The sequence below is a fragment of the Paenibacillus glacialis genome (assembly GCF_001637205.1).
Lineage (GTDB): Bacteria > Bacillota > Bacilli > Paenibacillales > Paenibacillaceae > Paenibacillus_AQ > Paenibacillus_AQ glacialis.
Genome location: NZ_LVJH01000058.1, coordinates 115,343 through 230,685 on the forward strand (window position 1 = coordinate 115,343; position 115,343 = coordinate 230,685).

99 protein-coding genes and 1 pseudogene (2 of these 100 running past the window's edge) are annotated in these 115,343 nt (G+C 40.4%); 27 read left to right on the top strand and 73 right to left on the bottom strand.

Translation table 11 applies throughout. The annotated features are described in order from the left end of the window. Positions 1–199 carry the 3' portion of an MFS transporter gene (locus PGLA_RS21430; RefSeq protein ID WP_068536859.1) on the top strand. 1,061 nt of this gene lie to the left of the window's left edge, so only the last 199 of its 1,260 coding nucleotides appear in the window; its start codon lies off the left edge, out of view; it ends in the stop codon at positions 197–199. On the opposite strand, the gene PGLA_RS21435 is transcribed toward PGLA_RS21430, so the two are convergent. Together PGLA_RS21435 and PGLA_RS21440 are read right to left on the bottom strand one after the other, a co-directional pair. Continuing rightward, positions 182–703 carry an SDR family NAD(P)-dependent oxidoreductase gene (locus PGLA_RS21435; protein WP_068536861.1) on the bottom strand — a complete coding sequence of 174 codons (522 nt, stop codon included), beginning with the start codon at positions 701–703 and terminating at the stop codon, positions 182–184. The genes PGLA_RS21430 and PGLA_RS21435 overlap by 18 nt on opposite strands. A 157-nt stretch (positions 704–860) precedes the next feature. Then, positions 861–1,133, bottom strand: a complete 273-nt coding sequence (locus PGLA_RS21440; protein ID WP_068536864.1) for a hypothetical protein — start codon at positions 1,131–1,133, stop codon at positions 861–863. A 109-nt stretch (positions 1,134–1,242) separates the two neighbouring features. Here PGLA_RS21440 and PGLA_RS21445 point away from each other — a divergent pair, with 109 nt between their 5' ends. Continuing rightward, positions 1,243–1,464 (top strand): helix-turn-helix domain-containing protein, encoded by a 222-nt coding sequence (locus PGLA_RS21445; protein ID WP_068536866.1) that lies wholly within the window; start codon positions 1,243–1,245, stop codon positions 1,462–1,464. Between the two features lie 57 nt (positions 1,465–1,521). On the opposite strand, the gene PGLA_RS21450 is transcribed toward PGLA_RS21445, so the two are convergent. The 5 genes from PGLA_RS21450 to PGLA_RS21470 all read right to left on the bottom strand — a co-directional run bounded on the left by PGLA_RS21450 (position 1,522) and on the right by PGLA_RS21470 (position 10,434). Then, complete coding sequence (locus PGLA_RS21450) at positions 1,522–4,296, bottom strand: AAA domain-containing protein (protein ID WP_068536868.1); 2,775 nt, start codon at positions 4,294–4,296, stop codon at positions 1,522–1,524. A gap of 228 nt (positions 4,297–4,524) precedes the next feature. Next, positions 4,525–5,022: a hypothetical protein gene (locus PGLA_RS21455; protein ID WP_068536871.1), complete on the bottom strand. Its 498-nt coding sequence runs from the start codon at positions 5,020–5,022 to the stop codon at positions 4,525–4,527. Positions 5,023–5,103: 81 nt separating this feature from the next. Next, positions 5,104–5,304 (bottom strand): hypothetical protein, encoded by a 201-nt coding sequence (locus tag PGLA_RS21460; protein WP_068536873.1) that lies wholly within the window; start codon positions 5,302–5,304, stop codon positions 5,104–5,106. A gap of 246 nt (positions 5,305–5,550) precedes the next feature. Further along, positions 5,551–9,411, bottom strand: coding sequence for an Ig-like domain-containing protein (locus PGLA_RS29220; protein WP_161487977.1), 3,861 nt, complete (start codon positions 9,409–9,411; stop codon positions 5,551–5,553). A 396-nt stretch (positions 9,412–9,807) separates the two neighbouring features. Beyond that, positions 9,808–10,434 carry a spore coat protein gene (locus PGLA_RS21470; protein WP_068536884.1) on the bottom strand — a complete coding sequence of 209 codons (627 nt, stop codon included), beginning with the start codon at positions 10,432–10,434 and terminating at the stop codon, positions 9,808–9,810. A 264-nt stretch (positions 10,435–10,698) separates the two neighbouring features. Here PGLA_RS21470 and PGLA_RS21475 point away from each other — a divergent pair, with 264 nt between their 5' ends. Beyond that, positions 10,699–11,664, top strand: coding sequence for a LysR family transcriptional regulator (locus tag PGLA_RS21475; protein ID WP_068536891.1), 966 nt, complete (start codon positions 10,699–10,701; stop codon positions 11,662–11,664). On the opposite strand, the gene PGLA_RS21480 is transcribed toward PGLA_RS21475, so the two are convergent. The 11 genes from PGLA_RS21480 to PGLA_RS21530 form a co-directional block, all read right to left on the bottom strand. Continuing rightward, positions 11,665–12,399: an ABC transporter ATP-binding protein gene (locus tag PGLA_RS21480; protein WP_068536894.1), complete on the bottom strand. Its 735-nt coding sequence runs from the start codon at positions 12,397–12,399 to the stop codon at positions 11,665–11,667. It abuts the gene before it with no gap. 13 nt (positions 12,400–12,412) lie between these two features. Continuing rightward, positions 12,413–14,023, bottom strand: a complete 1,611-nt coding sequence (locus PGLA_RS21485) for an ATP-binding cassette domain-containing protein (protein ID WP_068536900.1) — start codon at positions 14,021–14,023, stop codon at positions 12,413–12,415. Beyond that, positions 14,020–15,015, bottom strand: a complete 996-nt coding sequence (locus tag PGLA_RS21490; RefSeq protein WP_068536907.1) for an ABC transporter permease — start codon at positions 15,013–15,015, stop codon at positions 14,020–14,022. Before PGLA_RS21490 ends, PGLA_RS21485 begins: the two co-directional genes overlap by 4 nt. Further along, positions 15,002–16,645 carry an ABC transporter substrate-binding protein gene (locus tag PGLA_RS21495; RefSeq protein WP_068536910.1) on the bottom strand — a complete coding sequence of 548 codons (1,644 nt, stop codon included), beginning with the start codon at positions 16,643–16,645 and terminating at the stop codon, positions 15,002–15,004. The genes PGLA_RS21490 and PGLA_RS21495 overlap by 14 nt, the downstream gene beginning before the upstream one ends. A gap of 47 nt (positions 16,646–16,692) precedes the next feature. Beyond that, positions 16,693–17,298, bottom strand: coding sequence for a hypothetical protein (locus tag PGLA_RS21500; RefSeq protein WP_068536913.1), 606 nt, complete (start codon positions 17,296–17,298; stop codon positions 16,693–16,695). Further along, the gene (locus PGLA_RS21505) at positions 17,295–17,945 is read right to left on the bottom strand and encodes a phosphate starvation-inducible protein PhoH (RefSeq protein WP_245700218.1); all 651 of its coding nucleotides are present in this window, start codon (positions 17,943–17,945) and stop codon (positions 17,295–17,297) included. The genes PGLA_RS21500 and PGLA_RS21505 overlap by 4 nt, the downstream gene beginning before the upstream one ends. Further along, positions 17,942–18,466, bottom strand: coding sequence for a hypothetical protein (locus tag PGLA_RS21510; protein WP_068536918.1), 525 nt, complete (start codon positions 18,464–18,466; stop codon positions 17,942–17,944). The genes PGLA_RS21505 and PGLA_RS21510 overlap by 4 nt, the downstream gene beginning before the upstream one ends. 262 nt (positions 18,467–18,728) lie before the next feature. Continuing rightward, complete coding sequence (locus PGLA_RS21515; protein WP_068536921.1) at positions 18,729–19,673, bottom strand: DUF4261 domain-containing protein; 945 nt, start codon at positions 19,671–19,673, stop codon at positions 18,729–18,731. 49 nt (positions 19,674–19,722) lie between these two features. Beyond that, positions 19,723–20,628 (bottom strand): FUSC family protein, encoded by a 906-nt coding sequence (locus tag PGLA_RS21520; protein WP_084411387.1) that lies wholly within the window; start codon positions 20,626–20,628, stop codon positions 19,723–19,725. Positions 20,629–20,789: 161 nt separating this feature from the next. Beyond that, entirely contained in the window at positions 20,790–21,926 is a 1,137-nt protein-coding gene (locus PGLA_RS21525; protein WP_084411389.1) for a polysaccharide deacetylase family protein, read from the bottom strand. A 240-nt stretch (positions 21,927–22,166) separates the two neighbouring features. Continuing rightward, the gene (locus tag PGLA_RS21530) at positions 22,167–22,370 is read right to left on the bottom strand and encodes a DUF3934 family protein (RefSeq protein WP_068536924.1); all 204 of its coding nucleotides are present in this window, start codon (positions 22,368–22,370) and stop codon (positions 22,167–22,169) included. 285 nt (positions 22,371–22,655) lie between these two features. Here PGLA_RS21530 and PGLA_RS21535 point away from each other — a divergent pair, with 285 nt between their 5' ends. Further along, on the top strand, positions 22,656–24,653 hold the full coding sequence (locus PGLA_RS21535; RefSeq protein ID WP_068536925.1) for a S9 family peptidase: 1,998 nt from the start codon (positions 22,656–22,658) through the stop codon (positions 24,651–24,653). 237 nt (positions 24,654–24,890) lie between these two features. Further along, positions 24,891–26,387, top strand: coding sequence for a stalk domain-containing protein (locus PGLA_RS21540; RefSeq protein WP_068536928.1), 1,497 nt, complete (start codon positions 24,891–24,893; stop codon positions 26,385–26,387). Between the two features lie 105 nt (positions 26,388–26,492). On the opposite strand, the gene PGLA_RS21545 is transcribed toward PGLA_RS21540, so the two are convergent. Then, positions 26,493–27,185: a 4'-phosphopantetheinyl transferase family protein gene (locus tag PGLA_RS21545; RefSeq protein ID WP_084411391.1), complete on the bottom strand. Its 693-nt coding sequence runs from the start codon at positions 27,183–27,185 to the stop codon at positions 26,493–26,495. A gap of 269 nt (positions 27,186–27,454) precedes the next feature. Here PGLA_RS21545 and PGLA_RS21550 point away from each other — a divergent pair, with 269 nt between their 5' ends. Further along, entirely contained in the window at positions 27,455–27,991 is a 537-nt protein-coding gene (locus PGLA_RS21550) for a hypothetical protein (protein WP_068536931.1), read from the top strand. 69 nt (positions 27,992–28,060) lie between these two features. Here PGLA_RS21550 and PGLA_RS21555 read toward each other — a convergent pair whose 3' ends face one another. The 10 genes from PGLA_RS21555 to PGLA_RS21600 all read right to left on the bottom strand — a co-directional run bounded on the left by PGLA_RS21555 (position 28,061) and on the right by PGLA_RS21600 (position 37,733). Continuing rightward, positions 28,061–28,759 (bottom strand): pseudouridine synthase, encoded by a 699-nt coding sequence (locus PGLA_RS21555; RefSeq protein WP_068536934.1) that lies wholly within the window; start codon positions 28,757–28,759, stop codon positions 28,061–28,063. Then, complete coding sequence (locus PGLA_RS21560) at positions 28,756–29,223, bottom strand: ASCH domain-containing protein (RefSeq protein ID WP_068536940.1); 468 nt, start codon at positions 29,221–29,223, stop codon at positions 28,756–28,758. The genes PGLA_RS21555 and PGLA_RS21560 overlap by 4 nt, the downstream gene beginning before the upstream one ends. Positions 29,224–29,326: 103 nt before the next feature. After that, positions 29,327–30,337, bottom strand: coding sequence for a helix-turn-helix transcriptional regulator (locus tag PGLA_RS21565; RefSeq protein ID WP_068536943.1), 1,011 nt, complete (start codon positions 30,335–30,337; stop codon positions 29,327–29,329). A gap of 78 nt (positions 30,338–30,415) precedes the next feature. Next, positions 30,416–30,913, bottom strand: a complete 498-nt coding sequence (locus PGLA_RS21570) for a DinB family protein (RefSeq protein WP_068536945.1) — start codon at positions 30,911–30,913, stop codon at positions 30,416–30,418. Between the two features lie 197 nt (positions 30,914–31,110). After that, the gene (gene htpG, locus PGLA_RS21575; protein WP_068536948.1) at positions 31,111–32,991 is read right to left on the bottom strand and encodes a molecular chaperone HtpG; all 1,881 of its coding nucleotides are present in this window, start codon (positions 32,989–32,991) and stop codon (positions 31,111–31,113) included. Between the two features lie 278 nt (positions 32,992–33,269). Further along, on the bottom strand, positions 33,270–33,707 hold the full coding sequence (locus PGLA_RS21580; RefSeq protein ID WP_068537153.1) for a HEAT repeat domain-containing protein: 438 nt from the start codon (positions 33,705–33,707) through the stop codon (positions 33,270–33,272). Positions 33,708–33,848: 141 nt separating this feature from the next. Next, complete coding sequence (locus PGLA_RS21585) at positions 33,849–35,165, bottom strand: DEAD/DEAH box helicase (protein WP_068536951.1); 1,317 nt, start codon at positions 35,163–35,165, stop codon at positions 33,849–33,851. Positions 35,166–35,431: 266 nt separating this feature from the next. Next, complete coding sequence (locus PGLA_RS21590; protein WP_068536954.1) at positions 35,432–36,430, bottom strand: globin-coupled sensor protein; 999 nt, start codon at positions 36,428–36,430, stop codon at positions 35,432–35,434. A gap of 450 nt (positions 36,431–36,880) precedes the next feature. Then, on the bottom strand, positions 36,881–37,510 hold the full coding sequence (locus PGLA_RS21595) for a bifunctional 4-hydroxy-2-oxoglutarate aldolase/2-dehydro-3-deoxy-phosphogluconate aldolase (RefSeq protein WP_068536957.1): 630 nt from the start codon (positions 37,508–37,510) through the stop codon (positions 36,881–36,883). Between the two features lie 28 nt (positions 37,511–37,538). Next, on the bottom strand, positions 37,539–37,733 hold the full coding sequence (locus PGLA_RS21600; RefSeq protein ID WP_068536960.1) for a hypothetical protein: 195 nt from the start codon (positions 37,731–37,733) through the stop codon (positions 37,539–37,541). Positions 37,734–37,884: 151 nt separating this feature from the next. On the opposite strand from PGLA_RS21600, the gene PGLA_RS21605 reads away from it, so the two are divergent. Next, the gene (locus PGLA_RS21605; protein WP_068536963.1) at positions 37,885–38,202 is read left to right on the top strand and encodes a hypothetical protein; all 318 of its coding nucleotides are present in this window, start codon (positions 37,885–37,887) and stop codon (positions 38,200–38,202) included. A gap of 224 nt (positions 38,203–38,426) precedes the next feature. On the opposite strand, the gene PGLA_RS29225 is transcribed toward PGLA_RS21605, so the two are convergent. After that, positions 38,427–38,981 carry a hypothetical protein gene (locus tag PGLA_RS29225; RefSeq protein WP_068537155.1) on the bottom strand — a complete coding sequence of 185 codons (555 nt, stop codon included), beginning with the start codon at positions 38,979–38,981 and terminating at the stop codon, positions 38,427–38,429. Positions 38,982–39,531: 550 nt separating this feature from the next. Between PGLA_RS29225 and PGLA_RS21615 the strand changes: the two genes are divergently transcribed. The 3 genes from PGLA_RS21615 to PGLA_RS21625 all read left to right on the top strand — a co-directional run bounded on the left by PGLA_RS21615 (position 39,532) and on the right by PGLA_RS21625 (position 42,788). Further along, a complete protein-coding gene (locus tag PGLA_RS21615) occupies positions 39,532–40,863 on the top strand; it encodes an ABC transporter substrate-binding protein (protein ID WP_068536964.1) in 1,332 nt (443 codons plus the stop codon). A gap of 210 nt (positions 40,864–41,073) precedes the next feature. Then, complete coding sequence (locus PGLA_RS21620) at positions 41,074–41,889, top strand: carbohydrate ABC transporter permease (protein ID WP_245700221.1); 816 nt, start codon at positions 41,074–41,076, stop codon at positions 41,887–41,889. A 23-nt stretch (positions 41,890–41,912) separates the two neighbouring features. Beyond that, complete coding sequence (locus tag PGLA_RS21625) at positions 41,913–42,788, top strand: carbohydrate ABC transporter permease (protein WP_068536972.1); 876 nt, start codon at positions 41,913–41,915, stop codon at positions 42,786–42,788. A gap of 98 nt (positions 42,789–42,886) precedes the next feature. Here PGLA_RS21625 and PGLA_RS21630 read toward each other — a convergent pair whose 3' ends face one another. From PGLA_RS21630 to PGLA_RS21645, 4 genes are all read right to left on the bottom strand, one after another. After that, the gene (locus PGLA_RS21630) at positions 42,887–46,852 is read right to left on the bottom strand and encodes a glycosyl hydrolase family 18 protein (protein ID WP_068536975.1); all 3,966 of its coding nucleotides are present in this window, start codon (positions 46,850–46,852) and stop codon (positions 42,887–42,889) included. 816 nt (positions 46,853–47,668) lie between these two features. Continuing rightward, complete coding sequence (locus PGLA_RS21635; RefSeq protein ID WP_068536977.1) at positions 47,669–48,496, bottom strand: carbohydrate ABC transporter permease; 828 nt, start codon at positions 48,494–48,496, stop codon at positions 47,669–47,671. A gap of 18 nt (positions 48,497–48,514) precedes the next feature. Next, positions 48,515–49,402 (bottom strand): carbohydrate ABC transporter permease, encoded by an 888-nt coding sequence (locus PGLA_RS21640; protein ID WP_068536979.1) that lies wholly within the window; start codon positions 49,400–49,402, stop codon positions 48,515–48,517. A 90-nt stretch (positions 49,403–49,492) separates the two neighbouring features. Next, a complete protein-coding gene (locus PGLA_RS21645; RefSeq protein WP_068536981.1) occupies positions 49,493–50,752 on the bottom strand; it encodes a sugar ABC transporter substrate-binding protein in 1,260 nt (419 codons plus the stop codon). Between the two features lie 399 nt (positions 50,753–51,151). Here PGLA_RS21645 and PGLA_RS21650 point away from each other — a divergent pair, with 399 nt between their 5' ends. From PGLA_RS21650 to PGLA_RS21660, 3 genes are all read left to right on the top strand, one after another. Beyond that, positions 51,152–53,317 (top strand): glycoside hydrolase family 3 N-terminal domain-containing protein, encoded by a 2,166-nt coding sequence (locus tag PGLA_RS21650; protein WP_068536983.1) that lies wholly within the window; start codon positions 51,152–51,154, stop codon positions 53,315–53,317. A gap of 18 nt (positions 53,318–53,335) precedes the next feature. Next, a complete protein-coding gene (locus PGLA_RS21655; protein WP_068536989.1) occupies positions 53,336–56,680 on the top strand; it encodes a GH36-type glycosyl hydrolase domain-containing protein in 3,345 nt (1,114 codons plus the stop codon). Between the two features lie 95 nt (positions 56,681–56,775). Further along, positions 56,776–57,741: a LacI family DNA-binding transcriptional regulator gene (locus PGLA_RS21660; protein ID WP_068537157.1), complete on the top strand. Its 966-nt coding sequence runs from the start codon at positions 56,776–56,778 to the stop codon at positions 57,739–57,741. Positions 57,742–57,931: 190 nt separating this feature from the next. On the opposite strand, the gene PGLA_RS21665 is transcribed toward PGLA_RS21660, so the two are convergent. The 3 genes from PGLA_RS21665 to PGLA_RS21675 are packed head-to-tail and all read right to left on the bottom strand — an operon-like array spanning position 57,932 to position 61,532. Further along, entirely contained in the window at positions 57,932–60,391 is a 2,460-nt protein-coding gene (locus PGLA_RS21665; RefSeq protein ID WP_211269600.1) for an ABC transporter permease, read from the bottom strand. 2 nt (positions 60,392–60,393) lie between these two features. Then, entirely contained in the window at positions 60,394–61,098 is a 705-nt protein-coding gene (locus PGLA_RS21670; protein ID WP_068536994.1) for an ABC transporter ATP-binding protein, read from the bottom strand. After that, on the bottom strand, positions 61,095–61,532 hold the full coding sequence (locus tag PGLA_RS21675; RefSeq protein ID WP_068536996.1) for a MarR family winged helix-turn-helix transcriptional regulator: 438 nt from the start codon (positions 61,530–61,532) through the stop codon (positions 61,095–61,097). The genes PGLA_RS21670 and PGLA_RS21675 overlap by 4 nt, the downstream gene beginning before the upstream one ends. A gap of 258 nt (positions 61,533–61,790) precedes the next feature. Between PGLA_RS21675 and PGLA_RS21680 the strand changes: the two genes are divergently transcribed. Then, a complete protein-coding gene (locus PGLA_RS21680) occupies positions 61,791–63,707 on the top strand; it encodes a beta-N-acetylhexosaminidase (protein ID WP_068536999.1) in 1,917 nt (638 codons plus the stop codon). A 936-nt stretch (positions 63,708–64,643) separates the two neighbouring features. Here PGLA_RS21680 and PGLA_RS21685 read toward each other — a convergent pair. The 3 genes from PGLA_RS21685 to PGLA_RS21695 are packed head-to-tail and all read right to left on the bottom strand — an operon-like array spanning position 64,644 to position 66,865. After that, positions 64,644–65,270, bottom strand: coding sequence for a hypothetical protein (locus PGLA_RS21685; protein ID WP_068537002.1), 627 nt, complete (start codon positions 65,268–65,270; stop codon positions 64,644–64,646). Positions 65,271–65,307: 37 nt separating this feature from the next. After that, positions 65,308–65,595, bottom strand: coding sequence for a hypothetical protein (locus tag PGLA_RS21690; RefSeq protein ID WP_068537005.1), 288 nt, complete (start codon positions 65,593–65,595; stop codon positions 65,308–65,310). A gap of 52 nt (positions 65,596–65,647) precedes the next feature. Beyond that, positions 65,648–66,865, bottom strand: coding sequence for an RHS repeat domain-containing protein (locus tag PGLA_RS21695; RefSeq protein WP_084411393.1), 1,218 nt, complete (start codon positions 66,863–66,865; stop codon positions 65,648–65,650). A 286-nt stretch (positions 66,866–67,151) separates the two neighbouring features. Between PGLA_RS21695 and PGLA_RS21700 the strand changes: the two genes are divergently transcribed. After that, positions 67,152–69,830, top strand: coding sequence for an endo-beta-N-acetylglucosaminidase (locus PGLA_RS21700; protein ID WP_068537011.1), 2,679 nt, complete (start codon positions 67,152–67,154; stop codon positions 69,828–69,830). Positions 69,831–69,888: 58 nt separating this feature from the next. Here the strand turns inward: PGLA_RS21700 and PGLA_RS21705 are convergent, their stop codons facing one another. The 13 genes from PGLA_RS21705 to PGLA_RS21765 all read right to left on the bottom strand — a co-directional run bounded on the left by PGLA_RS21705 (position 69,889) and on the right by PGLA_RS21765 (position 85,351). Further along, positions 69,889–70,839, bottom strand: a complete 951-nt coding sequence (locus PGLA_RS21705; protein WP_068537014.1) for a DegV family protein — start codon at positions 70,837–70,839, stop codon at positions 69,889–69,891. A 250-nt stretch (positions 70,840–71,089) separates the two neighbouring features. Further along, positions 71,090–71,566, bottom strand: a complete 477-nt coding sequence (locus PGLA_RS21710; RefSeq protein ID WP_068537017.1) for a GNAT family N-acetyltransferase — start codon at positions 71,564–71,566, stop codon at positions 71,090–71,092. A gap of 17 nt (positions 71,567–71,583) precedes the next feature. Next, complete coding sequence (locus PGLA_RS21715; RefSeq protein WP_068537020.1) at positions 71,584–72,027, bottom strand: DUF1801 domain-containing protein; 444 nt, start codon at positions 72,025–72,027, stop codon at positions 71,584–71,586. Positions 72,028–72,208: 181 nt separating this feature from the next. After that, entirely contained in the window at positions 72,209–73,411 is a 1,203-nt protein-coding gene (locus PGLA_RS21720; protein WP_068537023.1) for a hypothetical protein, read from the bottom strand. Between the two features lie 271 nt (positions 73,412–73,682). Further along, positions 73,683–75,191, bottom strand: coding sequence for a sensor histidine kinase (locus PGLA_RS21725; RefSeq protein ID WP_068537026.1), 1,509 nt, complete (start codon positions 75,189–75,191; stop codon positions 73,683–73,685). Between the two features lie 2 nt (positions 75,192–75,193). Continuing rightward, positions 75,194–75,886, bottom strand: a complete 693-nt coding sequence (locus PGLA_RS21730; protein ID WP_068537029.1) for a response regulator transcription factor — start codon at positions 75,884–75,886, stop codon at positions 75,194–75,196. A gap of 233 nt (positions 75,887–76,119) precedes the next feature. Beyond that, positions 76,120–77,514 carry an MATE family efflux transporter gene (locus PGLA_RS21735; protein ID WP_068537159.1) on the bottom strand — a complete coding sequence of 465 codons (1,395 nt, stop codon included), beginning with the start codon at positions 77,512–77,514 and terminating at the stop codon, positions 76,120–76,122. Positions 77,515–77,728: 214 nt separating this feature from the next. Then, on the bottom strand, positions 77,729–78,382 hold the full coding sequence (locus tag PGLA_RS21740) for a M48 family metallopeptidase (RefSeq protein ID WP_068537161.1): 654 nt from the start codon (positions 78,380–78,382) through the stop codon (positions 77,729–77,731). 179 nt (positions 78,383–78,561) lie between these two features. Continuing rightward, the gene (locus PGLA_RS21745; RefSeq protein WP_068537032.1) at positions 78,562–79,623 is read right to left on the bottom strand and encodes a glycosyltransferase family 2 protein; all 1,062 of its coding nucleotides are present in this window, start codon (positions 79,621–79,623) and stop codon (positions 78,562–78,564) included. A 265-nt stretch (positions 79,624–79,888) separates the two neighbouring features. Next, complete coding sequence (locus PGLA_RS21750) at positions 79,889–80,869, bottom strand: glycosyltransferase (protein ID WP_068537034.1); 981 nt, start codon at positions 80,867–80,869, stop codon at positions 79,889–79,891. Between the two features lie 538 nt (positions 80,870–81,407). Further along, positions 81,408–83,339, bottom strand: a complete 1,932-nt coding sequence (locus PGLA_RS21755; protein WP_068537036.1) for an AraC family transcriptional regulator — start codon at positions 83,337–83,339, stop codon at positions 81,408–81,410. A 394-nt stretch (positions 83,340–83,733) separates the two neighbouring features. After that, positions 83,734–83,970: a hypothetical protein gene (locus PGLA_RS21760; protein WP_068537039.1), complete on the bottom strand. Its 237-nt coding sequence runs from the start codon at positions 83,968–83,970 to the stop codon at positions 83,734–83,736. 652 nt (positions 83,971–84,622) lie between these two features. Further along, the gene (locus tag PGLA_RS21765) at positions 84,623–85,351 is read right to left on the bottom strand and encodes a hypothetical protein (protein ID WP_068537041.1); all 729 of its coding nucleotides are present in this window, start codon (positions 85,349–85,351) and stop codon (positions 84,623–84,625) included. A 324-nt stretch (positions 85,352–85,675) separates the two neighbouring features. Here PGLA_RS21765 and PGLA_RS21770 point away from each other — a divergent pair, with 324 nt between their 5' ends. The 4 genes and pseudogenes from PGLA_RS21770 to PGLA_RS27160 all read left to right on the top strand — a co-directional run. After that, the gene (locus tag PGLA_RS21770; RefSeq protein WP_068537047.1) at positions 85,676–85,879 is read left to right on the top strand and encodes a helix-turn-helix transcriptional regulator; all 204 of its coding nucleotides are present in this window, start codon (positions 85,676–85,678) and stop codon (positions 85,877–85,879) included. Positions 85,880–85,881: 2 nt separating this feature from the next. Continuing rightward, a complete protein-coding gene (locus PGLA_RS21775) occupies positions 85,882–86,364 on the top strand; it encodes a hypothetical protein (protein ID WP_068537050.1) in 483 nt (160 codons plus the stop codon). Between the two features lie 497 nt (positions 86,365–86,861). Beyond that, positions 86,862–87,083 (top strand): hypothetical protein, encoded by a 222-nt coding sequence (locus PGLA_RS27155; RefSeq protein ID WP_211269601.1) that lies wholly within the window; start codon positions 86,862–86,864, stop codon positions 87,081–87,083. A 141-nt stretch (positions 87,084–87,224) separates the two neighbouring features. Then, a pseudogene (locus tag PGLA_RS27160) lies at positions 87,225–87,398 on the top strand (tyrosine-type recombinase/integrase); the annotation flags it as partial. Positions 87,399–87,586: 188 nt separating this feature from the next. Here the strand turns inward: PGLA_RS27160 and rlmD are convergent. From rlmD to PGLA_RS21795, 4 genes are all read right to left on the bottom strand, one after another. Then, positions 87,587–89,065, bottom strand: a complete 1,479-nt coding sequence (rlmD, locus tag PGLA_RS21780; protein WP_068537054.1) for a 23S rRNA (uracil(1939)-C(5))-methyltransferase RlmD — start codon at positions 89,063–89,065, stop codon at positions 87,587–87,589. A gap of 80 nt (positions 89,066–89,145) precedes the next feature. Further along, positions 89,146–90,027 carry a diacylglycerol kinase gene (locus tag PGLA_RS21785; protein ID WP_068537057.1) on the bottom strand — a complete coding sequence of 294 codons (882 nt, stop codon included), beginning with the start codon at positions 90,025–90,027 and terminating at the stop codon, positions 89,146–89,148. Between the two features lie 20 nt (positions 90,028–90,047). Beyond that, entirely contained in the window at positions 90,048–90,818 is a 771-nt protein-coding gene (locus PGLA_RS21790) for a sirohydrochlorin chelatase (protein ID WP_068537060.1), read from the bottom strand. Between the two features lies 1 nt (position 90,819). Further along, on the bottom strand, positions 90,820–91,110 hold the full coding sequence (locus PGLA_RS21795) for a YerC/YecD family TrpR-related protein (RefSeq protein WP_068537063.1): 291 nt from the start codon (positions 91,108–91,110) through the stop codon (positions 90,820–90,822). Between the two features lie 298 nt (positions 91,111–91,408). On the opposite strand from PGLA_RS21795, the gene PGLA_RS21800 reads away from it, so the two are divergent. Further along, positions 91,409–91,981, top strand: coding sequence for a hypothetical protein (locus PGLA_RS21800; RefSeq protein ID WP_068537066.1), 573 nt, complete (start codon positions 91,409–91,411; stop codon positions 91,979–91,981). 77 nt (positions 91,982–92,058) lie between these two features. Here the strand turns inward: PGLA_RS21800 and corA are convergent, their stop codons facing one another. The 4 genes from corA to PGLA_RS21820 form a co-directional block, all read right to left on the bottom strand. Further along, positions 92,059–93,018, bottom strand: a complete 960-nt coding sequence (gene corA, locus PGLA_RS21805) for a magnesium/cobalt transporter CorA (protein WP_068537069.1) — start codon at positions 93,016–93,018, stop codon at positions 92,059–92,061. Positions 93,019–93,133: 115 nt separating this feature from the next. Continuing rightward, the gene (locus PGLA_RS21810; protein ID WP_068537072.1) at positions 93,134–94,123 is read right to left on the bottom strand and encodes an inorganic phosphate transporter; all 990 of its coding nucleotides are present in this window, start codon (positions 94,121–94,123) and stop codon (positions 93,134–93,136) included. Positions 94,124–94,136: 13 nt separating this feature from the next. Further along, a complete protein-coding gene (locus tag PGLA_RS21815; RefSeq protein ID WP_068537074.1) occupies positions 94,137–94,754 on the bottom strand; it encodes a DUF47 domain-containing protein in 618 nt (205 codons plus the stop codon). 207 nt (positions 94,755–94,961) lie between these two features. After that, on the bottom strand, positions 94,962–96,038 hold the full coding sequence (locus PGLA_RS21820; RefSeq protein WP_169810205.1) for a DUF3048 domain-containing protein: 1,077 nt from the start codon (positions 96,036–96,038) through the stop codon (positions 94,962–94,964). A 267-nt stretch (positions 96,039–96,305) separates the two neighbouring features. On the opposite strand from PGLA_RS21820, the gene PGLA_RS21825 reads away from it, so the two are divergent. Next, positions 96,306–96,794: a DoxX family protein gene (locus PGLA_RS21825; RefSeq protein WP_068537165.1), complete on the top strand. Its 489-nt coding sequence runs from the start codon at positions 96,306–96,308 to the stop codon at positions 96,792–96,794. Positions 96,795–97,094: 300 nt separating this feature from the next. Further along, positions 97,095–97,601 carry a DoxX family protein gene (locus PGLA_RS21830; protein ID WP_068537076.1) on the top strand — a complete coding sequence of 169 codons (507 nt, stop codon included), beginning with the start codon at positions 97,095–97,097 and terminating at the stop codon, positions 97,599–97,601. 85 nt (positions 97,602–97,686) lie between these two features. On the opposite strand, the gene PGLA_RS21835 is transcribed toward PGLA_RS21830, so the two are convergent. The 3 genes from PGLA_RS21835 to PGLA_RS21845 all read right to left on the bottom strand — a co-directional run bounded on the left by PGLA_RS21835 (position 97,687) and on the right by PGLA_RS21845 (position 99,742). Then, the gene (locus tag PGLA_RS21835) at positions 97,687–98,466 is read right to left on the bottom strand and encodes a DODA-type extradiol aromatic ring-opening family dioxygenase (protein ID WP_068537078.1); all 780 of its coding nucleotides are present in this window, start codon (positions 98,464–98,466) and stop codon (positions 97,687–97,689) included. Positions 98,467–98,557: 91 nt separating this feature from the next. Next, positions 98,558–99,388, bottom strand: coding sequence for an alpha/beta hydrolase (locus tag PGLA_RS21840; protein WP_068537080.1), 831 nt, complete (start codon positions 99,386–99,388; stop codon positions 98,558–98,560). A gap of 132 nt (positions 99,389–99,520) precedes the next feature. Then, a complete protein-coding gene (locus tag PGLA_RS21845; RefSeq protein WP_068537082.1) occupies positions 99,521–99,742 on the bottom strand; it encodes a hypothetical protein in 222 nt (73 codons plus the stop codon). A 261-nt stretch (positions 99,743–100,003) separates the two neighbouring features. Between PGLA_RS21845 and PGLA_RS21850 the strand changes: the two genes are divergently transcribed. The 3 genes from PGLA_RS21850 (at position 100,004) to PGLA_RS28225 (ending at position 101,761) form a co-directional block, all read left to right on the top strand. Then, positions 100,004–100,684 (top strand): DUF1129 family protein, encoded by a 681-nt coding sequence (locus PGLA_RS21850; RefSeq protein ID WP_068537084.1) that lies wholly within the window; start codon positions 100,004–100,006, stop codon positions 100,682–100,684. Between the two features lie 137 nt (positions 100,685–100,821). Then, entirely contained in the window at positions 100,822–101,559 is a 738-nt protein-coding gene (locus tag PGLA_RS21855; protein WP_084411398.1) for a hypothetical protein, read from the top strand. Beyond that, positions 101,531–101,761 (top strand): hypothetical protein, encoded by a 231-nt coding sequence (locus PGLA_RS28225; RefSeq protein WP_161487979.1) that lies wholly within the window; start codon positions 101,531–101,533, stop codon positions 101,759–101,761. The genes PGLA_RS21855 and PGLA_RS28225 overlap by 29 nt, the downstream gene beginning before the upstream one ends. Before the next feature lie 119 nt (positions 101,762–101,880). On the opposite strand, the gene PGLA_RS21860 is transcribed toward PGLA_RS28225, so the two are convergent. After that, complete coding sequence (locus PGLA_RS21860; protein ID WP_068537086.1) at positions 101,881–102,786, bottom strand: DMT family transporter; 906 nt, start codon at positions 102,784–102,786, stop codon at positions 101,881–101,883. 284 nt (positions 102,787–103,070) lie between these two features. Here PGLA_RS21860 and PGLA_RS21865 point away from each other — a divergent pair, with 284 nt between their 5' ends. Continuing rightward, positions 103,071–104,567, top strand: a complete 1,497-nt coding sequence (locus tag PGLA_RS21865) for an aminotransferase class V-fold PLP-dependent enzyme (protein WP_068537088.1) — start codon at positions 103,071–103,073, stop codon at positions 104,565–104,567. Between the two features lie 90 nt (positions 104,568–104,657). Here PGLA_RS21865 and ilvA read toward each other — a convergent pair whose 3' ends face one another. Both ilvA and PGLA_RS21875 read right to left on the bottom strand, forming a co-directional pair. Continuing rightward, positions 104,658–105,893 (bottom strand): threonine ammonia-lyase IlvA, encoded by a 1,236-nt coding sequence (ilvA, locus tag PGLA_RS21870; protein ID WP_068537167.1) that lies wholly within the window; start codon positions 105,891–105,893, stop codon positions 104,658–104,660. Between the two features lie 321 nt (positions 105,894–106,214). After that, positions 106,215–106,823: an alpha/beta hydrolase gene (locus tag PGLA_RS21875; protein ID WP_068537090.1), complete on the bottom strand. Its 609-nt coding sequence runs from the start codon at positions 106,821–106,823 to the stop codon at positions 106,215–106,217. A gap of 255 nt (positions 106,824–107,078) precedes the next feature. Between PGLA_RS21875 and PGLA_RS21880 the strand changes: the two genes are divergently transcribed. Further along, positions 107,079–107,915 carry a YitT family protein gene (locus PGLA_RS21880; RefSeq protein WP_068537092.1) on the top strand — a complete coding sequence of 279 codons (837 nt, stop codon included), beginning with the start codon at positions 107,079–107,081 and terminating at the stop codon, positions 107,913–107,915. 460 nt (positions 107,916–108,375) lie between these two features. Here the strand turns inward: PGLA_RS21880 and purD are convergent, their stop codons facing one another. The 6 genes from purD to purL all read right to left on the bottom strand — a co-directional run. Next, positions 108,376–109,641, bottom strand: a complete 1,266-nt coding sequence (purD, locus tag PGLA_RS21885) for a phosphoribosylamine--glycine ligase (protein ID WP_068537094.1) — start codon at positions 109,639–109,641, stop codon at positions 108,376–108,378. A 164-nt stretch (positions 109,642–109,805) separates the two neighbouring features. Beyond that, positions 109,806–111,353, bottom strand: a complete 1,548-nt coding sequence (gene purH, locus PGLA_RS21890) for a bifunctional phosphoribosylaminoimidazolecarboxamide formyltransferase/IMP cyclohydrolase (protein ID WP_068537096.1) — start codon at positions 111,351–111,353, stop codon at positions 109,806–109,808. A gap of 158 nt (positions 111,354–111,511) precedes the next feature. Beyond that, the gene (gene purN / locus PGLA_RS21895; protein WP_068537098.1) at positions 111,512–112,132 is read right to left on the bottom strand and encodes a phosphoribosylglycinamide formyltransferase; all 621 of its coding nucleotides are present in this window, start codon (positions 112,130–112,132) and stop codon (positions 111,512–111,514) included. Further along, a complete protein-coding gene (purM, locus tag PGLA_RS21900) occupies positions 112,132–113,172 on the bottom strand; it encodes a phosphoribosylformylglycinamidine cyclo-ligase (protein ID WP_068537100.1) in 1,041 nt (346 codons plus the stop codon). The genes purN and purM overlap by 1 nt, the downstream gene beginning before the upstream one ends. 88 nt (positions 113,173–113,260) lie before the next feature. Next, positions 113,261–114,769 carry an amidophosphoribosyltransferase gene (gene purF / locus PGLA_RS21905; RefSeq protein ID WP_245700227.1) on the bottom strand — a complete coding sequence of 503 codons (1,509 nt, stop codon included), beginning with the start codon at positions 114,767–114,769 and terminating at the stop codon, positions 113,261–113,263. Beyond that, a protein-coding gene (gene purL, locus PGLA_RS21910) for a phosphoribosylformylglycinamidine synthase subunit PurL (protein ID WP_068537102.1) crosses the window boundary here: on the bottom strand, positions 114,754–115,343 show its 3' portion. Its footprint extends 1,654 nt past the window's final position; the window shows 590 of its 2,244 coding nt (coding positions 1,655–2,244); the start codon falls outside the window, past its right edge; its stop codon occupies positions 114,754–114,756. Before purL ends, purF begins: the two co-directional genes overlap by 16 nt.

Here is a 115,343-nt window from a genome sequence, read left to right on the forward strand (position 1 = left end):
TGGTGTGCTTAGTCCGATGTTTATGGGCATGATGGTCATCATGATGTCCTTCTCAGGGTTCATGATGAAACACTTCTCACTCGTTGAAATTTATTGTGCATCCGGAATTGTCATGTTATTGGGTTCTGTGATTCTCATTCCCCTCTTCAAACATAAACCTGACCCATCCTTAGCTACGGGATCACCGGAAGCAAGCTAGGTTTAGAATAAGCAAAAAAAAAGTCTTTCCGCACAACTGGGAAAGACTTTTTTTTGCTATGCTGTAAGAAGGAAACATTTGCCCTGTCACTGAGGTAGAGAAATTAATGATGCGTCCCTTCGACTCCATATGCTTCAACGCTTGCTGACACGCGAAATACGTTCCTTTTACGTTAACTGAAAATCGCTTATCGAAATCTTCTTCTGTTGCTTCTGCTAGAGGTTTATTAATCATGAGTCCAGCATTATTTATTAGAATATCTATTCGGCCAAAATGCTTCATTATTTCATCAAATAGATGTGTGATATCCGATACTTTGCTTATGTCTGCATGAATCGCAATGGCTTCCCTACCATTGGCTTTTAATCCCTCAACAACTTCGTTCGCTCTTTCTGGACTACTCGAATAGTTGATCACTACTTTAGCTCCCAGATCAGACAATTGTTCCGCTACCATCTCCATTAACACGCTTAGTAACGAATGACAAAACCTATTATTTGTCATTATAGATAAAAAATTACCTCTATATCATTATTTATTTGATTTAATCTCAGACAAATATTTTATTCGATCACTTGAATAGGGTAGGAAGAGATTAACGGTTTTGATAAAAAGTAGCTGATCAGAACGTGTTTACAAGTCCTGATCAGCTACTGAACACTTACTTCATCTGTCGCATCTTATTTGAAAGTAAACTTTTCTCCAGTCTAATGTGAAACAGTTCATTATATAATTCTTGCTCTATAGCATGAATACAACGTGTTACCTTCTTAACCGTATCTAGATGCAACATCCCGGCTTTCATGGAGATTATCGCTAACGTATCCGTCATCAACTCACCACAGGTCTGAAGTTTAACTATGTATTGATCTTCTTGTTCTACTATGTCTTCGTATTGATTAGATAAATCGTTTAGATTCTGTTGGAATTTCAATTAATCTCCTCCCTCCTCCGTTACGCATAAGAGTACCAGTGTTGCAAGAATTATATGATACGTTTATACGTAACGTCAAGTCAAATATGTAGATAATGAGGGTGATATTATGTCAAAAAAAGTGATTGTTAAAATAAAAGATCTTACCCATAAACACAGCATATCATTACGTGAATTATCTCGTTTAGCAGATGTACGCCACGCAGCACTTAGTGAACTTCAGTCAGGAAAACGAGAAAACATTAATTTTAATCACATAGAAAGAATTGCAGAGGCTTTGAACATTAAAGATCTACGGGAGATTATTGATTTGGTAGATGTAGAGGAATAGTTGAATTATATTCGTCCCCTACAAAGCCTTAAAATGTGTCTTATTAAGCTCTTTCCCTTACTTACTCTTCATCACTGCATCCAACTTATCCCTAATCTTCTGCTCTTCGCCACTTCCTTGTGTCACAAGCCTTAACAAAGGTAAGTCGTATTTTTCTAGAATATTATTTTTCTTATCATCTCTTACCTGTTGCACTGGATTATTCTCATGAAATTGAAATCCATCCACCTCAATTGCCAGTAGTGGTTCTTTAGCAAATTTATGATAGAATACAAAATCAACGGAAGCATTGTGTTTTACGTATTTCCGTTCTTCCTCATTAAGCTTATCCACATTGTTTAATAAGTTCTTTATTGATACTTGAGTAGTAAACTCCAAGCTACTATATTTGTCCTCACTTAGGATATCATCTATAAGCGTGTACGCTATATTTTCAGACCTATACTTCAACTTTTGGAATAATCTACTTTGAAAAGAAATCAACTTATCGGAAAAGTCTGTATACAGTAGATCAAATACAGATACTAGTTCACTCTGAATGACATTGTCATCCAGAGTACTGTACTCTATGTACCGAATAAGATCACCTATTTCATTGCCTATTTTTCTGAATACTTTTTCACCTGTAACTAGGATGAATTGTTTTTGAGCTCTTGATACAGCCACATTTATTTTACATGGGTCATTCACGAATCTCATGCCCATTTTTCCAGAAGCACTATTATCCAGAACTGTAGATAAGATCATTAGTGGCTTCTCGCGCCCTTGGTATTTATGTATAGTATCAATTTCAGTATCCTTAGAGAGTACCATTGTTGCTTTCTCAACCTGTTTCCTATAGGGTGTAGTAAAGCCAATATCTGAATCATTTGTGACAGAAACCATGGGATTCAGTATGACTTCTTGTATGATATCAATTTCTCTTTGATTGAATTTCCCCTTACTTACTCCCTTTGTAACTTCTCTAGTATGATTACCTTTAGCTGTACGATACATCATTAACGGTACATCATTTTCCTTTTCTTCCGTAAAGGAAATTAGTTCACCATTATAATATTTTTGATTACAGTATTCTATGATTTTCGGATGACATCTGTAGTGCTCTTTAAGAATGACTTTAGGCAAATCATCGCTATACAGAGCAAGCATGGATGACAATATATTATGTTCAATATAGTTATAAATGTTTTCTATATCATCCTTCTTAAATCTTTCTATTACATCTTGAGTTACAATATGGGGTAATTGCTTTGTGTCCCCTACAATAATCGCATTCTTGCAGCAAGACAGTGCTAACGCCCCTGTCAATAAATCGACTTGAGAAGATTCATCTATAATCACGTAGTCAAACATAAAATTGTTAGATATACAGTTACGCAATGAATGCGTGGTACTTAGTACGACAGGATAGTAATCGATGAATGTTTCAAAACTCTTCTTGTAAGTATTAATCGTAAGATCCATCGGATTTCTGCTATCATATTTAGCATGTAATTTATGCTTGAACAAACTCGTTGAATCCTGTTCATGTTGTTTAAGTAAATCATCGAATAGACCTTGCTCTAACTCCTTTTGTATATCCTCAATATTGTTCTCTAAAAATTTTATTTTCAATACATAATAGTCTTTCTGTAGCTTCAACATGACATCGATTCTATGTTCCTTTAAATTCTTAAAATCCGTATAGCCGAATTTAATCAACAATTTCACTTTATGTAAGATGCTATTCGATTTATCCTGTTTTATCGCTAAATGGTTCTCTGCTAGAAATGAAATAATTTTGTCAGGAGTTTCTCGATAGAACCTCCAGAATAATGATGATCGCTCCATCTCCTGTACGTTCTGGTTCTCATAATAATGATCATAATGTTGTTGTTCCAGCCGATAGGCAGATAGTTCTTGCTGTAAGATAGCCTTGTGATTATTCAACGCCATTAAATGATTGATCTGACCATTTAGTTTGTTTATTCTTTCTATGAGTACACTTTCCTCAACTTCACTCTTCCAACCTGCTATATCCGCTTGAGGTAAATGTTTGAAAAATTCTTTCTGATTGTCAATATTACCTAGAGAGGCTACAAAAAAGTTATATTTCCCTTTCTCCAGCTTATCCTTCACATTCTGTACTGCTGCGTTGTTACCTGACACTATGGCTATCGTCTTATTTTGCATAGCGGCTAAGTTGGCTACAATATTCAAAATAGTTTGAGTTTTACCTGTTCCAGGTGGCCCTTCAATAACAGATATATTATTACCCAGTGCATTTTCTACCGCTTGTTTTTGACTCAAATTATATTTGAAAGGGAAGATGATATCGTTCGTGGTTGGATTTAGTTTCTTCAATGGGTCTTTATTCAAATAACAACCCAACACGCTTTCAGGATGTATAGAGGTAAGCTTATCGAATTGTTTCTTCAAGAAAGAATCTGATTCCACCTCATCATTAGTATTTGTGTGTTGAGCTATTTCTTTCCAATACTTAAGTATGTTTCTAATGCTATTCTTCGAAACCCCTTTATCTTCAATAGACATGTATTCCACATCACATATTTGGGTGGTTTTATTATTAAACAGAACCTTGGCAATCTGATTGAAAACCAGTATTTGTTGCACATCAAAAACCGGTAGATTTTGAATGTATACCTCTTTATCGGTTACATCCATGACGGTAGGATTCTCATCGATTATGACATTCTTAAGATGATAAGAATACGGTTTAGTTACACCCCATTCAAATTTGACAAATATTTTGCTGTCTTGACGATCATAAGACTCTACCTGCTCTGTTTTATCAACGCCGTTCAATATAATCAAATACTTCATTCTATCCATGTTTTATAATCCCTCTATATCAAATTAGTAATGTAAAAGGACAAAGTCCTCATCATACCATTTCGACATTTTCCAACATTATCCTCTAGATAGTACATTTAATTAAAGTTATGTATGCGATTGACGGCCCGGCTCACCTTAATTATCCACTAAAATATTTCATCAAAACAGGCAGCGGACTCATGAGTCCGCTGCCTGTTTTAGTATCTTTTAAACAATAGTTATTTCTCAGTCCCTCGAAGGCCTAAAGCCTTCGTCCATCAAATATTCCCTGGCCTCTTTCATTGTTCCGAGCACCATTTCAATGTTGGGCCCCGTGTAGATATACCATAGATCATCGTCACGTGTAAGCGTAAGCGATTCCCCATCCTTATTCATCCACACTTCAGTATCATAAAAAATACTTTCCTGACTCACGCTGTCACTTACAGACTCTTTCTCCTCTTCATGAGAAGAGAGCGAACGAATTGAAGCATCGATAAGCGTCTTTAGTTGTTCTTCGGTGAATTCGCGGATATTCGCAAATCCCTTATCATCAAGGACATACCCTTGAAGGAGACCTGCATAGACGTATCCGTTACCATTCGGATGAAGGTGAAGGGCGACCGTCTTTTTATCAGACTGGCTCTCTTCATAGTGAAAGTTTACTCGTCCTAGAGAAACGTTCTTTCGTTGTAATTCAGTGTAAGATTCTAGAATCTCAAGTTTCTGTTCAAAGGATAACATAGGACCTCCGGCGTGCGTTTATATAGTGTATCTGATTATATCATATCCGCAGGCCCTAATCGAAAAAAGAACCCAGCCAAATTAAAACATTCTGTTCCCCATGTTGAATAATCGTCCAATAATGGACTGTCTTTCTTTCGTTGTACGCTTGGTTTTACGATTTAATTGTGACAACTCTTTTTCAGTAGCACGTACTTGATGTACGATTCTGCTACGTTCTGCATCTTGCTGCAAGTTAATGAGATGCATTTTAACGATATTATCATTATTCTGATATAACACTTTTTTAATACCCCATTTCTTCTTTGAAGCCGCAACCCCTTTACTACTATTCCAATATATCCCTTTTTCTGCTTCATAGTAAGGTAAACAATGGCTTTAATTCTTTTTTCCGAGAACAGCCACATTTCGTTGAATCACAAATAAACCTTCTCTAGAAACAAGCAAAAGCAGCCCACAAGGGCTGCTTTTTAAAAGTTATAACTGACTAGCACGCTTTAATGCTAACCAACAGTGAGAAACAGAACCCTACGGTGTGCTGACTTCTACCGGATCGGAGTTGATTCTGGTGCCAACGGCTTTCACCACAAAATCATATTTAGTAGCGGCATTGATGCTGTTGACCGTAAAGGTGTAATCCGTTTTACCGGCTTCAACAGGTACATAAACACTCCAGTACGTTTTCACCTTGTCGTTCTTCTCGTAGATTCTAAACCCTCTTACCGGTTCGCCCCCAGCTGCAGGCGCCTTCCAAGAAATGACGGCTTTATTGCTGCTGACCACAACATTGGCGGCCTGCACAATCGCAGGTTTCGTGTCCGTTCTCTTAATTCCATAGTGATCGTAAGCTTTCACGCCATTACTACCATTCTTCTCATCACTTTTAGCTGCGGTATAAGCCGTAAATTGAAGCACGTCACTTGATACCGATATATCTGTAAACATTTTTTTGTTTGGCTGAGTATTAATTGCTGCAAAATAATCATTATAACCTGGATACTTTTGATAGAATTTATCGCCAAATGAGTTGGACATGAGATATACCGTGCCTTTAGGATTAATAGCATTTCCTTGGGCGTCAAATGTCAGTTGGTTTGTTGGAATGGTTTTGTCACCAATCATCTGGAATGATCTCATATACATATGATCATGAGCTTCAAAGACCATATCGATTCCCATCTCATCAAACACAGGAATCAGAATTTTTCTGTAAAACTGAACCCGGTCATCTTCATATTCTCCAGCGTTGTCACCTGCAGAATAAGGTCCTTTGTGGAAGGTAACAAATTTCCACTTGGCACTACTCTTAGCTACAGCATTCTTCATCCATTCGACCTGAGCTGTAAATTGCGGGTCTACGGATTTCACACTGCCATTGCTCGCTAACTCACCAGCATATTGTGAGTTAAACACTAGAATAAGAGCATCTCCATATTCGAAGGAATACACCGATCCGTCATCTGTATTGGCTATGACTTTTTTGGGCACGTTAAAATGGTTGTAAAAGTTAGAGTTGGCTGTTGTTTCATCTCCATCATAATCGTGGACCTCATGACCGCCCAGTACTGGAACAATCGGTACATTCAGTAGTTGATTCTGTGGAAGTCCTAGCATCCACTGCCATTGCTCCTCCAAATCGCCATTATCTACGAGGTCCCCTGCATTAATCAGAAATTTAGGGTCCCCAATGGTTTCAACTGCTTTTCGGAACGTATCTTCCCATGGCTCAAAGCCTGATTTGCTTGAGGCCTGTGAATCAGATCCAGCTATAAAACGAAATGGTTGATTGCCAAGTGCATCGGTCTGGAACTTGCCGATCGCACTCCAACTATCCGCTGATCCACTACCCACACGGTATTTGTACACCGTTCCTGGTGTCAGATTATTAGCAATGGCTTTATGAGAAATAAATTTCTTCTTCTTATTGGACGTCCGATCAGCCTTTGTTACAAAAGTCTGGATTTCTTCTGCACTGCCTGTAAATACCAAGGCTTCACTCTCTGGGAAATTACTTCCTTGAACTTTGCTAGCTTCTACGACCTGTACTACAGAGTTCGTCATAACATCTGTATACCATGTGAATGCACGGGTTGTCTTAGAATCCCCATTTAATGTCATGTTAATGAGCTTCGGTACAGAAGGAGGACTCGTATTGCCCTGAATCGTAAAGCTCCATGTAATATCATTTGCAAGTACAACCTGGTCATCTCTTCCCTTTATGAGTGCCTTGGGAACTTTGACGGTGTACGTTTTCCCACCCACAAATGCAGGATGGTTGATCTTTAATGTATCGTTATTAATAATTTCAGAAGTAACCGATCCTACCGATACATTGCTATTGTCCACAATGGTGACGCTCGCTCCCGAACTGATCGAGACAGGTTTATTGAAGGTCACCGTTACTGGGGCTGCTACTGCCACATTGGTTGCACCTGCTGTTGGCGTCTTCGATAGCGCTTCCGTTGGAGTGACCACAGGTCCTCCCGTTATCGTAAAGCTCCATGAAATATCACTTGCAAGTAGAACTTGGTCATCTCTTCCCTTTATGAGTTCCTTCGGAACTTTGACGGTGTACGTTTTCCCACCCACAAACGCAGGATGTTGGATGTTCAAAGTATCATTATTAATAATTTCAGAAGTAACTGAACCTAACGCTACATTGCTATTGTCCACAATCGTAACGCTAGATCCTGAACTGATCGTGACAGGTTTATTGAAGGTCACCGATACCGGGGCTGCCACTGCAACATTGGTTGCACCTGCTGTTGGCGTCTTCGATAGCGCTTCCGTTGGAGTGACCACAGGTCCTCCCGTTATCGTAAAGCTCCAAGAAATATCACTTGCAAGCAGAACTTGATCATCTCTTCCCTTTATGAGCTCCTTCGGAACTTTGACGGTGTACGTTTTCCCTTCCACAAACGCAGGATGTTGGATGTTCAATGTATCATTATTAATAATTTCAGAAGTAACTGGACCTAACGCTACATTGCTATTGTCCACAATCGTAACGCTAGATCCTGAACTGATCGTGACAGGTTTATTGAAGGTCACCGATACCGGGGCTGCCACTGCAACATTGGTTGCACCTGCTGTTGGCGCCTTTGATAGCACCTCCGGACCACCCGTAATAGCGCTTCCAGAAACACGTACTTCTTTGATTCTGCTAGAGCCAGTGCTACCAATACCACTCGACCCGTTGGTGTTAGTATTTGAACGTACAATCCAGCGGATATACAGCAAATCCTGATCATTCGCGTTTGTTGGTAGAGGTACTTCTACTAACTTACACGTATTACTCGCACAGCTGAAGCTGGAGACTACCATTTTCAAAGTCGTGTTCGGTACATCCGTCCATGTGGTGTTGTTCGTGCTGATTTGAACTTTGAAATCACGTGGGCCCGTACCCGAAGAGTTCTGCTGTGAAGATAACGTGATATTGTCATAACCTTTAGTAGACACGGTCGCCTGCCAGTATTTCGTTCCATTACCACTGTTCCAGCCCTGATAACTTATCGCTTTCTGGCTACTGTCGTAATCCTCGTAATAACCACCTATGTTCCGAAATGTGGATGTGGTCTTGAATGTCCCATCCGTTGCCGGAAATGCTCCATTCGTTCCAGCATTTGCAAAAATCCATTCTGCTAGTTTCGTCTTTTCCAGTACGACTTCCCCCGGAACTTCAGACCCTTCAGGATCCGTTGGTGGGTTTGGAGGTGTCACTTCAGAAGGAGCCTCTGTTCCCGTTAATTCTCCTAGAACTGTAATGCTGATTAACTGGCTTGATCCATGTTCACCGATCGTCAACCCCGAGGTGCTCACATTCGAATTGACAACCCAACGAATATATAATAGGTCTTGATCATTTGCTGCATCTGGGAGCAATACGTTATTCAATTGCGTTGCTACATCTGCATTTAATACAAGATCCGGTAACTCCGTTCCTTCGCCTGTGATGTTAGTCCAGTTTTGTTTATCTACGCTGATTTGTACCCTGAAATCCCGGGGGCCAGTAGTCCCCTTACCTTGTTGCGCTGAAGATATTGTAATATTGTTATAGTTCTTCGTTGGAACGGCAGTAAGCCAATATTTGTCCTTCCCCGTTTCTTGCTGCCAGCCTTGATAACGTATTGCTTTAATATCATTATTCCAATCATACGATGATCCAGGAGGGACAGATTGAAGCGTAGATGTTTCTTTATACACGCCATCACTAGCAGGGAATATACCAAGATCCGTTGGATTAGACGTATATTCCCATTCTGCGATCGTGGCCGGAGTCACACTACCCTCAGCGGAAGTGAATCCGTTAAACTGTAATGAAATGAACACCGTAACCGCCATAAACAATGAAATGATTCGCTTCGTTTTTCTACCCCAAAGTATATTCATTTGCATCTCCTTCGCTTTTTCATAATGGGCTTTTCTATTCCTGTCTCCCTCCAGACCTCCCTTCAAATAAAACCCCTGACAGCAACTCACAAAGTTTAACCGCTTTAACTTTTAAGCAATTAAAACGTTGTAAATATGACAGTTGCTATCATGCGCTTTTAATATATTGTGTTTCTCAAATAATAAGAACATGAAATCGGATGTCCTTATTTCAATATTACCAAATTTTACTATAACAATATAGTTTTATTTAATGGTCACTCACATAAAAAAATACCACTACAAAAATGGTCAAGACCCCATCAGTAGACACTGAATGGGGTCTTGACCAAAGAAGCAACAGGTATTTATGCTCAAACAATAGTAACTCTTAATATCCCTGCCTAGGTGCCTTTTTTATTGGATAGGGATTTGTGGCTGAGCTGAGGCTGTACCATAAGCATGTAGCATTTGCTGAGCATCCGAATTGTCTAACTGTGCTACTTGATAGTATCTATGTTTGTTCTGGTACAAGAAAACTTCATAGGCCATTTCAGTATAATTCTCTACTTGTGCAGCTACAACCCGACGGACTACAGGATTATTCACTTCAGCCGCTATCATAGTCAGAAGCGATGCATTCGTTTTAAGCGCTCCCAGCATAAATCCGCTAATCTGTTCATCCTTAATTTCAGCTACAGATTGAATTGGTTTTTTGGGCTGACTAGGAGTAAGGCCGTAGGTAATTTGATTGACTGTTTCGGGCATCGTATACATCGTAGTATCATGACTTGGCTTGTTTCCAGTCGTGAAACTCTCCACTGTCAAATTGTAATGTGAAAGAATAAAATTGTACTGACGGTTCAAAATAGCCTGAAGTTCGTTATCCTTAGCCAATGATCTGTAGATCACAAATTGATCTAGAATACCAATTATTGAAGACAATGCCTCATGCATATCTAAAAGCTCATGTCCCCCACGATTCATATTCTGTATACCTGAAGATTGATTATTCATTTGACTTTGCTGACTCTGATTCTGCATTATGAATGCCTCCTCTATTTCATTTGAATTGGACACTAACCATCTTAGGTTGAGTTATCTAGTGCACAATCATACATAGAAATATTGGAAAACAGAAAATAGTCAACATTTCACTTTAAAATGATTACATTTTGAAATCTAGACCTCATTCCACCCGCACACAAACTATGATATGATAATGATAATTATTATCAGTTGTTACTGGCCCTAATAACCTTCATCCTTGTATTTACATCATTAGTGATTTGATTGGAGTGTACGAATTTGAAAACGATAGAGCGAATGAAAACCTTCCTTGTTCTAGCCGAATGTGGCTCTTATGTGGAGACGGCTAAGAGACTTTACTGCTCACAGCCAACCATCAGTAATCATATTCAGCAACTGGAAAAACAATTTCAAGCCTCTCTGTTCCATCGTTCAGATCGAAAGGTACAGTTAACGGAGCAAGGGTTCATTGTTCAGGAGCACATCAAGCAAGTCATCAGTCTTTTGCAAGATGCTTCAACTAAAGTACAACATTCGCTACTTCAACATGAACAGATACTGTCTATTTATATAAGCAGCTATATATCTGAGTGTTATTTACCGGATATTCTGGCAAGATATCATCAATCTTTCCCCAAACAATTACTAGAAATTCATACTTATTGTTATGAGGATTTACAACGTTCTTTGCTTGTGGATGGAAAAGCCTATTTTGCTTTCCTTCCAATCTATCCTGAGGACGATCAGCTTTACGCTCAATACGATGCTACCTTTCTTTTTGAAGAAGAATTGCCTCTTATTGTTCCTGCAGATCATCCTTGGGCTAGAAGAAAATTGCTATATACTAGGGATTTACACCGCGAGACGATCTTAATTCCACAGAGTAAATATATCTGTCAATATATCAAGCAACAGATGCAACTCAACCATATCAAGGTACGCTACTTACAGATGAGCACTTTTAATATGATCAAACAATCGATTAAGGTGGGCTTAGGTGTATCATTCTTACCTTATGAAGTAGTCAAGAAAGAATTGGATACAGGCGAGTTAGTAGCTCTCCCTATATCCTCCCTCCAGATTAAACGTTCAAACGGTTTGGTCATCCGGAAGAATACACAACTTCGTGCAGAGGAACAGACATTTTGCCATGAGGTCCAAGCGTATTTCTCTTCATTGGATAAGGTGGCTTATCCAGTACCTCTTCGGATCAATGAAGATGTGTGCACACGTAGCGGTAGCTAATTAAGAATAAGAGCACGCCGACAGCAATGCCCTTGTATATTCCGATTTTGGTTGATTTAATACAATATCTGTATATCCTTCTTCAATCACCGACCCATCCTTCATCACCACTACACGATCGGCGAACCCAAGAATGGTATCCAGCCGATGTGTTATGTACAAAATGGACATGCGTTGTTCTCGTTTTAATGCGAGAAGCAACTGCAATATTTCTTCCTCTGTCTTGGGATCAAGCGCTGACGTGATTTCATCCGCGATAAGTAAGCTTGGAGAGAGCGCAAGTGCGCGTGCAATCGCTACGCGCTGCTTCTGACCTCCAGAACATTCGGAAGGTCTACGCTCACGTAAATCTTTGGGCAACCGAACCTTATCCAATAGCTCATCAACGCGCTTATACGCTTCGGAACGCGAATGCCAATTTAGAACAAGGGGCTCAGCAATAAGGTCTTTAACTTTCCAATAAGGATTAAGGGATCGATCGGGATTCTGAAACACCATCTGGACTCGCTTAACCTGATCTTGTTGAACTTTCTGAGTGGCTTGCCATCTTACTTCTCCATGTGTAGGTCTGTCCAACCCAACAATAATTTCTGCCAAAGTCGACTTCCCTGACCCACTTTCTCCAATTAGAGCAAATATTTCATTCTCCTGCAGCGTTAAAGTAACGTCCTTTACAGCTGTAATCTTCTGGTTTCTCTTTCCAAATTGTTTGGTCACATTCTGCACGTTCAGCATTTTACATCCTCCATTATTTTTGTTCAGCTGAGCCCCTCATGTTATCCATATCAATCTTATTCTGAAGCAGGTCTTCATTCATGAAATGATCAATAAGCTGTCCTTTCTCAAGCACCATGATGTTATTGGCCACATGTCTCGCAGCTGGCATATCGTGAGTGATAAGTAATAAGGTCATGCCATACTCTCTGACTTTACTCACGAGTAGCTCTAAGATTTCCCGCTTCACAATCGGATCGAGTGCACCTGTTGGTTCATCTGCAATCAGGATACTGGGCTTGTTGATAAGTGCTAAGGCAATCAAAGCTCTACTTAACATCCCACCACTCAATTGATGTGGATAGTTATCCAGTACCCGCTCATCAAGCTGCACCTCATATAATGCATGAGCGGCTCGTATTCTTTTATCGTGAGGTGATTGTTTCCCAGGTATGACCTCTATAAACTGCTTTCCGATCGTTAGGAGTGGATTGAAGCTAGTTCTAGGATCTTGGAATATGTAAGCCGCATCGACCCAACGTTGCATGCGATCCTTTCCTTCACCGCCATACATACGTTTTCCATTCATATAGATTTCACCCTGTACCGCACCCTCCGACAATAAGCCGTATAGCGCTTTTGCTAGTGTGGTTTTACCCGATCCAGATTCCCCAATCAATGCAGTAACATTCCCTATAGGTACAGTGAATGACATTGGATGGACGATAAGTCGGTCCCCATACGTTACACTCAATTGATCTCCCACAATAGCGGCACTTGTAGTCCATTCCGACGACTTAGAATCTATCATCGTTACGTCTGTCTTTAGCTTGTTTCTTGACGCCTTGAGGACCTTCTTATGAGAATCATTCTTTTCTCCCAACAATGCCAGTCCCACAGTCACTAATACAATTCCTATCGCGGGTGGAAGTACCGTCCACTGCCATACATTTGTCATCCACGTCTCACCGCTTCCGAAGGCTTGCTGGAGCATCTTCCCCCAAGAAGGAACATTCGGATCGCCAATTCCGATAAATGAAAGACTCGCCTCCATGACAACAGCTTGTCTAAAGGACATGATGAATTTGGTTCGAAGTAAGGGCCATATGAAAGGAAGCAAATGTTTACGTAAAATATATAACGTACTTCCTTGGAACATTTGGGCCGATTTCACAAATTCTCGTTCTTTCAAAGAAAATACCGACGCACGAATTAAGCGCATATAGGCGGGCCAAGTAAGTAGACTTAGTGTAAAGATCAGTTGCCATATCCCTCCACCTGTAAAAGAAGCTACAATCAGAATGAGCAAAAGTGAAGGAAGGACTAACAACATATTGGCAAGCGAGTTGAGGATCAGATCAAGCTTCTTTAAGTAGCCCGATAATAAACCTAAGATTCCACTTAAAGCTGTACTAAGTAATGATACAAACAATCCTACAAATAAAGTTGTGCGCGCTCCATGAACAAGTCCACTGAACACATCCTGCCCGAGCATGTTAGTGCCAAGCCAATGTTCGTCAGATGGTACCATGAAACGCTCACCACTTAGAGCAAAAGGATCGAAAGATGCCATTGATGGACCTAATATGGCTACTATCATAAATAGAGCAAGCGTGCTTGCCCCTACGACTTTACTCCATTTCATGACTTGTCCCCCTTATGTGCTTCACGTATGCGTGGATCCAGATGAGGATAAATGAGGTCCGCTAACATATTTAGGCATAATATGCTCAAGGTCATCATTAAGAAAAGTCCATGGAGTAAGGGATAATCCCGTGCGAGAATAGCCTCTTGCAATAATTTGCCAATCCCAGGATAAGAGAATACTGTCTCCACAAGTACAGAACCCGCCAACAATCCTCCTATACGTATGAAAATAATGGTTACGAGCGGAAGTGCTGAATTACGTGCAACATGCCTAAGCAATACTACGCGATTTCCCAAACCCTTCGCTGTAGCAAATTCAATAAAAGGCTCTTGAATCACTCGTATCGCTTCATTACGCATTAATAAGTAAAGACCTGCTAGACTCCCTGCTGTTAGTGTAATAATAGGTAGAGCAGCATGCTTGGCGACATCAATTACACGATCAATAACATGCTCTGACGCGTTGAACGCTGTTTCTGCTCCACTAAGCGGGAGTACTCCCATATTGACCGAGAATACGATAAGTAGGATCATGCCAAGCAGGAACTCAGGTACAGCACTAAGTGCCAGCATGGTGACAAACGTCAATCGATCACTTCTTCCCTGATGCTTCCAGGCTGATAATAGTCCTAGAGCCAACCCAATGATTATGGACAATAATGTTGATACGCCCACAATAAGTAACGTCCAGGGTAATCGGAGTGTAATGACGTCATAGACTGGGGATTTGTAAGTAAACGACAATCCGAAATCAAACGTTAATAAACCCTTCAAATACTGTGTAAATTGCACCCATAACGTATTATTCAAATGATAGTACTCTAGCATAGCCTGTTTCTGAACTTCGGAGACAAATATAGCTCCTTGATCTCCGCCAGCTGTGAGGAAATCAACGGGTCCCCCCGGCAGAAGCCGAGGGAGCCAAAAGTTAAGCAGTACAACGAAGATTAATACACTAACATAGGTAGCTAACTGTCTAATTATCCTCATCGATCAGCGCTGCCTTGTTATCCCATAGAGGAATACCATCTGCTATACCTCCGGATGTATTAAACCATCCATTGAAATCACTAGATTTAAACACATAATAGAATGGACGATGATATAGAACGAGTGTTGGTAGTTCCTCTGCTAGGATGTTCTGCATTTCTCCAATCATTTCTTTACGCTTGTCTGTATCCAACTCTGACATTTGCTCTAACGCAAGATGCTGGAATGTTGCATGATCGAACTGCTTCCCTCTGGCAGCCCAAGAATTGCTAGCCTCTCCTAGGAACCATTGTCGTAAATAGTCAGGATCTCCACTTAATCCAATATGACCGGTAATAGCCAGATCATATTTGTTCTCCCCCATCGCTGTAGAGAATGTCGCAGCATCTACTTGCTGAATATTCAGTACAACACCTACCTTCTTAAGCATTTCCTGCATTATCTGTGCTTCCGGTGAATTGGAAGACACCATCACATTCAACTTCAATCCATTACGTACTCCACTAGCATTCTTGTTATAACCTAATTCATCGAGAATTTGCTCAGCTTCTGTAACATTATATTCATATTGCTTCACAGATGAGCTGTACCATGGGGAATCGGGTGGAATAATACCCGCGTTACCAACGATCGGATCACCTCCGGTAATCTTCTCTGCCATTTCCGCTCGATCAAGCGCATAAGCCAAAGCCTGACGCAGACGCTTATCCTTCAATTGAGGATGATCGAGATTGAACGTTACACGTACTGCACTACCTGTCGGTGCGCTCTTCAACACATCGAATCCTTCTTTTTCTAATTGTTGAACTTCGGAATACTTGTATGTCATAGCTGAATCAACCTCCCCTTTTTGCAGGGCGAGAAGCTGATTCTCAGGATTCATATAGGCAACTTCTTTCACAAGGACCTTTCCTTTGAAGTAGTGATCATTTGCAGTAAACAAATATTGGCCAGACTTCTCATCGTACTCCTTCAATATGTAGGGACCTGTACCAACAAGCGCAGAAGGATCTCGATAATCCAGCGGACTATCCACGTTCTGCCATACGTGCTTAGGAATGATCGGAACGATACCAACCAAATCACTCAAAAAAGGAGCATAGGGTTGATTCAACGTAAACTTAACTTTATGATCATCGATTGCCGTTACGGTTTGGATCTGGCTGATGTCCCCTGTCCACATGAAGGGATGCATTTGATAGTATCCAAAACTGAATACTACATCATCTGCAGTGAGTCGATTACCGTCATGCCACAGCACATTCTCCTCCAAGTCAAAGGTATACTGAAGGCCATCCTCTGATACACTCCATGATTTCGCTAGCCATGGAACGACACCATTCTCATCTTTCCAAGTTAAGGTATCAAATAGGAAGGAATTACGAAGGAATCCACCGGGGCCTGATGAGCTAAATGCAAAGGGTGAAGGATACCCACTATTACCCCAAGCCATTCGAATCCTGGCAACAGAATCGGTTGTTAAGGATGTAGCCTTTCCTGAATTCTTCGCTGTTGCTAATTCTGATGTTACTTGTGTAGACCCTGAAATCTTCTCATTTGTTGAACAACCAGTCATAATTACTGCTATGCAGAACAACATTAGTAGGCTGAATTTAATACGGTTTAACATCAAGTCCACTCCTTCATTGATTATCTTTCTAAGAACATCCATATGTCTTATAGTTCGCCTTCTGCAAGCCATGGTAGGAACTTATCTAGAAACCGCTCCGTTGCAGGCATGAAGTAAGATCCATAATGAAACTCTGGATCTAATGTAGTCATAATAAGAGTACCCGCCGTGGTCACTTTATCCACATACAGAATTGCCCCACCGCCTTCGAGACCGATGAGTATTTCCGCTCCTGAGGGAGGGTAGAACACACCGTGATAATGCCAAGTAGCGTCTTTAAGCGTTAGATAGCAAAAGAAATCGTGATCAAGTCGTTCTGTAACGAGTCCACTTCTCACATTAGAATCAAGCCACCACCAGAAGTTAGTCGGTCTAAATTCCCAGTTGTGTCCAGGAATCCAGTTATTCGGTTGAGCTCCAAAAGCGGCCACAACTCCCCCTCGATCAGTAAAGCTATCAATGATATGTTGTGATTCACTAACAAGCCGTTGATGAAGTTGAGAGGGAATAAGCAGAACATCAATGTCATCAAGAGAGGTAAATGGAAGTTCTGGTAAATATATTATTTGATGCAAGTAACGATGATACTTAGGCTCATAAAGCGTACGAAATTGATGTGAATTCCCTCCATATAGAACAGCAATCTTCCTCATAACGTTCTTGTCCTTTCCTGGATAGCTCTATATTCCTCGCGAGTCCAATTCTGTAATTGACTACCGATGCGTCCTACTGTGCTTCCCTGACCGCTATAGGCAAATAGATTATTACCGGAATGAACGAGAATCGTACCCTGAGTGCTATATCTGTCAATGTAGGTAATGGGTTCCCCCCCTGGTAAAGATAACAAGACTTCTGCTTGTGATGGAAGAGGATGATGCCCCCTTGCGAAGAATCCTGAAACACCTTTTGTATACGTCATTTCTTCTGGATCAACACCGTCAAATATGGGGTGCTGTTGAACAATGGATACTTCATAATCATGTTGGCTACGAATGAGCTTAGGGACGAACATCGATGCTCCAGGAAGCCATGGGAGAAACATATGACCACTGAAGATGAGTACTTTTCCCTGATTCAGAAATTGCCAAATCTGTTCACGCTCCTGATATAACAGCTCTTGGTCCACAAAATTATCAATGACCATACAAGCATATGGAGACAGATCACGTTCCGGCAGGTCATACATGTCGATCACGAAGCAATCATCTCGTTTCTTCGTCTCTTGTATGGTCTGAGTGCTGAAATAATTACCTGAATCTACGATTACAAAATGCGGTGTCCCTGACGAAGTCATTGTCATTGGATCCTCCTAATGGTGAAGAGTTCTTCCAATGGCGTTGCTAACGCCTCTTCTGCTAAGGATTGCTTAAGTACCTTAAATATGTTGATATCAGCCTCTGTCATGGTTTCTTCCCGTCCCTTTTTCAAATATTCATAAAATGCCATAGGTAGAAAATGATCATTCAGAGTGATCTCTACAGAAGCTCCTGCTTCCGAAGAAATAACAAATGCGTAGGATTGAGGTCGGAATGGATCATATTGTCCTACCGGATAAGCAGTGTCTACATGATAAGCGCCTCGTGTAACTGCTCGAGTCACATATTCGAATGCGTCACGGAATCCCGGTCCACCATGCCCAGAGAATATCGAAATGCTCTTACGCTCAGGAATCTCGTTACCGAACAACTCTTCGAAGGCTACCTGTAAGCTTCGAAAACCTACAGCAACAGCCATAAGTGCAACGCCTCCATGATATTTGCAAATATCTTCAAAACTTATTTCTAACATATCTTGTCGATCTCTTATGTGTATTACTGACATTGCTAAACACGCTCCTCTAGGTTATTACGACTAATTTCATTACTGTCAAGAACCTATGCTATCTTATATGATAATGATTATCAATATCATATAAATGTTCAAATTCCCTATAATGACATGCGTACCAACCCTTACGAAGGTTATATTTAAAATTTTTAATAGTTAATAAAAAATACTTATAAACGTCTTCTTTAACGCGAAAAGGCCGCCCTAACTGGGCAGCCACTCATTAGTATCTCTGTATTAAAACATTCTCCTTACGCTATTGTTGCAATAGCCCTTCCGGTCTCTCCTTACCATCAAGCGCGGACCAATGGAGTACTTCTCTGGGTGGCTGAGAAAGTCCATCATCACTAATAGACACCTGCCAGTTCACTCCTCCAATTCCATCAATCGTATCACCATCTTCGATGACTGGACCATTTTGCATCAAGTAATTTGCAATGTTACGGAGAAAGTCTGCTGCTTCGTTAGGATCGTATAAGTTCCGGTCAAATACGATCTCTTGGTCTTGCACATCCAACTGTTGCATACCCACTGTATCCATCAACAACCAATTTTCTTGCGGTAAATTAAACATACGGATATTCGACCACAATTCCATTGGTGCAAGATTCGTCTCTTCATATCTTTCTAACAATTCATCGATCAAGTCGTCAGATGCCAGGGTTTCACCACCTGGATTAAAGTAGCAGATCGCCTCGGGTAGACGAAGTAACTCTCTTGCTATAGCCGTTACCTGAAGTAATTCTGGGAAGGAATCATAGTCCTCTGGTAGAATTGGTGCTTCCTCATCTACACGACCCGCAGCATACGTTACTCGAATACGGATACATGCGACATGCGAATCGATAGTCGCCTTTGCATCAGGGAACTCCCAAGCCTGTAGAGATGCCCGTTCTAGATTTCCCGGATATGTATGCGGACCGAAATGCCCCATAGTCCAAGCCCCGAACAGCATAGGTTCTTCTTTCGGGTCCCCCATATGGTCTGGCCATGACCGATCAATGATATCTATCGTTATGAATCCGTGTACTTCTGGGCGATACGCAATCATACAACTCGGCCCACTGAACTCCCATTTCTCTGATGACTTATTTACGTTCATTACGTCGTATTTCTGTTCCAGAGCTTCCTTAATCTTATGAATAGAAACCGATTCTGACAACAATACCGTAACGCCTTGAGCAAATAAACCCTTTGCCATGATAAACCCTCCATTTAATAGCTGTATAGTTTGCAAAGTAATTGAATCCTTAGTCCTGTTCGAGCGTTTCTTTCTTAGCTCCATATGGAAGCGGAAGCCCCATACTTTCCAGTTCGTTAAGAACACGATCAATATGATAGTTATAAATCATAAATTGTGCACCTCTTTGAAGCTCATGTTCATCTCCAGTTACATCACAGTGCTGATTCCCTAATCTCAACATGTTGTCTACACTCAGGTTTTGTTCTCCATCTAATTTTTGAATCATTTTCAAATGTTCATAGATCAACTTATAAGATTCGAATTCATCGATGATGTTCTCTAATGAATCATCCCCATCTTTGATCAAATGAAATTCTTCCTTAGAGATATCTAGATACTTCTCTAGCTTCTTCAATTGAGCCCTTAGTTTCTTTAGATTGAACTCTTTCTTAGCCATCAGTTGATCCAAAATATACACCATTTCTTTGGCTAACAATCTACGCGCTTTACGAATGTTAATCTCATACTTGGGAGGGAACACCAAATAATTCACCATAACGGCTACACCGACACCAATCAGCGTATCAATGATCCGATTAATACTATAGTGAAACGGAGAGTCTCCTTGTAAATTCAACATAATGGCCAGAAATACAATGATAGCAATGGGAATGGACTTATTCCACTTTACCAGATTACATATATAAATCACCACAATGGTACCAAGAGCGCATAACCATACATTCTCAGGTTGAATAGAGGCGAAAGCTAATCCCGCACCCGCACCTACAAAGGTACCCATCACGCGATACTTTCCCGCTGCGAAAGAGTTAGTCACTGAATTTTCCATCGAGATCATAGTCGCAATGGCAGCGTAGAATGGATACTGTAATTGCAGAAAGTTAGCAATAATCAGACATACAAGAATAGCTATTGCTGTTTTGATATTTCGCATACCAATCGTTTGTTGCACATAGACACCTCATATTTTCATTTGAAAAGAGAACCATTATACTTCGTATCCTTAAGTTCTGCAAGCACATAGCATTTAACCAAGCTTTGTTCATCATGTTACTTCACGATAAAAAAACACAACTCAAGCATGTTCAGCTTAAGTTGTGTTCATATTCGGAATTATCGTCGATCTTCCCAAAAGTTAACAGGCGTCATCCCTTCAGTAATAATCTCGAATGAATATCCTTCCTTCTTAAGGGACGCAATAATCTTTGGAAGAGCCTTCAAAGTCGACTTCTGATCATGCATAAGAATGATAGGTGTCGTCTTATGCTTCTCTAATTTATGAACCTGATTCATGACAGTATTATATATCGAAGCAGTGGCCTCTTTATATTTCCAGTCTAACGAATCTACATTCCAGTCCCATAAATGATACCCCTGCCCAAGAACTTTATTCCTGAAAGATTGTGTGAAATACGGTTTACTTCCATACGGCGGACGAATGAGTGTAGACCTAACCCCTGTAATTTTCTCAATGTATTGATTGTCTTTGTCCATTTCAGCTAGTGCGGCGCTTGGAGATTTATAGAACTTTTCTTGTACATGTGTAACACCGTGCAAACCTAGCGCATGACCCTCGGATAGTGTTCGCTTGACTGCACTCGGATATTTCTGAACATTGTTGCCTAACATAAAGAAGGTTGCCTTGACCCCATTATTTTTCAAAATATCAAGTAACTGTCCTGTCATCGCAGTCGGTCCGTCATCAAAGGTTAAATATACGACTTTCCCCTGAGGTACTGTTGGTTTAACCGTCGGTTTCTCTATGATTTTTTTCGGCATCAAATCTTCTGTGAACTTCGTTATAAAGTGCGCATCACTGAGTGTAGCCGTTCTGTCCTGTATTCTAAGTAAATTTGCTTGTGATTCATACGAGATAGTATATCCGAAATAGCTAGATACTACTCGGAGAGGAACCATTAGTTGACCATTACGCTTGAACAACTGAATAGTCTCTGCTCTTCCATCTGACATTACAATCTTATGATCTTTTTGATAGATGGTTAATGAAGATTCTGATCCTGTAACCGTGAGAATATGTATCGTCCCCGACATCCTTAAATGTAGCCCATCTGATAATTCTCTCAAAGGAACATAAAATGTATCATTCATCGATACCGCTTCAATATCACTTACTCCATCGTTAATACTAAGCTTTAATATAGGTGCATCTGATGCCTCGACTGTGTTCACTATACACAAACCAATAAGTAACATACATAGCAATAATAGCGGTGATTTCCTTAAAGACACTAGTGATAACTCCTATCTATAGTAGATTCTGTATAGCAACCATATCATAGATAGAAGAGTTGGAATTTGATAGATTGTAACCGCAGAGTAAAGGAATTGTCATCTCTTGAAAGAGACAGTCTAATATGAGTGCTACAATATTACTAATCAGACACGATACACTCGCTTAAATACATTAAAAAAATCCCCTTGAAGAGTTATTTTCTTCAAGGGGATTTCCACATGATACGCGTTATGAATTTAGAAATCATCTGGCGTATTCTTCTTTTTAACAGTAGAATCACCTTTATTATTGTTATTATTCTTTCTTGCCTCTGCTTCTTTAGCCGCAGCTCGAATAGCTCCGTAATTTTTTTTCACTATTTGTTTTTTATCCGTCTTATTCCATCGCGTCCATCCTTTACTACCCGTTCCTCTACCTGTTCCACCCTTAGCTTTACTCATATCATCACTCCATTGTTTCTGTATGTTGAGTTACTTATTTCACTATCGAATTAGATATATTCATTACATGCTATATTCTTCTTTATGCAACAAGTGAATTCATACTCTCTTCTATTATAGCATCATCTGACCCATGACTTTGTATTCATACATGATAAAAGAAATATTTATATTGAATTCAAGTTCCACAATGGCAAGATACCCTTAAATCGAATAGATTTTTCATCATCTCTTTGCGATAATGAGACTTAATCATTCATTTCATCATCCCTAGGAGGTATAACCATGAGCACCACAAGAACGATTACTGCAGAAGATTTACACCAAATGCACTGGGTAAGCGATCCAGACGTCTCACCTTTGAATGGTACCATTGCCTACATCCTTAAATCTGTTGCTGCGAAACATGATGGGTATCAATCTCATATCCGCTTAATTCATCCGGATGGAACCGGCGACATCCCCTTCACTGCGGGTGAAGAAGATTCTAGTCCTGCTTGGTCACCGGATGGATCTAAACTTGCATTCCTTCGTAAAAAGGGAGACGCAAGACAAGTATGGACTATACCTGCCCATGGTGGTGAGGCTGCTTCTGTCACTGACTTCAAACATGGCGTTGGCACATTCAAATGGTCACCTGACGGACAATCTCTATTAATTAAAACCTCCGTATCTAACGAGAAAGAAACACAAGATGAACTGGATAAACTCGAGAAGTCCACACTCCCTGAAGAAACGATTATCAATCGCATGAAATATAAAGCTGATGGTGGTGGTTTGTGGAATGGACGAAGATCTCACCTATTTAACTATTCGTTCATCAAGAACGAATCTATCCAAATTACTTCTGGGGAGTTCGACGTTGCATCCTTCGCATGGTCTCCTGATGGACAACATGTGACTTTCACAGCAACTATTCAAGATGATAATCAACCTGATCCCGATTTAAGATTAACCGATGACTTGTATATCATTGATCACACTGGAGATCACAGACGTCAGTTATCTACTGGGAAATTATCAATTGGGAGCATAACTTATACACCAGACGGACAATCCATTCTAGCATTAGCAGATGATTTGTCTTGTGGATTTGCCACCCTTACTCGAATCTATTTATTCCCTGTTCATGGAGGGGATAACCGCATCATCCATAATCAGTTGGATGTTCAACTAGGACATTGCTGTGTCAGCGACATGCGTTCTGGTGCTGCAACCGCGCCTACTTTCAGCTCCGACGGGAAATCTGTATTCATCCAATTTAGCAAAGATGGCAATGTGAGTATCGCTCGCTTCGCACTAGATGGTTCTGAGCATCACACCATCGTTGGTGGTGACCGAGAAGTCTACCAGTTCGCTCTAACTCGAGAAGGTAATTTCGTGATTGCAGCTGCTGACATGCTTCATCCAGGAGATTTATTTACATACGATGTTACTACTAAAGCGGAAACACGATTAACGAACTGTAATGCAACTTTATGGAATGAGATTGAGCTAAGTAAACCTGAGGTTTTCCAATTTACAGCGTCCGATGGAATTAGCATTCAAGGCTGGATCATGAAACCTATAGGATTTCAAGAAGGTACTAAGGTTCCTGCCATTCTCGAAATCCATGGTGGTCCTCAAGCCATGTATGGTCATACTTTCATGCAAGAATTCCAACTTCTTGCGGCAGCTGGTTATGCCGTATTCTATACCAACCCTCGCGGTGGTCACGGGTATGGTCAGGAACATGTAAATACCGTTCGAGGCGATTACGGGGGACGTGATTACCAAGACTTGATGGAGGCTACCGATTATGTCCTATCCACCTATTCATATGTAGATGAATCACGTCTGGGTGTAACGGGTGGTAGCTATGGCGGATTCATGACCAACTGGATTGTTGGACACACACATCGATTCAAGGCGGCTGTCACTCAGCGTTCTATCGCAAACTGGATATCCTTTTATGGCGTCAGTGACATCGGCTACTATTTCACCGAAGATCAAATATGGGGTAACCCATGGAACGATCTTGAGAAGTTATGGAAGCATTCACCGATCGCGTATGTTGAACAAGTAGACACTCCCCTCTTGATACTACACAGCGAACAAGACCTTCGTTGTCCAATTGAGCAAGGCGAGCAACTGTTCATCACACTTAAACGTCTGGGTAAAGAAGCACAATTCATACGTTTCCCTGGATCAGACCATAACCTTTCCCGGACTGGACATCCACATCTACGGGTAAGACGTCTGACACATATCGTACGCTGGTTCGAAGAACATATTGAAATATAGAAAACATTCTACTTTACAGCTTATATATGTATAGTATCGCTGATTATCGATTTATTTACTGAAAAATGGCCAGACTATCGTCTTTAATCGGATGGTAGTCTGGCCTGACCTTTATATTTTTTTGTATAATTTGGTTAATACACAACTTTTCTCCATTTGTTTACGTCTAAACTTCTAGAGCCTATACATCTAGTGATGTATAGGCTCTAGAAACCAATAGAAAATGAGGAGTATAATATGAAAAAGTGGCATGTTTTCCTTAGCTTTATCGTAGGTCTTACTTTACTAGCGAGCATACCTATCTCTGCATCCGCAGCCGATAAACCCTCTAACATTCAATCCTTCGAACCTACCTCACTAGTTAAAAGCGATGGAACCTATTGGGTATGGGGTGGTAATCAATCCGTTCCCACGCAATTTCACGGAATGACAGATGTAAAGACTGTATTTAGCAATAATTTCGTTATGAAGAAAGATGGCTCTATCTGGTATTTGGAAAGAAATCAATCGTTATCAAGCACTCAAATTCATGAGGTCAAGGGCTTAAGTAACATTAGTGCATTTCATCCCTTGGGAAATGAGTTATTCGCCATTGATACCGATGGAAAAGTCTACACTGCAGTCCATACAGATGGCACACTGGACCTTACTCAATTTGTTCAGCTTTCTGGAATAGACAATGTGACGAATATAAGTGGTTATTACGAATTCATCCAGCGAGAAGGGGAATTACGTTCAGTATTTCTGAAGAATGATGGTACAGTCTGGAAAGATAAAAATGCATTACAATCTTTTGAACGCATCCCATCTCTCAATGATATTACTGCAATTGACAACAACTTCGCACTGAAGAAGGATGGAACCGTATGGAAATGGCCATGGACAAGACAATTTAGCGAGGATGCAATTCCTCTCGATACAACTCCGACCGTAATAAGTGAATTACGTAACATTAAGAAAATAAAATCCAATGGTAACTCTAATATTGCTATTGATGATCAATCCCGCCTGTGGTTCTGGGGAGTAACGATAACTGGATCCTCCGACGGGACAACGTATCATGAAGGGAAAGTTCCAGTATTATTGAACAATATCAAAGACGTGAGGGATGCTTATATCGTGGAGCGATCTTTGGTCGTCCTGACCGAATCAGGGAATGTCTATGAAACGTCCATTGAGGGTACATCATTACCTGGGAATGCGAACTTCACGTTACTTACGTCTGATGTAAATCTAATCAAGCAAGGCTACCGCTCTATCATCATGCAAAAAAATGACGGCTCACTTTGGGGTTGGGGTGTCAATAAGGACGCACAACTAGGTTACGGAGACTACGAGTTTATGCATAGCACTCCAGTTCCGGTACAAAAACCTATTTCAGTTCATTTAAATGGAGAATCTGTGGCTTTAAATAATGGTGTTATGATTCGGAATTCGCAAGCCTTCATTCCGCTTCGTTCCGTATTTGAAAAACTAGGGGCTGCGATTACCTTTGAGGAAATGAGTAAAGTCGTAACCATTAAACGCTCTAATGTAGGGATGCCTCCGCTTACGATAAGTATTAATTACAAATCAGGCGAAGTAACTGTCAATAATAAAGCAATTCAACTTCAAAATACTCCTTTCGGTGTAAACGGTACTTCCTACCTCCCGCTTCGTTTCATTAGTGAAACGCTCGGTGCAAAGGTCGATTGGGTACAACTAGAAGACAAAATCTCAATTACAATGAAATAGACATATTCAATCCATGCACTACCCGAAACAGCAAGCACTCCCAGCGTCATGTAGGGAGTGCTTGCCGTTTGTTATTCATATGGAAAACCTATGGGCCGCTTTCATTTAAGATACAAGAAATGAGTTTATGAGTTCTTCTTCATGAATTATAGTTGGTATAGAGCAATGATTCGTCATACTACACACTGAAAGCATATAATCTGAATTCACTTGACGTGTGTGAAAGAAATATGGAATATCATTCTCCTCTTTATCCATTGTAACTTCATTCCTATCATTAATATCCATTGAGAAAGAATCCAAAGGAATATATAACCCCTTACCTACCGCCTTAATATAACTTTCCTTTAGCGTCCACAGTTTATAGAAATAATTCCGTTGCTCTGAGACGTCGCTCTTTATTAAATCCTCATATTCTCTTGGTGTAAAAAACCGTTTTGCAATGTCCAAATTACTATTTACCATGTGTTCTATGTCTATCCCAACGCTATGATGATCTATCGCGCATGCAACCCATTCACCTGAATGGGTTAGATTAAACTCAAAATTAGTATGAGATTGTAAATAGGGTTTGTGGTATGTATTTTCACCAAATTTAATATCACGATTAGCAATATCTAGTTGATCGATGATGAGTGATCTTATTAATAATTCGGCAATGACCGACCTATGAACATCGTCAAACATTCTAAACTTAGCTACTTTGTTCTGTCTATCTATCGATAAATAGGGTAGCATTCTATTGATTAAGGAAGGATCTATTGCTGTATTAATATTCACGATATATATTCCTACCACTGTGCAATCCACCTCCACCAAAAATTCTAAACTTCCTCCATCACCGTATTTAATAGCATTGTCGATGATCTTCTATACAACTTCTACAAGCCTCTCTATATTCCCTTCTAGCAGCTTGCGTCGAAAATCCCCAATCTCACTGACCAATCATCCTTAATTCGAAAAGGAATCAATTTCTCCGTTTACATAAACGCCTAATTATTCACAACCATTATTCCGATAACAACAGAAGCAAGTATAAACTTATTGAATATATGGGAGTGTGAAAAATGCGTTTAGAAAGAAAGCTAGTCCAATTTATCGTAGGAAAGTCTTTACTGCCTGCTAAAAGAAACAAGACGGGTGAAATCGTTCTCCAGAAAAGCCGTGTTATCGTAGGGGTTGTATTTATAGGGTTCCTTCTCGTTTTAAGTGTCCTGCTTATCGAAATTGCAAGTGGATATTATAGTTCTGAAATTGGCAATTCTTTTATTTATCTCATGGTGTTCGGAATATTATTTTTGGGATATTTCACATTATCTTTCGCCTTTAACAAAACATTTGTAAGCGCAACTGAGATTCGCGTTCATTCTTTATTTGGGAAACAAAGCATGGATTTCTCTGAAGTAAAAGACGTAACCTTTTCCCGTTTCTATGGCGGAAGGTTTATTGTGAGCGGATCTAACCGTCGTATTACGGTTCCCGCTGAAAACGTAGGAACTGCTGAATTCATCGCCTTATTGACCGACAAAATAGGTGCAAATAATTGTGCACAGGCGTTAAATTATATAGAGAAACGGAAAGAAGATATCCGAAAATTAGGTTGAATCGTCATAAAAAGCAGCTAACATCACAAAAGATGTTAGCTACTTTAACTTATTAGATCATTGAACTCATTATTTTTCTGAATCCAACTGCTCGTGAAGCATTTTCAACTCTTCTTGCGTTAGATCTCTCCATTGCCCTTGCTCTATACCCTCAAGGGATATATTCATAATTCGAATACGTTCAAGTCTTAAGACTCTATATCCGAGAGCTTTGCACATTCTGCGTATTTGAAGATTGAGACCTTGGGTCAGAATAATTCGAAACTCACACTCATTCATCTGAAAAACTTTACAGGGTTTGGTTGTCACATTAAGAATATCCACCCCATTGGACATCTCTTCAATGAATTGGTCCGTAACTGGTTTATCTACGTTCACCACATATTCTTTCTCATGACCATGCTCTGAACGCATCATTTTATTAACAATATCACCATCGTTCGTAAGTAAGATTAACCCTTCCGAAGCTTTATCCAATCTCCCAATAGCGAATATCCGAGAAGGATGGTTAACGAACTCAATAATATTCCCTTTAACTTGTGGGGCTGCTGTGCAAGTAATTCCTATTGGCTTATTTAATGCAATATACACAGGTTCTTCTCTATTTGGTATGGGTTGACCATCGATTAGCACTGTATCCCCATCAACGACATCATCTCCTGGCTCACAAATGACATCATTGATTGTAATCCTCCCGGATGCTATTAATCTATCCGTTGCCCGCCTTGAACAATAACCCGTCTCGCTAATGTATTTATTGATTCTCACGGTTGATCAGACCGATACACAATTTGAAATCGTTGACAAACAACAGGCATTTTCGAATTAAAACTATGATTCATTTGTTGAAGTTCTTCCGTGAAAAATGCTTCATGAACATCACGCCAGTATGCCAATGAACGATCCCCCTCACCTTCGAGAAAAGCATGTTCCGCACTCACTTCATCATAAGGAACAACTTCTACAAATGTAGTAACTACAATGGACTTCGCGATGTCTTCACCATCAAGGATAATATTATATTGCCCTACAAATGGAAGAGGCTCATTCTCTATTTCATACAAAGAATAATTTGATGATGTCGCTGTTTTTGTGCCTGATAATACTAACTCCGATAGTTCATCAGCTAATTCTTTCGTGTATCCAAATCTCCATGCGTCATAATGGTTAGGCGCATTAGGGTTGAGTGTCAAATATCGTTCCCACAACTGTTGCGCAGAGTTGTTATTCATTCGATTACCTCAATCTATTATTTTATTTAATCTTGTCATCTATATATATTGAGCCCTTTCCCACCTACAGGACATAACTTGATCTGTTCTCCAAAGCCTGCAATCAATGGTCTTCCACATTGAATGATCGCTTTAGTCTCCTCTTACTGTCCATTTCCCGATAGTATTCCCCTAGCCCCGAAGTCACTTCAACCATCTTCTTCAGTAGCACATCAGGCTCAATAATGGTAATCGACTTACCATAAGGGAGTAGAAAATATGGCACGTACGTCAGGAGGGATTCTATGCCTAATTTGAATTCTGCAACTGTTGGGGAACGCTCTACGAGCGCATGTCCAAATAACCAATGTTGGCATAAATCGTTAAGTGCTCGCTCATATCCCTGAATCTTTACAGTTATAACTGATTCTGCTTTGAGCGAATTGGGAAGCAGGTTATTCATCAGAAAGTCGCGGGCCGAGAAATCCTCAGGTCTCTGAAAGTAATGCTCGGACAGTTCTAATGATTGGATACGATCAACGCGAAAGCTACGCGGTTCTTGCCGTTTATGACAGTACCCAACGACGTACCAATGACCTTTCCAAAATATGATTCCATAAGGATCGATACTCCGTATGTGGGATATCTTTTCTTTCCCACTCATGTATTGCATTTCCAATGTACGGCTATGGGCAACAGATACCTCTAATTGTTGAAGAATCGATTGTTGGAACACATCGATTGGAGGATGAATGACGGATAATCCATCTGAGTGTCGTTCCATGTGCTCCAATTGTTCATCATTTGTATAGAACTTTAATTTATCAATTGCACGGTTCAACGTTTCTACAAACGGATAACCCGCCTCTTTCGCAAAAGTAGAAGCGTGAATGAGCGCTTTTTGCTCGTCCATATCAAACATTAAAGGCGCTTCTGAAAAGTTCTCTAATATCCGGTATCCACCATAATGTCCCGAGTCAGCGATAATGGGTACCCCACTTGCACAAAGAGAATCAATGCATCGGTATACTGTTCGAATATGAACCTCTAATTCATCCGCAAGCTGTTGAGCAGTTCTTTGCTTACCTGACTTCAACAACCATAAAATAGATAGCATATTATCCGCTTTCGACATCGTATTTACTGACTCCTTCCTGCACATTAGTTCGAATTATACCCATTGTATGGATCTGACTCGATATATGCAATCTTTCTATTGAAGGGGGTCCATTCCTCTCTCAATCCAATCCTCTCGTGTTGGACCGTATACATCGGGTACACGTAACCCAGCCTGCCGCATAAGAACTGTCATCTGTCCTCGATGATGTGCTTGATGTGTAATCACGAAACGGAGTGACGCACCGTTCGTCCATTCCTCTCCACCCATATCCATCGTCTTTGTAAGTCTCGCATCCGTCCACTGTGTCTTTACGGCCTGGAGCATGCCCCCACTGATACGACTATACTCATCGACTATGGACTTCGCCGTAAGAGGTGTATTTTCACTTTTCGTGGGAGATTCAAAAGACAATCCCATGGCAGTCATATAGTTTACCGACTCCACAAGGTGCCAGGCAATCTCTCCTAATGTTCGGTAGTCAGAAGCAATCACCTGCAATAGCGATTCATCCGTTAATACCTTAAGCACACGTTCAGTGATTTCTGCCTCCCTAATCCACTCTGCAACAAAATCTTCTATTATTACAAACATACACTTCTCCTCCAGCACTTCAATATAGTGAACATATATCTACTATAATGGACCTTCACTGACATCTATGGTCAGTGAAGATATAAACTACAGCACTGGTTAACTATTCAAAATACCGAGCACTAAATAACCCGCTCTGGTATACACCAGAACGGGTTATTTTCGATCCTCAACGATTACTATTGAGAATCACTGAATTATTTCATTATTTTACAGATATCATTTGTGAATTGTACAGGGTCAATAACCTGCAATCCTTCGATCAACAACGCTTGGTTGTATAGAAGGTTCGTATACAAACTTAGTTTATCTTTATCATTAGCATAGGCATCTCTTAATGATTGAAACACTTCATGATTGACGTTGATTTCCAATACCTTATCAGCTTTGGCATCTTGACCGTTAGCCATTCCCATTAATATTTTTTCCATTTCAATGGTTAGCTCGCCTTCAGAAGACAGACATACCGGATGGGATTTAAGTCTCTTCGACGCTTTCACGTTAGTCACTTTATCCGTTAGGACGCCCTTCATCGCTTCAAAGAGTTCCTTATTATCGTTCTCTTCTGCTTCCGTAGGCTTGTCATTCTCATCAGCCTCAATACCCAAATCACCGCTTGATACAGATCTGAATTCTTTCTCTTTATAACTCATGATCATCTTGATCGCGAATTCATCGATATCATCTGTGAAGTACAGAATTTCATAGCCCTTATCTGTTACAATCTCTGTTTGTGGCAGTCTATCAATTCTTTCCATGGAATCACCAGATGCATAATAGATGTACTTCTGATCTTCAGGCATTCTAGCTACGTATTCATCCAAGGTAACCAATTTTTTCTCTTTGGAAGAGTGGAACATCAATAAGTCTTGTAGCAAATCCTTATTCATACCGTACTCATTGTATACTCCGAATTTCAACTGTCTACCGAAGGAATTAAAGAATTGTTCATATTTCTCGCGCTCATCCTTCAAGAGGCTTTGCAATTGGCTCTTAATCTTATTCTTAATATTCTTCGCAATTAACGTTAATTGACGATCATGTTGAAGCATTTCGCGTGAAATGTTCAGAGATAAATCTTCTGAATCCACCATTCCTTTAACAAAGCTGAAAAAGTCAGGTAGTAAGTCGGAACACTTGTCCATAATCAACACACCATTGGAATACAGTTCTAAGCCTTTTTCATACTCTTTGGTGTAATAGTCAAAAGGTGTATTCTCCGGAATGAATAGAATAGCATTATAAACTACAGCACCATCAGCACTAATATGAATATGTTTGATAGGCTTATCGAATCCGTAACGTTTCTCAGCGTAAAAGTTGTCATAATCTTCGACTGTAAGCTCATTCTTATTTTTACGCCAGATCGGAACCATGCTATTGATTGTTTCTTCTTCAATAACTTCCTCTAATTCATCCTCGCTGCCTTCTATAGGACGTTGTCCTTTAGCATCCATCTTAATCGGGAATTTAATGAAATCCGAGTATTTCTTAATGATTGATTTCAAGCGGTATTCTTCAAGATACTCGTCATATTGATCATCTTCGGTATTTTCTTTGATTGTCAAAATAATCTCAGTTCCTACAGTATCTTTCTCACATGGCACAATGGTGTAACCATCCGCGCCTTCAGACTCCCATTTGAAAGCCTCATCACTCCCTAATGCTTTACTGATTACAGTAACCACGTCAGCTACCATAAAGGCTGAATAGAATCCAACACCAAATTGACCAATGATATTGTGGCCGTCTTTCGCTTCATTATCTTTCTTGAATGCTAATGAACCACTCTTCGCGATCACACCCAGGTTGTTCTCAAGCTCTTCTTGCGTCATCCCCATACCGGTATCAGAGATCGTAAGCGTTCTATTGGCCTTATCCGCTGTCACCTTAATGAAGTAATCTTCCTTGTTAAATACGATTTCCTCATCAACTAATGCTTTATAGTACATTTTATCGATCGCATCACTGGCATTAGAAATAAGTTCTCTCAGAAAGATTTCTCTTTGCGTGTAGATGGAGTTAATCATCATTTCTAGTAATCTTTTCGATTCTGCTTTAAATTCTTGCTTAGCCATGAATAATAGTTCCCCTTTCAATATGAACAAATAGAGTTGTCTTCTAGTTAAAAATACATGCTGTAAGTTTTTACTTGAAATCGCTTATTCAAACAATTAGCACTTCGATGTGTAGAGTGCTAATTCTTATTTTTACACATAGTGATTATTGTTGCAAGATCTGAATATGGAACAATGTTCAAATATATATATTTTCTATAACAAATCCCCTTCAAGTTAGCAGTAAGTATAACGGCTAACTTGAAGGGGATTATTTTTCTAATCTATAGATCTATTCTTTATTTCTTTGGTGTAGATGCCCAGATGCCTTCAAGCCACTTATCAAAGTCAGCGCCCTTATCACCTTCGTACGTATTGTACACATCAACTCGCATTTTTTTCAACTTCTCTTTGAATTCTTCAAATGTATGACCTACAGGTAAACTCTTCTTAACTCTTAGAAGAATTTTATTTACACCTTTAAACAATTCGCCCGCTTTTCTTTGCGGTAACTCAACGTCTTCGCCACATTCTTTTAGCGCATGGAAAGCAGCCTCTTGCACTTTATAGACAGAATCGTTAGCCATGATGCGTGTTAAGATACCAATTGCTTGTTTATCGTTCAATTTCCCTAACTCTTCAACAGCACGTACACGTTCTTCCCAATTCGCTGCACCATTCGCTGCCTTTTTCAATTCATCAACCGTTGGAGCTAACTCTACAAATTCTTCATTCATTACTTCTTCAATAACTATTTCTTCATTATTCAAATGATCCAATCCCCTTCTATATTAAATCTATATCATAATTATACCTTATCCGTGTCTATACGTGTCTATTATTGCTCTACACTTTCAAAGCTAAACAGGAACATAAGGTTATCTACTTGGTTTACTACTCGGTCTACTACCCGAATTACTACTTGTGTTACTACTCGATTTACTCCCTTTTGTAAACCACTCGGACTTAGGCTTGAGTCTAGGGTTTGCCTTAGGCTTGGCCGGTTTCGAAGCAGCTGCTTTCGAAGACGCAGGTGCCTTGGCAGGCTCAGTCGTTATTAACATCGGAAATGGATTATCTTTTACTTCAGGAATAGTCTTTCCGATCAATTTCTCAATATCTTTAAGATACGGCATCTCTTCAATCTCACAGAAAGAAATCGCAACCCCACTTAATCCAGCTCTACCCGTACGACCGATTCGATGAACGTAAGTTTCTGGAATATTCGGAAGATTGAAGTTGATTACATGTGAAAGTTCATCAATATCAATACCTCGTGCCGCGATATCCGTAGCTACCAGCACACGCGTTACACCACTTCTGAAATTACTCAACGCAAGTTGGCGTGCATTCTGCGATTTATTACCATGAATGGCCTGTGCGGATACTTTCACTTTTTCTAGTTCACGTACTACACGATCAGCGCCATGTTTGGTACGAGTAAACACAAGTGCGGAAACAATAGATTTATCTTGCAACAGATGGTTCAATTGTTTCTGTTTATTTGCCTTGTCTACCAAGTACACAGATTGCGTTATTCTATCTACCGTGGAAGAAACTGGAGTGATTTCTACTTTCACTGGATTAACCAGTAACGTTTTGACCAATTTAGTTATTTCTGGCGGCATCGTTGCTGAGAAGAATAGCGTCTGTTTTTTACTCGGCATCTTGGTGATGATTCTCTTCACATCATGTATAAAGCCCATATCGAGCATACGGTCAGCTTCATCAAGTACCAATATTTGAACATATTGCAAATCAATACGTTTCTGATTCATTAGATCGATAAGTCTGCCTGGCGTTGCGATAATGATATCCGCACCATTATTTAGCGCTCGCTCTTGTACTTTTTGGGATACACCGCCAACGATAGCCGTACAACGCAAATCGGTGAATTTACTATACGCTTGAATATTGTCCGAAATCTGAAGCGCAAGTTCTCTTGTCGGTGTCAGAATCAATGAACGAATACGACGTATCGTACTAGGTTTAATCTTCTGTGCGCTTAATAGTTGGATAATGGGTAAAGAAAATGCAGCTGTCTTCCCTGTCCCCGTCTGAGCGCAACCAAGTAAATCTTTACCTTCTAATACAGCTGGAATCGATTGTTCCTGTATAGGTGTCGGTGCAGTATAGTTCTCATTGCTTAGAGCCTTTAATATCTCTGGTATAAGTTTCAAATCATTAAATGTCATGTTATCTCCTTAATTTTCAATACATATATTCTGGTTCACGTAACTTTCAACATCTCTTGTAGCATCCCCAGGAAACCGTTCATTTACGTCATAACATATAAGGATACCACAGAATAGCTCTCATATGGTAACAAATCCTGACGCGTTACAACATATTCTTTTCGAAAACATACAAAAAAAGCGGGACTTTACCCGCTTCACAGTCGTATTCGGATACAATATATACTAATAGTTATTTCCTAACCAACCGCTCACATACGTATCTCTTACTTAATATTTTCTAATTGCTCCGTAACGGATTCTATCATATTAACAAAAGCTGTTAATTCTTGAGAACTTGCCGCCTGCGCTCTTGCTAATAAGGTCGTTCTTTCCGAATCCTTCATAACTTCTTGAAGCACATTTGAAATCTCATTTAATGTTACCTTTATTTCCTTTAGAGAGTTTTTAGAATGAGATGCTAATTTACGTATTTCATCTGCTACAACACCGAATCCCCTACCGAACTCCTTGGCATGTGCTGCTTCTATCGCTGCATTCAAGCCAAGTAAATGAGTCTGATCCGATACTTCTTGCAATAAATCACCTACAACCGTAATTTCACTAATCTTTGAACGAAGTAGATTAACTTTGTCATAAGCTTGGTCTTGCAGATCTGCCGTATTCACAGCTGTATCCGTAATGGACTGACTACTTCCACTTAACTCTACCATCAGCGTTATAAGTTCCTGCACAGCCTTATTTACTTTGATAAGCGTATCTTGTCGTTCTTCAAATAGCTCTTGAACCTTCTTCTTTTCATCTTGTTCATAGGATTCTAATACCAACTGAGAATCAAAGTTAAACAATTTAGCAAGACTGAGCATAATGGTCATCCATTGTTCCGGAGCAACCTTTTTAAGGCATTGAATAGAAATGTCCAGATAGGTCATATACGTTCCTAAGTACCAATTCGTCGTGAGTCCAATACGAGAATGTACCTTACCAATGGCTAGTCTTTTTTCAATAAAATCCATATCGATATGTCCATCAACCATCGTCATAAAGTACCATCTTTGTGTCTTCTTCAGGCGATCTATTGTGCTGTTCTTCGTTATAATGGCTACAAGCTCGGGTTGTTCATATATATGATCATATAGATGATCAACGACGATATCCGTAATGGCTTCAAAATATTCTTTCTGTTCGCTTAAATATGTTAAATCTGCTTCAGTAATTCCCGTGTAATCTAATTGTTTTTTTCTTGATTCTGTAACTTGAATCATGATATTTCCCCCTATGTAATTCAGTTCATATTGATAAAAATAGTTTTATATATTTCGACAAAATTCTCACTTTTCCTTTTTCTTAACATCCGTTGTTAGCTATTTGTTACGAAAACACAAGAATTAATAAATACACTTTTCAAATAAGGCAAACAGTAAAAACAAGAAATCGCTTTCATTATAGACTCATTGAGCTATATTTACAATTAATCCCTCAAGAGAGATCAAAATAAAACCAATCCATATTCTTCTATTCAAAAAACAAACGTAAATCCATCCCAGCAACTGACTTTTGCTTATTCATGAACCGTTTTTTACCTCAGACTTATAATTTGATACTTATATCCAGATCTCTTCTCAATAAAAAAGCCCACCATATTATGCACTCCTAGAAGGCATGGTGGGATCAGTCTACTGTGTCTATTAGGTATTAGGATTTCTATACAATATCTATAGAGATTTGGCAGCGGCCACGTAACTTGCTGCACGTTCTTTCAATCGCCCATACTCTCCGGCTTCAATCCACGATAGATTGACTAGACTACCGCCTAATCCGAAGGCATATGCCCCCGAAGCCGCGTAAGTAGCCATATTGTCCAATGTCACGCCACCCGTCGCCACCATAGGAATGTGCGAAAGGGGACCTTGGAGCTCTTTAATGTAAGAAGCGCCTAATGTCCCTAATGGGAACACTTTAACCGCTTGTGCCCCGAACTTCCAAGCTTGCACGATTTCGGTTGGTGTCATGGCACCTGGGACAATCGGAATACCCGCGTCAACCGCATGCTTAATTGTACCCTCATCCGTATTGGGTGTGATCAAGAATTCTGCTCCCGCTTTGATCGCCGCAGCGGCAAGGTCTGCATCAAGCACTGTACCTGCTCCAATATTAACCCTTCCTTCGAACCGGTCTCGCCAACGTCGAATAATATTCAAGGCACCTGGCGTATTCATCGTGACCTCGAGGAAGCGGACACCTCCTTCCCATAAAGCTTCAGCGGCAGCATCTGCCTTATCTTCCGGTGTCCCTCTAACGATAGCGATGATCTTCGTGTCTTTCAACGATTCCATAAAATTCATAGGACATCTCCTTTCTTACTTTCGACCTTTATCTCGTCGTTTGCTTCTTCCCCTGCAACATCAATTCCAGTTCTGTAAGCTTAGGCAAACCTGCCCAATCACCTTGGAATTGCGTCGCTAGTGCTCCGTATACATTAGCATGTTCCAATCTATGGGCAGAGCTTTTATGCAGCTCATCTGATTCTTTAATAATATCAACCTCAACTGTTAAAAACCATTTCAATTTGAAAACATTTCTTATACTTTTAGAGGTATATATTATTACTGATATCATCCATGCTTTAAATGGATCTTGAAGTCATCTAGGTATTGGTGAATCCCAGTTGTTTATAGTAGAATGGTGTGAATCTATACTACGATTAGGAGCTGTCCAAATGCCTATTAGTTTCACGCAATCTGTTGTAAGTAACTTAAATAAAGAAATAGCTGAGATTCACAGCAAAAGTAATAATGAAAAGAAAAAAGCAGAAAAGGCATTAGCAAAAATAAATCAATTACAAAATGATATGAAATTAAGTACCTCAGCTTACGACTTAAGCAATAAAATGAGTCGAATCAGTAAATTGAAAGAAGATATCAAACAAAGCAAATCTTCACAAGCTGAGTTATCCAAACAGTTGGCTATTAAAACCTCTACGCTCAATAAACAGCTTCCGAAAGATCAACAACCGGGAGTTAAAAAAGAAGAATAAACAACTAAGAAAAGATCAAGTCTCTCAATCTGATCAGCCTAATGAAAATCCCAATTCGGATAATTATCCAAATTGGGATTTTCATTAGGTACATAGGATATTACCGATTACAGTAACCTGAGTTACCTTCTCTTCGCTGCAACACTTACCACGCCATATCTAAACAGTACCACTATACAATTTAGTCAACCTCGTCAGATGGCTAGATAAAAGCTCTCAGTGTTTTACTTCTTCTTCGCTGGAGTCCACTTAAACCCGCAATTCATACAGCCATTTACGATTTCACTTCTCCCACTAAACCCAACTAAGATGCTTACTGGTAAAGATAAAAATACTGAAATTCCACAAAGGATCCCAATAATAGTTATAATAATTTCAAAAACGCCACTACCACTACTAACTCCTATACTACTTCCACTACTAACTCCTATGCTACTAACAACAATATCCGTTGCTTTCATCAACAAGAAAAAACTCCCTACAAACCCAATTACTATTAACAAGAAAGGAAATAACCCCATCCAACCTAACGTTTTAAACATATTAGCAAAGCTATATCCTCTTTTGTTAGCTACAATTTGCGATGACTTACACTTTCGACAAACAATCATGTTGCCCGTGGTTGTAGCATTCATTGGGCTACCTGTTATTCTCGCTTGATTTCCTACCACTCTATTCGCTTCCGTATTAGCCACTCTTGTTTGACCATTACCCGTCCGGTTTACTTGAGATGACGTAGACCTATTAGGTTGCTTGGTTGTTGTATTTGTTCGTTGCACTTCCTCTTGACCCCTCCCGATGTTTGTATCAGATATGTATAACTCTACCACATAACTTTCGTCATTTTCTTCCAAAATCCTTCTTTTTTCCCTACTATTGTAGTTCGTACCTATTTCAAATGGTGGAGTCCCATTGATGTAAAGAAGCGCAATTGAAATTCATATCGTAGAGCATACTTAGAAAAATAAAAGTATTTACCAATCATCCAGCCAAACCGACAAAAAAATTAATACGCAGATGTTATATTTGTAGAAATGGACATGACCCTGGGTCACAATCAAATCAGTATTGTAGTACGATATGTTTTTGCAAATTGTCATACGAATAAGTCTATGGGGAATCTCTCAATCTCATCTGGAAATAAGTGAAAATAAAAAAAAATAGCGAAAATTAGCAGTTTCTATCGATTATATAAATCACATAAATTTTTAGAGAAATGTATCCCTATGATTATATTGACAATAATTAGATATTCAATTTAGAATCATGTTGACAACGAGATCAAGTACACACATCTCCAAAAAAATATTTTCAAGGGGGATTTAGAAAGTGAAAAGACCATCGTTAGTTCTTATGAGTATGTTGTTAATATTCTCAATGTTCTTGGCAGCATGTGGAGGTACAAACGAAGTTAAGAACGATCCAAAGGAAACTCCTAAAGCAGAGGAGCCTAAAAAAGAGGAACCTAAAAAAGACGTAGCGCTCCGTGTGTTCTCAACATTCGGCGGTACAGACACAGCTCGTGAAGCTTTCCAAGCTGCAATCGATGAATTCACAACAAAGAATCCTAATGTAAAAGTTGATAATGATACTATGTCTGCAAATGATGACGGTTTCAGAACAAAAGTTAACACCGATATGAGCTCTGGCAATGAGCCTGACTTATTGTTCTACTTCGCTGGTGTTGATGCTCAAGGCTTTGTAGATGCAGGTAAAGTAGTTCCTATGAACGACATTCTTGATGCTGATGCTGAATGGAAAGCCGGCTTCACACCAAGTGCTCTTGAGAATACAAGACAAAAGGATGGTAACATCTATGCAATTCCACTAACTGGTTTCTACGAAGGTCTATTTGTAAACAAGAAATTGTTTGCTGATAACAATCTTGAGCTTCCAACAGATTGGGAAAAAATGAAAAAAGCAGTTTCAACTTTCGCTGCTAAAGGCATCATTCCTTTGGCTGCTCCGTTCGATCAATCTCACTATGTTGTAGAACACTTTATCCTTTCAGCTGCTGGTCCTGAAAGTCAAGCAAAAGGCTTAGCTGATGGCGTCGATCCGAACTGGGAAAAAGGATATGCTGCTATGAAGGAACTTTATGACCTTGGCGCATTCCCTAAAGATGCTGCAACAATCGATCTTGGTATGGCTTCTAATTACTATGGCACAGGTAAAGCTGCAATGATCCTTGAAGGTTCATGGGCATTTGGCGGTTTCGCAGACGCTGCAGTTAAAGACAACACAACTGTCATTCCTTTCCCAGTCGTTCCTGGTGGGGTTGGTAGTGGTAATGACATCATCGGTGGCTTTGGTTCTGGGTTCTATCTAACTAAAGCAACTTTTGACAATGCAGATAAGAAAGATGCTGCAATCGCTTTGATGAAACATCTGACTTCACCTGCTACGATTCAAAAGATTGCTGTTGCTAATGGTGGTACTCCTGCTGCTAAAGTTGAAATCACTGGTCTTGCACAAGCTGCAATGGACGGTTTCGCAATGGCTGCAAACTCCAAATCTATTAACAATCCAGTGGACAGCAGAATCGCTCCAGAAACATTCTCTGCTCTACGCGCTGGTGTTCAACAAGTCGTAACGGGTAAAAAGTCCCCAGCTGACGCTCTTAAAGAAGCGAAGACCATTGAGGATGAGAATAAAAAGTAATCGTCGTATTTTAATAATGGTCTAATCTTATATGATATACGCCGCCTTTCTTTTTCAGGCGGCGTAATCTTTTGAACAGCAGTCTAGCAGAAATATAAGGAATAGAGTATTAAGTGAAACTTATGCTTTCTTATATTTCGAAGAAAATAAACATCAAAGGTGATAATTATGAAGGGCGATAGAAAGTATATCTTGATATTTTTGTTCCCTATGGCAGCGTTTATGTCGATCTTTTTATATTATCCATTCTTTAAAAGTCTGTATCTTAGCTTCTTTCGTACAAAAGGATTCTTCGACAAAAAATTTGTTGGTTTTGATAACTATAAACGATTAATGTCGGATGACCTCTTGGGTGCAGCAACCTTGCATACTTTAGAAATCATGCTATATACAGTCGTTTTCCAGGTGGGTATCGCCTTAATCCTTGCTGTAATGGTAGATAATATTAGTAAGTTTCAAAGATTTTACCGCACCGTATTTTTCTTTCCAGTCGTTATTTCTGGTACAGCCATTTCGTTACTATTCGTTCTTTTCTACAACTACAATTTCGGTTTATTAAACAATATCTTGGCTACCCTTGGATTAGAGAAAGTTCTCTGGCTAAGTGAAAGTAATGCCTTGAAAGCGATCGCTGTTCCTACAGTGTGGCACTATGTAGGCTTCTATTTTGTATTATTCTTGACAGCAATGGCGAAAATACCTAACGATTACTATGAAGCAGCCAAGCTTGAGGGGATCAGAGGATTCAAGAAAATGACGAAACTTACGATCCCTTTGATTTTGAGTGACATTAAGGTTGTTATTACGTTAGCCATTACGGGTACCATGAAAGTATTCGAGTTCGTTTGGGTCATTGCAAGAGGGCAGAACAATACCGAAGTATTGGGAACATATATGTATAAAAAAGCATTGGTCGATCAAAACTTCGGTTACGGATCCACTATTGCGATTTATATGGTTGTTCTCGGTGTTGTATTAGCTTTGGTTGCCAACCGTTTGTTAAAAAGCGAAGAAATCACATACTAAGCCGTTATTAGGGGTGTTATGTTATGCAACCAGCCATTAACAATGAACATACAATAAGGCGAGTTAAAGCGGCAAGGCGATTCAGTTTAGGATCCGCCTTCATGTACATCGTGTTAACCGCCTGGTCCTTAACGACAATCTATCCACTTTACTGGATTGTTAATAACTCATTTAAGGTATCCAGTGATGTTATGAATAAGTCGTTTTCTTTAGCATTAGAACCAGTGTATGTTAACTACACGACTGCATTTGATCGAATAAACATAGGCAAGAGTTATATTAACAGCTTGATTATGTCTGGAGGTACGGTATTATTCGTACTACTATTTGGTGGATTAGCCGCGTATGTATTATCCAGGTTTACCTTTAAAGCAAAGAGGCCGATCTACTCGCTTCTCTATGGAACACTACTTATACCTGCTTTCGCGACTGTCGTTCCTGTATACGAGATTCTTATCAAGACGGAATTAGTTAATACGTATTGGGGATTAATCTTACCGCAAACAGCAGGTAACTTAACCTTTGCGACATTAGTTATTGCCGGATATATGACAACTATCGCAAAGGAACTGGAAGAAGCAGCGTTTATTGATGGGTGCAACAGATGGCAGATGTTCGTTAAGATCTTTTTCCCAGTATCTAGACCAGCCTTTGCATCCGTAAGTATTTTCGTGTTCTTGTGGTCGTACAATGACTTGTTCTCCGCACTGATCTTTGTAAATAAAGAGAGCGTTCGTCCAATTGTCGCGTTGTTGAATGAAATTAGTTCGCAATATGGAACCGACTTTGGACTTATGGCAGCGGCCGTATCTCTCACCGTTATACCTGTACTAGTTATTTATCTATTTATCTCTAAATTTATTGAAAAAGGATTGACTGAAGGCGCTATAAAAGGCTAAAAAATCCGATTTGGATCAAAGTAAAAGAGAGAGTCACAAACCATAATAATGGTCTGTGACTCTCTCTTTTGTTTGTATAAGTAAAGTGGGGGCTCAGATTAATTAGATAATCCTAATGTACGAAGAATTCTCATCACAGTAACCGTTGCCTGAGCTTTTGTTACATTTGACTGAGGATCTAGTTTCGTTGCAGAAACCCCTTGTATAATTTTGCGTTCTACCATCAAGGCTAATGAATCTTTCGCGTACGATGAGATGGTCTTTTGGTCTCCAAACTGATTCAACACTGTAAGATTTGCTTCATGCTTCAACCCTGCATATTTCATCGCATTCGCAAGGATAACCCCCATCTCTTCGCGTGTCACCAAATCGTTTGGACCAAATGTCCCATCCGTCTTGCCTTTAATGAATCCAGATTGTTTGGCTGCTGCAATTTCCGGAGCATACTTCGATTTCTTATCCACATCTTTAAATGTTTGATTGGTCTCATTTGGAATAATTCCTAGACCTTTTACGATCAAAGAAGTAAACTCTGCGCGTGTAATTTTGCTATTGAGACCAAATTGTTCTGCACTCTCTCCAGAAGCAATCAGCTTCGCCGCAGCAAGTGTTACATCCTTCTGTGCCCAACCTGTGGTAACATCTTTGAAGTTAAATTTGGTTTCTACAATGGTGTAAATACTATTGCCTGGTCTCTTCAATTCTGCTGTTACAGTTCCATCTGTGTTCACCGTGAATACCGTAGGCACTGAACGAACCTCATTCGTACCTGGGATATAGATAACCCCAGTAGCTCGATTCACATCAATATCTTTAGCTTTCAATGTGAATTTCCGAATCAGAAGGTTGTTTCCGAAATCCTTAATCTCCACGAATGTCTTGTCAGTGTTCAGCTGTTCGATCTTAAATTCAAGAGGATTAAGGAGTTGCTTCATGCCGTTATCCTGTAACAACTTCGTAAGTTGATCGATGTTGTTTGGTCCAGGAGATTGGATCGTAATTTTAATATCTTTTGATGGATCAATGGAACGAATTGGAATAATGTATTCCACTCCATTCGTTATAATGGACAACGATGCTTGATCCCCTTTTTTCGCAATAGCAGCAAGGACTTCTTTAGGAACAATAACTTCTACCTGCTTCGCTTTGTCGCTAATCACGATTGGGAATGTTGTTGAAGTCGCCTTAGCAATGGTTGCTAATGAAGAAGCAGATTGTAATTTCACAATGAGTTTATCTCCATCTTTGGTGGTAAGGATATCTAGTTGATCTTTCAGTTTAACAACTGGTGGGGTTGATGGTGTTGACCCTCCACCCGATGATGGAGAAGGCTCTGGTGATGTTACCGGAGGTGTTACATTATCATTTGTTGTCACACTCAATTCTTTACTGTTCATAGATACTTTTTGAACTTCATCCTTATCTTTTACGATGGCAATAACATGAATTGTATAATTTGTGTTCGAAGTAAGGGAGTTCAAGGTGTATTGAGGTGTTGTTGTATTGGCTATCCATTGATTATTCATGAAGATCTCGTATCCTGTTGCTCCCTCTGTCGCATCCCATTTCACTTGAATGCTATTGTGAGTTTTAGTAGCTACTACAAGATTCTGAGGGGCCGCTAGTGCTGATGTGTTCACCGTGCCATCAATTGGCAAAGTTTGAACCAACTCTGTCGTTAGTGTTTTATTACGGTCACCACTGATATCCCAACTCATCACGCCGGCAATATCCAATGACTTCAAGAAGGCTGCGGAATACATCATAGATTCCTTGTCATTGTAGGAAATAAAGATCTTCGTTTCAGGGTTATAAACATAAGCCACTTTAGCAGCTTCATTCCAGTAACGAACATAACCGTTTTTGTTCAGATAGTTCTTTTCAATATCCGTGTAATCAAATAAAGCACCTTCCCATGTTCCAAATTCAGTACCTCCTCTACAGGTCTGATATTCTCCATTTGCAGGACAATCCATCCAACCCTTTCCATAGAACGGAACCCCTAATACTAATTTATGATTAGGTACACCGCCATTCAAATGTCCTACGGCTCCTCCTCTTACATTATTTCTAGGTGCATAGGTATCCGATTTAGGATGGTTTTTATCAAAGTATAACGGGGCATTATGATGACCAAGTGTATCGCTTTTCCCGCTGTAATCATACGTCATGATATTAATAAAATCTAAATATTTAGCGGAATTGACGAAATCTGCATTAATGGTGAAATTATCGCCTTGTCCGGATGCAATCGTCTGAAGATAATACTTGCCGTCCACAGAACCTGCCGCATCTAAAGCTTCGCGAACTGTTTTTACCAAGAGTGTAAAGTTTTCTTTATCAAGTGGACTTCTCGAATTATCTTTCTCGCCTCCCTCAACAGGATATTCCCAGTCAATATCAATTCCATCTAAGCCGTATGCCCGAAGGAAATCAACAACAGAGTTAGCGAAAGCACGACGAGTTTCTTCGGTCGCTGCCATATTGGAGAAGTTCTTAGACCAAGTCCATCCACCTACCGAAACTAATACCTTCAAGTGAGGATTCTGCTCTTTTAACGTTTCAAAACTTTTAAAGTTATCAAAATCTGCTTCAGGATCACCAATGATCATTTCACCATCAAATACATAATCCTTTTGCAATGGAATATCTGCGTTCTGACAAGCTGCGGCACCTGTTCCGAATCCTTTCCAACATAGATCAGAGAAGGCATAATTAATATGTGTAAGTTGTGATACGTCGATATCGGTAGGTTTAAAATTTCGATTACCAACCGACCATGATGTGTAATAGGAAATGATATTATAGTTACTGCCTGGTACTGCTTTCACTTCAGTGCTTTCTGTTGATGTCCAAAGATTGTTTTTGGCTACCACTTTATAAGTGTATGACTGCCCCTCTGTAAGTCCCTCTATCAAGTATTGATTAGAATCACTTGAGCCAATACGTACATTATCTTGATAAATATCATAGCTTGTAGCACTAGGGGTAGGAGCCCATCCTAAGGCAACTGTTGTTCTTGTCGCCGTTACAATATTTAAATCCTTAGGAGCTTCTAATTCACCCCAAGTAAAGGTTACTTTATTGCTGTTAGCTGAAACAATCGTCGCTTGCCCTTCCTCTGCTTTTTGAGCCCCTACTTCAAAAGTATACTTCTGACCTATTTCCATTCCCCCAATAGGAGCATAGGTTGTCGAGGTTACTGAATTCCCCTCTGTACCGCCCTTCCACCAGCCATCCACATATAGATCGTAACCCGTCGCATTAGGACTCGCTCCCCAATTCAAGGTAGCAGATTCATTCGTCACATCTGTCACTTTCAAATAGCTTGGTGCTGTTAAAGGCGCATCTGGATATTCACTCTCATCAGGCAACGTTGTAAAGGTTACTACATTACTCTTTTGTTCTGGTGTAAGGTTTCCTGCTTGAATTCCATCATACCCAACATACAATGAATATGTCGTCTCTGGGGTTAAACCACCCAGAACCTTTGCTCCATTATTCGCCCAATCCATATATTTATTATTTCTACTGCTGTCCCAGATCCAATAAGCAGTAAATCCAGGCACAGGGATCCATTCTAACGAAACGTTATTATGTGTTACTCCTACAACTTTTAATTCGCGAGCACCTGTGTCCTTTGGAGGTATAAGTGGAGGTTTAACCTCTCCTGAAGGTGTTCTAAATTCAATGACATTACTTCTATCCTCAATAGATGCTGGTCTGGATGCCTCCCAGGTAATATAAAATTTATACGTAGTTTCTGGCTTTAAGTTATCCAGTGTCCGACTACCACTATTCCCCCAAGTAACATAAGCATTAGTCTCAGCGTTCCATATGTCAATATCCTTTATAGTCGGATTCGAATACACATCCCAAGTTACCGTTGCAGTAGTAGCTGTTATCGAATCAACGTCCACTTTTAAATTTTGTGGTGCTGTGGGCTTTATTACTTCTTCCGCCGCATACGATGTAAGTCCAGGTATCAATGTTCCCAATGTTAAAATAAATGCCATTAACACCATCATCATTTTAGAATATCTCGTTCGAGCAAATATACGCACTTTTATTCCCCCTATAAAAACCTAATTTCGAAAAGTAAGTTCTGTGAGAACTCAGAAACACAATCTCAAGAAAGAAGCACTCTAAGATGGAACTCCGCATGACAATATCTTTCATTCATCCGAGTATTCACCTAAATATACAGATCAGCTTTCGAAAATCAGTTATTGTAAGCGATTTCAATACATGTGAAAATGTACTACCAATCAACTTCACCACCCTCCGTGATTCTAAAAAAATAATTAAATGCATTAAATAGAATTGATGTAATATTAATGCATTAATATTAATGATGATGCAAAAAAAAATGTGAATCAAGGTCCTTTTTTACTATTATATTTTTAAATATTAAAATCTTTAAACCGCAAAATTTTACAAAATAATAAAATATAATAGCCTGAATTAACAATATGCTGACACCTCAGGAGATAGTCATTTAGCCGTTCGAAAGTCCGAAAAAAAAAGAAACCGCCATCTCGGTAACGTGGACGATCCACCCAACCAAAGAAGCGATTTCTTCATTTATTCATGTATTTTAAACCTTTCCTGCTGAACTAGTTCTTTCAATATCTCCTACACTTTAACTACTAAAGCATCACTTATTGGTGTCAAAATGACATTAGGCTCATAAGCTGTCGGGTTAAATTGATACAGCGTTCTGACAGCGTTCGACCAAGTTGTAATCAACTTCGTGTTCTAATTTACCTTCGTATGTCCTAGTTCAATAGCCCTCTTCATGTGCAGATGTAGTATACAATAGGTACCCGCAGCCTAAACACCTTTTTCTCAGTGTTCATGCTTTGGGTACCCGTTTATCGTTATTTCAAACCGCTAGTGGTGTAGTTCTCAATAATGTTCTTCTGGAAAATAATAAAGATGATGATAATTGGCATAACCATAAAGGTTGCGCCCGCCATCTGTAAGGCAAAATTACCGCCGTACTGACTTTTCAGTAACGAAAGACCGACGGACAAGGTATATAACTTCTCATCGTTAGCCATAATTAATGGCCATAGGAAGCTGTTCCAACCACCGATAAAGGCAAGAATGGCTTGTACAGCAAGAATAGGCTTCGACACAGGAAGAATAATTTGCACGAAGGTTCTGAACTCACTAGCTCCATCGAGTCGAGTCGCTTCAATAATTTCATCTGGAATGGTCGTCATAAACTGACGGAATAGGAATATCCCAAACGCCCCCACCAGACCAGGTAATACAATCCCCAGCATCGTGTTCGTCAAATTCAGTTTATTCAAGATCAGATACACTGGAATCATCGTTACCTGGCTAGGAATCATCATCGTTGCCAACACCATAAAGAAAATACCATCTTTCCCTTTAAAGTTGTACTTGGCAAAGCCAAAACCAGCCATCGCATTCAGGAACATTCCAAAGAATGAGAAGAGGACGATGATCAAGGTGTTTTTCAAATATACTGCAAAGTTCATATTTTCGAATAAATTCTTATAGTTCTCGAACGTAAATCCCTGCGGCCATAATGTCGGTGGAATCAGGATAACTTCACTTTCCGTCTTAAAGGATGACAAGATCATCCAAATAAATGGAAGTACAAACATGATACCCCCGAGTGTTAATACAATCCCTGCAATCCATTGAAATAATTTATCTTTTTTATTGCTGTTCATCGGTTCACCTCCGCTCTGTTAATAATCTGATTCTTTATTCTGTACTTTGTATTGAACCAACGTTACTGCGATGACAGCGATAAATAAGACAAATGATCCGGCCGCAGCATATCCAAAGTTACTCAATTGGAAACCATTTTTATAAATAAACAATGCAGCTGACATCGTACCATCCAATGGTCCACCCTTCGTCATAATGAACGGTTCTTCGAAGAACTGTAACCATCCAATCATTGTCGTAATCGATACGAAGAAGATTGCAAAGCGCAACATCGGAAGTGTGATTTTTGTAATCTGCTGCCATGTATTCGCACCATCCAATTCCGCAGCTTCATAGTAAGACCTTGGAATACCTTGTAATGCCGCAATGAAGATGATCATATTAAGACCTACTGCTCTCCAAAGAGCCATGAGAATCAATGATATTTTAGCTACCGTTGGCTCAGTTAACCACGGAATGGCAGACAAGTTCATAGATTCTAAAATGTAATTAAATAGACCAAATGCCGGGTTGTACAAATAAGCCCAGACAACTGCTACAGCTACAACGTTCGTAACCGAAGGTAAATAAAAGACAACACGAAATACTTTAAATACTTTAGCCTTACCTAAGTTAATCAATAACGCCACACTAAGTGAGGTTAATATAACCAACGGAACACCAATGACAACGTAAAACAACGTATTGAAAATTGCTTTCAAGAAAACTGGATCCGATAGAACATTAATATAGTTCTTAATACCAATAAAACTCAAATTTGAATAGTCTGCTAATCCCGCCAAATCCATATCCGTAAAACTAATGAATAGAGCTACGAAGATAGGTAGCAGCGAAAATACAGAAAGTAATATGATCGCAGGTGCAATAAATAAATAAGGCGCTTTTCTTGATGTGAAACCTTTCATACCCTAGTCACTTCCTTTACTCAGGTTCCAATAGACAGACAATGAGCGTGCTAACCTGCTAGTGTAGCAAGTTAGCCTCATTGCTCGTTATTATTTTTTAATGATGGATTCAGCTTTCTTGTTGAATTCGTCCATTTCTTTTTGAACATCAATACCTGGTGTACGGTACACTTTTTCAAAGCTGCTCAAGAAGCTTTGTGCTGTTTCTTCAAATGTTTTTGTAGAAGGCATTGGAACAGCTGTTGCTAATTGCTCACCGAATACTTTATAGTTCGCATCATTTTGAAGAACTGGATTGTTCCAAGCTTCTTGCGTAGAAGGAAGCGAATTCGTTAATTCCATCCACTTCAATTGGATTTCAGGCTTCGCCATGAACTCTACAAATTTCAGTGATGCATCTTGATTTTTTGTGAATTGGAACACGGACATGTTCGCTCCGCCTAGAGATGAGAAATTATTTACTTTACCTGCTGGTAATACGGCTGTTGCCCATTTACCTTCAAGCTCAGGTGCTTGATTTTGAATTAAGTTAACCATCCAAGGTCCACTGATGAACATCGGTGAAACACCTTCGCCACGGAATCCTTGAATCGCATCGATACCAAGATCCATTGGAGCAGATTTATCTGTAAAGAATTGTTGCATGTACTTAACTGAATCCACAAATTCCGGTTGGTTGAATAACGGTTTACCGTCTGCATCAAACAATGTGGAACCATTCTGACGAGCTAACATAAATGCTAGAGATTGCTCTTTAACATCAAGAGAGAATCCGTACTTCCCTTCGCCACGAGCAGCTAATTTCTTCGAAGCATCAAGCATTTCATCCCATGTTTTTGGTGCTTGTTCATAACCTACTTCTTTTAATAGGTCTGTACGATAGTAAAGAACACGAGTATCGATGTACCACGGTGCGCTTACATAACTACCTTCAAATGTTCCAGTTTCAACAGAACCTGGGTAAAAATTTTCTTGTTTCAATCCAGGGTATTTATCTAAATGTGGAGTTAAATCCAACAATGCTTTCGCATTTGCGAATTCTGGAATCCAAGTTGTACCCATTTGCACAACGTCTGGACCTTTTTTCGATGCAACAGCTGTTAACAATTTGTCATGTGCTGTATCCCAAGGTAATGTTTGTACCTCAACTTTAATGTTTGGATTTTCTGCTTCAAACAGTTCAGCGATCTTCGGAATCGATTTGGCTTCCTCACCCATGCCCCATACACTAATTGTTGTCTTTTTATCACTTGCGTTACCTGTGTCTGCTGATTTCGATCCACATCCTGTAAGGATACCCATAACAAGTACAGTAGATGCTAATCCCGTTGCTAATGTTTTTTTACGCATTTTTAATTTCCTCCCAAATCATAATAGTAGAGTTGAAAACCCCTTGTCTAATATAGGCTAGACCGGCCCCCTCGGAATTAAAGTAATGCTACCTATTAATTCGAATGACTGACTATAACATTCAAACAAACGTTTCTATTAACACAATTAAACAATGATAAAATCGTAAAACTAATAATATAAACGTTTCGATAGTCATTATATAACAGGTTGAAATCGTATTCAAGTGTATAATTTTAATTCTTCGAAACGTTTTCATTTAAAACAATCGCTATAAAAAGATTGGTTGACGCCGCATTTAAAGGTGTTTATAATGGTCCTTGTTGATTATAGAAACGTTTCGACAGTTTAAAATGTTGCTAAACTGCGTTTATAGCTTTACAAGATGGAGGGAATCATATGCCAGAACAACAGTTGCGGATATTAATAAATCAAATGTCTATAGAAGAGAAAATTAGCCAGCTACTTCAGTTGGCAGGACCGTTTTTTGAAGGATCCGAAAGCCAAGGTGAAATTACAGGTCCTATGGAAGCCCTTGGAATAACAGATCATTCGATTCGAAATACAGGTTCGGTATTAGGATTAACAGGAGCTAAAGAAGTCATACAAGTGCAAGAAGCTCATTTAAAAAATAATCGCTTAGGTATCCCACTATTAATGATGGCGGATATTGTTCATGGATATAAAACGATCTTCCCTGTCCCACTTGCGATCGGTTGCTCATGGGATATGGATATGGCAGAAAACACTGCTGTGATAGCAGCTGCAGAAGCTTCAGCCGCTGGTGTGCACGTTACGTTCGCACCGATGGTTGACCTTGTACGTGATCCACGTTGGGGAAGAGTTATGGAATCTACAGGGGAAGATCCTTTCCTTAATAGTGAATTTGCAAGAGCCTTCGTAAGAGGTTTCCAAGGATCGGATTTAACGCAAGATCGTTCTCGTGTAGCAGCATGTGTGAAACATTTCGCCGCTTACGGTGCATCAGAAGGCGGTCGTGACTATAATACGGTGGATATGTCCGAACGCCAATTGCGCGAATACTATCTACCGGCTTACCGTGCAGCATTAGACGAAGGTTGCGAAATGGTCATGACAGCATTTAATACAGTCGATGGTATTCCAGCTACTGGAAATCGCCGTTTGATGAGAGACTTACTTCGCGATGAATGGGGCTTTGACGGTGTCTTGATTTCCGATTGGGGTGCAGTTAAAGAGATGATTCCTCACGGCATTGCTGCGGGTGAAGCTGAAGCTGCCTATAGAGCCATTCAAGCTGGTGTTGATATTGAAATGATGACGCCTAGCTATGAACATCATTTAAAAGGACTGATCGAAAACGGACAAGTGGACGAATCCCTTCTTGATGAAGCCGTCATGCGTATTTTGAAATTGAAGCACACACTAGGCTTGTTCGATAACCCGCATCGTGGCGCAAGTATCGAGCTTGAGCAAGAGCTCATTTTATCAGAAACACATCGTCAAGCTGCTCGAGATGCAGCCGCTAAATCTTGTGTGTTATTGAAGAATGACAATGTTCTACCTTTAAAAAAAGAGCAAAAGATAGCTTTGATAGGTCCATTCGCTCAAAGTGGCGATATTCTCGGTCCATGGTCATGGATGGGATCGAAAGAAGAAGCTATTCAGGTATACACCGGTATGGTCAATCTTGTAGGTTCTACGAATATCACCACCGCACAAGGTTGTGATATTGAGACGGGAACGGAAGCTCAATTGGCAGAAGCGTTATTAGCAGCACAACACTCCGATGTCATTGTGCTCGCATTAGGTGAACATTCAGAGATGAGCGGCGAAGCTGGTAGCCTTGCAGATATTCGGCTCCCTCAGATTCAGCTAGAATTGATCGCTGCGTTACAATCGTTGAACAAGCCCATGGTTGCGGTTCTATTTAACGGACGCCCACTCGATTTACACGGGGTCTACGACCAAGTGGATGCCGTACTTGAAGCTTGGTATCCAGGAACCGAAGGCGGAGCAGCCATTGCTGATTTATTATATGGCAGACAGAATCCATCGGCTCGATTAACCATGTCATTCCCATATTCAGTGGGTCAAGTACCTGTCTACTACAACCATTTCAATACAGGTCGTCCACAAGGCGCACCGGATGCACAAGTACGTTATGTATCGCAATACTTGGACATCCCTAATGAACCATTATTACCTTTCGGGTATGGTCTTAGCTACACAACTTTTGAATATAGCGAGGCGACTATTTCTTCGACAACGATGACACTGGAACAACCTTTGACCATCAAGGTACGTGTCACCAACACAGGCGAATGTACAGGTGAAGAGCTTGTACAATTATATATCCGAGACTTAGTTGGAGAAGTGGTACGTCCAGTTAAGGAATTAAAGTCCTTCCGCAAAATCATATTAGAACCGAAGGAAAGTCAAGAAGTTACCTTTACATTAACGGAAGAACAGCTTCGCTATCATCATTCAAACTTAGAATTCAAGAGCGATTTCGGAGACTTTCATGCTTATATCGGCAGTAATAGTCGGGACGTTACAGAACTGAAATTTACATTAACCAAGTAGGGAAAGCGAGTGGGGAAAATGACAATGAGGAATACTTCGAATTTTCAAATACAATCAAATAACTTAGCGTTTACATTTATGAATAGCGGAGATATCCGTGAAATACTTATGAATCGTACGATGATTAATCAATGGATCGCTAATCCACTAGATGGATCGCTAAACAATTTATACCTTCGTATACACACCGAATCCGGCATAAATATCACGCCACTACTTGGTATTCAATCCACTAGTGAAATAAGCTATACAGATACTCAAGTGATCTATAACGGCATATTCGAATCCCTTCGCTATCGTGTAACGTTCACTTTAACACCGATGAATATTTGGTTCTGGGATGTTCAAGTTGAAGGACAAGGCGAAGTTGTTGATATCATCTACGGACAAGATATGGGTCTAGCGGATCAAGCGGCTGTCCGCTCGAACGAAGCCTATCTATCTCAGTATATTGACCATGCCATGTTTGAAGATGCAGAGAAAGGTTACGTCGTATGCTCACGTCAGAATATGCCGCAAGCCGGCGAATTCCCTTACATCCAACAAGGTTCGTTAACGAAGACCGTGGGCTTCTCGACAGATGGCTTCCAATTCTTCGGTCTATCTTATAAATCGACGAATCAAGCTGCTGCACTTCAACAGACTCAATTAAATAATGAAATCTATCAATATGAATTTGCCTATACTGCGTTACAATCAGAACGGGTAACGATCAATGGGACTGCACATTTTGTATTCTACGGGCTATTCAGTCCAGATCATCCGAGCGCCATTACATCTCTTGAATTCAACCAAGAAATTGCAGAAGCATGGGCTTACGTATCTGAACAGCAAATAACAGCAACCACATCCATTAGTAAAGTAAGCATTGGATCGCATATCGCCTCACCACTAGCAACCGAATCCATGACATTAGAAGAAGTGAAGACACTCTTCCCTAACCGTCACCAAGAAGAGTGGCACGGCGAAGAATTGTTGTCCTTCTTTACGGATACGCACGAACATATTGTATTGAAAGCCAAAGAATTGCTCGTAGAGCGCCCGCATGGTCACATTTTAATGACTGGGGACAATGCGCGTTTAAATAGTCAAATCTTAACCACAACTTCGTATATGTATGGTATATTCAACTCACAATTAGTTGTTGGAAATACGTCTTGCAACAAAATGATAACAAATGCTCGTAACGCGCTGAACGTGATGAAAACGTCTGGTCAACGCATTTACATCGAACTCGAAGGTACTTATCACCTACTCACCATGCCTTCCATGTTCGAAATGGGCTTTAACTATGCTCGCTGGCACTACAAAATGGCTGACGATACGATCATCATTACGAATCACACAACGGTAAACACACCAGAATTACACTTACAAGTTCGTTCTGCAAGTGGCGAAGCTTATCGTTATCTCGTAACGAATCAAGTCGTAATGAACAATAATGAGTACGTTACACCTTATCACATGGAACAGTCTGAATCCGTACTTACATTCCGTGCGGATTCAGCGTCCGATAGTGCTAATACGCTTTCTCAGCTCTGCTATCGCATGAAATTTACAGGTGCAGATATGACAGTGCAAGACGAATCGGCGTTGGCTAAACAAGTGGATGCCGGATCAACTTCACTTGTAGTCCTTGAACTATCTACGACAAGTGAGTGGAATATGACGGCTCAAGGATTAATTGACGGTGAATATATCCCTTTCGGAACTTCGGATGCAAATACCGAGATCGCTCAGTACCGTGCATTCTTTGAACAAGTGATGAATGGATTTAACCTGAATCATCCCGAAGGTCTTACCGATGAGATTCAAAAAGTAAACGCCCTAGCATGGTGGTATACTCACAATATGCTAGTACACTATTCTGTTCCACACGGATTAGAGCAATACGGCGGTGCAGCATGGGGTACGCGTGATGTATGCCAAGGTCCAATAGAATATTTTATGGCGACTCAAAAATATGATGAAGTACGTGACATTATTAAGATGGTGTTCACGCATCAATATGAGGATGAAGGCAACTGGCCGCAATGGTTCATGTTCGATCAATACTACCGTATTCAACAAGAAGAAAGCCATGGCGACATTATTGTGTGGCCACTCAAAATATTAGGTGATTATCTGAACTTTACGAAGGATTACAGCATTCTCCAAGAAGAGGTGCCTTATTCCATCCGTCACACAGGCGAATTAACAACAAAGACAGCAACCATCTATGATCATGCTAAGAAAGAAATCGATTATATTAAAGACCATTTCTTACATGATACGCACTTATCTTCTTATGGCGATGGCGACTGGGACGATACGCTTCAACCTGCAAATGCACAGTTGAAACAGTATATGGTCAGCAGTTGGACGGTAGCATTAACATACCAAGTGTTCAATCAACTATCTTCGGCGCTATCCCATCATGATGAAGCGATGTCTGCTGAATTAAGCGATCTTGCTACAGGTATTCAAGCTGACTTTAATCGCTATATGTTGCAAACCAATGTCATTCCAGGCTTTGTATATATGGAAGAACCAGGTCAAGCAGAATTGATGCTACATCCTTCAGATACGAAGACAGGCATTCAATACCGCCTCCTTCCGATGACTCGCAGTATGATCGGTGAATTACTAACCGAAGAGCAAGCTTTGGCTCACTATGAGCTTATTAAGAAAGAACTCTATTGTCCGGATGGCGTACGTTTGATGAACCGTCCAGCTCAATATGTTGGTGGTGTAAGCTCGAACTTCAAGCGTGCTGAACAAGCATCGAACTTTGGTCGTGAAGTCGGTCTACAATACGTTCATGCACACATCCGCTTCGTTGAAGCAATGGCCAAGCTCGGTAAAGCCGATGAAACTTGGAAAGGTCTTGCCATGATCAACCCTATTGGCATCCGAAGCGTCGTACCGAATGCTGAATTACGTCAGAGCAACGCTTACTTTAGTAGCTCCGACGGGAAGTTCAATAACCGTTACGAAGCACAGGAAAGGTTCAACGAATTACGTACGGGCGATGTCGCTGTCAAAGGCGGTTGGAGAATCTACTCTAGCGGTCCTGGGATCTACATGAACCAATTGATCTCTAACTGCTTAGGTATTCGTCATGAAGGTGGCGATCTGATTCTGGATCCTGTCCTACCAACGACATGCGATGGTATGCTATTCGACTTCACACTCAACGGATATAAGACACGCTTTGTCTACCATATTACCGGTCAAGCGATCAGCCGTGTAACCGTAAATGAGAAAGATGTTACTGTAACGCAAACAGCGAACCGGTATCGTAAGGGTGGCATTCGTATCAACGAGCAACAATTAGGTGATTTGATGAACGAAATGATGAATGAAATCAACATTTATATGTAAAATCTTTATGGCGATCTTTCGGGATCGCCATAAAATTTGATATAGTAGAATAAAGAAGTATCATAATGACGGAGAGAACGTTAGGAGCGAATGTCGTGATCAGCATTAAAGATATCGCTAAAAAAGCCGGGGTTTCGATCTCGACCGTTTCTTATGCGCTAAACAGAAGTTCCAAAGTCACCGAGGAAACCGCATCAAGAATATTAGCTATAGCCAAAGAATTAAATTACGTACCTAATGCAGCCGCTCGAAATTTAAAAAGACGTGAGACTAAAATTATCGGTGCGTTCTTAACGGATTACAATGGTGTTTTTTATGGTGATTTATTGCAAGGAATGAAAGAAGTTCTGAACAAAAATGGCTATGATTTAATCGTCTGTAGCGGAAAACAGTCGCATCGTCTGTTGCCGGAGAAAATGATCGACGGCGCGATCGTCTTAGATGCATGTTTCTCAAGTGAGGAATTGCTACTTCATGCAGATCGTGGTCATAAACTGGTTGTTCTCGACAGAGAATTAAAGCACCCTAACATCAACCAAGTATTGCTTGATAATAAAGCAGGGGCTGGACTCGCCGTTGAATACTTAATTGAACAAGGGCATCGTAAAATTTATATTGTTACAGGACCTCCGGAATCTTTCGATTCAAATCAACGACTACAAGCCGTGAAGCAAACGATCGATAGAAATCAACCTATTGAATGCATTCTCATTCAAGGAAATTTCAATAAATCATCTGGGGAACAAGCGGCACATAAAATTATGGAAGATTATACTGAACCGGTCGCAGTCTTCTGTCTCAATGATGAAATGTCCATCGGTCTTTATAACGCCGTAAAGCAAAGTGACTTTCGCATCGGCGAACATATCCACCTGATCGGATTTGATAACATGGAGCTAACGCAATATACACAACCACGACTAGCCACCATAGATTATTCAAAGCACAAATGGGGTTCAATCGCTTCAGAACAATTATTAAAACTTATCGCTTGTGAAGAAGTAGATCAGGAACGAATCTATGTTACGTTAATTCAAGGTGATTCTGTACATCCAATATAATGCTATTCTAAATCCAAGGACGAATCCTATCTAACAAGGTAGGATTCGTCCTTGGATTTGCATATGTTAATTATGCGTTGTCTTAAACGAATGAGAAATGCACAAGAGAGCAAGCTTATTCACTAAGCTCACTCTCTCTACATTTACGTATTAAATTTTGCTGTAAACCTCCACATTAATATTAATAGCTTTAATCACTTGCTTTCATAGAGTCGACCATTTCTATCTTTTTAAGCTTCCTATACAAAATTAACTGCACAATAAACGAGAATACCATCGTAATTACTGCAGATGCTATTAAGCTTGTAACAGAGATACTTCTACCGAACATTAAATCTGTTCTTTCTGCTGTTCTTACGACAAACCCATGAAGCGCTCCCCCCAACACAAGACCGACAATCGTTCCAATGATACTTAGGATAGAAATTTCCCGAAATATATACCATCCAACTTCTTTATTATGAAAACCAAGTACTTTTAATGTGGCAAGCTCTTTTCTCCGTTCACTAATGTTTATATTGGTAAGATTGTAAATCACAACGATAGCTAGCCCACCGGCCGCCATAATAAGCGCAAAGACAACATAGTTAATGCTAGACAGCAAATTGTCATAAGATTTCTTGGTTTGTGATACAAATACTGCACTCGAAACCATGTCACTCGTTAATAGCTTGGTAAGTGCCTCATCCTGCTTCGAATCGTCGGTTATGAACGTGTTTACCATCACAGCATTATAAGAGGGTTCTTTTGAGAACGCACTTGTATAATCTGCTTGATTAATATATATATAGCTTCCCACATAATTTTCAGCTATTCCTGAGAGAACGAACTTACCCGTTTCACCATCTGCATTTTCAAGGGAAAACGTATCTCCCTCTTGTATATCCAAAGCATCCGCAAGCATTTCTGTAACAATCACAGAGGACTTATCCGTAACGATTGATTTACCGCTTTGTCTATCTCTCAAATTAACAAATTCCTTGAATGTGTCTGGTTCCTTCGGAACATAAATCGTCGATATGAAACTCTCGCCGTCTCGTTTCGCGTGACCTGTTTGATTCGAAATTTCCGTATAATCATCGATCTTTTTGGTATCATTCAAAAAAGAGCTCATCACCGTGTCCAAGTGGTCATTCCCATTTAATTCGATCAGAAGATCATATTGAATGATCTCATTAAATTGCGTGTTTGCAATACTTCCTACGGAATCTCGCAGGCCGAAACCTGTAACAATCAAGGCTGTGCAGCCTGCAATTCCTGTAACCGTCATAAAAAAATGTTTCTTATAGCGGATAAGATTTCGCGCAGTTGCCTTATGGGTAAATTTCATGCGTGACCATATAAAAGGTATACGCTCAAGAAAAATACGTTTTCCAGCCTTTGGAGAACGAGGAAGCATGAGTCTTGAAGGTTTCTCCTTTAGTACATGATAACAAGCCCAGATTGTGGCAACCATCGTACATACAATGGCCAATATTGATGCAATGAAGGCCAACCCCCAACTGAAATTTGCTATAAAGGTTGGTAAATGATATCCAGACGCATAAGCATTCCACAATACGCTTGGTAACACCTGAAAACCTACGAGTAAGCCTGCGATACTTCCCAACACCGTTGCAAGCCCACAGTAAACCATGTATTTAAACATAATCGTACCTTTGCCATATCCTAATGCTTTTAAAGTTCCGATTTGTGTTCGTTCTTCTTCGACCATTCGCGTCATTGTTGTCAGAGACACAAGGGCCGCAACAAGAAAGAAGAATATCGGAAACACCGTTGCGATTGCCGCGACCTTCTCAGCATTCGTCGCAAAGCTAACATAGCTAACATTAGAATTACGGTTGAGCACATACCATTTTTGTGTTTCCTTCGATTGTGATAACCCAAGCGTTTCAAGCTTTGTAACGATTCCATCGATTTCTGTATCATATTCTTCTTTAAAGGTGTTTAAATCAGACACGCCCGAAGCCGTAATATATAAATCCGTATATGCGCCAAGTTTATAGTTACTTTCATCAACATACATCATCGCGCCGATTCTTCCGTTACCAATCTTGCTTGACTCTGGTTCCATAGATAAATACAAGGGGTTGCTGACAATACCGACCACCGTATACTCTGTGGTGTTATATGTATCACCGACATTTCCGTAATTATCATTTTCTTCGGATACGCTCATCGTAGAACCAAGCTTAATTTCAGATAAGAAATTTCCTTTTCGTTCTACAAGAGCTTCGTTTTTAGCCTGTGGCATTCTACCATCAATCAGCTTTAATCGATTAACAAACCCATTTTCATTGTCATTTAACTTCTCAAGTGGTAGACCGTAAATTCGTGTCGCCAATACTTCATTATGATTTGTTTCCATTAAGGAATCCGTAACATAGGCAGGCATAACCTCCTCTACCTCGTCCATAGCGAGAATCGCTTCTACGTCTGTATCGGTTAATCCCATTGTAGCTTTAATATTAATGTCAGCCATTTGACTGTCATCATAGTACTTATCCACCGATGCTTGCATATCAGGCGTTGTTGCAAGAAGTCCCGCAAGAAATCCAACACCAAGGGCAACAATGGCAAAGATAGCTACGAACCGTCCAAAGCTTTGTTTAATTTCACGGGTTATCGTCTTAATATAGGTTTTTTTCACGCCTACCACTCAATCCTTTCAACGGGCACAGGCGTAGAATTTATGATCATTTTTGAAACCGCCCCATTTTTAAAGTGAATGACTCGGTCTGCCATTTGCGTAATCGCCAGATTGTGAGTAATGACAATTACCGTTTTACCGGTTTGACGGCATGTATCCTGCAACAGTTGTAAGATGTTTTTACCTGTGTTGTAATCGAGCGCACCTGTTGGTTCATCACACAACAGAATCTTTGGATTTTTGGCCAATGCTCTCGCAATGGACACACGCTGCTGTTCACCACCCGACAGCTGTGCGGGAAAGTTCAACATACGCTCTGACAGTCCAACTTGAGCAAGTACTTCTTTTGCATCTTGCGGGTTTCGGCAAATTTCAGAAGCAAGTTCAACATTCTCAACGGCAGTCAAATTCTGAACAAGATTGTAGAACTGAAATACAAAACCGACATCATGCCTTCGGTAGTCGGTTAGTTGCTTTTCGTTCAATCCACTTATGTCGCGACCATCAAGCCGTATCGTACCACTGTCACATGAATCCATACCTCCAAGCATATTTAGAACAGTCGTTTTCCCCGCACCACTCGGGCCAACAATGACACAGAATTCTCCCTCTTCAATTGAAAAGCTGACATTGTCCGTAGCAGCGATTGTTTGTTCTCCAACCTGATAATGTTTAGTTACTTTCTCAAATAACACATAATCTTTCACAGGTGTTTCTCCCCTTTATCCATTATTTCTATGGAAAGCTCTATCAATCGAATTAGGTCCAACCCATTAGCCTCACCCAATCCTTTCACAAGGACGTCAAAGTATCTTTCAACATTGTCCTGCTTCTCTTTAATGAATGATTCCCCGTCTCGCGTTAATACGACACTTACGCGTCGTCTGTCCTCCGTGGACATTTCCATGGTGACATATCCTTTTTTTCTTAATGTCGAAAGTGCCGCCGTAATTCTTGGCCTTGATACATTAAGTTTGTCACTGAGATTAGAAGGATTTATTTCCAAATCACTATTCTGAGATAAATAGTGCAGCACATGTAGTTCTCCTTGTAGAAAATCTGCAAGGCAACTGAAGGCTTCCATATCGTACAACTTCGCAAGAGATGCGGTTAAATGATTTCTTAATTCAAAGTGTTCCATAGTGATCCTCCGATAGTTATTGCGAATAGTGAACAGTATTTATTATTAACACCATTTACCATAACCTATGATGTAAATTTTTACAATATCCCACTTCATTAAGTTAAAAGTTTATTTTGCTTGTCTCCCATAAGAAAGCATGTAGAATGATCGATTTCCCTTGAGGAATATACACTTTTTTCATTGTTATAAGGACAAAATTCAAGGTATACTTGTTAAATGTTGGATCACAATCTTATTTCTCAGGAGGATGCACCGATGAAATTGCGTTTTGAAGGGGATTTGACCACGCTTACGCCTGGTATACAGGCATTGTCTCATGATCTCGGATTTACCGAAGCCAAGGACGGATTAACCGTTCAAGTCGAGGTTTCGACAAGTGTTGAAGAATTGGTGGTTGGATTACATCAGGGTAAGGCGTATATACGATATGGACAAAAACATCAGTTTTTTCGCGGACTCGGCCTTCTAATCCAGCACAGTTCCAACGAAGAGACATTCGAGCTTCGGGAGAAACAACAGTTCGATACGATCGGACCGATGTTCGATCTATCCCGCAATGCTGTATTGAGCGTGAGCAGCTTCAAATTCATGCTGAATAAAATGGCCTTGATGGGGCTTAACACCGTCATGCTATATATGGAGGATACGTATGCAATCGAAGGTGAACCTTACTTCGGTTATATGCGGGGCCGATATACGCAAGTGGAACTGAAGGAGATTGACGATTATGCCGACCAATTCGGCATCGAGGCCTTCCCAAGCATTCAAACGCTCGCTCATTTGGAAGAATTCCTGAAGTGGGAGCCCGTGTCCAATTACAAAGATACAAAAGGCGCACTCCTTGTTGGAGAAGACCGAACAGATCAATTGATCGAGAAAATGATCGAAGCCGCAAGTGCTCCGTTCCGCAGCCGTAAAATCCATGTTGGTATGGACGAAGCAGAGGAGCTCGGCCGAGGTAAATATTTAGACCGCAACGGTTATAGAAGCCGATTCGATATCATGACTGAGCATCTTGAGAAGGTTCTCAACTGCGCTCGTAGCCATGGATTGAAACCAATGATGTGGAGCGATATGTTCCTGAAGCTTGCTTCAGAGAATAGCAGTGAGTATTACGATAAAGATACGCAGATTCCTGAGGAAATGGCGCGCCTTATCCCTAAAGACGTAGATATGGTGTATTGGGATTATGTACATACCGAACAGGAGGAATACGAGAATCTGATTGCTAAGCACCGTAAGCTTGGGAATAATCTGGTGTTTGCTGGTGCCGTATGGATATTCAATACATTCGGGGTCAATTACGGCTTGTCTCTGAACGCCTCGGACACGGCGCTCCAAGTGTGCAAGAAGGAAGGAATCCGTGAAGTGTACGCTACGATGTGGGGCGATGACGGAAATGAAAGTAATCCGTTTATTGCACTGCTAGGCTTACAACTCTACGCGGAGCATGCATATTCAGAAGAGAGCCCGGATCACAAATATTTAGCTGAACGGGTCAAGTTCTGTACAGGAATTGATTCCGATACTTTCCTGCAACTGAAATATTTGGACGAAACACCGGGCGCTGAGCCAAATAACCAGAAGCAGAGCAATCCTTCGAAGTTTCTACTGTACCAAGATGTGTTGCTTGGACTCTTCGACAAACAGATCGAAGGATTGGACATGGCTGAACATTATTCGAAAGTGGAGTACAATATACGCAGCCAGCGCAATAAGGATGCTGAACTGGATTACTTGTTCGAGGTACCTGAGAAGTTATGCGGTGTGTTGAAACAGAAGAGTGAAATTGGGATCACATTGAAGCGAGCCTATGATGAGAAGGACAATGAAACGTTACGACGCATTGCGACGCAAACGCTACCCACGATCTCGGATGCAGTGCGTGAGCTGCGCGCAGCTCACCGCAGCCAGTGGCTACGCATGTTTAAGCCTTTCGGCTGGGAAGTCATCGACATTCGCTACGGTGGAGTTGTTAACCGACTCGACACGGCAAGCTTAAGGATTCTCGATTATATAGAGGGCAGAATCGAACGGATCGAAGAACTCGAGCAAGAACGTCTGCTCTATAGCACAACAAACCGATTCACCAACAAAGGAGCAGGCTGGTGCAGCTTTTACTACAGAATGGCAACGCCGAACGTATTTTTCCACGTCCTTAATCCATTTTAATAAACCGAGTTGTCGGGGAGATTTTGCTCCTCCCCCTATCAAGTAGACAGTAAAACAGGCTACACTGCCAGCGCGCGTCGATGATTCATCGGTGTGCGCTGTTTTAATTTATCTAGCGTACACCGTAAGCCTTGATCCGAATGAAGTATCGTACAATAAGCAGAATATAGTAAAACAGACAAAAAGGTCACGTCTCATTGGACATGACCTTTTTGTGTTTCCTCGTTACCATCAACGCAGCACACGGCACTACACACGCATGGTATCGGTAACATAACTTTCAATTTCCTCCGTGGATTCCATCTGAAATGTGTGCTCCGGGAAAATCGCTGGATGAAGTGACTGTTGTGGTATCGTACCATAGGCTCCTTATGACCATAGAACGTGTCCTCACAGAAATGCTTCAAATCGACGCTCCCATATACAGCTTCAGTGGAATATTTCATCGTGCCAATTTCTTCGCCAAGCGCATTCATCAAATATCCTTTTAAGCATCTGAAAACCTAGAATGGTTTCTACACTGTATATATTATCTTGATTATCCATAATAAGATAATTTCATTCACTTCTTCAAGATACTCCATTCCCCCTAGTACCTTACCTGTCATAAAAACAGCTTTTTGAGCACTTCAATGGCTTTCCTAGTTGATGAATATTTCTTCATTCGCCTTCAATTCTAACCCCTCGCTTTTGCAACAGTTCCAACTTCTTGTCGTACACCCTGCAATATCCTGCTACTTGCCGTTGATGGCGTTTGTTGGAGTAAAACGTCCCCTTCCTTTTCTTCATGTTCCGCCCAGTCAACGAAAGCACGAACAGTTCGGACATTTACAAGGTTAAATATCTATTATTGTTCGGAACTGGGTGGGAGTCATATATATATAAGAAACCACAATACGAGTGTTAGTCGCATTGTGGTTAGACAATTTTTTTGTTCTACTCCAGTCTACTTGAAGTTCCTGCCCTAATATCGATTTCAAATTTTTCCTCAGGCAAGCCGAGATCTTCTGTCGTGTACATAATATAATGAGATGGATTTTTCGTCGTTTCAAGCATTACCCAGTGATTAACCTCACTAACCCCAAGTACTACAATCTTGCGTGTCTGAATATCAACTGGAATGTACATTTCCTCCCCTGAGCCCACATTTTTTAGGTAGAGCCGCGCATGACTGTTTTTTTGAAACAAATTGATTAAATCAATTCGATATTCATATTTTTCGTCATCTGTAATTTTGATTGAGTCACTTTCTACCTTTTCTTTCGCCCACCCGTTAGTGCTTACACTTTGAATCAAGGCAGTAGAAAGTATCGTTGATAACACTAGCGCAACACAGATTCCAACATAATCTACTCCGCTCGTTGGAGTCCATCCTTTAATGAGTAATATAGTAAATAATACAGCGAACAATAGAATTGGAATACCTGCACCACCTAATGTGGTAGTTCCTTTAATATCCATTCCATGTTGGAAATATGCTGTTGAACCTAGAAGAAACCAAACAAATGATGAAACACTAAATAATATTATTGCTATTAATATAAGCCGTAACCACACTCGCATACTAGACCCCCTATGGAATGAACAAGCATTAGCACAACTATCTCTTTAATATTGGCTCAATATATTTTTTCCAGATGTCTATGCTGCTGTGCATAACTGAATGAGCTTGAATTTTGGTGCCGATTTTCTCAGCATCTTTGGCACGCACATTATCTGCACCTTTAAATTTGCGTGTAAAAGTAGAAAATATTGACCACGCTCTTCCTCCAAAATCGCCTTGGACTGCATCCCTTTCATTATACATCTGAATATGTTGCCCAACCTCGGTATCTAGTTTATATCCTCTTACAGGAGTCGCAATAGTAATTAAAGCTTTTACTTTCAAACCCCTCTTATCCAAAATGTTAGCTACTTCAATTGCTATATTTCCACCATGGCTATACCCAATTAATTCTTATGGGTTCATTCGTATTTTGCCTGTGCCAGTTAAATACTTTTCGCAATATTTCCCATGACGCATCGTAACGAGCATCGTTAGAATTTTTACCAGACCAATTCAACTTTTCACTTTTCTCATGAAATAGTCCTTCAACATATTTCACAAAGTCTGCGGTCCAAGTATCTCCATCTGAAAAAGTACCATGAATGAGCCAAACCTTATGTCCACTTGGATCCGTATATATTAACGGATTATTATGAACATACGCATACAAATTCAACGTCTGCGGATCATCAATCTGCCCTTCATACGTATCCTCACCCATAAACCGTGCCGTACCTGGATCATACCAACGAGCACGAAGGTATTGCAAACCCGTCGTGTCATCCCAATATTCTCCGGCGTAACGCAGTGTATTCGGAACGGTCTCTTCTTCGATCAACGGGCCTCCCCAAATATCGTAGGTGTAGCTATTCAGCGTCTTACCATTCGCATCCACCAAGCCGACCACATCGCCGTGTCCGTTCAATTGGTAGTATTGCAACTTGCCACTTTCCTTGTCCTGACGTGCCCACAGCTGACCATACAGATCATAAATATACATGTAGCTGATATCCGCCTTACCAGTTGAAGACACTTTAGCTTCCGCTATCAGTTTCGCTTCTTCATCATAGTAGTGTCGGGTGATCTGTTCTCCCTCGGTTCGTTCATACAACAAGCCATCTCCGTTGTAGGTGTAAGATACTGTTTTACCTTCCTCTACTACCTTTTTCAACCGATTCTGACTGTCGTACGTGTACTCAGCATGTTTTAACCCAAAAATCTTGCCACTACCTTTATCCAATCGATTGCCGTTGGCATCATAGGAGTACGTTTCGTTCTGCGTACCCGCTTCGCTTTGAATCCGGTTCGACGGATCGTACGTATATTGATCCACTGCACCGTTCTGGCTGCGCGTGATGATATTTTTATTGCGGTCATAATTACAGCCGAATTGATGCGTCGTGGAACCGCCTTGTTCGATACTCATTCCAGAGAGGTCATAACCGTCATATTGATAATCGGTACTCGGGCCACTACCGAACGATTCGCGCTCCAGCATACTGTTCGCACTGTATTCAAAAGCCATGCGGTCGACTGGAGATGATGCGGATTCAGCCATGGCAGCCACGCCTCCTGAACCCGCCGTAATATCCATGGAAGTGACGCGGTTCATCGTATCCAAAGACCTAAAAAATGGTTACTTCAACAGTCATGGTATAAACCTTTGTTTTATCCACTCAATCTAACATTTATCAACTTTAAATTATTTCTAAATTTATGGACAATATGTACAAGGAATTGAAAACGCTTTCAGATATACCTAAGACCATGCTTTCGAAGTAGTTTTGTTCGACTGCGCTATCGCTTATCTCTCTCAAAACCTAAGACCATGCTTACGAAGTAGTTTTGTTCGATCACGCTATCGCTTATCTCTCTCAAAACTTTTAGGAGGTTTTCACATGACTATTCCGTTCAGATTTAAAATGTTAGTCGCAACAGGTGTACTTGCAGCTTCCGTTGCAGGTTTGGCACCGAGCAGCCAAGCACAACAACCTTATTCCTCTTACTGGTATCCAAAGGATTTGCTTACTTGGAGCTCGAGCCAAGACAAAGATGCCCCATTTAACAGAGCTAGCATTCCTCTTGCAGATCGTTTTTCTGGACAAAAGGTAAATCCGAAAGCTTCCGTAGATCCCAAAGTAATGGCACTTTCCATCATGAATCCACATACAAGCAATACACCTTCGCAAGGTTCGAATGAGTTCAATACGTTCACATTCGGTTATTGGCAATATGTTGATAAGCTTGTTACATGGGGAGGATCAGCAGGAGAAGGGATCATTGTTCCGCCAAGTCCAGATGTCATTGATGCGGGTCATAAGAATGGTGTACCTGTACTCGGAACTATTTTCTTCCCACCGACTGCATATGGAGGTCAATACGAATGGGTTAAAGAATTTATACAACAAAACCCAGATGGAACTTTCCCAGTAGCAGACAAACTGCTAGAAGTCGCTAACTACTACGGTTTTGATGGCTGGTTTATTAATCAGGAAACAAAAGGCGGTACACCCGAAGATGCTCTTCAAATGCAAACATTGATTCAATATATGAAAGATAAAAAGGATGACATGCAGATCGTCTGGTACGATTCCATGACTAATAAAGGTAACATTGACTGGCAGAACGCATTAACAGATTCGAATCAGATGTTTCTGCAAAATAAAACTGAAAAAGTAGCCGACAACATGTTCCTCAATTTCTGGTGGAAAGACATGCAACCTTCCCGTGACAAAGCAATCACACTGGGAAGAAGTCCTTATGATCTGTATGCAGGTATCGACGTACAAGCCAACGGATATGACACCAAAGTAAGCTGGGATGGTCTGTTCCCAGGGGGTACAGGTAACAATGCCAAAGTATCTCTCGGTTTGTACGCGCCAGACTGGACTTTCAGCAGCTCCAAAACACATGATGAATATTACATGAAAGAAAACAAGTTCTGGGTTGGACCGAATGGTACACCTAATAACACCGAAACAACGGATGCTTGGAAAGGTATCTCTAATTATGTTGTAGAACAATCAGCCATTAACCAATTACCCTTCTCTACCCATTTCAATACTGGTAATGGTCATTTCTTTTCAGTAGATGGACAATTGATGACAGAAGAACCTTGGAGCAATCGCAGTTTACAAGATATTTTGCCTACATGGAGATGGATGACAGAAAGCAAAGGAGTCGCATTACAACCAAGCATCGACTTTACTACCGCCTATTACGGTGGAAGTTCATTAAAAGTAGCTGGTAAATTAAATGCAGCCAATGCGACAAATGTACAACTATATAAAACGGATTTATTAGCAGACAAGAACACTGAACTTGCAGTCACATACCAAACACCGTATAAAGCGTCCGACATAAAAGTAGGTCTTACTTTTGCAGATGCACCAGATCAAATCGTGTATCTCGATGCTGGAAAGACAAAAGAAAATAAATGGACGACCAAGAAACTTTCTCTTAAACAGTATGCAGGTAAACGCATCACTTCCCTATCTTTATCCTTTTCTAGTGACAAAGAAATAGCTGATTACATGATTCATATTGGGGAACTATCGGTCTATAACACAAATAACGCTAAGAAGCTCCCAGCCGTATCCAATCTAGACATTAACGAGACGGACTTTAAAGAAGGCATTTACACTGATGCTAGATTAGTCTGGGACAAACTAGATGCCGATGTGCAGCACTATGAAGTCTACCGTGTTCTTCCATCTGGACAAAAAGAATGGTTAGGTGCAACCTCTAACAACGCTTACTACGTGCAACAGATGAAACGCGACAGCAAAGAAGATCGTACGACGCTTGAAGTTGTTGCAGTAAACAAACAATACCAACAAGGACAACGTACACAAGTACATTTCGATTGGCCTAAATACCCGAAACCTGTAGCAAAATTTACATCCGATACATTCGTCATCATGCCGGGTGGAAAAGTAACTTTCACTGATCTCTCTTCTGAAGTAGCTGAACAACGGTTATGGTCATTCCCTGGGGGTACACCCGCATCAAGCACGGACAAAAATCCAACTGTCTATTATGAAAAAGAGGGCATCTATCCCGTGACACTTACGGCGACTAACAGTGTCGGTCAAGATGTGAACACACAAGACAGTTATATAAACGTAACAACCGATGAGATCGCCTTAGCACGTAACATAGCGGTTGGTAAAACAACCACAGCAAGCAGCTTTGTGAGTAAGGGCGAAGCACCGGAATTTGCGGTTGATGGTAAAGTAACAGACAATAGTAAATGGTGCGCAGTAGGTTCAGGACCTCACTGGTTAACCGTTGACCTCGGTTCAGTTTCTAGACTGAAACAATTCGTCATCAAACATGCAGAAACGGGCGGAGAAGGTGCCTCCGTGAACACGAGTGACTTCACAATCGAAGTCAGTGAAGATGGAACCACGTGGAGTGAAGTCGTGAAAGTTCAAGGAAATACAAAAGCAGAAACCACCCACTCCATTCCAGTAACTAGTGCTAGATATGCCAAACTAACTGTTCTAAAAGGAACACAGGGTGGCGATTCAGCGGCTCGCATTTATGAATTCGAAGTTCATGGTGTTCAGAAGTAACTTACAATGCTACAACGACGACCACTCCCGATTACTATCGGCAAGTGGTCGTCGTTTATTATCTATGCTTTATTTTATTGATGAATTCATTCTTCTTATCGGTCATTTCATGAATACTATTAATCAACAGCCCATCTCGCTTATGTCCCTTCTCAATAAAGAACATAGACACTGCTCCTAATCCTACGTGAGTACCTACTGCCACACCCATTTGCATGATGAATATATCACCTTTAAATGCTGTCTCTTGCCTGATCTTGTCCAACAAGTTATCAGCAATCTTTCTCTCCGAGGTGAATCCTATGATAATGAAATCTGTAACATCCCAATCATTTCGCAGGTTAAATTCTTTTACATAATGGTTTAATACGCCTTTTAATCCTCTTTCCTTAGCTACGATAGCCCCTTTACCTTGTCTCATAGACATGATTGGTTTAATTTTTAGAATCCTACCTATTAGAGCGCTAGCATTGGTAAGCCTTCCACTCTTGATTAGATGATTTAGATCATCTACACAGAGAAAGTGTTTTACACTATTTTTATAGGTCTCATTAAATTGTATTAATTCTTCAAAAGTAAATCCGTTCTCTCTCAACATAGCAGATTTCAACGTTAACCATCCGCTACCGTGACTCATAGATTTCGAATCTACGACATGAATTTTAATAGAAGAGTCCGGATGATCATCAAAAAAAGTTTCTTTTGCTATTTCAGCGGATTGAAAAGATCCACTTGTACCACTCGACATACAAATACATAGTATCTCTGTGCATCCATCTTCTATTGCTTCATTTATGATGTTCAAATATTCTGTTGGGTTTGGCATCGATGTCGTAGGGGCTTCTTCTAAATTTCCAAGGATCGCATAGAAATCATCAGGTTGTATATCTATCTTATCTCTACACTCTTGACCGTTTATCATTATCATTAATGGGGCGATTCCGATGTTATATTTCTCAATCATTTCTTCTGTCAAATCACAAGTAGAGTCAGCCATAATCTTAATCATCTTTGTCCCCCAAAGAAAAAGAAGTAGGGCGTAATTTCGTTCCCTACTTCTCTTATATTTTTGTATATAAATTCTAGTATACTTAATTTTCTATAGACTAACTTAATACGTACCTAGCGTCAATGAAACTTGTCACTTATTGTCGATCTGTGAAATATCCTGTTCACCAACTATACACAAAAAGAACTGCTGACCATGAAGATCAGCAGTTCTTTAGTAGGAAAAGACACAATACGTACATATTTGTTATTTAATTGAATGACATCCAGATCGTATCCCCAACAACCTCAAACTGCTGCTTGTACCAGAAATTGCGTGATGTCGTTATAGGATATACATACATTTTCTTATTAGGGTATTTCTCTTTAAGCCAATCTATAAAGAACGCCGCATAACCCTTACCTTCAAATTCTTTCAATACATCCAATGCTTCTATAAATAGAATATCTGTTTTGTTTTTAATATCTATATAGAAATCTTTTTGTAGATATCTCTCATCATCACTAAAGTAATCTTGTTCCGCCTTATGAACTAACTGCTTCCCACTTTTATATTCCCAAATCGCGGCATACCCGACCATATTATTGTCATCTTCAATGACATATAGTTCTTCAGGTAGTTCCGAAATATCCTTCTTACTCAATTCCCCGGAATGATAACCCGAGGTTAATTCAGCTAATACGGTTTGTAAGTCTTGATCAAATGATTTTGTAGTAATCGTAGGCATTTTCGATCTCCTTTGTGCTATCTTTCACATTTTTCAATCCATTGTTCTACTGTTATTTTTTTACAAAGTTCTCCAATTAATGCATAAGGGATTTGATCCATCTTCTTAAACCGAATACAACTTTTCCCCATATCTAGCTTGGTCTTCATATGTTTAGGATACTCTTGTACAAACCAATTTAACAGTTCTTGATCTGCGTATACGCCCATGTGATACACAGCCACAAAGTTTTTTTGAGATGCAATACCCATAAATGGTAATGGTTCTTTGGGATTGCAATGGTATCCCGCTGGATAAAGTGTATGTGGCACTACATAACCAATCATTCCATAACCCATAGTCTCTTCAAATCCTTCTGGAAGGCTCTCAAGTATGACCTTTCTTAATTGTGCGATCACTGCCTTTCGTTCCTCGGGTATTTCATTTATATATTCATCTGGTGAACTAGCTTCATATCTCACAATAATCACTCCTTATGCTCTACTCTTCCGAACTTCAAGCAAGATTACTCATTTAATATTTGATTCTTGTCCATATTACGCTATAACAACATCACCTTTCAATAAAGAGCTTATACTCTACATGAATGTGGTATCCCATCCACTATTCTGATAAATAGATTAATTCATCCCCTATTATTTCTTACTTAAAATCAATAACCTGTGTGACAATAATTGATTTATTGTCTTCAATCGTAATGCCAAGCCGTTTCCCAGAAGGGCTCCATGTCAGCGGATACTTAGGATAGTAAGCCATACCAACTGGGGAATAAGATGAACCTAAGGGCGATACCTTACCCGAAGCGGAATCGAATATATATACTCCATTCATCCCACTTTTCTCTGTGGTATACACGTCGAAAGCAAGCCTTGATGAATCTGGTGACCAAGCTAAATACGACATTAATTCACCTTTAGCGATTAACGAACCTTTCTGACTACCTACGGAATCATAGATGATTAGCTCAGTACCTAGCTTGCCCGGAGCACTTACGGTAGTAACTGCGATATGCTTACTATCTGGTGATATCTCGAAGTCCCATACCCCCTCTACGAGGATGGATGGCTGTGTCTTCCCCGCCTCCAAATATTTTAAGTTATTCTTCGAATCCGTATAGTAAATACGGCCATTGCTCACAGTGAAGCGATTAAATATTTCAACATCTTTATCCTCAATTGCTAAATTTGTGAATGTACCATCCGTGGCAATTTGGCGTATATCGCCGCGTCCTTCCATTGAGCCTGCTGCGAGAATGTACGTATCGTTATTCAACCAACCGCCCAATTCCATATAGTTATCGCCTTTTACAGCAATACTTTTACCTGTACTCAAGTTCTTGATAAAATTATCTGCCGTATACTTGTCTTTCCACTTCTGAACAAAGCTAAATTTACCGTCTGGTGATACATACTCCTTAACGATCGCCTGTGACGGCTGATGAACTTTCACTTCTCGCTGTTCCTCGGTACTTAAGTCGACAATCGACGTTGTGTACGAATATTTCGGTTCCTCTGTATTCGTCCCAGCTTTCAGCAGTTTCGTCGTACTAACCTTAACCTCATGATCCGAGAGCCAAGCTTCGATATTGGAGCCTTCGAGTCGATGAATGCGTTCTACAGCCAATTCTTGATTATCTTTCTGTGCAGATCCCTCTACAACCGTAAGCTTGCGATCACTTCCATCTGCTGTTTCGCCTGAACTGGACTGAGTGCCTGTTCCCGACTGATTGTTACTCGGTGTCACCGTGGTAACCTTCTCATGCGATGATTGGCAGGCCATCAAAGAGACCGACAGCATAACTACTGACACAAGCTTCACACTATTTTTTCCATTTATGCGATTCATACAGTACCTCCATAGTTATTATTTCAATCAGGGAGCATACGCTGTGAGCTAAGCTGCCTTGTAATGCTGCTGCCCCCGCTTCAAGTACCCTGTTGACTTCAGTATAGATTCTGGATATCTCGCAAATATATCTGACTTGTAACCAACTTGTAAACAATGAACCCCTACAACAAACAGAACCGACTACGCAATCCTTCTCCAAGGACGGCACCCGCTTCATTGAAAAAATAATAAAACCCAGACTCATTATAGTCTGGGCTTTCATGTTTCGTTAGAGTCCGTCTGTTTCTGTGTTCAGATGAACCATTGGTAGCATAATTTCAAACCGCGAACCGTTTGGTCCAGAACTCACGAGCCGAACCAATCCATGCTGCTTCTCAGCTAGACTGCGCACGAGCGACAATCCGAGTCCCGTGCCTCCATAAGCCCTAGACCGATCACCACTGACCGTATAGAAGGGATCAAATATTCTGCTGTGCGCATCCATTGGAATGCCGATACCCGTATCCACTACTTCTATTACCATATAACCTTCGCTGTTTGAACCTTCCACCAAATGGTTAGAGAGGGTAACCGTACCCCCAGGCTTGTTATATTTCACAGCGTTATCTAGTACATTAAGCACCATATGCATCATATTCTCCGGATCAGCCCATACCGTTCCTTCACTTAAATGGGCTTCCATAGTGACCCCATGTCTTTCCGCCTTTATCTGAAGGCGGTTTACTGCTTCTTGAAGCAGTGGCGATACCTCAACGACCTTCGCCTTTGTCTCGAATTCATAGATATCCATGGACGACAACTGTAGTGCTTTCTCTACCAGTCCATATAGGCGTTCCGCTTCCTTACCAATCTGCATTCTGGCTTCTTCCAATAGAGACGGATCATCACGATACATCTCTAGCAGATCAGCATAAGCTAGAATTGAAGTCAGTGGTGTCTTCAGCTCATGGCTAATGTTACCGATGAACTGTTTCTGTTGCTGTTCCAACTCTTGCAATCGTACGATAGCGTCTAGTAACTTCAACTTCTCTTCCGTAAGCTGGCTGAGCGAGGACGCGATACTTCCGCTCATCTCATAAATTCCTTGAGCAAGCTCTCCAAGCTCGTCCTTTCTCTGGACCAGAGGATCAAGGAGATACTTTCCTGACCCAATCTGATTAGCAGCTTGATTCAATTTCGCAATCACATTCACCTGGCGCCAGACATATAAGTATCCGATTAAGAATCCCGCTACTAGAACCGCTGCACCCGTAACAAGAAATAAGTTCTGAATCCGTGAATAGAAGGCATATTGATCTGCAAGCGATGCATGAAATTGTACCGTCCCAAGTCGCTCATCTGCATTATATAAAGGAGCCAAATATAGCAGTTGGACTCCTTCAGTTATATAGACAGACTGTCCCTTCGCAGTATATTCGAGCGCATCCTTAACATCTGTTCTAGGTTGAATTGGAAGTGAGGTGCCTGCGAAAGAATCGTCAGGTTTATATAGTGTCACCGCCATGCCACTCTGCGCACCTAGATCAACCGCTAAACGCTGAGCGCTCCGTTGCATGAACAAATCTGGCGTTATTCTCGTTCCCGTCAGAAATTCCTGCCTTACTCTCAAATTAGCATTTGCCGATTCATGAGCAAATAACTGTTCCAGACGATTACGTTGATCCTCACGTATCCCCGCAAGCACCATCGTACTGAGTACAATCAGAACCGACGCAAGCAACAAGGCCAGTAGCATAGCTAGCTTCCCTTTTAAGCCTATGTGTATTTTTCTCTTCATCCTTATGGATTCTCCGTACTTTTGTATCCAATACCATATACTGTTTGGATCACTCCGTGCAGATCACCTAGTTTCTTGCGTAATCTCTGCACGTGAATATCTACCGTACGTGTCCCTCCAACAAAATCCATATCCCATACTTTCTCAAGTAGCGCTTCTCTGGAATATACTCGCTCAGGATTACGTGCCAGTAGCACAAGTAAATCGAATTCCTTTGGCGTAAGGTCAATCAACTTCCCCTCCATGCGAACTGTGCGACTGAACAATTCTATGCTGAGGCTCCCCAGTTGGGTTACTTCTTGATTCTGGGGGGATTGTCCTGCAGCATCATTAACATGTCTACGCGATAACGCCTTCACTCTAGCCATAATTTCCCGCATATCGAAAGGTTTCGTCATATAATCATCTGCACCAAGCTCAAGGCCCAGCACTTTATCTACAATATCATTCTTAACGGTCAATAAAAGAATCGCCGGTCGTTGTCGCCGATCTGCAAGCTTACGGCAGACGTCATATCCACTGAGTCGTGGCATCATGACATCAAGCACCATCACATCAGGCTTGAATGTTTCTACACGTTCAATAGCCGCTTGCCCATCTTCAGCCGTTTCCACCGTATATCCTTCTCTTCGAAGCGCATAAGCTATGGCGCTAGCAATGCTAACTTCATCATCTACTACGAGTACTTTCGTCATCGATTTATGCCTCCTTTATTTTGTTATAGGACTGATTATCAAGCCCTGAAGCACTTATCTTGACTATCCGTCATCGTACTGCAAGTATAAATTAACATGACCTATAATATCAAAACACAAATGACCGTGATTTCATTACTACGCTTCCTGTTAGTATATATCTATTTATTATGTCATAGTAGAGCAAAAAGAGCTGTCAATTGGACAGCTCAGTAGCTACGTACAATATAAAGTTAAATCAACTTATGAGCATACCATCTATCCCCTTTGAATCGTAATCCAAAGATCAACGCACGAACACCCCATTCGGCAACCATAGCTACCCATACACCCATAATACCAAACCCGAGTGTTATTCCTAAAACATACCCTAATATTACGCGGAATGCCCACATAGACAACAATGAGGAGATCGACGTATATTTCGAATCCCCAGCTGCACGTAATGCCGATGGCATTATAAAGCTCAATGACCACAATAAAGGTTGAGCAACCGATATTAACAATGTAAGTGCCAAGATCGAAGGAACAATATCTTCCGGTGGTGAGAACAATTTCACAATCAACGGAAATAATGGCAATATGATGATTGTCACGATCACGAAGAACAGCGTGGAAAGTCCGATGAAAGATTTAATAAACTTCCTTGCATCTTCCATGTTCCTTCTTCCAATACACTGACCGACAACCGTTACAACGGCTATACTCAGTGCATTGCCCCCAATTTGAAATAACAGCGATATAGAGCCACTAATCGCATTCACCGTGATTGCAATCGTCCCTAACTGAACGATAAACGTCTGAGTTAATAATTTACCACCATTGAAAAACATCTGTTCTGCGGCAAAAGGAATTCCGATGAACATAATCTTCTTTAGAATCGACCAATTCAGTCTCAGCGCATTTCTTATTTTGAAACCTAGCGTATGATTATACTTTAACAAATAGATTAATGAAATCACCATTCCTAATATTCTGGCTAGAACCATAGAGATGACTAACCCGATGACGCCCATATCCAAAATACTGATTAACACGATATTTAAACATAAGTACGTTATATTCATAATTAACGATAATCCCAAACACGCTTTGGTCTCTGCCACACCTCGAAGTACGCCACTAACAGCTTGAAATATCGCAATAAATGGATAAGAGATACAACTACCAATAAGAAAAATCTTAGCATTGTTAAATACCTCGGCGTCAGCATTACCAAATAGCAAGTTTAACGTAGGCATATGAAACACAATAACAAATGTACTGATCAGTACAGATAATATGGCAACTGCAGAAATGGCTTGCGAAGCCGCCTTGGATACCATTTCTTGATTCCCTCTGCCTTTATATTGCGCCACAATAACCGTACCACCTGTTGCCACAGCGACGAATACATTAATCAAAAAAATATTTAACGTATCTACCATACTCACTGCACTGACTGCAGCAATCCCAGAAGAACTAATCATGGCCGTATTCAGTAAGCTCATCAAAATAATAAAAGCTTGGTCCACAAAAATTGGGATAATGATACCGATAATTTGTTTGTAATCAATCGAGTTCCCTGTAAAATACTTATTTAGCAAAAAAACTATTTTTTGTTTTACATTCGGCCTTATTAAATTCACCGTATCATCTTCTTTGCTTGGATTATGTCGAGATTCATCGTTTATCGTCGAACTTACTTGCATATTATACCACTCTTATAGAGGGTGTGGTGTGAAGTGTATCGCCTTACTGCGATTGATTATTTCTCAAAAGATTCCGAAACATCTTTGCCTGAAATGCAAAAGGGTTCAACCTCGTAGCTACGAGGTTGAACCAGACAATCATTACTCATTTTTATAGTGTCATAGCATGTCCATGCTCTGTTAGAAACTCTTCTTTTTCCTTGTAATCTGGCATAATACCTCCAACACGTCTCCAAAAGGATCTGTCATGATTCATGTGGAGCAAATGACAAAGTTCATGGATGATCACATAATCGATCACTTCAATTGGAGCCATGGCTAGAAGATAATTAAAAGTTATCTTTTTATCCGCACTACAACTGCCCCATTTGGTTCTAGACTCTACGATCTCAATGGTTTTAGGCTTTATACCCAGTTGAGTTTGGTATATTTTGATTCGATCCGCTATAACCTTCTTACAGCTAGTGAAATAGAACTTCTTGAGATTTTTTTGCAGTTCCTCTTCCTCTAACTCATTTGTCTCTATTAATTCATCAAGTGAATACTCTTTTCCTAGATGAAGGAACTTTCCCTTATCTTGATACTCTTTAGGCTTATGGGATTCTTGAACTAGAGCAATGTGACGTGACTTCTCCAGTATCCATTTACCTTGTTGTTGCACGGCTCTTATGATACTCTCTTCACTTGCATCATTAGGAACTTTAACCGTTATGAGACCTACCGTATCCATATGAATCGTAATTTTCGTTCTATGACCATATTGAACATTATACTCTATGATATTATTATCAATTTTAATTTTCATAAACACCATCGTTTCTATAAGGTTATCCCTAGTATTATACCACGTCTGTAGTCTCTTCTCTTAACCTTTTCAATGTTGTATATATAATACCTTTATGACACACCAAGAAAGAAACAGCTACACCTTCCCTAAAGGTCGTGTAGCCATTAATTTTCTTGGCCAAAATATATCCAATCGTCTTAATATATATCCAAATAAACTTTATCTACATTCAATCGTAAAAAAGGAACAAATAAGCTAGCTAAGAAAAGGACTTTATATAGTTTAACTTCATACCGTATTGCTAATAAACAGTAATGGATCGCTTTGATACTCCTTTTTCTGTTAATAATTGATAATGTAAAATATTTTCTTGATATAGCGAAATTCAGGTTTTTTAAATATTTTTTTTTGTTTTTTATGTTGCTTGAACTTAATAAACGTTCCCTTAACATTATTCTGAATTTATTTGAATAATAGCCTGCGATCGTTATTTTCCCCATTAATTCTTCATTATTAAGTACGCTTTTGTTGTCTAATTCACTTCTATGGCAAAAGAAATAGATGCTATTTGGGCTTTGGTGATAGATAAAATGTACGTTATTAATCAAAGCGATCCTTGTTGACCCCATAAATCTGAATAAAAATTCTGAATCTTCTGCAATCTTATAGTCTTCTCTAAACAACCCGAAACTATCCAATATCTTCTTATTGATTACCATTGAATTAATACTATAAAACCATGATTCGTCATCCAAGTAATGCTCAAACATTCTTTCATCAAATAGAATCGCATTATCCTTGCTTTCAAAAATTTGCATTTTATTATTAATACTCTTCTGCATTTCATCACTATTGAATAAATGATGTGTTTTACCATCTGTTGTTCTTTCAACCCATAACGAAATACAAATATCCATGTTATGACTTATCATCACATTTAGACTATCTTTCAGGTGATATTCAAGCCACTTATCATCTGAATCTAAGAATGCAATGTAACTCCCTTTAGCGGAAGTAATCCCTGTATTTCTAGTTCCTGCCGGGCCTTTTGAACGCTCATTTTTTATGTATTTAATCCTGTTATCAGTTTCAATGTACTGTTGGATTAACTGTTCCGTTTGATCCGTACTACCATCATCTACAATAATTAACTCCCAATTTCCATAAGTTTGATTCTGTATCGATTGAATAGATCCAGGTATAATTGTTTCTCTATTATAAGTGGGCATTACGATACTTACCAAGTTATATTCATCCATTCTAGTTACCTCTCCTATGAACATTCATATTTGACAGAATACTCAAATCATATGTTTGTATATTCCTATATATGTGTATGGCAAAATCCATCTTTTTAGAAGTTTAAGATAAAAAGGAGTGTCATTGAGGATATCGATTCTACATTTAGAATTTGGACAAAAAAAACGGCCACATTTTTTTCAAAATGTATCCGAGGCCGTTCGATTATATATAACACAACTTTTCAAAATCAACATGATTGCAACGCAACATATCTATAACTTTTTATGTTGAATTCATTTTTTTTAATAAGGAAAAAAATCCAATGCTAAATATATGAATTAAATAATATATCCGTTTGTTAATCACTAATAAACGTACCTCAATCTTATTTTGTTTACTATAAACACGACTTAGTAAGAACCTTTTGTCGATTAATTTATTATATTTTTTGCGACAAAGCCTTCCCATTTTAAATCCACATAGATATATTTCTACAAGATGATCATCCAACAATCTCCTTAATTCATCGTCTTTAAGCTCATCATATATCTTAGCTAACTCATAACAAGTCTGGATGATATGCACACCGTTCTTCGACAAATCTTTTTTCTGAGTAATAGAATCCTCCCGTATAATATAATTATAAAAAAGAATGTTCGTGCTAACTACACTTTTAGCTTTAAGAAAGACTCTTGGCATAAATTGCTCATCTTCATGCAGTAACCCAACTTTAAATTCCAAATTGTTATGAAGTAAAAATTCCCTTTTATATAAGTTCATCCATACCACCATATACATCGTTTTCGCTTTTAACTCTTCCAAAAGGAATTTCTCCCCTGTTACTACTCCACTCTGTTGTGTTAACGTGTGCTGCATTGGTATTACTTGATTATTCTCTAGTCTGTTTGCCGCACCTACGATTATTTCTGGAGCGTTATTATTTATTATTTCAATAAACTTCTCACATATATGTACTTCAATATAATCATCCGAATCAACAAATAAAATATAATCTCCCTTAGCCTCTCTCATGCCACAATTCCTAGCATCTGAGAGCCCACCGTTTGTCTTATGTACTACACTAATTCTTGAATCTTGTTTGGCATAATTGTCACACATCATTCCACAACGATCTGGACTTCCATCATCAACCAGTATAATTTCGATAGCAGTGTATGTCTGATTCATTAGACTTTGAACACATCTATCTAAGCAGTTCTCAACTTTATAAACAGGAACAACGATTGATATTTGAGGTTTCATTAGATTCTCTCCTCCTTAACATCTTTAAGTAGTCATTCATACACTTCTTAAGATGTTTTTTCTGTTTTAAACATTGGTTATTCCCATTACAGAAAATTTCAATTTACGTCCGAACATAAACAAGGAGATAACTTATAGAATACTTTTCTTTAGAAACTTAACATAGCAAAGATCCATCTACACGGAATATTTGGAAAATAAATACTAATTAAGTATACCACTTCACATAATTTTCAACATATCAACTTTAAAAACCAGAATAAAGCATAGAAACCCGATTGATTGATAATTCAATCGCTCGGGTTCTTCGGATTAATATCGAAATCGCACTATTCCTCAACAACAACACGTCGCTTATAAACGCCGGGAAGAAGCGCTGCTTCCTGCTCCGAGGGTAATTGTGAAGGAAAATTATTATTAATTGAAGATTACAGTTTGAGTAAGCGGCAATTGAAATGGTCAGCGCCCACCAAGCAGAAACAAACACGTCTCCATTGGCGTGTTTGTTTCTGCTTGTAATCCTGAGTCGATTGTGTAACTATTTCTGCTGTAAAATACCGTTAATCCAATTAGCTAGATCCTGCGTCTGAGCAAGAAGAGCAATAGGATCACGGTACCAAGATCGTTTTTCATTCCACAGATAGACTCGGCCCTCGCGAATCGCCTTTAGGGAACCCCATATTGGGTCCGCTTGCAGTTCCTCCAGCGATGATTCAGTGGTCAGCACGAAGTAATCTCCAGCATACTCCGGTAGCTTCTCCAAGGATATTTCAGTGTAAGTATTAGTCATCACTTCAGCAGGAAGCGAAGCTGGGGCCTTAAGGCCTAGCGCCTGATAAATATTTCTGCCCCCGCGCCCAGATTTGGCGCCGAACACGAACACCTGTCCATCATACTCCTGGAATACAGAGAACGTGGCATCTTTAGGCACAACCTCCTGAACTTTAGCTTTATTCGCAGCAATATGATTTTCGTATTGACTCAGCCATTCAGCCGCTTCCGACTCTTTACCCAGCACCTTTCCGAAGTAGGTTACTTCTTCATGAACGCTGTTGAAAGTATTTGATGCTACTGACACCGTAGGTGCAATCTGACTATATTTCTCGTAAATCTCCGGCTTTCTGGTATGCGTAATAATGAGATCAGGTGCCATGGTCAGCAGCTTCTCGAATGACTCCCCGACCGCTTCTACTCCTTCCAAATGACCCTCTAGATAGGGACTTTGTAGTAACAAATCATTGGATCCGATCGGTTCAATACCTAGTGCGATAACCGTACCCAGATAATCTACTGCCGCAACCCGCTTAGGTGCCAGCGGAATGTTAACATCACCAAACAAGGTGGATACGGTTTTAGTTTCAGACGGACTGACTGATGCTGTCTCTGTTCCTGTCGAGCTTTTCGGACTTGTGCTGAGCGGAGCACCACTACCCGCCGCACATGCATTGAGCATTAAAGCGAGACATAGCCATAGCGTGGATAGTATAACCGATTTGGAGCCTTTATTCATTGTGAAGTCCCCTTCTTTTCTATGTTGATAATGATATTCATTACCATTAATAATATAGAGTTGTGAGGAGACATTTACAATGGAGTTTTTTAACCCCTTTTTTGTATGATTAGAACCCTGTCCTTGACGAACCAGGTGATTATTTCTAAATTTACCTGGGGCGATGCCCATGTATTTTTTGAACAAACGATTAAAATAAAACAAATCTGGATAGCCCACATTGCGTGCAATTTCCTGCAAAGAGGCATCCGTTGTAAGCAGTAGACATTGCGCTTTCTCTAATCTTAGCCTAATTACATATTCGATCGGACTGAGTCCCGTCTTTTCCTTGAATTTACGTGACAAATACTGCGGACTGTAATTGAGTTGTAACGACAATGACTCTATAGATTTAGATTCTTGATAATGCTCGGATAAAAAGCTTATCACCTGCTCTGTTAGGCTGTGTTGACTATTCTCCTCTGGACTAAGCTGTATCTGACGCAAAAGTCTATGTACAAATTGATAAAAGAATCCTCTAACCTGCAACTTATCCAACCCGTTAGTATGATTCCAGTGCCGGTGCATCCTTTGGGTGAATTCCAACAGCTCTAGAGCATCATGTGGTGCGAAGCTAAATGTTTGCTCGAATGGGTTATCACTCTCTATCAACATTTGAAATTCATAGAGACAATTAGGCGGCAATACAGCCTTATATAGAATCAGGTAGTATTCAAGAACAGTCTCCGCTTCGGCTTCCAAGCATGCCCCCTTCCCTACATGCAAAACATGAAACCGATCGGCATAATAGGCTTCTCCGTCCAACCATAACCGACCTCTGCCTCGCACAGTATAGACAAATGTACTAGCCGGTAGTATATACCTATGCAAACGCTCGCCACGTTCTAGCACGTTGTGCCTGACGTCAAGAACCTTAACAATAGCTTGATTCCATAATTGGATATGATCATCAATGTTCATTTACTGCTACTCAGATCCTCTCTCTTCTCACGCAGCCACTAAAGGGATATCCCTTTAATTCCATGTCACGAGTACGGCAGCCTAGTGGTCTTTATTGATAATGATTCTCAATGATATTGTATAGTACAATAGCAAATATTTCAAATTACATCGACAACTACATACGATTATACCCTGCCGATAGCAGATATTGTCGCAAGTTTGGCAGAGTGCTGGAAAAGGAAACGGCTATCCAGTTGACTTTATCCCCATAGATCGGCGAGACGAAAAATACGAGCAGCGAGACAAGCGGTAGAGCATGAAGCGTTTCCTTCACCGTCTTAGTCGGCGAAAAAAAGCAGAGATACGGGATGCAAACATTTGTCTGCGCCCGTGACGTAGGGATTAGGTATCTTCATTCGAACCTCCGCAGATGCTTCAATCTGTCTTTGAACCTGATAAGCCCGTCTGTTCCATAAGCTCCGGAATCCGATGGCTTCCCGCTGCGGTTGAAATCGTAATGGACGCTAAACCATACTAGTGTGACCGTCGTATGCCGCAGATCGTGGAAGAAGATATAGCGAGCCTTATCAGCCCCTGTATTACCTACTTCAAGAATCCTGTAACACAACCCAAAACCCTTATGAAACAAGAGATAATAACCTCTTGCACTATTCCCTCCTCAACCACACAACCGACTCCACATGCACCGTATGAGGGTTGAAAAAGCTTTAACTATATAATCTATTATAGTGTGCTGAAGCCTTGATTTAAATGGGTTTTTAGTTTCCCTATCCGTTCTGGTGGGTTGGGTTAGAGTGGTTGGTGTTACTTTTTAACACCAATTTAACACCAGTATTAATAGCACCGTTAGCAACAAGAAGTTTTATGGTAGACGAGAGAAATATCTATCGATGTCTATTTCAGACTCAATCCAAGATCGAAGCGTAAAAGAAGCAACAGAATCTGTTTCCATCTCATTCAACCATAAAATTTGCAACCATCAAGATACACAAATTGGATACTTAAGATTTCCTATTTGAAGGCATCTGAACTCCTACCCTTATCGCTATCAGCGATAGGTATATGTACCATTATGCATTCCGATCTAAGAGGAATCCTTATTAAATAGGGATTTGTTTGCAATATCTTCTTAGCTTTTCGGTTCTTTAATAATGCTTGGTGGCGGTTTTAGTCCAGTCACCATGATTTAATGGGCTATGTTCCCACATACCACATGTGTTAGTTTTTTTCTTTTGTTTTCCCATTCCCTTTCTTAGTGAGAAGTTTTTTCTTTTAAGATACTAAATAATTTTACTTTCAAGCATATTATCAACTTTATTTTTTATAGTTTTTAAACTTAAAGTATCCATTTCCTCTAAAATCCTTAAAGTTTCAGCTGTATCTTTTGAATTGTCAACTATAATAATTTGATGGTCAGTACTCAATTCAATCAACATCTTATATATTTCTTCGTATACTTCTGGATCAATTATAAGGTCTTTTTCTGAGACCTCGATTTGTACAACTTCCTCCTTTGGTAGTTCATCGCTTTTAAGAGTCCCCAAGTACTTACTCAATGAGTCTAACATCAATACTCCTGGATGACCTGATGCATATCCTTCTTTTTCACTTGAAAGGATAGCTGCTAAATACGAGAGTTGCATACATTGCAACAGACCACCACTCTCGTGGTCATATACGCTTGATCCAGAGTAATATGGTATATATTTTTCCGAGTCAATGTATGTTTCATTGTCTGCATCATATTTAAATCTACGCATATACTCTTTATAGTGCTCATCCAGATGTGTAAACACTTGCTTTTTATAATCTTCGCTTACATTCAACTTCTCTAGTGCTTCTTCTAAACCTTTTACTTTTCCTTCCAATTCACTTATCAACTTTTCCTTTTCAACAATTTTACGATGTATTCTTAAGCACTCTTTTACAATTTCATGCTCTCTCGTAAGCTTATTTACAATACTATTAATACTGTCTATCTGAGATAGAAAAGAAACGATTGCACCCATCTAAAAAAACTCCTCCATCCAACTAATTAATTTTTTCTATATATTCTCCTGAAGATGGTCTATTCCTCCGTCGTGCAGTTGCTGCGTACAAAAGCACTTTTGTTCGCGCTTTCATCAACGTATATGAGTGACCAATTAAGAATTTTACGGTTTTTAACAGTTTTATATTAATTCCTTTTGTTATGTCTTCGGGACATCTCCTAATAAGGTTTCTTTGTTGTTTTAACAAAAAAAAATGTAAAGTTGGCTTGACATCCCAGGAAATGTAAAGTATACTTTACTTGTCATTATTATACATTAATTCCCACTTATAAAGGAGGCTTTATGAAAAACAGAATTCGCGAATTGCGCAAATCGAAGAATATTACGCAGGAGGAATTGTCTAAACAAGTAGGAGTCTCACGGCAATCGATCATTGCAATTGAATCAGGAAAATACAATCCATCTATAGAACTTGCTTACCATATTTCAAAATCTTTCAACTGCACTATTGAAGAAGTGTTTATATTCGAAGAGGGGAGAATGTAATTATGGAGATTTCTATCGGGGCTACTATTGGAATGTGTATGGGAATGATTTGTGGGATCCTTGGTTTGTGGTTCGGACGGAAAAAAGCTAGGAAAAACAGAGGTTTAGATGAGCTATACTCCCATATTTGGCAAAAGACGAGATCTTATTCATGGTATGTGACATTAGGAGCTATTTTTGTTCTCTTTTCGCTAAATGTGTTAGGGATTGAATTAAGCTCTGCAATGGTTTTAGGTATCCTTCTTTTTGTGCACATAGGGAGTTGGGGGATAATTGGGATCATTTTACCCATCAACATGTCCGGTACATTCCCGTTGCCTCTTTCTCGTGTGAAGTTTGGCATAATCGTCATTGCTACCTCTATTATAGTTTTTACGATTATGTCGATCATTGCGAATAACTGGATGTTTTTACTATTCAGTATTCTGCCTAATTTAATTGGACTTTTTATTGCACTTACAGCAAATAGAAAAGATTCCGAGTAAACCTACTGTAGATTCGAAATAAAGTCGTACCGTTTTACCCCTTTGGATATGGTAGAAAATGATCAAACATTTTTATAAAACCGATATTTAAATCTGCTGGATAAGAATCCATTTTGATCCATCTTTTTTTCGAAAATGGATTCTTTTTATTTATCGTAAAATACTGGTTTGTGGGGTATTTTTGATCATACTTTATTTCAAAGTAACATTCGCCCCTCAGTAATCTTGCTAGCGCAGGGCTCACGAATTATGACGATCTTGACCCCGAACAACGCGATCTTCACTTCGATATCTCAGATAATTGTCGCTTTTCCTGATCCTTCGCATCCTTCAACGAACGCAATTCAAGGTTGACGTATCAAAGATAACTGTATGAGTCCACAAAAAAATAACTCCAGCTAATCATACGTGCAGAATCTTCATACTAGGAAAAAAACTTGATCCCTTAATAAGCTAGCCGAATCATACTATTAACGTCAAAAAACTATCTTGGTGCTATGTATAGACGAACGGCAGCACGAAAAGGGAGAAAAAGAGCAGCCATCTCTGTTGCGCATACAATGTTGAGAATAGCCTACTATCTTTTAACACGTGAAGAAATGTATGTGGACCTAGGCGAAGATTACTTTGACAAACAGAAGCAACAATCTATTGTGAAATACGCAGTTCGACGACTAGAAAACTTAGGTTATTCTGTAACTATTGCAGAAGTCTCTTAATTCATTAATATACCAATATTCCTTATTTCGGGTGCTGTAACCTTCAAAAAAAATGAATGGACTGCGTCTTATTTACTTTTGCCCTTTTACAGTAACTGCAGATTTAATTTTCATGGGAGCTTAATAAAAAGAGCAGGATACCGAAATAACCTGCGGCATACATCTGCTACAATTCTGATTAACCAGGGCGTACATGCCAAAATAATATCTGAGCGACTTGGTCATGGAAGCATTACCACAACAATGAATATCTATGGTCACGCTCTTCGACCAGCTGATCAAGCTGCTGCTGATAAGTTTGAATCGTTATTATAAAAATAAAACTTCCTGACAACAAAGATGACGCACAGGATCAACAATTCCTGGCGTCATCTTTATGTTCTTTTAGGTTGTTCTCTGACCAATTTTTACATCACTTTTACATCAACGCACTTTTTAGTCCTCTGTACTACCGATATTGCTAATACTGTTCTACAGACTAAAACCCAGCATATATAAGGGTCTCAACATTCTGTATTATTCTTTATCAACAACGCAACCGACTCCACATGCACCGTATGCGGGAACATATCCACCGGTTGTATCTCAACCGTACGATATCCACCATCTTCTAGCACTCTCAAATCCCTTGCTAGCGTTGAAGGATTACAGCTCACATACACAACCCGCTCCGGTTGCATTGCCAGAATCGTCTCTAACAATCGTGGGTCACAGCCTTTGCGTGGTGGATCAACGACGATCACGTCAGGTGTGATGCCTTGTTCTTTCCAGCGTGGGATAACATCTTCAGATGCGCCCACTGCGAACTCGACATTGCTCATGCCATTCAGTTCCGCATTTGCTTTGGCATCTTCGATTGCTTCAGGGACAATCTCTACGCCATAGACCCGCTTCGCATGCTGAGCCAAGAATAACGAGATTGTACCGATGCCACAATAAGCATCGATAACAGTCTCTGCTCCAGTAAGTCCAGCATAATCCAACGTTTTACCATATAGCACTTCGGTTTGAGTCGGATTCACTTGATAGAAAGAACGAGCAGAAATAGCAAATTTCACGTCTCCGATATAATCGTATATAACTTCATTTCCCCACAGTACGTTTGTTTTGTCTCCAAAGATGACATTCGTCGTTTTAGTATTAATATTATGACAGATGCTTGTCACGGCTGGCATTGCCTTCGTGATCTCAGCGATCCAAGTATCTACATTCGGAATCTTCGCTCCATTCGTAACTAAGACAACCATCATTTCACCCGTACGGAAGGCTACTTTAACAACAACATGACGAAGCAAGCCTTGACCTGTTTCTTCGTCGTACGCCGTGATACCAAGCTTCTGACCAATGGATTTGATATGCGCCACAATTTCGTCATTATTCTCATGCTGAATGAGGCATGCCTCCATATCGATAATCCGATGGCTCCCTTTTGCGTAGAACCCACCGACAAGCCCACCCTCAGTTATACCAAAAGGAACTTGAGCTTTATTGCGATAGCGCCAAGGTTCACTCATACCGAGTGTAGGGAGAACAGTAATTCCTTGTTCTTTGCCTTCGATCTCACTATTCAAACTTCCATCTGTCACATCTAACTTACCAATCCGAACTAAGTTGTCCACCACTAACTGACGTTTCCACGCTAATTGAGCGTTATAGTCCATATGCTGTAACTGGCAGCCGCCACATTGGTCGTTGATAGGACAAGGTGCAGCAATACGATCTTGGCTCTGTAGAATGATATCCAGAAGTTTGGCATAGCCATACTGCTTCTTCGTCTTGAGCACTTTCACGCGGACTTTCTCCCCTGGGAGTGCGCCCGCAACAAAAAGGGTATAGCCTTCTGTACGGCCTACCCCTTCTCCGTCATGGTTCATACCGATGATGTCGATCACAACTTCATCGTTCTTGGATACCGGCAACCCGATCAACAGAGCCGGATTGCTGCGGCGATCGTTTGGTCGACCGCTACGGTGTTTTTTCATGATGCTATATTCACTTCTTTCCTTATCTTCTCATCATATATATTTGTTGCATTTCTATCACGTATTCCTACTACTTATAATCACGCAAAAATTCGCATATGCTGTTTCAGCATCTGGAAGGTTCCTGGTAAGCTACCACCTAACTCGCCGTCGAGATTCAACAGCACTTCACCAGGTGAAGTGACTTCCATATAATCCGTTTGGAAATGGATTACATTCTTGTCGTTCAGATGTTCTCCACGGAGTGCCATCCTAACAACACGAACGAATTCAGGCAGATTACAGTTCTTAAGGGCAATCACATCAAATAGACCGTCATCAATGCGAGCGTCTGGTGCCAGCTTCTCGAAGCCACCTACAGAATTCGTATTCGCAATGAGGAACAACATGAATTCATCGTGAAGATCCTTTTGCCCATTTGCTTTAATGAAGAGTTCTTGTGGAGATAAGCTAACCATCTTCTCAATACCTTTGAGGTAGTAGGCAAGTTGTCCAATTAATGTCTTCAGCTTGCTTGGAACATCATACGTTAATTCTGTAAGTGTTCCACCACCTGCAATATTAATAAAGTACCGATCATTTGCTTTCCCTACATCAATAGGGCGTGTCTCTTGTCTAATGATCAGATCACAATAGTCTTCCCAATTCTTCGGAATCCCAAGCCCCCGAGCGAAATCATTCGTTGTTCCAAGTGGAAATAAACCTAACGGTGGAAGATCCTCTTTCCCCGCCATACCATTAACCACTTCATATAACGTACCATCACCACCCGCGGCAATGATGAGATCATACCCACGTTCTACCGCTTCCGCAGCTTCACGAGTAGCATCACCTTCTCCTGTAGTGGCATGTACCGAAGTTTCAATACCACCTTTATCAAGACGTTGTAATATATCAGCAAGCCTTCTTTTCATTTCCTCACGACCGGAGGTAGGATTATATATTAATCTTGCTCTCTTCATACGAGAACCGCCACCTGTTATCAAAATATGAACCTTTGCAACATAACATGAACCTGCTTGCCAATCCACTGAGAAATCAGAGGATGCGGTAACAGTGCCTGACCTGAATAGCGATACGTTAGTCCCTTAAGCCGTTCTGGAATAACGTTCCGAGTGAAATATCCCTCACTCAGAAATAGAGGTGCCACGATAACTTGATAACCAAATTCTCTTTGCCAATACTCTGTTCGTTCTTGCACTGAATTTGGATTCAGAAGTGCATAATCTACAGCATTCACTCCACTAATAGCCTGAACTTTAAGCGCAAGAGACGATATTCCCTTCTCCCAACGCTCTCGAAATCCTTCGTATATACTTCCATGCCCTACAAGTAGGATTACTTCTCGCTCAACATCTACACATAGACCACGTATTTTATCCCACACCATCTGCGCAACATTATCATCGTCATCCATAGGCACTCCATAATGTATATTAGATTGAATGTGATAAGGTGCAAGTTCTGTTTCACAATCTGCATTCTCTTTCACACCCAGTGCATAAGCAATTTCATCTACATGGGTACTACCTGAAGATACAAATAGCGGAATGACGATAATATCTGTTACTCCTTGTTCTTCTAGGAGATAAATGCCGTCCTGAATCAGTCTTCCCTCTACAATTTCTAAGAACGAAACCGCCACAGGAATAAGATCCTGTAGCGGCAACTGATTCACAGCTTCATCCACCAGCTCAACCCACATAGGCTCTCTAGAGCCATGGCTGATGATTAATACGCCCGGTCTACGCATGTTAGCGCCCTAAGCGTTCTAAAGACATCTTATACCCATCATTACCATAATTCAAACAACGCTTCACTCGCGAGATTGTAGCTGTACTCGCACCTGTCTCTGCTTCTATCTGGTTATATGTGGACCCTTTTCCTAACATACGTGCTACTTCCAGACGCTGAGAGAGTGATTGTATTTCATTTACTGTGCATAGGTCATCGAAGAATACGTAACATTCCTCTACATTCTTAAGCGTCAATACCGCTTCAAATAATTGATCTACACTCTTATCATTTAACTTCTTTAGTTGCACCACTAATCATCCTCTACTATTACTATGTAACCTCATTGTACTGTAGTCGACACAATCATTTCAAGCATTAACGGTTTCCCGCAGTAGAGAAGCGAATCACGAAAGCAATCATTCGAACCTTTTTAATAGGATTAGACTTCATCACACCGTCATATCAATACCATTCTAGCATATTCATCACCGCTAGGCATCCGCCCTTTTCCGCTCCTATCCCGATTCACGAGGGCATTCGTCCATACTTTATGTTCGCCTACCACATACAGTGTTGTATACCAATCTGAAAAGGAAAGTGATAATCATGGCTGAGCATTACCATCGTAGTTCTCCGAGCAACCAGCGTTCACTCGGTCCTTTCTCTTCGTCTTCATATCATAATCCATACCCAGGAATTGATTCTTTGGGAGCTATCCCTCAGCTTGAATCATCTGCCATGTCTCCATTTCAAGGCGGTGGCTTGAATGGATTCGGTGCAAGTGATGTGGTTGATTCTGCAGCTGCGACAACGACAGTATTGCCCGCTGTTGCGACAGCAGCCAAATCAGGATTCTCTCTAGCAAACATAGGTGAGCTCAAAGGCGTAATCGACAGAATGGGAGGCATAGATGGGATCGTAAGCTCAATGGGGAAATTCCAGAAAGTTATGAGTGGTGTTCAACAAATGGCACCGCTGATAAAGCTAATGATGGGCTCTTTTGGCAAAGGTAAGACGAAGGGAACTCCCGAAGATGATGATCCAATTTATTATACTCCTCGTAAACGTCGACGTAAGAAAACATCATCACTCAAGCGTAAACCGATTCCACAACGTAAGACTACCAAATCTACCAGATCTACCAAACAACGTTCCTCTGGTAAGAAACCTCAAAAATAATAATTCAAATCCCCCGAGAATAGCCCCTCGCTTGACGTAATAAGAGTGCTTACCCTCATGTGAGCACTTTTATTACTTTACTTGAACCAACCTCGGCGAATGAACCACATCACCATGCCACTGCCAAGCATGAACATCAACGCTAGCACGATACCATACCCATATTTCCAGTTAAGCTCCGGCATATGAGCGAAGTTCATTCCATAAATACCAGCAATTAAAGTCAAAGGCATAAAGATTACTGTGATTACAGTGAGCGTCTTCATGATATTATTCATTCGATTGGAATTGAGAGAAATGTAGCTATCTCGCAAATCCGAAGTCATTTCACGGTCAGCCTCAATCATATCTGCTAGTTTCAATAAGTGGTCATAAATGTCCGAGAAATATACCTTATGCTCACCACTATTTTGAATATGCTGGGAATTTACAATTCGATACAAGAGATCCCGCATAGGGACAATCGTCCGTCGTAACTTTAACAGTCGTCCCCGTAGATCAAACACTTGGTTCATTAATTCTTCCACAGATTCATTGCTACCTTGATTCTCAATCTCTGCTAACTCATCTTCAATGCTGTATAACGTAGGGAAATAACGGTCCACCATCATATCAATCAGTGTATACGCACAAGCGATTGGACCACGAGCCCATACTTTACGGTCGTGAGCATGCTGGATAATCCGTGCCCATGCTTCATCAATCTCAGGCAGTTGTCGATGGTGAAAGGATACAATCATATTATGATTCAGGAATAAATCCACTTCTTCCGCCTGTAGCGTATCAGGGTTAAGGGCGTGAAGTACTAGAAATTGTGTATCGTCGTAGAAGTCCAATTTGGGCCGTTGCAATACAAACATACAATCCTCAACAGCCAGCGGATGAAAATGAAAGTATGTATTTAGTAAATCTGCTTCTTCTGCTGTTGGTGAACTGAGATCCGTCCAAATCCAAGCGTAATCTTCTATCTGAATCTCTTCCAATGGAATACCGACCTTCACCTCATGCGAGTGGGTAATCGCAAGTGTCCTAATCATAGATATGACTACTTCCTCTCTAATCCAATAATCTTATACAAAAAAAAGCCAACCTTCGGTGATTGGCCACTTCTATCCCAGTATGTCTATTTAGTCTATCTACTTGCATTGTGTTCTAGAATAAGATTTTAAAGATCAATCCTGCTAGCAATCCCGAAATTGGAATTGTAATAAACCATGTAATAATGATTCGTCCTGCGACTGACCATTTCACTTCAGATACTCGCTTAGCACTACCCACACCTAAGAGCGCTGATGTAATTGCATGTGTTGTGCTTACAGGCATATGAAGAATGGTCGCTGAAAATATAACCGAAGCTCCAGCCATATCTGCTGCGAAACCATTAATAGGTTCGATTTTGAAAATTTTAGTTCCCATCGTTTTGATGATTTTATATCCACCTATGGAAGTACCAAGTGCCATTGCTGTAGCGGCAGATAATTTAACCCATAGTGGAACATCTAGTGTATCCTGAAACTCTGACGTTACAAGAGCAAATGTAATAATACCCATTGCTTTCTGCGCATCATTCGTACCATGTGTGAAGGCCTGAATTGCTGCTGTGAGAATCTGCATCGTGCGAAACCCTTTATTTACGTTATGAGGACTTCTTTTTGCAAAAATCCATTTCAAAACAGTCATAATAATATAACCAATCGCGAATGCAATTAATGGTGAGAAGATTAGCACTTTAAGAATACTAATAAATCCTTCCCATTTCACGTAACCCGCTCCAGCTCCTACAAATACTGCCCCAGTTAATGCACCAATTAAGGCATGTGATGAGGAAGAAGGAATACCGAACCACCAAGTAACCAGATTCCAAATAATAGCAGCGAGTAGTGCCGCAATGACAACCTGAATCCCATTGTCGAGCGCTGCTGGATCCGCAACACTACCCCCAATGGTCTTGGCTACCCCCGTAAATGTGATAGCTCCAAGGAAATTCATAGCCGCTGCCATCAAAATAGCTACTCTCGGCTTCAAGGCACGGGTAGAGACTGAAGTTGCAATGGCATTAGCTGTATCATGGAATCCATTTATAAAGTCAAAAGCTAGAGCAAGAAAGATGACGATACCTAAAACGAATATTGACGTTTCCATGTTTGTAAACCCCTTAAGAATTACTCATAATAATCGATTCCAGCATGTTAGCCACATCTTCACATGTGTCCGTAGTTTGTTCTAGACGTTCATAAATTTCCTTTTTCTTAATCAATTCGATAGGATCGCTAATAGTTGCGAATAAGTTCTTAATACAAATACGCAGCAAATCATCACCTTGGTTCTCCAGATCATTCAAACGAATCGTATATTCGCGAATAGCCAGAAGCTTCTTCTGAGACAGCAAATGAATGGCTTTCTGAATCACATAAGCTGATTGACGCAAAATTTCTGCAAACTGAACGATATATTCGTCAGGTTCATGCAAATCGTACATATAGAAACGGGAAGTCGTAGCCTCCAAACCATCCATAACATCATCTAAACTAGACGTTAATGCCAAGATGTCATCACGATCAATAGGAGTAATAAAAGTTTTGTTGAGTTCCTTAATAATGGTGTGCGTGAATTCATCACACTGAGACTCATATTTTTTCATTTCACCTGCAAATTGACTTACATCTTCATACTTGGACACGTTCTGTGCAAAATAATCAGCAGCCTGTACGATTGTATCTGCCATATTCTCCATCGTTTCGAAAAAGATGTCCTTCTTCTTCTTAAATACCATTTGATTACTCCTCTGCTCAAATATGCCTTCGGTTGTTTATCCACCTACTAGATAACCCTAGCTATCTTACCATAACCCATAACCCCTTTGTAAAGGCGCTATCTATCTTTTCTTACAACGTTAGCTATCTGTACTTATATTTTCATATATTTTCTAATTTTTTTGCATATATATCCATAATATTAAATCAATATATTCCTTTACATCCTAATTTTGCTTCTCGTTCGACACCTTAACATGACTTTCAAAACTTGGGTCATTAGGTACGATGTTTATATATGTAGTACCCGGAACTAATGGAATCTCCTTATCATCCTTCACAAATCGAATTACATCATCTTTAGAATGAATCCAATTCCCTCTAATTAGCTTTCCATGCTGAAATATTAACGCTTCACCGCCTAGATTAACATCGACTGATATACGCCCTACATCATCAAGTACCTTATGATCCGCGCCCATTACAATCACGTTTGCAGCTTCTAGTTGCATATTGTTCGTCAGGTCCACATGCGGCTTGTTATTGATGGAACGTTTATATACTTTCTTCGAATCATCATAATCATAAGAAACGATATAATTTTGAAGTAGAAAAGTGATGTCCACTTTACTAGCATGCTCACCTGCGATGATTTCATTCTCTGAACGGAAAGGATACGTAGGTATAGCTACTTCCTGTTTATACTTTAATTTATTTGCTGCCTCACGAAGTTTGTCCGTATCAGAGTACAAATTATGCGGAGCCTTTCGACTCTTATCCCTCCAGAAAAAAGCACCTGCCTTACCGATCTCATCAAGATCTTCCTTCTTCTGCTTCTGTATGATGGAATACGCTTCGGGGCTTCCACCTGCATGTACCAGTAGACCATGATAAAGATCACCAATTTCGATGAGATAAGGCCTGATACTTCGTATCGGTCCAATCGTTATCGCATCACTATGGCTTTGATAAATAGCGACAAGACGCGTAATCCCTCCCTCAGCCAACACTTCATAGACCATATCCGCTTTACTCAATCCCGATTGAGGCCTTGCGGCTGGAGCATTGTTAACCATTACGGCTAATGGACGCACGTTAGTTGGTGATTCTATCCGTAAACCGGTGAGTGGAGCTATATACTGAGATACGGGGATAACCGGGTCGGTAGGGGGCGTGTCTTCTACAACTAAGGGCGTTGGTTCTGAAGGTGGTGCAGTCTCTTCATTCGCATTGGCACAGGAAGAAAGAATAAATGCCATTAATAATAGCATACTAAGTATGCGCGGTAACTTCGTTCGATTCATAGATGAATGCTCCTCCTTAATTAATGACTAAAAACGTTTCTTCCATTTAATCACAAAAGTAGCTTTTTGTCAGTCTTCATCGTTCTATGCCGAATATGTCGATTGAATTTGATTATCTTAATATATATTTTAAATTTGTGATATTAATCACACCGCATGTGAAATGTTTCACATATAATAAGGATATCAAAGATGATTATCTTTCAGCAGACAGCAGACAAACATAATCATCAATCACAACCAGATACACAGAGGAGAGAATTTATTATGATTAATCATTGGCTAAGAGAGAATAAAGTTGCAGCTTGGATCCTTACCTTCATCCGATTATATGTAGGATATACATGGTTCACAGCTGGGCTTCATAAATTAACGGCTGGCTTTGATGCTGGAGGATTCCTTCAAGGTGCTATAGCGAAGAGTACAGGTGACAACCCTAGCGTTCAAGGATGGTGGGCATCATTCTTGGAACATGCCGCATTACCAGCCGTTAAGTATATCAATATACTTATCCCACTAGGAGAGACTCTGGTAGGACTAGGACTCATACTTGGAGTATGCACCACATTTGCAGCACTCATGGCCATAGTAATGAATTCCGCTTTTCTTCTATCAGGTACTGTAAGCACCAACGTTCAAATGCTATTGATGGAATGCTTCATTGTCGTTGCAGCCGCTAATGGGGGGCGCATTGGGCTAGACCGTTGGGTGATTCCTTATCTCCGGAATCTATCACGTAATTATATAAATCGGTAGCATCACTACTACACTAAAACACACAAACCATAGAAACAACTAAATCCATATAAAGTATAAAAAGGAGTTCTCTCTTCAGCACTGAAGAAAGAACTCCTTTTGTTATGCGCCGATCATCCAACAATTCTGAAAGAGATTCGTACGGATAATATCGAAATAGGTAATTTTAATCATTTATAATAAATAATTAAAATTTGTGTAATTTTTTACATTAAAAGTGAATTATATAGTAAAGTTATTTCAGATTATCATTTTCAAGCGGCAAGCCGAAACTAAATTATGAGGAGTGAATTATGTTTAATGTTTAATCATTGGCTAAGAACTAACAAAGTAGTTGCATTGATTCTGGTCTTCGTTCGATTCTATTTGGGCTATACATGGATTACCGGTGGCATTCGTAAATTAACCGGTGGATTTGATGCTGGAGGTTTCCTACAAGGGGCAGCAGAGAAAAGTACAGGATGGTGGGCAACATTCTTGGAAAATATCGCATTACCAGGTGTAGGAATCTTCAACATCCTTATTCCGTTCGGGGAGACTTTGGTAGGACTAGGACTTATCCTTGGCGTATTCACCACATTTTCTGCTTTGATGGGGCTGGTTATGAATTCCGCCTTCCTGTTATCAGGTTCTTTAAGCACAAACGTTCAAATGTTATTGTTGGAATGTCTCATTATCGTTGCAGCAGCTAATGGGGGGCGTATTGGGCTGGATCGTTGGGTACTCCCTTATATTCATAATTTCCTATTCAACAAAAAAGCTAAGATATCCTCTCAGGTACCTCATTTGAATACTACAGGGGTTTAATAACTCATAACTCTACAATACTCAGAATAGAACAAGGAGTTGTCCCTTTAGCAGCATGAGCTACTAAAAAGACAACTCCTTGATGTTAAGAGCCGAACATCCAACAATTCAGACTAAGATTTCCATACTGGTAATCTTGAAATAGTCGCTTGGCCTTACGTTCATCATCTGCCGCTCCCATGGCATAGAACAATGGAATGAAATGTTCAAGACCATATGGAGGAACAGCTTGATCTGCAAAAGGTGCCTTTTGACGATAATCGAATAACGATTTCAAATCCCATTCTTCAAGTTCCTCAGCAATCCAATGATCGAACTCGACAGCCCATTCATCCGTTTGTGCACCTTCGCTAAGCGTTCGTAAATTATGAACGAGTCCACCACTACCAATAATAAGGACATCCTCCTTACGAAGCTCCGTAAGCATAGCGCCTATATTATATTGCTCCTTGGGTGACCGTGTTGAATCCACTGACAACTCAATAACAGGAATGTTCGCTTCGGGATATAATTTCTGAAGAATAACCCAGACCCCGTGATCAAGTCCCCGCCCCTGCGCAGGAATGTAATTCAAATTGTGCTTTTTAAATAATTCATCTATTCGCTTGTTCAAATCAGAATCACCTTGAGCAGGATAGGTTAGCTCATATAACTCCTCAGGGAATCCGTAGAAATCATACATCGTAGCATGAGAATCATCTATTGTCATGGACTGCGTTGGCGTATCCCAATGTGCTGAGAATACCACAATAGCTTTCGGAATTTTGAAATGTTGACCCAATCCTTGCAGAAAACGAGCATAATCATGATCCTCCAAGGCCAGCATTGGCGAGCCATGAGCTACAAACAAAGATGGTATTGTCATTGATATCAACCTCCACACAGCAGTATACATTACTACTTTGTATTTTACAGTTAATGGAGGTCTTTTACCAATATTATTGTAGCCCCCTCTGTTAGATCATCCAGTTCTGCCATTCCTGTTGAGATCTCTCTTGTTCGTTTAACCATTCCTTAGTCCGGTGAAGCAATTGATCACGGTGAGGTCCAGAAGAATACGTATGATCCGCTTGAAAAATGATTTCTTTATCACAGATTCCTTCAGGACGCATCCAGAATACTTTTTGATACAGGAAAGCATAATCAACTGGAATAGAATCGTCAGAGGTTCCGTGGATTAACAGGACATTTCCATTAAATTTACTCGCCTGTTGAAAAGGTTGGAACGGTGCAAGGGATTCAAAAAAGACTGGTGAAAATTTATAGCCCAAATAATCGGAAATCCCTGTCTTAACAACGGTATCATATACATCTCGACCCATGATTTTTACAATATCATTAAAAGGATACCCAACAGATGACCACAAGACGAGGTTCTTCACTCGACGATCCCGTCCTGCAGTCAGTATAGCAACCGCTCCGCCCAAACTATGTCCAATCAGGGTGACGCGTGTGGGATCTACATCAGCACAAGCCAGTGTATAATCGAGTACGCTACGAGTCTGGTCAATCATGGACTCTAGACCTTCCTTACCATAATCGCCTGTACTTTCGCCACAACCGATATAATCAAATCTAACGACCATATATCCGTCCTCTGAAAGTTCCCTTGCTGTCTTCACGAAAAGGCGATCTACTCCGATACGATTGCCAACAAAGCCATGACAAATGATGACGAGAGGCACTCGTTCTTTATTACGGCCCTCTTTATTCATTTTAGAAGACGGATAATGAATACTGGCTGTTAGTTCTTCTTGATTATGACGGATAACAATGTGGCGTTCCATACATGATTCCCCCTAGCGTTATGCGATTATTCTATATACTAATAAATCCGATAAGTTTAATATGAATTAACGAATTTATTGTAACATCGCCAAAAAGGGTATGTCAATGGGTTTTTGACTATTCACTTCTTTCTAGTCATAGCTTTGAATGAACATATGGTGCGTTTCTTGTCTGCCTTCCCAGTTAGCCATTAGCTCATTTCCTTGATCGGTATCGGATAACCCACCCCACATAGAAGGAGCATCCATCCCATCATCTAACCCCAATTCCGATGTAAACTCTTCTTCTATCGCTCTGATGCTTGCTTGATCATTCAATATTGATACAGAATTCAAGTCTAGATTATTCACCACATTTTCTCCTCCTTTGTTCTATATAGATTGAACTAAAGTTTGCGCTCACAAGATCAATCATTTCTAAAGAAGATCATGAATATGGGGTTTCGTCTTTAGTTCAATCTATATTTATCGTTATTATGTTGTGAATTCACACATGGTTTTATACACTAGCACAATATCGACATAAGCTCTCTCTTACCATGATTGGCAGAGGCATGTCCTTGCCAACGATCAACTGTGTTCATATACTTGAACTAGATAGGGGGAGTAAATAACATGACAATTAAAGCTATGATCAAAGAAAATAATCGCTTAAGAGAACAGATGACCCCCGGTAATAAAGATTATTTCGAGGATATCGTCGTTTACTTTCGTACCAGTGATGTGGATCAGATTCAAAGTGAACAACTACTATTAGAGTTGGCACATCAACTTCTAGAAGCTCAAGAGCAAGGGATCAACGCACGCCAATTATTCGGACCAAACGCCGAAGAATACAGTCGTATTAAAGTGCAAATTCTGCCTAAAAGAAAGACTATAGAGGGCATTCAATATTATGTTATGATTCCTTGGATCGCGCTAACGATATTCTTTTTTATGGAGTCCTTGGTCGGTTTCGTAGCACAATGGCTTGGTGACTCTTTGGATAACTTCAATCGTATCAGTCTCTTGTCGCTCATTATTATTGCCTTAGGTTCAGTCCTATTAATAGAGGCTGTCACGAAGTTGCTCAATCGTAATACGGAAAGGGCTGAGGAAGAAAAGGAGACACGACATACGAAGCCCCATCTTAATTTAAGAATGATTGTCATCTATGTCGTCGTAACGTTGATCATTATGATGATTGGCTATACCTTCCGTAACCTATTACCGGTATTTACGATTCAGCCTTGGGTTAGCCTTCTAATTTCCGTCATGGGCCTGTTAGGATGGAGATTAATATTCAAGCGAAAGTAAGTATATCTAGAACATTCGTATCATTTGTCTGCCACATCTAATTTTTTTATTTCGAAATTGAAGTCAATTTGTAACTTAACTACCTCCTATTTGGGTTAATATCATTATGAACCCATAAATTAGGAGGTATTGTAGTAATGAAATTCAAATCAACTACCCTAGCTACTATTCTTGCCCTCGTCGTAACACTTCAATCCGGAGTAGTATATGCTTCAGTTGACCAATCTACCGTTTCCGTAGCAATCAGTAATGTTGCAACAGTACCCACTACTACAAGCCGCGCAAATCTCGTATACAATAAGTTTCTAATTCTAGTCAAACAACCTGATAAGCTTACGGAGGCCAACACTTTTCTAAAGACTCATATCTATGAAGTAAGCTCTTCTCAGGCAAGCCTCATGACGCTAAGGTTAGAGAATGCTCAGAGAGCAGCCTTGCATGCATGGGAGGATAAATTCTATGCCGGTTCAGTTCAAGAAAAAATTGCAACAATCTATAAAGACCACGACGATTTCACTAGGTTGATGGGTCGAACAAAGGATTCAAATCTACGAAAGTTATTTCAAGGTTCCCTAGATCGAGGGTATAAGATAGAGATAGCGGAAGGAACCTTTTTTCCGGTCATTGACTACGAAGGATATAAGGAATATTCTCCGTACGTTATGAAAGATATTAAGAGTTATATTGATATCATGGCGATTGAATCTGCTGTCATTCCTTCTAGGGACGCCGGTCTCATGATTAGTTGGCAAGAAGTTTCCAACCGTGCTTTGACTCAAGAGGCATTTGTGAAACAATATCCTAAATCTAATCGCACGATCAACGTGACCTACCTATACCAACTATGTGATCAGTGCAATTTACGGACTGAATAATACACCTCTTTTTGATTATGTATCCAAAGAAATGGATCCTGAAGCGAAAGAAACCTATTTATCTCTCCTCGCAGAGAATACAACAACAGATAGTGTGTATTTAAAGAAACTCCAAGCCTTCATGGATGTCCTAAAAGATAACAATTATACACTTAACGCTACCGTCGAGAAATATCGCAAGGCTAACTTTCCTATAATGTAGCCCGTCGCCAAACTCCTAAATCCTCTCGAAACACCAAAAAGCCTTCTCGACACTATGCTGTGATTTCACGACAGCATGGTATAAGAGAAGGCTTTTTTCAACGTTGTTGGCCTCGTGGGTTATTGGTCCCCTGATAGCACTGAATGCTTTGATTTGTTTTTGCGACTGGCTATAAATACCCCAGAAAGAATAATCACTAACCCTACCAACAATGTCCACTTAATATGTTCATTTAATAAGGTATACCCCCACAAGACAGCCGTGCAAGGAACGAGATATGTAACCATCGTTGCAAATTCTGCACTCCCTTTTTGAATCATGTAATAGAACAAGATATACGCAATTCCCGATCCGAACATCCCTAACCCAATAAGCATCAAGATGTTAGATAACGAAGTGAGGTTTGATAATACGACCTCCTCTGTACTGAAAGCCATGATTCCACTTCCAACCATCGTGCATAGCAACGTACCAAAGGTAACTTGATACATCGAGTATCCTATTGTAAGAAGATTCTTGGATAGCTGAGACCCAACGGCATAACAGAATGTCGCTGCAATCATACAGCCGAATCCAAACATATCTACTGAAATGAACGTAACAGGATTGATACCAAGCAATATGATTAGACCAATAGTCGCAATCCCTATTCCGAGCCACTGTCTCTTACTGGATACGGAACGGAAGAACAATACACCCACTATTATTGTCCACACCGGCGTTGTAGCGTTCAATACGGATGCCATACTGCTAGGCAAACGTGTCTCGCTCAATGCAATTAATGCCCACGGAATCGCTGTATTGATCAAGGCCATGATGGTCATCGGAACCCAAGAAATAGTCCGTATTCCAAATGGCTTCTTTAAAGCTAGCATAATACATACAATAACTAGCAAACCTGTACTTGATCTTAAGAAGGCAATGGTCCAAGGACCAAAATCATGAAGAAGCATTTTGATGAAAAAGAAAGATCCTCCCCAAATGAGACTAAGTGCTATAAGTGCTAAATATACAAGACGTGACAACGCTACTCCTTCTTCCTCTGACAATGATATCAATGATAATGTGAACATCTTAAGCTAATAGCGTAACGTAATTCATCTCGAAAGTTCAATACATTCTTTAATTATATCTCATAACAACCTGCCTCATACTGTTACATTTCCAACTATATTCGCAATTGTTTATTTAAAATTTAAAATATCATACTGCTGTTACAACTTTATTTTAACAATAGGCAATAACCCACAACCACGTTCAGACATATACTGAGAACAAATCATGTCAGGATATGTTGGAGGAATAGTGCGTGCCTAATCTACAGCGCAAGGATCAAGCCGAGGGTCTGTCATTGACACAATATTTTGAAACATTTCGTAACCATACGATCGGTACAGATTCCTATTTCGAATCTCCTTACGGTAGGAAACAAGTCATTTATGCGGATTGGACAGCCAGCGGACGTCTATACCGCCCCATTGAATCACACATTATAGAGCATATCGGCCCCTATATGGCGAATACACATACAGATGCTAATATCACTGGCACCACCATGACTAAAGCCTACAAGCAAGCACGAAACATGATTAAACGGCATGTCAATGCCGGCGAACATGATATTCTTATCAACAGCGGTGCAGGGATGACTTCAGCAGTTAACAAGCTCCAACGCATCTTAGGACTTAGAATACCCGAGTGGGTCCAACCTCACTGTCACTTACCTGAGGAGAGTCGTCCAGTTATTTTCGTTAGTCATATGGAGCATCATTCTAATCAGTTATCATGGTCTGAGACAATTGGAGACGTCGTATGTATAGAACCAGGGGATCATGGAGAGGTAGATCCAGAGAAATTAGAACAAGCTTTAACACAATATTGTCATCGTACATGTAAGATAGGTTCTTTTACCTCTTGTTCCAATGTCACTGGTATCCAGACACCTTATCATCAACTCGCTCGAAAGATGCATCAGCACGGAGGGATATGTTTTGTTGATTTCTCGGCAAGTGCCCCCTATGTAGATATCAACATGCATCCTTCCTCACCTTTGGAACAATTAGATGGTATTTTCTTCTCACCACATAAGTTTCTGGGTGGACCCGGGAGCAGTGGCGTTTTGATCTTCAACTCACGGCTTTACAACAACCAAATACCAGATCATCCCGGGGGTGGGACGGTATCTTGGACGAACGCCTGGGGAGGCCGACATTATTACACAGATAAAGAAGACCGCGAAGATGGTGGGACACCTCCCATTCTCCAGACAATTAGAACAGCCCTCTGTATTCAGCTCAAAGAACGTATGGGTTGCAAACAAATTATGCAACGTGAACACGAACTTACCTCTATCCTAATGAACGAGTTAACACATACTCCAGGAATTTTTGTTTTGGAGAACCAAGCGAAGGAACGTCTCGGAATTATATCTTTTATCGTACATCGCATTCATTACAACTTATTTGTTAGATTACTTAATGATCGGTTCGGAATCCAAGCTCGTGGCGGCTGCTCTTGCGCTGGCCCTTATGGTCATTACTTACTTCAAATTAACGAAAGTATATCAAAGAAAATTACAGACCAACTCGATCAAGGCGATCTAACCCACAAACCGGGTTGGGTTCGATTATCCATCCACCCCACGATGACCGATCAAGAGGTTTATATTATCTCAGAAGCGGTTCGTTCTATCCTGGCAAATATAGAATCATGGAAGCAGGATTACCACTATGATTACTCTACAAATGACTGGAACCATAAATATGCATCACATCGAGTAGATCTAGACGCATTGTTTACGTTCTAAAGAAGTAGAAAAAGAATGACTGACTTTACCACAGCAAAGAAGCGTGATACGACATTCCGTATACACGCTTCTTTGCTGTGAATTATATTTCTAAAATAGTAAATTGAATAAATTCCGGTCTTTATTAAGCTCTGTATACTCGAATCCTTTGCGATTCAATCGTTCAATCAATGCCTCATAGTCATCTTTCTCATCTAATTCGATGCCCACGAGCGCCGGTCCGTTTTCTTTATTGTGCTTTTTTGTATATTCAAAATTCGTAATCTCATCATCAGGACCTAGCACATCCTGAAGGAACTCACGTAATGCACCTGCACGTTGTGGGAAATTGATCATGAAATAATGCTTGAGTCCTTCATAAATCAGCGAGCGTTCCTTGATCTCTTGCATCCGAGCAATATCATTATTTCCTCCACTGATGATACAGACGACCGTCTTTCCTTCAATCTGTTCACGGTATAGGTCCAGTGCTGACACAGGCAATGCTCCGGCTGGTTCAACAACGATAGCATTCTCATTATATAGTTCCAGAATCGTTGTACACGCTTTGCCTTCAGGTACCTTCACGACATCATCAAGCGTACGAGAACAGATGTCAAAGGGCATATCCCCTACACGCTTCACAGCAGCTCCATCTACGAATTTATCGATCACATCCATCGTCACAACTTCTTTACGAAGCAACGCTTCACTCATAGAGGCCGCTCCCAGTGGTTCTACCCCGATCATTTTGGTATTGGGACTAACGGTCTTGATATATGTTCCAATTCCAGCTGCTAGTCCACCTCCACCAATCGTTACGAAGATATAATCAGCAGCGGTGTCTAGACTCTCCATCACTTCCATTGCAATCGTCCCATTACCCGCAATAATACGAGGTTCGTCAAAAGGATGTATAAACGTCATACCCTGTTCAGCACAGGTCTTCATAGCTTCTGCATATGCATCGTCATACGTATCACCAATTAATACAACCTTAACGTTCTCACCACCGAAACGTCTAACCTGCTTCACCTTTTGATTAGGTGTAGTACTTGGCATATAAATTTTACCCTGAATCCCTAGTGTCTTACATGAAAAAGCCACACCCTGAGCATGATTTCCTGCACTTGCACAGACAATTCCTTTCGCTAACTCTTCCTCTGAGAGACTACGAATCATATTATACGCACCGCGAATCTTAAAGGAACGTACCACTTGTAAGTCCTCACGCTTCAGATACACGTTACAGTTATATTTTGTTGAAAGTACAGCATCCCATTGTAAGGGTGTCCGTACAATAACTTCTTTTAACACATGATGCGCTCGAACGATCTCTTCCATCATCACAGGAGCCTTCTTTTGCGGATTAGAGAATGACTTGATTGACTCGACTATAGATGGTTGCGTATTAGATTCTTCTGTTTGGTCTGTATTCTTTTTATTATTCATTCTGTCATCCTTCTCCTCATTCAAATCTCTATGTATGATTTAGTTTTATTTTTGTATCACCTTAGTAACGTACTCTTTTTGCACTCATTTTTCAACCGTATCATGGGATACAGGGAATGAATTCCGTCTAATTTATGTCGTCTTCAAGCTATTATATTTACTCTGTTAAACAATAAAAGCCCTCCATCTAATCTAGATGAAAGGCTTCGTGTTTGATTAAACGAAATGTTTGCCGAACCATTCTCCTGCAGCATCGATCTCGGTACGACTTAGTTGGTGTCCATTGTTCTCCCAGTGCAAGTCTGTTATTGCTCCCGCTCCTGCTAACATGGATTGAAGATCTTCTGATTCTTGCGCAGAACATAACATATCATTACGTCCAGCACCCATGAAGACTGGTATGCCAGATAAATCAGGTAACACCTTATCACGCAGAGGAACCATAGGATGGTGCAAAATAGCTCCCTTAAAAGCGTCCTCATAATGAAACAGCAGACTAGCTATGATGTTAGCTCCGTTAGAATAGCCTACAGCTACCATGTTACGACGGTCTATACCATACTCTTTTGAGGCTTCATCCAAGAATGAGTATACTTCATGCGTACGGTTCACCAGATCTACTTCATCAAACACACCTTCAGCTAAACGACGGAAGAATCGGGACATGCCATTCTCTAGCACGTTACCACGAACGCTAAGTATAGACGATGCAGGTGAGATCATTTCCCCAATAGGCAATAAATCGTGTTCTGTACCTCCCGTACCATGAAATAGAACGAGTGTAGGTGCAGAAACATCGCTTCCTTGTTTAAAAATATGCTTCAATATATTTCCCTCCAAATAGTAACATTATATCCATGAATAAATATTTTAATATCAAGATGGTTAACACTATGATATGTAAGTTTAAGTTTTAATGCAACTTCTTGAAAAGAGTCTCGATCCGTAAACGATCCTTCCCCTTGAACCTCTTAATAGTCAAAATATGATTGACATATATATAAATGGGCGTTACGCTTTAACCTTTGTAGACCCTTTTTATTTAAATAACCAACATATCAAAGACGGGCGGCATTTCACATGAAAAAGAAATTTATAGATATTATTTCAATTGTTATCGGTGCGTTTATCTTCGCATTAGCAGTTAATCTATTCGTTATTCCAAATGAGTTCGGTGAGGGTGGTGTCACCGGTATAACGATTATCTTGTACTACCTTTTCGAATGGTCACCTGGACTAGTCAGCTTAATCATCAATGCCTTTTTACTCCTAGCTGGCTATAAATTTCTGGACAAAAGAGCGACGATATACACCATTATTGCTGTACTATTCAATTCCCTCTTCCTCCATCTAACGGCCAACTGGAGCATTCCTTCAGATGAACTACTTCTGAATGCCATTTTCGGTGGTGTCTTTGTGGGTGTAGGGATCGGAATCATTATACGTGTCGGAGGAACAACGGCTGGTACAGTGATTCTTGCGAGAATGGCCAACAAATACCTAGACTGGAATATAAGCTACGCGCTATTATTTTTCGACCTCATTGTCGCATTCTCTTCTTACTTTATAATTGGCGCAGAAAGTCTTATGTTCACGATCATTATGCTCTATGTGGGTACGAAGGTGATGGACTTCATTATTGAAGGCCTAAATCCTAAGAAAGCCGTTATGATTATTTCAAAAAACCAAGACCAAATTGCTGAAAAAGTGATTGTCGACATGGATCGAGGCGTTACTGTTCTTTCGGGTCACGGATACTATACGAAGACATCCAAAGAAATCCTTTACATCGTCATCAGCAAACAAGAAGTGTCTGCACTCAAGAAAATTGTGAAGTCCATCGATATCGATGCTTTTGTAACTATTCATGATGTACGTGATGTGTTTGGGGAAGGATTTGTTGATATTTCGAAATAGATATTGAAAAAATATTTATAACGCTGTATGTTAGCGGCTTCGTTGACGGATCATTCTTACGATCGCTCTTGAAATCTGATTTCTTGATTATATACCGCCTTTAGCGGTAGAAATCCAATTTCAAAGGCGACCACTCCGGTTCTACAGAACGATTCCGTCAACTCCGCTGTGTATTACTGATTAAGATCAATAGTTTTTCAACTATTCCATTTGCTCTATATCCGTATGTAAAAAAGAGGCCTTCCTATTGCCAGGAAGGTCTCTTTTTACGTTCTATTTTCTTAGGATCTATTTATTAGATCTCTCTATTTCTTATCCGCTCTTGTTCCCCCGAAATTACATGTCACGTAACTCTTGCTAGATTTCACTTTATACCATTATATCTATTTTTTGCTATATCGTACTTCTTGCTATATCTTACATCTTCTTGCAGTACCTTACTTCAAGCTATTCTTACTAACTAAAGAAGTGCCTTCGCCGCTATATCACTTCGAAGATGTTTGCCCTCGAAGTCAATATGAGCTGCTTCACTGTATGCTTTAGCACGAGCCTCAGCGATGTCCGCTCCTAGGCCTACAACACCCAGAATTCGTCCACCATTGGTGATCCATTCTCCAGCTTCATTCTTAGTAGTTCCTGCATGGAATACGAGTGCATCTTTCACGTCGTCCAACCCCTCTATTACGATGCCTTTCGGGTATGATGCAGGATATCCACCTGAAGCTAGCACGACACACACAGCAGCCTCATCACTCCATTCAATCTCGATGTCAGCCAGTGTTCCGTTCACGGCTGCGATCATGATTGCAAGCAAGTCACTTTTCAATCTTGGAAGTACAACTTGCGTCTCCGGATCTCCAAAACGTGCATTGAATTCAATCGTTTTCGGAGTTCCATCCGGTGAAATCATCAATCCAGCGAACAATATCCCTGTGAAATGGCGTCCTTCCGCAACCATTGCCTTAGCCGTCGGTTTGATAATCTTCTCAATGGCTTCTTCAATAATGGCTGAATCAATGTGCGGAAGTGGAGAATAGGTTCCCATTCCTCCAGTATTAGGTCCTTGATCGTTGTCGAATACTTGCTTGTGGTCCTGAGCAGCAACCATTGGTCGTACTGTCTCCCCATCAACAAAAGCAAGAATAGACATTTCTTGCCCAGCAAGGAATTCTTCAATTACGACATGACTTCCAGCATCACCGAACACTTTTTCCACCATAATATCATGTAATGCAGATTCTGCTTGCTCCATCGAAAAGGCAACCGTAACACCTTTACCTGCCGCTAGTCCATCTGCTTTGATGACGACAGGAACTTCCTGTTTCAGTAGATATGATTTAGCATCTTCGTAATTATCGAACTTCTCATAAGCTGCCGTAGGAATATCATATTTGTGTAGTAAATCTTTCATGAATGTCTTGCTACCTTCTATTGCTGCTGCATTCTTACGTGGTCCAAACACCGGAATATCTTTAGCTTCAAAAGCATCAACGATCCCGTCCACTAATGGATCATCAGGTCCGATTACAACAAAATCTATATTGTTCTCTAACGCAAAATCCGTCAGTCGATCAAATTCACTTACAGCAATCGGTACGCATTCTGCAATGGTTTCAATTCCAGCATTGCCCGGCGCACAGTATATGCGTCCAGCCTGTGGGCTCTTCGCTAGTGCCCATATAATGGCGTGTTCACGACCCCCACCGCCTACGACCAATATGTCCATGTTCGCCTCTCCTTCTTCGCACCTTATTCATTGCCTATTAGACTCTTTACATGCTTCACGAAATCTTACGCTAAATAGGTTCGATCTCCCCTAAATATGACGCGATCTCATCAACAGCCACTCATTCTTATCCCACCTCAGAATCAGTGGCTAACTACGATCTTCTAGTGTTTAAAGTGACGAACACCTGTGAATACCATCGCAATGCCATGTTCATTCGCTGCTTTAATGGACTCATCGTCTTTGATCGAACCACCTGGTTGAATGATCGCAGTAATTCCAGCTTTAGCCGCAAACTCAACCGTATCTCCCATTGGAAAGAATGCATCAGAAGCAAGTACTGATCCTTTTGCCTTATCTCCCGCTTGCTCAATCGCAATCTTCGCTGAGCCAACACGATTCATCTGTCCAGCACCAACTCCGACAGTCATGTTATCCGATGCAAGTACAATCGCATTGGATTTAACATGCTTAACTACTTTCCATCCAAATAACAGTTGCTTTAATTCATCTTCTGTTGGTTGACGATCCGTAACGACGTTCAATTCTGCAACATTCACAGAATGAACATCACTCTCTTGAACTACCATGCCACCATCGATAGAGGTGAATAGGAATTGACTACTACGATCTTCAGATGAACCGAACTCACCCATTTTCAACAGACGTAGATTTTTCTTTTTCGTTAGAATCTCAAGAGCTTCAGCCGTGAAGTCAGGTGCTAGAATGATTTCTAAGAAAATATCTTTCAGCAATTCTGCTGTATCTGCATCAATCGTACGATTCGCTGCTACAATCCCACCGAAGATGGATGTTGGATCAGCATTATAAGCTTTTTGATAAGCCTCACACACATTGCTTCCAATGCCAACACCACATGGATTCATGTGCTTAACTGCTACAACCGCGGGTTCATTAAATTCTTTCACGATTTGAAGAGCTGCATTCGCATCATTAATATTGTTATAAGATAATTCCTTACCATGAAGCTGTTCAGCCGTTGTCAGTGTCCCTGCAGGAGCTAGCGGTTTACGATAAAATGCTGCTGTCTGATGCGGATTCTCACCATAACGTAAGTCTTGTATTTTCTCATAAGTAACGGTTAAACGCTCTGGTAATGGATCACCTGTTACATTCGACATATAATCAGAGATTAGGGCATCATAAGCCGCCGTGTGGCGGAACACTTTTGCCGCGAGCCGTTTGCGAGTCTCTAGTGTTGTGTCTCCATCCTTACGGATTTCTTCAAGCACAACACTATAATCGCTAGAATCTACAACCACACTAACAAATGCATGGTTCTTGGCACCTGAACGGAGCATGGTAGGTCCGCCGATGTCAATGTTCTCAATAGCTTCTTCATACGATACGTCTGGTTTAGCAATGGTTTCTTGGAAAGGATACAGGTTCACGACAACAAGGTCGATATAACCAAGCTCCAATTCCTTCATCTGTTGTTGATGTTCCACGTTATCACGTACAGCTAATAGACCGCTGTGTACGGCTGGATGTAGTGTTTTAACACGCCCATCCATAATTTCCGGGAATCCTGTAACTTCTGAAATTCCGATGACTGGCACGCCTTCTTTAGCAAGAAGACTGCTAGTTCCTCCAGTCGAAATAATCTCCACGCCCATTGCAGACAGTTCGCGGCAAAAATCCACGATGCCCTGTTTATCCGACACGCTGACTAACGCTCTTTTTATACTCACGAATTGGATCCTCCTTATATGTGTGACAGATTGTCAAGCCTATTCACGCTTTACTCGACAATCCGACATGTTAAACGATCGCTTTCCATGCCATAAACAATATTTCCCGAGAAATATCGAAAAACCTTGCACATGCATTACCACTTGACGAATCTTCGTTATTTAAAAGGCAATATCGTTACTTGTCTGTCGTTTATGACTACGCATCCTTGTGCAAACCATGACACAACTCGCGGATATAACTCCTGCTCTATGGCATGTATATCCTTAGCAAGTGACTCCACCGTAGCATTAGGCTCAATCACGATACTTTGTTGAGCGATAATAGCACCTGTATCCATCCCGCCATCTACAAAATGCACAGTAGCTCCAGTCAGTTTAACCCCATAGTTAAGTGCTTGAAGAATAGCATTCGTACCCGGAAAAGATGGTAGTAACGATGGATGAATGTTAATGAGACGCCCAGCATATTTGTCTACCATCACAGATGTTAGTAGTCGCATATAACCAGCTAATACGACTAATTCTATATTCAGCGCTTCTAATTGCTCCACGATTTCTAATTCATAAGCCTCACGAGAAGAATACGATTTAGGTGTAAATAAATGAACAGGTACGCAAGCCTCACGTGCACGCTTGACTACAGGTGCCTCTGGCTTATCGCACACTAGCAATTCCACCTTCGCACCGCCGAGCAAGCCTGCTTTACCAGCATCTACAAGCGTTTGGAAATTGCTACCCTCTCCGGAGGCAAACACAGCAATACGGTAATGACTCATTACACGTCAGCCCCTGTAAAAGTAACGATAGATTCACCTTCGTTTGCACGCCCAATAATATAAGCTTCTTCCCCATTACTCTGCAAAATACTAAGTGTTTCAGTTGCATCCTCTTCACGAACAACGAGTACCATACCAATCCCCATGTTGAAGGTTGTGAACATGTCTCGATTTGTGATATTGCCTTTATTCTGCATTAATTCAAATATTGGTAGAATCGGCCATGTACCATATTCAATGTCCACATTAACGTGATCTGGTAACATACGCGGTATATTCTCAATAAATCCACCGCCAGTAATATGAGCCATCCCTTTGACTTTTACCTTCTCAATTAGAGCCAATAAAGACTTCACATAAATCTTCGTAGGGATCAACAATGTGTCTCCCAATTTACCACCTAATTCAGCGATTTCATCTTGCAGATCATATCCTGATTGTTCAAGAAGAAGTTTACGCACTAAGGAGAATCCGTTACTGTGTACACCACTTGAAGCGAGTCCAATCACAGTGTCGCCAGGAGCGATAGTTGAACCATTAATGATGTTCTTCTTATCGACAATACCTACCGTAAATCCAGCAATGTCATATTCGCCTTCAGAATACATACCAGGCATCTCAGCTGTCTCTCCACCAGTTAACGCACAACCTGCTTGATGACATCCTTCTGCTATTCCAGCTACGATAGCCTCAATCTTCTCTGGTCGTACTTTATCGCACGCAAGATAATCGAGGAAGAATAGTGGTTCTGCTCCTTGTACGATGATATCATTCACACACATCGCTACAGCATCGATCCCAATGGTATCGTGACGATCCATTGCGAATGCAATTTTCAGCTTCGTACCCACTCCATCCGTACCAGACACTAGTACGGGCTCATCGTATTTATCTTTGTTCAGCGAGAACAAAGCACCGAATCCCCCTAGGTCCGTCATTACTTCTGGACGTAACGTCCGCTTTACATGCTTTTTCATCCGTTCTACCGCTTCGTTTCCTGCAGCGATATCTACCCCAGCACTTTTATAAGCTTCAGACACTTGTAAGAACACTCCTTCCATAATTGGCGAGCTTTTATATGAACAACAAGAATATTAATTACGTTAATTACATTTGAGAAGAACTTCCTTAACAACCACATCCTGCTTTTTCTTCACCATCGAAATCAAGCGTTGTTGGATAGTCATTATTGAAACAAGCGAGGCATAATCCTCCGCTCGGGTCACTTGCATTGTCTCCACCGACTGCGCTAATGAGTCCCTCAGGACTTAAAAAGGCCAGTGAATCTGCATTGATCTCACGACAAATCTCTTCTACTGTCTTATTTGAAGCAATCAATTCTTTGCGATCAGGCGTATCAATCCCGTAGTAACACGGATTCTTGAAAGGCGGAGAAGTAATCCGTACATGCACTTCAGTGGCTCCCGCTTCACGCAACAAGTTAACGATACGCAGGCAAGTCGTACCTCGAACGATTGAATCATCGATCATAACAACACGTTGACCTTCCACTACCCCACGAACAGCACTGAGTTTCATCTTAACGCCTTTTTCACGCAATTCTTGACTCGGTTGAATGAACGTACGACCTGTATATTTGTTCTTGATGAGACCAAGCTCATAAGGAATGCCGGTCTGTTCAGCATAGCCAATAGCAGCCGATATGCTTGAATCCGGAACTCCGGTTACGATATCTGCATCAACGAATGCTTCCAGAGCCATCCGACTTCCCATACGTTTACGCGAGGCATGCAAATTCGATCCATTCAGATCACTATCAGGACGAGCGAAGTAGATGTACTCCATGGCGCATAATGCTTTACGCTGTGGTTCAGTATACCGATCTTCCTTGAGTCCGTCCTTATCTAGTACCAATAGCTCACCCGGTTGGATATCGCGTAATAGTTCAGCTCCAATCGTCTCAAGTGCGCATGATTCTGAAGAAAATATATACGATTCCCCTAATTTCCCCATTGTAATCGGACGAAGCCCATGAGGATCAGAAGCTACAAGTAGCTTATCATTCGTCATTATGAGGAATGCGTACCCGCCAACGATACGCGCTAATGCATCTTTTGCTGCTTCCACAACATCTTTGGAAGAACGAGCAATAAGATGGGCAACGACTTCTGTATCACTTGTCGTCTGGAATATAGAACCACTCTGTTCTAGTTCATGTCGGATTTGCGGTGCATTGACAATATTACCATTTGTCGCAATCGCTAAATCACCATCACGATACTTAAAAATAAGTGGCTGTGCATTCGCTAGTCGACTATCACCACTGGTAGAATATCGTACATGTCCAATGGACATGTTACCTACCAATGATGCCATTCTTTCCTTATCGAATACTTCCTTCACAAGTCCCATACCGCGGTGATAGTTAAATTCCTTACCATCAGCTACACACATCCCGCAACTTTCTTCTCCGCGATGCTGTAAAGAATGTAGTCCATAATAAGAGAGTGATGCAGCATCGGAGTGACCATACACTCCGAAGACCCCACATTCCTCTTTTAACGTATCAAATATATCGTCCTTACCCGTACCTTCATTATAAAAGTCTCCGCTCCAAAGCGGATGAGACAAGGATTTATCGGACGCAAACTTTGCAGATGTTATTTCATGAGACACGGAATCGCATCCTTCCAAACCTGCTTCAAGGCTTCCACGGACTCATTCAGAGCATTCTTTCCATTGATATCAAGGGCAAGGTTGCTTCCTCCAACGGTACCGATTCTTACGACAGGAACACCATGTCCTTCGATGTAAGTCTTCAACTGCTCTGCCTTTTCAGGTGATGCAGACAACAAGATACGTGATTGACTCTCACTGAACAATGCGAAATCGGAACGAAGATCCGTTTCGATGTGAACTTGAGCACCTATTCCACCACTTATGCATGACTCAGCAACAGCAACAGAAAGACCACCTTCAGATAAATCATGTGCTGATTGAACGAGTCCACTTTGAATTGCTCCCAGTACGGATGCAAGTAGTTTTTTCTCCACTTGGAGATCAAGTGCTGGAGGACGACCTTCTGCTACGCCATGTAGAATCGTCTGGAATTCACTACCACCGAGTTCCGCCTTGGTATCACCAAGCAGTAGAATCGTATCTCCTTCATTCTTAAAAGCTTGCGTCGTAATATGATCGATATCATGAACTAGACCTACCATACCAACCACTGGAGTTGGATAGATGGATC

Coding starts and splice junctions, on each gene's coding strand:
- PGLA_RS21515 (WP_068536921.1), bottom strand. CDS start 19,673: ATGGCAAAGGGTTTATTTGCTCAAGGCGTTACGGTATTGTTGTCAGAA.
- PGLA_RS21785 (WP_068537057.1), bottom strand. CDS start 90,027: ATGAAGAGAGCAAGATTAATATATAATCCTACCTCCGGTCGTGAGGAA.
- corA (WP_068537069.1), bottom strand. CDS start 93,018: ATGATTAGGACACTTGCGATTACCCACTCGCATGAGGTGAAGGTCGGT.
- PGLA_RS21485 (WP_068536900.1), bottom strand. CDS start 14,023: ATGAAATGGAGTAAAGTCGTAGGGGCAAGCACGCTTGCTCTATTTATG.
- PGLA_RS21775 (WP_068537050.1), top strand. CDS start 85,882: ATGGAGATTTCTATCGGGGCTACTATTGGAATGTGTATGGGAATGATT.
- PGLA_RS21500 (WP_068536913.1), bottom strand. CDS start 17,298: ATGAGGAAGATTGCTGTTCTATATGGAGGGAATTCACATCAATTTCGT.
- PGLA_RS21695 (WP_084411393.1), bottom strand. CDS start 66,865: ATGAACCGCGTCACTTCCATGGATATTACGGCGGGTTCAGGAGGCGTG.
- PGLA_RS21560 (WP_068536940.1), bottom strand. CDS start 29,223: ATGAATAACAACTCTGCGCAACAGTTGTGGGAACGATATTTGACACTC.
- PGLA_RS21590 (WP_068536954.1), bottom strand. CDS start 36,430: ATGATTCAAGTTACAGAATCAAGAAAAAAACAATTAGATTACACGGGA.
- PGLA_RS21595 (WP_068536957.1), bottom strand. CDS start 37,510: ATGAATTTTATGGAATCGTTGAAAGACACGAAGATCATCGCTATCGTT.
- PGLA_RS21650 (WP_068536983.1), top strand. CDS start 51,152: ATGCCAGAACAACAGTTGCGGATATTAATAAATCAAATGTCTATAGAA.
- PGLA_RS21605 (WP_068536963.1), top strand. CDS start 37,885: ATGCCTATTAGTTTCACGCAATCTGTTGTAAGTAACTTAAATAAAGAA.
- PGLA_RS21470 (WP_068536884.1), bottom strand. CDS start 10,434: ATGCAGAATCAGAGTCAGCAAAGTCAAATGAATAATCAATCTTCAGGT.
- PGLA_RS21535 (WP_068536925.1), top strand. CDS start 22,656: ATGAGCACCACAAGAACGATTACTGCAGAAGATTTACACCAAATGCAC.
- PGLA_RS21685 (WP_068537002.1), bottom strand. CDS start 65,270: ATGCGAGTGTGGTTACGGCTTATATTAATAGCAATAATATTATTTAGT.
- PGLA_RS27155 (WP_211269601.1), top strand. CDS start 86,862: ATGTATAGACGAACGGCAGCACGAAAAGGGAGAAAAAGAGCAGCCATC.
- PGLA_RS21790 (WP_068537060.1), bottom strand. CDS start 90,818: ATGCGTAGACCGGGCGTATTAATCATCAGCCATGGCTCTAGAGAGCCT.
- rlmD (WP_068537054.1), bottom strand. CDS start 89,065: ATGAAAAAACACCGTAGCGGTCGACCAAACGATCGCCGCAGCAATCCG.
- PGLA_RS21570 (WP_068536945.1), bottom strand. CDS start 30,913: ATGTTTGTAATAATAGAAGATTTTGTTGCAGAGTGGATTAGGGAGGCA.
- PGLA_RS21550 (WP_068536931.1), top strand. CDS start 27,455: ATGCGTTTAGAAAGAAAGCTAGTCCAATTTATCGTAGGAAAGTCTTTA.
- PGLA_RS21720 (WP_068537023.1), bottom strand. CDS start 73,411: ATGAATCGCATAAATGGAAAAAATAGTGTGAAGCTTGTGTCAGTAGTT.
- purD (WP_068537094.1), bottom strand. CDS start 109,641: ATGGACATATTGGTCGTAGGCGGTGGGGGTCGTGAACACGCCATTATA.
- PGLA_RS21620 (WP_245700221.1), top strand. CDS start 41,074: ATGGCAGCGTTTATGTCGATCTTTTTATATTATCCATTCTTTAAAAGT.
- PGLA_RS21810 (WP_068537072.1), bottom strand. CDS start 94,123: ATGGAAACGTCAATATTCGTTTTAGGTATCGTCATCTTTCTTGCTCTA.
- PGLA_RS21765 (WP_068537041.1), bottom strand. CDS start 85,351: ATGGGTGCAATCGTTTCTTTTCTATCTCAGATAGACAGTATTAATAGT.
- PGLA_RS21745 (WP_068537032.1), bottom strand. CDS start 79,623: ATGGATGAATATAACTTGGTAAGTATCGTAATGCCCACTTATAATAGA.
- PGLA_RS21680 (WP_068536999.1), top strand. CDS start 61,791: ATGAAATTGCGTTTTGAAGGGGATTTGACCACGCTTACGCCTGGTATA.
- PGLA_RS21700 (WP_068537011.1), top strand. CDS start 67,152: ATGACTATTCCGTTCAGATTTAAAATGTTAGTCGCAACAGGTGTACTT.
- purN (WP_068537098.1), bottom strand. CDS start 112,132: ATGAGTCATTACCGTATTGCTGTGTTTGCCTCCGGAGAGGGTAGCAAT.
- ilvA (WP_068537167.1), bottom strand. CDS start 105,893: ATGATGGAAGAGATCGTTCGAGCGCATCATGTGTTAAAAGAAGTTATT.
- PGLA_RS21580 (WP_068537153.1), bottom strand. CDS start 33,707: ATGAATGAAGAATTTGTAGAGTTAGCTCCAACGGTTGATGAATTGAAA.
- PGLA_RS21740 (WP_068537161.1), bottom strand. CDS start 78,382: ATGAAAATTAAAATTGATAATAATATCATAGAGTATAATGTTCAATAT.
- PGLA_RS21530 (WP_068536924.1), bottom strand. CDS start 22,370: ATGAGTAAAGCTAAGGGTGGAACAGGTAGAGGAACGGGTAGTAAAGGA.
- PGLA_RS21710 (WP_068537017.1), bottom strand. CDS start 71,566: ATGCCTACGATTACTACAAAATCATTTGATCAAGACTTACAAACCGTA.
- PGLA_RS21770 (WP_068537047.1), top strand. CDS start 85,676: ATGAAAAACAGAATTCGCGAATTGCGCAAATCGAAGAATATTACGCAG.
- PGLA_RS21880 (WP_068537092.1), top strand. CDS start 107,079: ATGAAAAAGAAATTTATAGATATTATTTCAATTGTTATCGGTGCGTTT.
- PGLA_RS21705 (WP_068537014.1), bottom strand. CDS start 70,839: ATGATTAAGATTATGGCTGACTCTACTTGTGATTTGACAGAAGAAATG.
- PGLA_RS21830 (WP_068537076.1), top strand. CDS start 97,095: ATGTTTAATCATTGGCTAAGAACTAACAAAGTAGTTGCATTGATTCTG.
- PGLA_RS21490 (WP_068536907.1), bottom strand. CDS start 15,015: ATGAGGATAATTAGACAGTTAGCTACCTATGTTAGTGTATTAATCTTC.
- PGLA_RS21645 (WP_068536981.1), bottom strand. CDS start 50,752: ATGCGTAAAAAAACATTAGCAACGGGATTAGCATCTACTGTACTTGTT.
- PGLA_RS21625 (WP_068536972.1), top strand. CDS start 41,913: ATGCAACCAGCCATTAACAATGAACATACAATAAGGCGAGTTAAAGCG.
- PGLA_RS21820 (WP_169810205.1), bottom strand. CDS start 96,038: ATGAATCGAACGAAGTTACCGCGCATACTTAGTATGCTATTATTAATG.
- PGLA_RS21815 (WP_068537074.1), bottom strand. CDS start 94,754: ATGGTATTTAAGAAGAAGAAGGACATCTTTTTCGAAACGATGGAGAAT.
- PGLA_RS21585 (WP_068536951.1), bottom strand. CDS start 35,165: ATGACATTTAATGATTTGAAACTTATACCAGAGATATTAAAGGCTCTA.
- PGLA_RS21655 (WP_068536989.1), top strand. CDS start 53,336: ATGACAATGAGGAATACTTCGAATTTTCAAATACAATCAAATAACTTA.
- PGLA_RS21495 (WP_068536910.1), bottom strand. CDS start 16,645: ATGTTAAACCGTATTAAATTCAGCCTACTAATGTTGTTCTGCATAGCA.
- PGLA_RS21725 (WP_068537026.1), bottom strand. CDS start 75,191: ATGAAGAGAAAAATACACATAGGCTTAAAAGGGAAGCTAGCTATGCTA.
- PGLA_RS21455 (WP_068536871.1), bottom strand. CDS start 5,022: ATGTTATCCTTTGAACAGAAACTTGAGATTCTAGAATCTTACACTGAA.
- PGLA_RS21750 (WP_068537034.1), bottom strand. CDS start 80,869: ATGAAACCTCAAATATCAATCGTTGTTCCTGTTTATAAAGTTGAGAAC.
- PGLA_RS21510 (WP_068536918.1), bottom strand. CDS start 18,466: ATGTCAGTAATACACATAAGAGATCGACAAGATATGTTAGAAATAAGT.
- PGLA_RS21435 (WP_068536861.1), bottom strand. CDS start 703: ATGACAAATAATAGGTTTTGTCATTCGTTACTAAGCGTGTTAATGGAG.
- PGLA_RS21480 (WP_068536894.1), bottom strand. CDS start 12,399: ATGCTGAACGTGCAGAATGTGACCAAACAATTTGGAAAGAGAAACCAG.
- htpG (WP_068536948.1), bottom strand. CDS start 32,991: ATGGCTAAGCAAGAATTTAAAGCAGAATCGAAAAGATTACTAGAAATG.
- PGLA_RS21445 (WP_068536866.1), top strand. CDS start 1,243: ATGTCAAAAAAAGTGATTGTTAAAATAAAAGATCTTACCCATAAACAC.
- PGLA_RS21850 (WP_068537084.1), top strand. CDS start 100,004: ATGACAATTAAAGCTATGATCAAAGAAAATAATCGCTTAAGAGAACAG.
- PGLA_RS21730 (WP_068537029.1), bottom strand. CDS start 75,886: ATGACGAAAGTACTCGTAGTAGATGATGAAGTTAGCATTGCTAGCGCC.
- PGLA_RS21855 (WP_084411398.1), top strand. CDS start 100,822: ATGAAATTCAAATCAACTACCCTAGCTACTATTCTTGCCCTCGTCGTA.
- PGLA_RS21505 (WP_245700218.1), bottom strand. CDS start 17,945: ATGACAATGACTTCGTCAGGGACACCGCATTTTGTAATCGTAGATTCA.
- PGLA_RS21835 (WP_068537078.1), bottom strand. CDS start 98,466: ATGACAATACCATCTTTGTTTGTAGCTCATGGCTCGCCAATGCTGGCC.
- PGLA_RS21540 (WP_068536928.1), top strand. CDS start 24,891: ATGAAAAAGTGGCATGTTTTCCTTAGCTTTATCGTAGGTCTTACTTTA.
- PGLA_RS21840 (WP_068537080.1), bottom strand. CDS start 99,388: ATGGAACGCCACATTGTTATCCGTCATAATCAAGAAGAACTAACAGCC.
- PGLA_RS21565 (WP_068536943.1), bottom strand. CDS start 30,337: ATGTCGAAAGCGGATAATATGCTATCTATTTTATGGTTGTTGAAGTCA.
- PGLA_RS21450 (WP_068536868.1), bottom strand. CDS start 4,296: ATGGATAGAATGAAGTATTTGATTATATTGAACGGCGTTGATAAAACA.
- PGLA_RS21640 (WP_068536979.1), bottom strand. CDS start 49,402: ATGAAAGGTTTCACATCAAGAAAAGCGCCTTATTTATTTATTGCACCT.
- PGLA_RS21675 (WP_068536996.1), bottom strand. CDS start 61,532: ATGGAACACTTTGAATTAAGAAATCATTTAACCGCATCTCTTGCGAAG.
- PGLA_RS21755 (WP_068537036.1), bottom strand. CDS start 83,339: ATGAACATTGATGATCATATCCAATTATGGAATCAAGCTATTGTTAAG.
- PGLA_RS21800 (WP_068537066.1), top strand. CDS start 91,409: ATGGCTGAGCATTACCATCGTAGTTCTCCGAGCAACCAGCGTTCACTC.
- PGLA_RS21635 (WP_068536977.1), bottom strand. CDS start 48,496: ATGAACAGCAATAAAAAAGATAAATTATTTCAATGGATTGCAGGGATT.
- PGLA_RS21825 (WP_068537165.1), top strand. CDS start 96,306: ATGATTAATCATTGGCTAAGAGAGAATAAAGTTGCAGCTTGGATCCTT.
- PGLA_RS29220 (WP_161487977.1), bottom strand. CDS start 9,411: ATGAATATACTTTGGGGTAGAAAAACGAAGCGAATCATTTCATTGTTT.